Source organism: Rubripirellula tenax (assembly GCF_007860125.1).
Taxonomy (GTDB): domain Bacteria; phylum Planctomycetota; class Planctomycetia; order Pirellulales; family Pirellulaceae; genus Rubripirellula; species Rubripirellula tenax.
In genome coordinates, this window is the sequence record NZ_SJPW01000006.1 from 474,529 (window position 1) to 589,871 (window position 115,343).

The window sequence follows — 115,343 nt, forward strand, 5'->3', positions numbered from 1 at the left end:
ATCGGACGTGTGCTCACTGCACTGGAAACCTCGCCGATGGCCGACAACACGATCGTCGTTCTATGGAGTGACCACGGTTGGCATTTGGGCGAAAAGGAGATGACAGGAAAAACGACGCTGTGGGAACGATCGACTCGAGTCCCGTTGATCTTCGCTGGCCCTGGAATCGACCACGGCGTTTGCGGGCAACCGGTCGAGTTGCTTGACATTTATCCAACGCTTTCTGACTTGGCGGGCTTGAAAACGCCGGCCAGCGTTGAGGGAATCAGCATCGTGCCGCAGATCAAAGACACCTCCACCTTTCGAGCGTGGCCGGCCATCACGGACCACAATCCGGGCAACACCGCGATTCGTGATGACCGCTTTCGATTGATTCACTACGCCGACGGCAGCGAAGAACTGTATGATCTCCGATCTGATCCGGCGGAGTTCGAGAATCTGATCTCGACAGAAAAGTTTGCCGACGTTGCAACACGCTTGCGAACGCATGTGCGCACCGACATGGCCGGGTTAGCGAAAGGCAGCGGACAACGAATCCTCGAAAAACGAGCCGACGGTTGGTACTGGGAAAACAACAAGATCGATCCGACGAATCCGCCGATGAGTACGGGATCGACTGCCATCAAGTCGCTGCCGAGGTAAATCGCCGTGTCGACTGACTCGATCGAAACGAAAGCTCGTCGCAGCCCATGTGTCGGTTCCGACGAAACGCTTTCGGTGTTCGAGAAAGCCGGCTACGGATTGGGGGACATGGCATCGAACTTCTATTGGAAGACGTTCGAAGTCTTTTTGATTTACTTCTATACCGATGTATTCGGGTTAAGCGCGGCGGTGGCCGGCACCATGTTGCTTGTCACGCGTGTGTGGGATGCCGTTAACGATCCGATCATTGGCTGGATCGCTGATCGAACGCGAACCCGCTGGGGGCGTTTCCGGCCGTATTTGATTTGGATGTCCATTCCGTTCGCCATCTCGGGCATGTTCGCGTTCTATACGCCCGATCTGAGTCCGAACGGCAAGATCGTCTACGCGTACGTCAGTTTTCTGCTGTTGATGACTTGCTATGCGGCGATCAACATTCCGTATGGCGCGTTGATGGGGGTGATTTCGGCGAATTCGTTAGAACGTACCAGCGTTTCAACGTACCGATTCGTGTTCGCATTCACCGGTGGAGTGATCGTTCAATATTTCACCTTGGACTTGGTCGCTTGGTACGGACGCACGTCCGCTGGTGAGGGAATCGCGGGTACCGTGGACGAGCAAGTCGGATTTTTCTGGACCATGACGACGTATGCCGTTGCGGCGATGTTTTTGTTTTGGATTTGCTTTGCGACGACGCGCGAACGAATCACCGGTGATGTCATCGCGCCGTCGACGATCCGCCAAGACGTCGGCGATTTGTTGGGCAACGGGCCGTGGTTTGTATTGATGGCGTTTGGCTTTTTGCAATTGTTGGGTGCGTTCATTCGTGGCGGCGCGATTCTGTACTACTTCAAATACCTGTGTGGCGACGCCACGATTGCGTCGACCTATCTTGTCGCCGGCAGCCTGGCCTCCATCGCAGGAATGCTTTTGACAAAGAAGGCCGCGAAGCTGATCGGCAAGAAGCGGTTGATGATGATCAGTAGCCTCGCGATGGCGGCATCTTCGGCATCCTTGTTTTGGATTGACGTCGATCAATTGAAATGGATCTTTGCGATTCACATCATCGGATCATTCATCGGTGGCCCCGGTCCTGTTTTGCTTTGGGCGATGTACGCCGACGTCGCCGACTACTCGCAATGGAAAAACAAACGACGGGCGACGGGGCTGATTTTCTCTGCTGCCACATTCTCTCAGAAGTTTGGGTGTGCGATTGGTGCCGCCGCGGCAGGTTTCATGCTGGATGGGTTTGGCTACGCACCGCCGATCGCCGGAGTGGAGCAAGCTCAGACTCCCGAGACGCTGCGCGGGGTCCGGTTGATGATAAGTCTGCTGCCGGCTGCCTTTTATGCAGCATCCGCGTTGTGCTTGCTGGCGTATCGCATCGACGAAAAAACCTTGAAGCAGATCGAATCGGACCTACGGCAACCTGTGATATAGCGAATTGCGACGGCCGAGTAGTCTTTTGCGGCGTCGGACTGCCAGCATCGGCAAGCCGTCACGATCGCTGTGGGGATGGACGCTCTCGATTCGGTTATGATCTAGACAACAAGTCCCTTTCCGGACTAAATCGTTTTCGCCAATGCCGAGTGTTGTGTCTATGTTTCGTTTCTCAAGTTCGTCGTTCCTTACCGGAACTTTTTGCGTCCTGGTGCTTGTCGCCGTTTCAGCCCGGGCCGCCGAAAAACCGAACGTTGTGATCGTGATCACCGACGACCAGGGTTACGGCGATTTGGCATGCACGGGCAACCCGGTTTTGAAGACGCCGCAGATCGACGACCTTTACCGCGACAGCGTTAGGTTGACGGACTACCACGTCGCTCCCACGTGTTCGCCGACACGATGCGCATTCCTGACGGGTCACTGGACCAATCGAACCGGCGTTTGGCACACGATCATGGGGCGATCGATGCTTCGCGAAAACGAAGTCACCATGGGTGACGTGTTTCGCAACGGCGGCTATGCGACGGGCATGTTCGGGAAATGGCACCTCGGTGACAACTATCCTTATCGACCGGAGGATCGCGGTTTCGACGAAGTTCTTCGCCATGGCGGTGGTGGCGTCGGGCAAACGCCTGACTTTTGGGACAACGCCTATTTTGATGGCCAGTACTTTCACAACGGCGTCGCCGAGCCGGCGGATGGATTTTGTACGGACGTCTTCTTCGACCAGGCCAAACAGTTCATCAAGTCCCAAAGCGATGCCGGAAAACCGTTTCTGGCGTACATCGCAACCAATGCTCCGCATGGACCCATGCATTCACCCGAGTCGTTCAGTGAACCGTATTCGGACCAGGACACAGGGCTCGCGAACTTCTATGGCATGATTGCCAACATTGACGAAAATGTGGGAGAGCTGCGGAAGTTCTTGGATGAATCGGGTTTGACGGACAACACGATCTTCATCTTCACAACCGACAACGGCACCTCCGCGGGAGCAAAGGTTTTCAACGCAGGAATGCGCGGAGCCAAGGGCAGCCAGTATGACGGTGGTCACCGCGTGCCCTTCTTCATTCGTTGGCCGAAAGGGAAATTGGGAGGCGGTCGCGACGTCGATCCGATCACGGCGCACGTCGACGTGCTGCCGACGTTGATCGATTTGTGTGCGATCGAGTCGCCCAGTGGTGTGAAGTTCGATGGCGTATCGATCAAGCCTTTATTGACAAACGCCTCTGGCGAAGAATGGCCGGACCGAATCTTGATCACCGATTCGCAGCGGGTGAAGGATCCGATCAAGTGGCGTCAGAGCGCGGTGATGACCAATCGCTATCGCTTGATCGATGGCAAGGCGCTGTACGACATCAAAGCGGACCCTGGACAATCCAATGATGTCTCGACCGAACATCCCGACGTTGTGGAACGCTTGGTGAATTTCTACGAAGCATGGTGGACCGAACTCGAGCCGACGTTTGCGAATGAAACTTCGATCTATCTGGGGCACCCCGCCGACAACCCGACTCGGTTGACGTGCCATGACTGGATCACGACGAGGATGACGCCTTGGAACCAAAGCCAAGTTCGTGCCGCAATGAACGGCGACGAGAACACTGGATTTTGGAACGTGAACGTGGTCGAAGACGGTCGCTATGAAATACGACTGCGACGATGGCCGGTCGAGTCGGGAAAAGGGATTGACATGTCGCTGCCGGCCGGTGCCGACGTACCCGGCGCGAAGCCGTACCGTGCGACCGTCGGGAAAGCCATCACGCCGGTCAAAGCCACGCTCGAAATTGCAGACCAATTGACCGAGCAGCCGTGCCAAGCAGGGGACGATGACGTTGTCTTCGAAATCGATCTACCAGCGGGCCGAACGACGATGACGGCCGCATTCGAGACGGCATCGGGCGAGGTCTACGGAGCCTACTATGCGTACGTCCTCAAGAAGTGATCGCTTGAATGGCGGGACTGTTGCGCATGCGGCTCTCATCTCGTGCGCCGCATGCTTTGTCATGGGCTGTGGGCCGACCGAGCGGGTTCGCCAAGCGGTTGGCGGAATCATCCGAGTGAACGACGGGGCGGAACTGGCAACGGTATCGGGCCAGATTCGGTTCTTTCCAACCGATGGGAACGCCGGTCCAGCCGTTTCAACGTCCGTGGTGGATGGCCGGTACCAGTTTTCGGTAGCCAATGGTCCGCCGCCGGGTACCTATCGCGTGCAGTTTTTAACGACGAACGAACCGGCGACCACGGCCGAACCGGCGGACACTCCGCAAAGCAAAGGCGATCTGTTGACCCGGCCTTCCGCACCGCCGATCGTCGGCAGTTCAACGGCAATGGGTACCGCAACGACCTACGAAACACGTCTCGAGATTTCCGATATCCAGGCGTCCGACCTGGATATTGCCTTTTCCAGCGAGATGCGAAAAGGGTGACCGTGCGTTTTGGCGATGCCCAAACGTGTGATTCTGGATTCGTGGCAGCCGCTTCTTTGACGACGGGTGACGGTTGGCTTTAAGATACAAGCCGAAGTTGCTGAATGCCCCCGCCCCGCGATGTCCGTATCTGACGTATTGTCCATGTTCGAGTTCTCACCTTCCGCGCGACGTGGATTCACATTGATTGAATTGCTGGTCGTGATCGCGATCATCGGAATCCTGGTCGGGTTGCTGTTGCCTGCTGTCCAAGCTGCGCGCGAAGCTGCTCGCCGCATGACGTGTTCCAACAATTCCAAACAGTACGCGTTGGCGATCCACAATTACCACGCCGCGTTCAATTCATTCCCCACTGGGTCACGCCGATCGTCACCGTTTGGGTTTTGGTGGGGCATGGCGGCCGAGTCGTTGCCGTTCATGGAAGAGTCACAGCGTTTCGAAACGATCAACTTTGGCGCCGGACACTGCGGCCAGTTTCTTAGAGATGTCCAATCGCTTGGTGCGGCGGACCCATCGACGTCGCCGATCCATACGCTGCTTTGTCCCAGCGATTTTCGTGGCGGCGAGAAGCTGTTGAGCGGTCCCAACGGTCCGCTGCCTCAGTCGGGCGATGTGGGTTACGTCCATCCGATCAACTATCTCGGGATGGCGGGAAACCTAGATGCGAATATCGAGAACACGTTCCAGGCGTGCGGAGGAATCCGTGACGGCGACGGTCTGTTCTACACCGACCAAGCGAGAAGGTTTCGTGACGTTCTGGATGGAACGGCGCAAACGATTTTGTTCGGTGAGCGGTCGATTCCGGAAGACTTGGGTTGGGGCTGGCCGATGTGCGGTGGCGACGAGTGCGAACACTACATCACCGCAACGGCCGGTCTGTACATGGGCAACCACGATCCGCGCGAGTACTACCAACACCTGCAACACTACTGGAGTTGGCATTTCGGTGGCTGTCACTTGACGATGGCCGACGGCAGCGTCCACTTCACGACGTATAGCTTGGACTACGAAACCTACACGGAACTCTCAACGCGAGCCGGCCACGAAGTCATTCCGGCGGACGACTGGGGAACGTAGTTCCGATTTTATGATTGACGGCGATCGTGCGCGGGCATAAGCTGCACGAACCCAGACAGACTGTCTGCCTTGGTTCGTGCGTCCGGAGCTTACGATGGAAAACTTAACGCCCGCGGAGCTTTCGCTGCTTCGTGAATTGTGGAAGCGCGAGTCGGCGTCGATTCGTGATTTGTCCGAAGCGATTTATGCAAGCAGCACGGATTCGAAAACCGCTGCGGTTTCAAAATTGTTGCAGCGGATGACGGCGAAGGGATTTGTGGTTTGCCGGCGCGACGATCGACCTCACCTCTATGTGGCGGCGATGAGCGAGCAGGAATACGTGCAGCGGCAATTGCAAGGACTCGCCGACCAACACTGCGACGGCAAGTTGGCACCGTTGGCAACGACCCTGGTGCAAACCAAAGGTTTCAATCAACGCCAGCGTCGGCAACTTCGCGACTTGATCCATCGACTCTGGCCCGACGAGGCCGACGAAGGCAAGGGAGGAGACAACGATGATTGATTGCGTCATTTCGAATGCGATCATCGCGTCCCTGATTGCCGCGGTGGCTTGGTTCGGTAGCCGAATCTACCAACGGCCTGCACTGTGGCATGTGATTTGGTTGATCGCCATGGTGAAGTTATTCGTGCCGCCGGTTTGGCCGGTCCCGGTTGCGTCGGTGGGCGACAAATTGGTGGGCACATCGCTATCGCGAGCCTCTCAAGCCACCACCGAATTCCGACCGATTGACTTGCCGATCGCGTCCCGTTCGTCGGTGGATCCAATTGCAAACGCAAACGCGTCCTTGGCAACCAACATCGATTCGGCGGATCATTCGCCGGCGTACCAGCGATTGCGAGATACGTTGCCGGTGTGGTCTTGGCTATCCTTCATCGCGATCGTTTGGGTAGTCGGGGCAGCGTTTGTCCTGGTTAAATCGCTATTAGAAATTCTTCGTTTTCATGGGTTGGTCAGCAGCGCGAGCGTCGCCGACGAGGCGACCGGCGCGATGCTGGTTTCGGCCGCCGCGATGCTTGGGAAAGCGACGCGGGTTCCAAGTGTTCCAAGTGTTCGAATGATCGATCGGGCGATCCCGCCCCTGCTATGGCCGATCGGTTCGGTGCCACCGATCGTGTTACCGACGTCATGGTGGGACACGACGACGGATCAAGAACGCCGGACCGTTTTGATGCATGAATTGGTCCATTGGCGTCGTGGCGATCATTGGGTCCGTTTGTTGCACTGGTTGGCAAACATCACGTTCTGGTGGCATCCGCTGGTCTGGATCGCTCGCGGCGAACTGCATCGCTTGGAAGAACACTGTTGCGATGCCGAGGTGATGCACCGACTGCCCAATAGTGGTCGCGCCTATGCATCGGCGCTATTGTCGGCTTCCCAGTGGCTGACCCATCAAAGCGAATCAAACTCGTCGCGTTGTCACCCGTCTCGGTTGGCGATGCCCATGTCGGACCTTACCCATTTCCAATCGTTTTACCGGAGAATTGAAATGTTACCAACCCTTCGCCACTCGCCGTGGACGCGTCGCCGAATTTATACGGTTTTACTTGCGGCTGTGATGCCGCTTGCGATCAGCCTAAGCGTGAATGCTCAAACGTCCGAAAACGAATCCAAGTCCGCAACGCTCGCCGGACAAGTCAGCGACCTGGACGGAAAACCGATCGCTGATGCCAAGGTGCGAGTGGTGATTCCGGCCGCTGATTTGCGAGTCGATGCCATTGCTGCGGGCGATCATCGGGAATTTTGGGGGACAACCGACGGCAAAGGAAACTACTCGATCGACGTCGACGGAATCGACGAACCGTCGTCGGCGTCGGTCGACGTTCTTCATCCCGGCCACCGCCGATTGGTGGGCACGTTGATGCTAGGCGGCGATCCTAACGAAGTTACATTGAAGCCGGGCGAAAAAGTTGCGTTCGATGCAAAGCTTCCCGAGTCCCTTTACTTTGCCGGTCGTTTGGTTGACGAAGCGAACGAGCCCATCCAAGGTGCCATGGTATTCTCGTCGTTGCGTGATCAGGGTGCCAGCTATGGCATCGAACATTCGATGACCGATTCTGAGGGGCGATTTTCGGTGTACTGCTATTCGCAAAGCTACTTTCACGATCAGCCGGGCCAGAAAGGCCCAATGGGTACGGCAAGAGTCTGGGTCCAACACGATCGCTTCATGGATGCGGAGTTTGAGAAACTAGAAGACGTTGAATCGGGCAAACGTGACGAGTTGGTCGTCGTGCTGAAGAGCGGTTTTTCGATCGGAGGAACGGTCATGGACGCCGACGGATCGCCCGCCGCCGACTACGAAATTTCACTCTCTCAGCCGGGGCAACGCAAAGCCGTTCGCACCGACAACAAAGGCAAATTTCGATTCGATGGGGTTCAAGGTGGCGAGTCGACGATTCGCGTGGTGAACGTAGCAAAGTCGCGGAAAGCAATCGAGAAAATTGACGTCGATTCGCCGAACTTGGAAATGGAAGTGAAGCTGCAAGTGATCGCATCGCCGGTCACGACAACCCACTCGATCCTGGGGATGACGTTGGCGGACGTGACGTCTGAATTGGATCAGGCGTACGACCTTGACGCCGATCGCATCAAAGGTGTGATGATCGTGGATCCGGGGAATGAGTTTGAAAGTTTGGAGATCGGGGAACTACGGGCTGGATTCGTTATCTGGATGGTGGGCAATGATCGCGTCGCCAACTTCGACGAGATGCTTCGCCAGCTCGTTAAAGAAGCCAAAACACCGACCGTTCCCCAAGGGGCTCAAGGCAACACGTCGGCAATTCCCCTCAAGGACGGTGGCGCGATGGTCCGCGTCGTCTACGCCTACAACACGGTCGATAGTCGAGGCACCAACACCCAGTACATGAAGCTGACCGCAGATCAAATCGCCGAACTCGAAAAATTGGTGCCGCCGGCAGAGTAGCGGTGCCGCAGCCGGTCGCCGAACAAATGGCAACTAGCAAAGGGATCTCGTAAAAGGAAATCTTGAGAATCCGAGGGGAAATTGACCTTTCAACGATCTATGTTCCCAGGAAATCCTATTGCGTTCGTGACTTAAATGATGGACTGCGACCATACATTGCTTTCCGTCGCGGTATATTGGGTGTGACGGGATTTCCGTCACGGATCCTCGCCGCCCCGCCATCAAGACGCAATGTCCATGAATGCTGTTCCCGCTTTGTCGATCGAAGAAGAAGCTTTGGTGGTTAGTCAGATTCGGGAGGGGCGCGATCGGATCAACGCCGAACTTTCGAAAGTCATCGTGGGCCAGGAAGACGTTATCGAACAGTTGTTGATCTGTTTGTTTGCCGGCGGACATTGCTTGATTACCGGGGCTCCGGGGTTGGCGAAGACCTTGTTGGTTCGAAGCGTCGCCCAGATTTTCCACCTGAACTTTCAGCGCATCCAGTTCACGCCGGACTTGATGCCCGCGGACATCACCGGCACCGAGATCCTGGAACAAGACGAAACCGGACGGCGCAGTCTCGAATTCGTGCCCGGTCCGATCTTTGCCAATGTGGTTCTGGCCGACGAGATCAATCGTACTCCCCCGAAGACGCAAGCCGCTTTGTTGGAAGCGATGCAGGAGCACCAGGTCACCGCGGCGGGCCGTCGCTATCCATTGGAAGAACCGTTCTTCGTTTTGGCGACCCAGAATCCGATCGAGATGGAAGGTACCTATCCGTTACCGGAAGCCCAACTTGACCGATTTTTGTTCAACGTGCTGATTGACTATTTGCCACCCGCCGACGAACTGGCGGTCGTGCTTCGGACGACTTCGGAAAAGCCCGCACCCATCGAAGCAATATTCACGGGTGAAGATGTCATGCGGTTCCACCAGGCAGTTCGGCGCGTTCCCATCGCCGATGAAGTTGCCCAGTACGCCGTTCGTTTGGTGGGCGCAACCCGTCCAGGCCGCGATGGGACGCCTGGGTTCATCAACGATTGGGTTTCTTGGGGCGCGGGTTTACGAGCGGCCCAAACTCTGGTGCTAGGCGGAAAAGCCCGCGCGTTGCTTGCCGGTCGTGCGCACGTCAACTTGGACGACATGGTGTCGCTTGCCCATCCGGCACTGCGTCACCGGGTCTTGCTGAGTTATCGCGCCGAAGCGGAAGGCGTGACAATCGAAGACGTCATCGGTCGACTGATCGCTGAGACGCCGAAATCGGTGAAGTCGTGAACACGGCGATCACCGCGGCAGCAGACCCTTCGGCGCTGATGCGTATCAAGAGCTTGCAACTCCGTGCCAAGGCCGTTGTCGAAGGATTCTACAATGGCTTGCACCGCAGTCCGTTCCACGGTTTCTCGGTCGAGTTCAACGAATATCGCCCCTATACGACGGGCGACGATTTGCGAGCACTCGATTGGAAACTGTATGCGAGAACCGATCGCTATTACATCAAAAAATTCGAAGATGAAACCACCCGGCGATGCTACTTGGTCGTCGACCAGAGTCGTTCGATGGGTTTCGGGTCACTTGAGTACACGAAACTGGAATACGCTCAGACGCTCGCCGCAACCCTTGCTCACTATTTGACGCTGCAGCGTGACAGTGTCGGATTGTTGACGTTTGATGAAACGATCGGCGATTTCTTGAGTGCTCGAAATCGCCCTGGCCATTTACGCAGCATCCTGGTTGCGCTTTCTCGCCCGGTCGCCGGCAAAGGCACCGACATCGACGCGCCGCTTCGTCAATTGGCCGCGTTGGTCCGCCGACGCGGATTGATGGTTTTGATCAGCGATCTGCTGACGCCTGTTGAGACACTGCAAACGAACCTCGCTTACTTAAGATCGCGAGGTCACGAAGTCGTGATCCTGCGTGTGCTGGATCCGAGTGAACAAGAGTTGAATCTCAAAGCGCCGGGCATGATCGTGGACATGGAATCGGGAAAGGAGATCTATCTTGATCCCGATGCGGCCCGAGCGAGTTACCGCGAAAAGTTCAAGCGGCACCAACAGCAATTGAAGACGATCGCATCATCGTTGGGTGTCGAAGTCTTCGACATGCCGACTGATCAACCGATCGAATCGGCGCTGTTTCACGTCATCAGTGTCCAGAAGCGGCGTGCAGCCGGTGTGAATCGCGCCGGCATGATTGCCGGTACCGCGGCCAAATCACCGGTGACCCGATCGGCGGTGTCGCGATGAGTCTTTTGGCACCTCTGTTTTTTGCTGGCGCGCTGGCCGTCGGATTGCCGATCCTGTTCCACTTGATCCGCCGGCGTCCGAAGAGCGAAGTGCAGTTCAGTTCGCTGATGTTTCTTGACCCTACGCCGCCGAGACTTACCCGCCGCAGCCGACTGGATCATCTGCCATTGCTGATCATCCGATCGCTCGCGTTGATTCTGCTGGCCGCCGCTTTCGCTCGGCCGTTCTTTCGCAGTGTCGACCTGGCCGACAACGGGCCGCCGCCGCGCAGGATCGTTGTTCTGCTTGACACCAGCGCAAGCATGCAACGCAGCGGAATGTGGACGCAAGCGAGACAACACGTCAACGAAGTGTTGGAGGGTGTCGAGGGCCAAGATCGGATTGCTCTGATGACGTTCGATCGCAGACCGACCGTCCGCGTCCGCTTTGATCAGTCCGCCAAGCTGGATGTGGCCGCGCGGCGGCAATTGGTCCAATCTTCCCTGACCGATCTGCGCCCGACTTGGTTCCAGACCGACATGGCATCCGCGCTTTCCGTCGCCGCCGATGTCGCCGTTGCCGAAAACGACGCCGAGTCACCGCAAGATAAAAGTGATCCCGGCTCCATTCCGCCCGTCACGATCGGCGATGCGACAGTCATCTTGGTTTCGGATATGCAATCGGGAAGCAGTATCGAGAAACTGCAATCGTTCGCTTGGCCCGATGGGGTTCGTGTCGAAGTGAGGCGCGTGCTGGCGGAGCAACCCAGCAATGCGGTTGCCCTCTTGATGGAGCCCGCCACAGGCGACGCAAGCGAAGCAGTCACGAACGATGCGACGAATTCGGGTCGTCCTCGCGTTCGAGTTCGCATTTCAAACTCGATCCAAAGCAGCGTCGATTCGTTTTTGATCGGTTGGAATGCCGACGTACCTGTCCAGGTTCCACCAGGGCAAACCCGCGTGGTTCAAATTGACGCACCCGACCCGTCGACAAAGTCCCTGAAGCTATCGGGCGATCAATGCGACTTTGACAATTTTCGGTACATCAGTATCGATCCTCCGATGACCCAAACGATCGCGTTCATGGGTAAAGAAGCTGCGGAGGCTCGGTCCAGCTTGCTGTATTACCTGAAGCGTGCTCCGCTCAACAATCCGTCTCGCACGGTGTCGGTCGAAACGCTTGCCATTGTCGCCGAAGTCGCCGAGCTTGATCCGCTTCGTACTCCTTTGTTGGTCCTGGCCCAACCGATCGATTCCGATTTCGCGATTGCCTTGAAAGCGTATGCAAACCGGGGCGGTCAAATTCTGGTCGTTATGGATGACGCGAAATCGATCGATGGAATGGCGGCAACTCTTTCGACAATCAGCGGCGACTCGCTTTCCATCTCCGAGGCCGAAGTTCGCGATTACCAAATGTTTGGACGAATCGATTTTTCAGACCCGGCATTTCGGTCGATGGCAGATCCCCAATTCAATGATTTTACGAAAATTCGATTCTGGACTCATCGCAGAGTCAGCGGATTGTCTCCGTCTTGGTCGATCGGGGCAACGTTCGATAACGGCGACCCCGCGATCGCGCGTCTGCAAGTCGGCAAGGGCAGCATCACGTTGCTTTCGTTCGGGTGGCAGCCCGAATCGAGCGAACTGGCTTTGTCGACAAAGTTTGTCCCTATGGTTTCGGGGTGGATGGGCCGCAACGACAATTCCATCCGATCGTTCGGATACACCATTGGCCAACCCATTCCGATTGCCCCGTCACCGACTGCGACAATCAGCACCCCCAGTGGTCAAGTCGTCGCGTACAAGACTCAATCCGATCTGGATATCATCGAAGAGCCGGGAATCTATGCGTGGTCGGACGGGACCGTTTCTCAGCGAATTGCCATGAACGTTGCCGAATCGGAAAGCCAAATCGATCCGATCGGCGACGAAGTGCTCGAACAGTTCGGCGTCGTTCTCTCTCGCGAAGTCGACACGGTGCAGGCGGATGCATCGGAGCGTCAAATGCGAGACTTGGAACTCGAGGGTCGTCAAAATCTTTGGCGATGGATGATCGTAGCGGCGCTTGGCTTGCTTGGGGTGGAAACATGGTGGGGCGGGCGACTGAGTCGTCGCGCTGGCTCGGCAGTCGCCGACGGCGGACTGGCAAACTAAATCGATGACAAGGAAATTCCAAAGATGAATGAATCACTGTTGCATCGAATGCGTCCCGTGACCCGACGTCTACGTTTGATGCGTTTTTGGCAAGTCTGGGCGGTGTTCGCCGTCGTTGCGGTCGCGGTCGCTTGGTGGCTGAAGAGTCGCGCGGGTTCCGGTGTCATCGACGGTTACGGCGCTGCGTTAACGCTTGCTTCCATTGCGTTCGGCTGCGCCGTAGCGGTCGCGATTGGGTGTGCGCTGATGTATCGCGATCCACGCATGGTCGCTCGTCGTATCGAAGAAAAGTTTCCGGCACTGGATCAACGGCTATTGACGGCCCTCAGCCAGCGTGATGACCAACTCGGTTTTTTGCAACAACGTGTCGTCAGAGAAGCCCGTGACCACTCGCGATCCAATGCATGGATCGACGCGGTTTCGGCGAAACAGTTTTGGCTCAGCCGACTGTCCGGCTTGGCAGCAACGGCGCTGTTGGTCGCGGGGATCGTTTCGCTTTCGGTAACGACACCCAAAGCCCAAGGTCGTGCGCTGCCGGCGATAGACCCGGGCGCCGAACCCGTGGTGTTGCCTGGCAACGTTGAAATCGAAAAGGGAACCAGTTTTGTAGTCACTACTCGGTTCGCGGGTGGCGGCGTTGATCGTGGCGAGCTGATTGTCGAAGACGCATCGGGAACCGAGCGAACGTTGCCCATGACACAGAGTTTGGACGACCCGGTCCTAGCGGCGTTTGTCGCCTCGGTTCAAGATCCGCTGCAGTACCGCGTTACGGCAAGATCGTGGTCGAGCGAATCCTATCGCGTCGACGTTTTCGAATATCCCGAAATGAAACGGGCCGATGCCAGTCTTGAGTATCCAAGCTATACATCGCTGGTACCGAAGCGGATCGAAAATACGGTTCGCGTGTCGGCCGTTGTGGGTACCCAGCTGACTTGGCAAATCATGCTGAATAAACCCGTCGTGACGGCAGTGCTGGTCGACGAGGACGGACTGCGATTGCCGCTAGCCTTTGCGAATCCAGAAGCTTCGGTTGGCGAAGTTGCATTACTCGTTCAGCAGAGTCAACGATTCACTTTGGAACTGGTTGACGACGCCGGTCGCAAGAACAAGTATCCGCCAACTCTGGTCGTGCGAGCGTTGGCCAATGAACCCCCAAAGTTGAAGGTCACGCCCGCCAAAGATTCGGAAGTTTCGGCGTTGGAAGAGTTTCCGTTGTTGTTGAATGTTGTCGATGATTTTGGAGTCAGCGAAGTCGGCTTGGTCTACTCGCTCAGCGGCGGGCAACCCACCGAGATCACACTGCGCCGCGATATACAACGCGGCGAGAAGGTGACCCTTGAGCAAATGCTGGCCTTGGAAGATCTGAACGCCCAACCGGACCAATTGCTGGCCTATCACTTCTTTGCTACGGACGTCGACGCGGATGGAAATGCGAGACGTACCGATAGCGACATGTACTTTGCCGAGGTAAGGCCGTTCGATCAAATTTTCCGCCAAGGCGACCCGCCGCCCAGTGGACCACCGTCGCCGCCGAGTCCTTCTGCCGCACAAGCCGATGAGCTTGCCGAACTGCAGAAAGAGATCATCAGCGCGACGTGGCGTGTGATTCGCGACCAACGATCGTTGGGCAAGAACGACACCTTCAACACGTCCGTCGACCTGTTGGCCGAGTCACAGCAGGAGGCTCTCGCGAAATTGGAAGAGTTGGCAAGCGAATTGAGCGATCCTCGTTCGCAGGCATTCGTGGATGCCGTGCGATCGTCGATGACTTCGGCGGCCGAAGCGATCGAGGCTTCGCGGGCCGACGCAAAGGGTGGGAAGTTGAGCAAGGCTGTGCCGCATGAACAGGCCGCCTATGGTGGACTGTTGAAGTTGCGAGCTCGTGAGTTCGAAGTCGCCAAGGCTCAGCAGAAGCCAAGTCAGGGACAATCAAGCGCCGCACAGAAGAAGCGTCAGCAACAGTTGGACGACCTAGAACTTGAACAAGATGAAAATCGATACGAAACGCAAAGTCAAGCCGAACCCAGCTCGCAAGAGGAGGCTGCGCAGCAGGAAGTGCGACAGTTGCTGAGCATGTTGCGTGACCTTGCTCGTCGCCAAGAGGACCTCAACGAGGAACTTGCCCAATTGCAATCTGCACTCGAGCAAGCCGAGACGGAAGAAGAACGCAAAGCGATCGAAAGACAACTGCAGCGATTGCGAGACCAGCAAGAAGATCTGTTGCGTGAAACGGATGAGCTAGCCGAGCGGATGAACGATTCGTCGAATGAAGCATCCAACGCCGACGCACAAGAACAACTCCAAGACACTCGCCAAGACGTTCAGGAAGCTGCCAAAGCGTTGGAGGAAAAGGACGTTGCAACGGCGCTTGCATCTGGCAAGCGTGCTGAGCGGCAGTTTGAAGACATGCGAGACGACTTCCGCAAAGAGGCCGCGGGACAGTTCAATGACGCAATGCGGCAAATGCGCAGCGAAGCTCAAACGTTGGACGAAAAACAACAGGAACTGGTTGAGAAGTTGGCGGATGTGCCGTCCGCCGACGAGTCACCGGGGTTGCGTCCCGAAGAATCGAGACCGGATGTCGAATCGGAAATGGAAGAGCAACGCGAAGCGATTGACGACTTGCTGAATCAAATGCAGGAAACGGTTGCCGAAGCGGAAGAAGCCGAACCCCTGTTGGCTCAAAAGCTTTACGATTCCTACCGTTCGACGCGCCAACGAGGCGTCGACCAGGCAATGTCCCAAGCCGTCGAGTTGACGCGCCGCGGAATGAAACTGGAAGCGGAAGAGGTCATCGAGAAAGCATCGGAAGGTGTCAGTCAGCTTCGAAAGGACTTAGAAGACGCGGCGGAGTCGGTTTTGGGCGACGAATCGAAAGCATTGGAACGAGCGCTCGGCGAACTCGATCGACTGGATGAACAGTTGACTCGCGAGATCGACCAGAACCAGTCGTCGAATGAACCGCAAAGCGAAGCAGACTCTGGTGCAACGCCCGGCCAGGGATCGACTTCCGAAGAAGATGCGAAGGATCCAGGTAACAGCGAGGCTGGTCAACCGAGCCAAGGATCTAGACGGCCGCAGCAGCAAGGATCTGGGAAAGGCGAGTCGCCGGCTGAATCGGAATCGGAAGGCAGTCCAGAATCCAGCGGGCTGCCTTCGTCGCAAGCTTCGCCAGAACAGCGAGACGCCGGTGGCAAGCGGTCGGCTTCAGCGCAACAATCCGAGGGCGGCGGCCCGATGCAAGCGTTTGAGCGCGGCGGACCCAATGCTGCTCCGTTGACCGGCGAAGGGTTTCGCGAGTGGTCGGACTCACTTCGCGAGGTCGAAGAGATGGTTGACGATCCAGAATTACGATCACAGGCGGCGCGGATTCGCGATCGGGCTCGACAAATTCGCATCGACTTCAAACGCCACTCCAAGGAACCTGAATGGAACTTGGTCGAGGAAATGATCGCGACACCGCTGCGAGAATTGAAACGCAACGTCTCGGAGGAGTTTGTACGTCGTTCGGCGGAAAGAAATGCGGCCGTGCCGATCGATCGTGACCCGGTTCCGCCACAATTCGATAATGCCGTTCGCCAATATTACGAACGACTTGGGAGCGGTCAGTGAATTTTGATTCCTTGGTTTGGGGCGAACCCACTTGGGCCTGGCCGGCCGTCGCCATCGCCGTGGTTCTGACCGTTTTGGTTTTGTTGAACTATGCGCGTTCCGATGCGCCGCATTGGGTTCGGGTTTTGTCGACGTTGCTGAAGCTAGCGGCAATCGTTTTGTTGGCCGTGTGTTTGGTCGAACCGATGCGACGCGGGACTCGTCCGCGTCCGCAGGCGAACCTGTTGCCAATCTTGGTGGATTCAAGCCAAAGCATGCAGGTCAAGTCGCCCGGTGAATCAACGAGTCGCTTCGATGATGTGATGGGACACCTTGATGACGAAGCCCTCTGGCTTTCGCGAGTCTCTCAATCGTTCGATGTGCGGCGGTACCGCTTCGATCGCCGCTTGGAAAACGTTACGGATTTCGAATCGATCAAGGCTGACGGAAACGCATCGTCGATCGCCACGGCGCTGCGGTCGGTTGGTGAACGGTTTGAGGGGCGTCCCATCGGTGGCGTGATGCTGTTTTCTGACGGCAACCTCACCGACGGTGACTCGATCGTCGCCAAGGATTGGGCTGAACTCGGTTTTCCGGTCTTTCCCGTGGTGTCGAATCGGGTTAGCAATCTGAAGGACCTGCGTATTGTCGATGTCAGTGTGCGGCAAACGGATTTCGAATCCGCACCGACGACCGTTGTCGTTCGCGTCGATGCGGTGGGGTTCAAGAACCAGAAAGCTTCGGTCGTGTTGACCGATGCCAACGGCACTCTGGTCGAAGAGCAATCGATCGCAGTCGGTGGCGACAATGAGTCCGCGCAAGTCGAAGCGAGATTTCGATTTCGCCCTGAAAAGTCGGGCGTGACGTTCTATACCGCAACCGTTTCGATCGAATCGGATCGCGAAGCCATGAAAGAACGGGATTTGACAGCAGCGGTTTCGAAGTCTGGCGAATCCACGTTGGTCAACAATCGTCGCGTCGTGACAATCGATCGTGATTCAGGACCGTATCGGGTGCTTTATGTTGCCGGGCGTCCGAACTGGGAATTCAAGTTTCTGCGGCGAGCCTTGGAAGCGGATGCGGAGATTCAGTTGGTCGGTCTCCTTCGCATCGCCGACAAGGAACCTAAGTTCAGCTTCCGCGATCGAGGAGTCAGTGGCACCAACCCTTTGTTTGCTGGTTTGGGAAAAGATGAAGAAGAAATCGCTTCCCAGTACGACGAGCCGGTGATCCTGCGTTTCGGCGTGAAAGAATCGGAAGAGCTTAGCGATGGGTTTCCAAAATCCGACGAGGAACTCTTCGCATATCACGCCGTGATTCTTGACGACTTGGAACCGAGTTTTTTCACACAGGACCAGATGCTCCGCTTGCGGCGTTTCGTTGCCGCGCGGGGCGGAGGGCTCATGTTGCTGGGGGGCCAAGAGTCGTTCGCTGCAGATTCTTTTGCTGATAGCGCGTTAGAGGAGTTGTCTCCCGTTTACGCGGCTCGCGGATCCGCGCGAACGGCCAGCACTGACCCGCCATCGGGGAAAGTCGCTTTGACACGTGAAGGCATGCTGCAACCGTGGATCCGATTGCGTGATACCGAAGACGCAGAAGCGATTCGTCTTCGGCAAATGCCAAGTTTTTTGACGATCAATGCAGTCGGCGACGTCAAACCGGGGGCGTCGAGCTTGGCAACGTTGCAGTCAAGTCCGAACCAGACAGATCGTTCGTCGAAAACCGCCATTGCGACCCAGCGATTCGGCAAGGGCCGCACCGCAGCCGTCGCGGTCGGTGATCTTTGGCGATGGTCGATGCGACGGGAAGCCGGCGAACGGTCCTTTGAACGAGGTCGGGGGACGCTTACGGCGGCAAAGTCGAACGATCGTGACGATCCCGGTCAAATGTGGCGCCAAATGATGCATTGGTTGGTTGGCGAAGTGCCCCAACGCGTAAAACTATCCGTCGATCCAACATCGGATCCGAACGGATCAACATCGATCACGGTCGACGTTCGCGACGAAGCGTTTTTGCCCCTGGACAACGCATCGGTCGAAATTGTTGTGAATCCGGTCGGCGGCGAAGAGATGAAATTGACCGCAGAACCCGATCGTTCGGTCGCCGGTTTGTACCGCGCCGATTTTTGGCCCCGCCGCGCAGGCGGGCACGCGGTCTCGGTGGTTGTGAAAGCCGCCGACGGCAGCGACGTGGGCACGGATGCTTCGGGTTGGACTTCTGAGATCGGATCGGCCGAGTATTCCAGTCTTCAACTCAATCGCGAATTACTTGAAGCAATTGCGGATCAAACGGGCGGCAAAGTCATCGATCAAGAAGCGCTCGAGGCGTTCGCCGACGATCTACCCAATCGAAAGGTTCCAGTCACTGAAAACTGGGTCTATCCACTTTGGCATCGTGGTTGGGTGATGATGGCCGTGATGGCGTGTCTGTGCGGCGAATGGGGATTACGACGATGGAAGGGGCAAGCATGATCGGTCGGCTTGGTACGTTGCTTGTCGTCGTGGTTTTTGCGTTTGTTCAATTTCGCACCGCGAGAGCAGATACCGATAACGGCAATGCGCCGGAAATTGTGGTCGTCATTGGCGCGTCGGGGAACGATGAGTATGCAAAGGACTTCCTAGAATGGGTCGAGGACTGGAAACGTGTTGCGATTGTATCGAATGCGAAATTGACGACGATCGGTCACGACGATGACAGAGATTCGAAAGCCCAGCTTCAGCAATGGTTGACCGAACGATCCGCAGAATCAGAAGCGCCACTTTGGATGGTGATGATCGGCCATGGAACATTCGCAAACGATTTGGCGAAGTTCAATTTGAATGGCCCGGATGTAACGAGCGCCGAACTTGCCGGATGGTTGAACTCGATTGATCGGCCGTTAGTTGTCGTCAATTGCGCCTCGGCGAGCGGTCCGTTTGTCAATCGTCTCTCGGCGCCGAACCGCATTGTGGTTACCGCGACCAAAAGTGGTAGTGAGCAGAATTTTGCTCGTTTCGGAAAATACTTTGCTGCAGCGGTGGCTTCGCCGGATACTGACTTGGATCACGACGATGAGGTGTCCGTACAAGAAGCTTTCTTAAAAGCCAGCGATGAGGTCAAGCGTTTTTACGATAGTGAATCGCGGATCGCGACCGAGCACGCGTTGGTCGACGACAACGGTGACGGAAAAGGAACGCCGGCAAAGATGTTTCGCGGTATCCGACCGATCGCAAACGCGAAGGATGGATCGGCGATTGACGGGGTCAATGCGATGCGAATGACGCTTAGCCCTTCCGGAGAACGATTGCAATTGACGGTGGATGAATCGAATCGGCGGGACGAAATCGAAACGGAACTTGATCGATTGCGACTTGAAAAATCAAAGTTCAGTGATGAAGACTACTTTAGCGCGATCGAACCGTGGATGATCGAGCTTGCGAGAATTTATCGCGACGCGGAACAGCGCCGCGTCAAATGAATTTTGTATTCGTTCAGCGATAGCGGCTCGATCAACATACGGTTGGTCCGGTTTTGACTGGTGCTCTTTGCATGACGTTTAGGTCCGTCCACGACCGCGCGTTCCGAGTGTGATCATTGAGCGTGTCGATCGCAGTGTGACGTGCCGTTGCACTTTATTCGCGTTACCGCCATGTCGGCGACGATGAGTCCAGTGTTCGACAGTGATCGGATTGTCCTCCAACAATCAGAACCACCCTCCGCAATCTGGGTTCTGCTATCCGAGAGTCCGAGCACCGCTGCAAATTGGTCCTGACCCAATGAACCCTGAAGACCTCCTCAATCTTCAGGTTGTTCGCATTTGCAGCGCTGCTCGGCTCTCGTTTTGGCGTTTCCGGGTTTCGTCGGTTCACGACACGTCGGATTCCTCTGCACCGATCCTCCCCTTGCTTTCTAAGAGGGCATCCATGGCCAAAAAAGATACGTTTCGCATTGTCACGCGCGGTAGTGACGGCTCACTACTGATTCGCGATTACCCGTCGATTGATCCCATTTTGAACGCGAACATTCAAATCGGAAGCGACGATTGCAGCACCGACCTTGAACTTCGCGGACTGCCCGTGTTTCGCGGTTTGATCGGTCCGATGCCGGAAGGCAAAAACATCGTTCGCTACGAATCACCCGAAGTCTTCGAAACGTTGACCAAAGAATGGGGCAACGCAAAGCCGCGTCGTCGCACTCGTCGCTCCGCAGCAACGATCGCGGCCGAAGCGGCCGAGGCAGCCGAGGCAGCCGAAGCCACCATCGCGTAGCGTTGTCAAGCGTTCGATGTAGAGTCGTTTCTTGCTTGTAGCGATCTATCAGGCACGAGCATCGTCAAGACTTCACGCTTCCCTAACCGGAGGCGTGGAGTTTGGCGATTTATACGTGTCGCATCTACCCATCACGCCGGTCGTCATCCGTTGCACCACCGGTTGTTTTTCGGTGAATCCACCGATGACTGGTGGCACGATAGACGGCTTGATCACCCATTTGATCCCGCAATTGGTCGACGACTTTGTCAACTTCGCGCTGACTGGTTTCGCCTTCGGACAGATCGAACAGTGACATTTGTTGCGGTGCGTTCTTCTCGGTCAACGAACCCACCGAGACTCCGATCAAACGCACCGGTCGCGGTTCTCGGACGCGCATTTCCGTCAACATTGCTTCGCTGACGCGATAGATTTCGGCCGTGGCATGCGTGGGCCGGTCGAGCGTCCGTGATTTTGCGAACGTTTGAAAGTCATCACGGCGGTACTTGATCGAAACCGTTCGTGTGTGTCGGCCGTTTCTTCGCAACCGTCGGCCGACCTGCTCGGCCAAGTAGCTGACGACCGCGCGCAGCATCGTTTCGTCCGTCAAATCTTCGTTGAACGTTCGTTCGTGACTGATCTGCTTTGCGTTTCGATCGGGAACCACGCGTCGTTCGTCGATTCCATTGGCCAGCTTCCAAAGGTGTTCGCCCCAGCTGCCAAGCGCACGCCGAAGCGAATCGACGTCTCGCACACGGACTTCACCGATTTGATTCAGCCCCATGCGTTGCAGTTTTTCTTGCCCGACGCGTCCGACACCCCACAATCGGGAAACCGGCAACGGATCAAGAAAACGAATCACATCGGCCGACGAGACTTCCACAAATCCGTCTGGCTTATTTAGATCGCTGGCGATCTTGGCGACAAACTTAAGCGGAGCCACACCGACACTCGCCGTCAGCCCCAGCTCGACACGAATCTCTTCCTTGATGCGTCGACCGATCGATGCGGCCGGTCCAAACAATCGCTCGCTGCCACTGACGTCTAAGAAGGCTTCGTCCAATGACAAAGGCTGCACGATAGGTGTGTACCGATGGAAGATTGCTCGCACTTGGCGACCCACGTCGGCATAGTGGTCGATGCGACCTTTTACGAAAACGGCATCTGGACACAACTGTGCCGCGCGCCGGCCCGGCATTGCGCTGTGGATCCCGAATCGCCGGGCTTCGTAGCTGGCCGCCGCAACGACGCCACGTCCGGTCGATCCACCCACGACCACCGGCCGACCACGTAATTCCGGCCGATCGCGTTGTTCGATCGCCGCGTAAAACGCATCCATATCGATATGCAATAACATCGATTTACGGTGCTCGTTGGTTTCGGGTTCGCCGCGCGTTGGAGCACGTCTAGCTGGTCAACAGTCGCAAAGTCTCGGTGACGTCACTCATGTCGTCTTGCACGCACCACGGTGACGCGGATTCCAGTTCGGCGCGGGTTTGGCCACCGGTGCAAACAGCAACGACCTTCGCACCAATCGCGTGTCCGCAACGTATGTCTGCGACGGTGTCGCCGACAACAATCAAATCGTCGGCGGCTGTTGATCCGTAGCGTTGCACCAATTCGGTCGCCGTTCGGCGAGCCAAGTGGTCACGGTGGGAGTCGTGGTCGCCGCCAAAAATTCCGCGAAAAAAGCCGCCGAGTTGAAAGTGATCCAGTTTTACCTGGCCGGTTCTTTGGAAATTGCCGGTCATCACGTACGGGCGGATGTCGGAATTCTGAGCGAGTTCGTTCATCAGCCCAAGGACGCCGGGCATCAATTCGCCGCCGACTCTGTGGAGCGTTTCGGGAAAGAGTTCGACGTAGCGATTTCGCAGGTGATCGCGATTCTCGGCGGTATCGTCGATGGCATTGATCGTTAGCAATTCGGTAAGAATCGATCGATCGGTCCGTCCGCCAAAAGAAATGTCGATATTGGGATCTGGTAGACCAAAGACTTCCAACATGGATTGCCGGAGCGTCGTGGCTCCACCGCTGTTGGTCATCAGCAGGGTGCCGTCGATATCGAAAAGGATCGTTCTCATGCACCAATCGTAAGCAGTGGCGAAGGGTTTTGGCGAGTGCATTGCGTTTAGGGTGCTTCGGCGCCGTTAACGCCAAGGTTATGATGCGGTTGAAGCTAAAAACACGGATTCCACTCGAAGTCTGCAATGTCCTCAACCATGACCGACGCCGCACCGACCAAATCGGCCACCCCCGGTGACCGCGTCGATAAAAGCAATCCTCGTGTCCGCGAGATGTTCCGGCAAATCGCGCCACATTACGACAAGATGAATCACTTGTTGTCGCTGAACGTCGATAAGTACTGGCGATCCCAGGCGGTACGGCGTCTGCGGATTTTTCCGAATCACCCGATCTTGGATACCTGTACCGGCACGGGCGACTTAGCGATCGCAATTTCAGCAAAAGCCGATCCGACGGTGGATGTCGTCGGAAGCGATTTTTGCCACGCGATGCTCGAGATCGCACGTGATAAACGGGACCCGGGCAAGCCTTCGTCGCGGATCAGCTTCTTGGAAGCCGATTCCCAGACACTGCCGTTCGCCGATGATACTTTTCAATGCGTGACCGTCGCTTTCGGACTGCGAAATGTTGCTGACACCGATCGCGGGCTGCTAGAAATGACGCGAGTCTGTTTGCCGGGCGGGCAACTGATGGTGTTGGAGTTTTCCCAGCCGCGTATGATCGGCTTGAAGCAGGCGTATGGATTTTATTTTCGGAACGTTCTGCCTCGGATCGGTCAATGGTTTGCTCGAAACGACAAGTCGGCCTACGAGTACCTACCCGAATCGGTCGGTCAGTTCCCCGATGGGCAAGCAATGGCGGATCGGATGACAGCCGCCGGTTTGATCGATGTTCGCTTCACGCCCCTTACGTTTGGCGTCGCGACAATCTATGAAGGAACCAAGCCCGGCATTCTGCCGTCACAGGGACTAGCATGAGCGATAGAAAGTTGCCGATTGTGATTGCCATCACGGGTGCAAGCGGCGCCATCTACGCGGCACGGTTGATGCAGGTGCTTTGCCAAACGGACCAAGAAATCCATTTGACGATCAGCCCCAGTGGTGCTGCGGTGATTGCGCAAGAGTTGGACCTGCGATTAGATATCCGTCGGCCCAATCTGGAATCGCTTGTCGGCTACGTCGCCCCGTGGACTACATCACAGGCGATCAAAGAGAACGCCTCGCGAGCCGCGGAGTTGGTCAACGACCAGATTCATTTTCACCAATACGACGATTACATGACACCGATTGCGAGCGGTTCCTTTCGCACGCGGGCGATGGTCATCTGTCCCTGCAGCGGAAGTACTTTGTCAGGTATCGCTCGAGCGGCGGCGTCCAACTTGATCCAACGTGCTGCTGAAGTCCACTTGAAAGAACATCGTAAGCTGGTAATTGTGCCGCGAGAAACGCCCATGAGTGTGCTGCAAATCGAGAACATGCATCGATTGGCGCAAGCCGGCGCAGTTCTGCTGCCGGCCATGCCGGGTTGGTATCACGGCGTCGATTCCATTGACAGCCTGGTTGATTTTGTCGTCGCCAGGATCCTGGATCAATTGGACGTCGACAATACGCTAATGAAACGTTGGGGCGAGGCCTGATCACGCGAGGCCTGATCACGCGAGGCCTGATCACGCGAGGCCTGATCACGCGAGTCCTTGGCCGGCGAGCCTATCGTCGACGATAAGAAATTCTGTACTCGGTTTTGTCCGTCGTCGTCGCGGTCGACGTTGCACTTGCGAACTGCACCTCGCCATGCTTTGTTTTGTCGCGGTTGGCGTCACCATGAACATGTTCGTGAGTGACCAGACCGACCACCGTTTCTTCTTCACGGTCGATTTCGTATCCGTCCGGAAAATGCTGTTGCATCAATTCCAGAGCCTTTTCGCGATTCCGTTCTGAATTCGACGGCATCGCTACAACGCCTAGGTCGCTGTCCTTAAAGACGTAGCGAGCCGATCCACAGCCCGACAAAATCACCGCGACGAACGAAACCATCCACAGATGACGTTGAATCGATAGAAGACTATTCATCGGTTGGCTTCCATTTCCGAAACTAAGAGTAATTCGGGGTCGGCGGGCGATAGTCGCCAAGGTTGATGGATTGAAACCAGTCAATCGTCTTTTTCAATCCTTCGGCCAAAGGAACCTTGGGTTCCCAACCTAGCTTTTCTTTGGCGAGCGAAATGTCTGGTCGACGACGTGTTGGATCGTCCGCCGGAAGTGGACGCTGAACCAATTTGCTTTTCGATCCTGACAGCTTGATGACTTGCTCGGCCAACTCTCGAATTGTGAACTCAACAGGATTGCCGATGTTAACGGGGCCGACGAAATCGTCTACGTTCATCATCGCTATGATCGCATCGCATAGGTCGTCTCGATAACAGAACGATCGCGTCTGTTCACCGTCGCCAAAAATGGTGATGTCTGTACCGGCCATCGCTTGTCGAATGAAGTTGGAAACGACGCGACCGTCGTAAGGGTGCATTCGCGGGCCATAGGTATTGAAGATACGTACGATTCGAACATCAACACGATTGCTGCGGTGGTAGTCCATGAACAACGTTTCGGCGACTCGCTTGCCTTCGTCGTAGCAGGCGCGTGGTCCAATCGGATTGACGCTGCCGCGATAGCTTTCGACTTGCGGATGGACTTCTGGATCGCCATACACTTCGCTCGTGCTGGCCTGCAGAATCCTGGCTCCACACCGTTTCGCGACGCCCAACATATTGATTGACCCGAGCACGCTGGTCTTGATCGTCTTGATAGGGTTGTATTGGTAATGGCCCGGTGCGGCGGGACACGCCATGTTGTAGATCTGGTCGACTTCCAAGAAAATCGGCAAGGTCACATCGTGGCGAATCAACTCGAAATTGGGGCGATCCAACAAATGAGTGACGTTCATTTTCTGGCTGGTAAAGAAATTATCCAGGCAAATGACGTCGTGGCCATCGTCGACTAGGCGTTCACAGAGGTGAGAGCCGAGAAAACCGGCGCCACCGGTAACGAGGATACGTTTGATCATGTCGGATGGTTGTCACGAGGCCAGAAAGGAAAAAAATCGCCGCTGGAAGCGTAGACGATTTGGCCGAAGGTCGAAACACGGTTCCGATGCCAAATCAGTCCTTGTGGGCGAATCTGTCTCTTAAGCCAATTCCGTCAATCGGCCGCTGCTGTCGCCGATCGATTCAACAGGAGTCTCCATGGCGTCGAGCATCGACATGAACAGATTCGCCATTGGGCGTTCACTCTTGGGTTGGATCCAGCGGCCCGTTTGGAAGCTGCCGCCACCTCCGCCCGCCAAAATGATTGGCAAATCGCCGTGATCGTGGCGGTTTCCGTCGCTGATGCCGCTGCCGTAAAGGACCATCGATTGGTCTAGCAACGTTCCACCGGTCGGATCGGCGATCGAGTCGAGCTTGTCCAGAAAGTACGCCAATTGCTCGACCAAATAGTAGTCGACCTTACGAAGATTCTCGACCGTCGTTTCGACATTTCTGTGGTGACTCATTTGGTGGTGGCCTTCCTTGACACCCACTTCGGTGTACCGACGACTGCCGCCGGCGTTGTCCAGCATTAAGGTGGCGACGCGTGTCGTATCGGTCTGGAAACCGATCACCATCAAGTCGTACATCAATCGGGCGTGCTCGCGAAAGGATTCGACACGACCGAACGGAACTTCGATATCGGGCAACGCCTTGAGATCTTCCTGTTCGGCACGGTGGATACGCATTTCGATCTCACGCACGCTGACGAAATACTCGTCCAGCTTTCGCCGGTCCGATTGCCCAACCGTCTTCATGATCTTTTCGGCGTCCACGCTGACCACATCCAAGATGCTTTGACGGTCGAGATTGCGTTTTCGATTGTCGCCCGCGTTGCCGCTGCTAAACATTCGCTCGAAAGCCATTCGAGGCGTGATCTCTTTGGGCATCGGCTGTGTCTCGTTGCGCCACGAAATATTTGATGAGTACGCGCAACTGTATCCCGAGTCGCAGCTTCCGCCGCCACGGTTGACTTCTAAGCCCAGCTCGATCGACGGCAACCGCGTTGTATTCGCCAATTGTGTCGCAGCCACTTGATCGACCGAAATTCCCAGCCGGATATTCCCACTGGTCTTCACCGGGCGTGCCGCGGTCAGAAACGTTGACCCGCCGCGGGCATGGTCGCCAGCACCATCGCCATTGGATCGGCCATGATCGTGAGCCAAGTTGGAAATGACATTGATTTTCGACTGATGCGCCGCAAGCGGTTGAAGCGTTCGCGAAAGTTTCCAATCGTGCTCGGATCCCGTTGGTTTCCAGTCCGGCATGATCGCGCCGTTTGGAAAAAATATGCAAGCCATACGCTTGGGCGACTTCGGCGGTGAAGCGGCGAAGCCTCGCTTTGCAAGCGGCGTCATCGATTCCAACAACGGTAAACCAAGCGCCAATCCGGCACCGCGTAGCAATGTTCGTCGAGCAATGGACGGTCCCGTGATATTCGCAGTCATGTTCGTCTTCTTTGATAGAGTCTCAATGAAAGTCCGATTGGACGTCTGGGATCAAGTCCTGACGCTTAAATTTGCCATTCGTAAAACTGAAATGGCCTGCTCATGATGACTTCGGTGATCAAGTCCACGAAGCGATAGTTTTTGTCCGCCGTCTCTTCGATGATCGCGTCGACAACACATCGATCGTTAGGCGTTAGTTCGCGGCCGATCGCGTAGGTCAACAATCGGGTCGTCGCCGTGCGAGCAAACGATTCGGTTTCGGTCTTGCCCAGCAATTCACTCAGCTCGACTGCGCCGTTGAACTCGCGTCGACCGGGAAGTTCACCGCTGGCGTCGATCGGTTTTCCACCTTCGTTTTTTCGGAACTGACCGACTGCATCAAACTGTTCGAGTCCGAAGCCCAGTTGATCCATGACACGATGACACGACGCACAAGACGGATCGGCGCGGTGTTGTTCCAGTTGCTCGCGGAAACTCAAACCGGCCGAAGACAACTTCGCCTCGTCGATTTCCGGAACTCCGGGCGGCGGTTCGGGTGGCGGTGTTCCAAGGACATTTTCGAGGATCCATTTCCCTCGTCCTACCGGTGATGTTCGGTTCGGATTGCTGGTCAACGTCAACACACTGGCGTGCGAGAGGATCCCGCGACGAGGCGTTGCTTCCAATGACACTTTCACAAAACGATCGTCGTTTGTGTTCGCCAGATTTTTAGGTGACAGCCCGTAGTGTTGGGCGAGCGGTTTGTTGACAAACGTGTAGTCGGCAGTCAATAGCTCCGATACCGGACGGTTCTGGCGCAGGATGTGTTGAAACAAGTTTTCCGTTTCGCCTGCCATCGACGATTTTAAGTTCGAATCGAATGTCTTGAATTGTTCTGTATCGGCGTCGTGATCGGCCAACTTTCGTACGCCCAACCACTGGGACGCGAATTCGGTCGCTAACGATTCGGACTTTGGGTCGTCTAGCATGCGTTTGATCTGCCGCGGCACTTCCGCGTCTTTCAGTTTGCCCTGATCCGCTAGCCGCAACAGCGTTTCGTCTGGAATGCTACTCCATAGAAAATACGATAGCCGGGTCGCCAGTTGGTGTTGGGTCAGCGCAACCGACTCTGCTGCGTCGGGTTGTTTTCCGTTGGTTTGGGACGGTGGCGATTCCACTCGAAACAGGAACCTAGGTGAAACCAGCACGGCGGCAACGGCAATTTGCAGGCCGCGATGGTAGCTTTCCCCACGACGGGTCGCGGCGAGGACTAAATCGGCATAGCGTTCGACCTCTTCATCCGAGACAGGGCCGCGGAACGCGTTTCGCATCAGCGGTTTCAAACACACGGCGGCTGATTCATCGACGTCGTACCAACCCTCGCCACGGCGTGGCGCGACTTTGCGGACGAGCGTTTTTTGAGTGCGAGGAAATAATTCGTCAGGAATCTTTGACGGTCCGGTCAAACTCATGCTGCGAAACAGTACCGAGTAGTCGTCGTATTCGATGTCACGTTCCGGCTTCAGCGGTGTCTTGATCGACGCGTGCGCGCGCTTGACAAAGGCTGGATCGAGAGAGTCAAAATCTTTGCGATACGTCGTGCCGATCTCGAGAGGTTCGTCTTTGCCAAAGTACTGGACGAGCAACCGTCGCTTGCCGGGTTTCAAATTCAGCTTCACTTCGCCGCGACTGGATCCGCCGCTGCGGCCAAAGTGTTTGATTGTCATCGTACCGACAAGGATTCCCGTCTCGTCAAAGACGCCAGCAATTTGCGACTCCGCCCCCGATGGTGTCACGCCGCCGGCAAAACTCAAACGATATTCGCCGGCGAGCCGGACATCGAAATCCGCCCACACAAAACTGTTTGGTTTCATGAACAAGCCAAAGAAGCTGCCGACTTTACGGTCACCGTGGGTATACAGTTGGTCGCTGGGACGATTCTCCTCCAGCGTTTCGATCGTATCTGGATCGACGATCACTGCCTCCGCAACTTCTTCCGCCGCAGATAAGTATTTTTCCATCAACAACGGTGACATCGATAACAGGTCACCGTTGTTGTCAAATCCCGCACCGGTTTCGTCGGAGGGGAATTGGTCGGCGGGCCGCAGATCCATTTCGAATAGATCACGGATCGAACGGTTGTATTCGGCGCGATTGAGACGTCGAGCCGTCACTTTGCCGGGCCGCGGACGCGTGTCGCACGATACGGCGAACATCGATTGGTCGAGCGCTTCAACAAGCTGTTTGCGTTCATCGTCAGACGGCAGGTCAGCATCTTCGGGCGGCATCGCGCCGAAGCGGACCATTTCCATCACACGCTCCATCGAATTGACACCGCCATCAGAATCCGAGAGTGTTTCGAAGTTGGATAAGTCCCATTCGGCCTCGGCGTTGTCCGCGTTGTGGCAATCGAGACAATATTTCTGCAGGAGTGGCCAACCCACTTTTGACCAATGCTCGGTCGCCGCTGAATGTGTCTTGGATGGGCTAGTATCGGATCCGTCGGCAAGCAATCTGGCGTTGCTGATTGCGATCAACACAAACGCAAGAACGTTGAAATGGATCCGTGTAGGCAACACAGTGGACGATCCTGATCCGAGGAAATGCGGCCGGCGAAGCTACTAACTTCCGATGTGAACCGCGACCGTAGTCGTCGCCGATCAACATCGAGCAAGTCTTTGCGGTAGAGGATACCGCTTTCGTCAGCCTGAAAGGTGGGGACGTTGGTACGCCAACGTTGCCCTAATTATAGAGAAGATCCCACCCTTTGCTAGATCCATCTCGGGGGATGAACCGGAGTCGCTGGTCGCAAAATCGGCTGGTTTTTGCCGATCGAATGTCCGGTTCCAGTCCTGCGTGGACGAACGATCGTCATACCGACTGGATTTCCGAAGGTTCAGCCTGCATGCCAACCTGGGCGCGTAGTCGCTCGTTTTCAGCCTTCAAGGTTTCCAGCTGTCCCAGCACAATATTGAAGTCGTCCGCAGCTTCCATCCAGAAGTCACCGGTTCGAAATTTGATGGGACCGATCGGTTGGTCTTGGGACAGCGCCCGCAGTGCCGTTCGCAGTCGGTACATCGGGCCGGCAAATCGATTGCTCAACTTTAGCGAGTCCCGCAAAAAGACCGGTAAAAGCATTAGCATCACAAAAAGCAGCGGAGTTTGCGCACGAAGCGATGTCCACGCTGATTGAAAAAAGGGCTGGTCGCCGGCGGTAAACATGACCCGCACCATGGTGCTGATCGAGATCAAACAGACCAGAAAGAGCGTCCAATGTCCGACCAATCGACCGGCTATCGCCCACTGGACTTTCGGGTCCACCAGGATTCTTGAGCGTTCGTACATGCTTCGCTTCGTTTTTACAGATGTTGAAATAGTGATGTATCAACGGAGCATTGCCCGGTGCTCCGAGAAAACGTAGCTCGCAGTGTGAAACTCTGCGGTTGATTCCGAAGAATCCGGTACTAGTTCTTGCCTTCGGCGATGCGATGTTCGGTCACCACCGTCACAGTCGTCGTGACCGGATCGATCCGATAGCGATTAGCGCAATCATGCCGACGGATGCTGGGTCGCCCGAAGCAGAAGCAGCGCGGTGCCGATTGTATTCATTAACCGGATTTCGGCAGTCTGCCGGAATATCGGACCTCGAACCGTGACGCACCAGGAGTTTCGCGCTCATGCCACTTCGACTGACACCGGCCGCAACCGCGATCCTTTCCCGCTTTTCTCTGGGGATAGGTTGCTTGGGGTTTTTCCTGGGCTTAGGTTCGCAATCGCTCACCAACGCGACCGCCGCCGCAGATCAACCGGCGCCCGTGGAACGATTGGGTCGATGGTCGGGATACGGATGGAGCGATGGGTATCACGCCTGTGCCGGTTCGGGCGTTCGCTTGGGGGCGGACCTGCCGCCGAAATCCTATGCCGATACCCGCGGCGCGAATCAAGGCGGAATGTCGCGGGGGAAACTCGACGGACACGGACATATGCAGGGGACAACATTCTACGATCGCTTTGATACTGCGCGAGGTTGCGACGCCGGTACAGGATGCGATGCTTATGGTTGCGACGCAGGTGGTTGCAATCACTTCGGTCACGATCCCGTCGGCGACAACCAAGCCCCTTACCTAGCAAGAGCCGACGTTCATCAAATTCAGTCCACCATGCCGGAACCGGCTTCAACCTATACCCGCGTCGACGTGCCCCCACACCTTGATCCATACTCAATGGACAGTCCTCTGGACGGATTTAGCAGCCCGATTCGATCGTTAGATCAGCCCGTCGTTTCGTTTGAAACGATTCAACTGCCCAAAGACCAACGATCACCAATTCGACCGACCGAAGCTCCCAAGCACATTCGACCCGAGGCTCTGGAAACCGCATCGGTGTCTATCGAGCTGCCCGTCACGTTTCAGAACAGTTCGCTGCCGTCGAGTCTGGCAATCACTTCTCTGGATCGCAAAACGCCAAGTGATAGTGATATCGCTGCAGCACCCCACAGCACCGATCAACCCGCAGCAAGTCAAGCATCTGTGACTCCATCGGAACCATCGCGGCCGACCCGTTTGCCACGTGTTGAATCAGGGCAGCAATCTCGGGTCGCCACGCGGCTATCGGATGACTCAACGAATGTTGAAGGTGTACAGGGGGCGGTCGAAACGTCCTCCGTGAGAAACAATCCCTTCGTTCGCTAACGAAGCGCGTGAGATGCGAGACCTACTGCATCGTCCTTAGCGAGTCTGGTTCCCATCCGACGTCGCAACGCGATTGGCATCGGTTATGCCAAACCAGAGGAACGAGGATTCAAACAGGTTGCCAGTCGAATCCTCATTCAACTCGGTCGACGGCATCGTTCGATAGCGACGGTTATCGCTCGAAGAATTGAATGTGACTGCTTATGCGAACGAGACGACCGAGCAGTTCCATTGAACCGAAGCAGGTCGCGTTGACCGGCTACTTCGTTCCGCTTGGGCTCTGTTCGGCCGAAAGGTCGACGCCCGCCGGGGTGATGTACTGGTCCATCTCATTGGGATCGGCAACGACACCGGATTTTGGTTCAGAGCATCCGATGATCGATGCGCAAAAGACGACGAGAACGAAGGGAAGCAAAACAAATTTTTTCACGCTGATGTTCCTAATTGTAGGTGGTTCGAGAAAGACAACGCCCCGTCAACCATGGCGATCGACGGGGCGTTTTGAGTAGCTAAGCGCTGAACCATCGTTGAAGACTACAGTTCTTCTTGGATGACTTCTTTGCTGGCACGTGTACCCAAGGAACCCCACAATCCATATGGACTTTGAGCACCGGGTACCGGAGCGGGTGACGTGTTGCTCAACCGAACGGGACCCGAGCTTTGGTTGCCGGCTTCGATCGAGTCGGTAATGAACTTCACGGCGCCATCGGCGAACAGAACGTGACAGCCACCTTGGTGGTAGCTAGAAGGAGGCAATGCACCGGTTTCGCGAAGTCCACGCCAACCCAAGCAAGTTGCTTTGTTCGGTGGGCGCGTCGTGTTGAAGCCAGTCGTTACCGGACCGCCGTAGGCCCACATGTAACCGCGAGCGCTGCGTGAACGCCAAGTCTCGGTGCCGGCTGCGTTCATCGAAAGGGTGTCCACACCTGCAACCCAAAAAGTGGGTCGAAGTGGGTCAATGCTGACATCACAAGCGAGCAGGTTTCCGAGCTCAGCCGCTTGACCGCTTCGGTTGCGAACACCAGTGTTGACGACGGGGTCCGTTCGGACGTCGCGGTCACCCAGGTTCGTTGCGATTTCTGCACAAGCCAAAGTGTTCGACAATCCGTCAAGAATGTCGCGGAACTTTGTCCCTTGATAAGGAATGAAGACGCCACGGCACGATGCACGCGCTTGTTCCGCAGCCGCTTGGTTCAGTGGCCAAACGCCGTTGGCTTGTTGAACGCCGGCGCCTTCGTGCGTCTTGTCGATCGCGTCCCCCAAACAACCGGCGTAGTTCGTACGCCCTTGTGCGGGAAGACCAACCCCCGGATCACTTGGGCAACGAAGTGTTTGGATCTCGTTGAACCAAGGCGTGTAGTTGCGGCCACCGTTGTTGTTGGCACCGGGGTCGGTGTCGGGCGACGGTCCCATTGCGGCGAACAAGCCGGTCAATGATCCGTTGAGTGCCAAGCCAATGCCGCCCGGGTTGGAAATCTGTTCCCAGATCGCTTGTTGCTCGATGAACGGTGTGATGCCAACCAAGAAACTTAGCTTGTTGTTTGCCGCAATCACGCTGTCGGCCGTGTAAGCGAGGCCAGCAACGTGCGGACCGGCGCACTGGGCCGGAAGCTGATTGTAGGCCGAGTGATAGTTGTGAAGACCAAGCCCAATTTGCTTGAAATTATTGCTGCAGCTCATACGACGGGCTGCTTCGCGTGCGGCCTGAACAGCCGGCAACAAGAGACCTACCAAGACGCCGATGATCGCAATGACGACCAACAATTCGACCAGGGTAAAACCGCTTTGCGAGCGGCGGCGCATAACTCTTACCATACACTTCTCCAGTAAAACGAAACGAAAGCCAAGAGATTCCCATCGTGCTTCGTTCACAACGAACGTTTCAAATGGGGCAACAGGAAGACAACCAGCAAAACAGAACAAAGCAACAAGCGAGAAGGTCTCTTTGCCGAGCTGGCTTAAGAAGAAGAGACTTTGTCAGGTTGTGCTAACGTCTGATTCATTCACTATCGAAGGAGCTTCCCGTCGGGACTCTTTCAACGTGAAAGAGTCAACGAGTTAAATACTTAACAACCTGCTGCTCGGCGAGTAGCGGCTAGATCAACGGAAAGTCAAAGATTTTTGAAAATACTTTTCAATGACCGTGCCTTGCCATTTCGGCAATGGCTGATCGGGCGATCGCGTTGATGACCGGTTGGCGTAAGGCCAGTCAATCCAAACGATCTACCCAGGCTTCGGATTGATCTTCGACGACGAGAAACCGTGTGTCGGATCGCAAACTCGGTAGGGTGCTGATCTTGCCCGACGGCCATTTCACCTGCACATCAACGGCGTCGCCGTTGGCACCAAGGCCGAACACAATGACGGCATCGTTGCGGGACTGGTAACCATCGCCCGTTGCCGTAACGGCCACTTGTCGATTCCCTTGATGGGAAACCTCGACGCGCGCACCGATCGCGCCACGCTCGCTGGCGACGCCGACCAGGACGATTTGGATCCAGTGGTTGTCGGTCTTTGTTTGATTTTCCAACAGGGCGACTGGAGCCAACAAATCAACAACGGCGATATCCAATCGCCCGTCGCGATTGAAGTCAGTCGCAATCGCCGCCCGACCAAGGTGGTTTTCTCGCCAATAGGTTTCGTCCGACTGTTCGGCCAACAAGAATCGGTCGCCGAGGTTTTCGATCAACTGGGCCGGCATCGCCATCGCCGTCTCGGCGCCGGCGACTTGGTCGATATGGCCGTTGGCGACGAAGACATCGACGGCGGCGTCGTTGTCAAAATCGATTGCTTGGCATCCGAACCCCAGCAAGTTCTCGCTCAGTCGATCTAAGCCGAAACGCGGTGCGGTATCGTGAAAGTTGCCTTGCGAGTCGCCCTGGTAGTAATTCAACCACTCGTCAAACCAGTTCGTGACCATCATGTCGGGCGACCCGTTGCGATCGAAGTCGGCCCATCCCACGCCCATGCAGGCACACGCCTCGCCACGCGAACTGACCGCACACCCACGGGCGACGGCGACATCGTCGAACCGGACTTGGGATGCGTTTCCGCGTTGCTTCCAAAGCTGATTCGGTCGCGCGTCGTTGGCGACAAAGATTTCGTTCGCCGCGTCGTTGTCAAAGTTGCTGACGATCAGCCCAAGTCCTGGGTTGGCGGCATCACCGAACTGCGCCGCATCGCCGTTCCCCGATCGCTGTGATTCCTCGCCCAGTTCCCGCGATTGGAATGTTCCTCGGCCCTCTTGAATCCAAACGCGGTCCACTTCGGCAGGAAAATTCAGTGGCCCTGGAATCTTGATCAATCCTCCATCGGGGCCAATCGGCGACGGTTGATACATCGATGGCGAGTTGACGTAGTTGACTTCGACCACGTCGGGTATCGCATCACCGGTGACGTCGGCGACGGCCAGTCCCATCGTGTAATGATTTGAACTTGGGTTCGTCCAGCCGACCGTTTCGCTGACGTCGTGAAACGTCCCGTCGCCTTGGTTGATAAGCATTCGATTCAGACCCAGGTTTCCAACGATCACGTCGTCGAACCCGTCTTGGTTGATGTCGCCGGTCGTCACGCATTGGGTGTAGTTGCGATCGACAAGGGACGCCGCCTCGGTTGTGTCGCGAAACTTGCCGTCGACGTTTCGGAAGAACTGATCCGACGCGTTGGACTTGCCGTCCGGTGGTTCGCACCCGCCTTGGCAACAATAGAAGTCGACTTGGCCATCTCGGTCAAAGTCGAATGCCGCGATGCCTCCGCCCAAGCCTTCGAAGATACGGAAGTTGGTCGACCGCTTTGGGTCGGCGTTCAAGTACTCATGTATCAAACCTCTCGCGGCTGCCACGTCGACCATGGTTGCAACGGTTCGCTCCGAGTCGATCGACGAACTGTCGGTTGGCGATTCTGGTCGGGTGGTGCCGTCGACTTCGTCAGCCAACAGCGACGGGGCCGAGGGCAGCGGATACCCGTCGATCGCTAAACCGACGAATCGCTTGGCCTGTGTGACGTCACCGTCGGTGCGCCGCAACCGTTCGATTTCATCTTCCCACCAGGATCCTCGAATCAAAGACGGATGCTCGCTGCGAAACCAGGACAGCCATGCGGCCGCTTGGATCGGCTGGCCGACACGTTCCAACTTCGACGCCAACTCGATCACAAGTCCATCGTCGGTCTGTGGCTGTGTTACCAGCGTTTCGGCGATCGGCGAGATCGACAACAACAGGTCTCGATGACGGTCAATGCGTTTGGCCGCGTCGTTGTCGCCCAAGCGAAGCATCGCCGAGGTCAAGCGTTCGTAAACGATCGGGTTGGTGCAATCCGCCTGAATGGATTTCAAGTAACAAGCAACGGCTTGATCCACTTTGCCATCGAACAAGCGTTGGTCGCCGATCGCTCGCCAAAACAGCGGGTTGTCGATCACGGCCGACGATGATGTGGACAACCACTTTGACATTTCGTCGAACTGTTGAAGCTCGGCGAACCCGGCCGCGATCGCAGCTTCCGTCGTCGACTCACGTTTCATCAAACCCTGATCCAACATCGCTGTCAAAATATCCACGGCGATTCGAGGCTGGCGACGACTCAGTCGTCCGAGCGATTCGCTTAGCGGTCCCTCGCGGTGCTCCGGCGTGCTCATGCTGCTGGCTTGGGTGGCGGCATAGGAGTTCGACACATCCAACAACGATCGAAGTTCGGCCGCACTCGCATTTCCCGCAGTCACAAGGGGTTCGAGAACGTCGCGTGCTCGATAACGCCAGCCGACGAAGTTCAGAAACGCCGCATACTGATGACGCAGAAACTCGACTTCGGGCGCCATTTCCAGCGCTTTCTCGTACTGAATCCTGGCCTCGGCAGCACGGCCCGCCGCCGCTAACCACTGCGCCGATTGGCCCAGCGACGCGATTCCGAACTCGGGGTCGTTCGGGTCGATTGAACCCAGAATCTCGATCGCACCGTCCAGGTTTCCCGTGCCAGCTTCCGCCTGGGCGAACAGGAACCGAAGTCGCGAGCCTTCCGGATCGAGCAACAGGCCACGTCGCAGCGACGTTCGGGCATCTTCAAAGCGTCCGTCGGCCAACGACTGTTCGGACGTTCGGATCAGGTCATCGATTGACGCCAATTGTTCGATCGGTTCCGGCGCGATGTCTGACGAACGTGGGTCCGACGATCTTGGGTTCGACGTCAAAGCGTCGTTTGTGGGCTTTTCGAGCGGCGTTTGTGAACAACCGAGAATCCCCAGGATCAATCCGAATCCGATCAGAATGGGCACCGAAAACTTGGGGGTTCGCATCTATTTCTCTACAGGCGCGGGGCCATGCGTTGTCGAACGAAGGGCGGGTTCGGTCGCAATATACATGCGCCGCCGCGGATCAACGAAAGTTAGACGCCTTCGCGCGGCTAGGAATCCGTCCGATACTTCGCGTGCCGACGGTGAACGGGTGTTTGCGCCCTGCCCAATCGGTCGCTGGTGCGGAAACTCGTCCGACCGGTGGTTTGACCCTCTCGAGATTCAGGAAACGACCAAGCGATGCAACGTACTTTGGTGCTGCTAAAGCCAGACTGTGTACAACGAGGACTGATGGGCAAAATCATTTCTCGTTTTGAAGAAAAGGGCCTCAGCGTCGTCGCTATGAAGATGCTGCAAGTGACGCCGGAGATGTCGCGAGAGCACTACGCCGAGCACGTCGCCAAGCCGTTTTACCCCAGCTTGGAAGAATTCATCACGTCGGCCCCGGTCGTGGCGATGGCGATCGACGGTTTGGATGTCATCTCGGTCGTTCGCGAAATGCTGGGCGCGACCAACGGGTTGAAAGCCGCATCCGGCACCATCCGTGGCGATTTCAGCAGCAGTCGCCAAATGAATTTGGTCCACGCAAGCGACAGCCCCGAATCGGCGGCCCGCGAGCTGAAGATCTACTTCGGCGAAGGCACGTGCAGCTACGAGCAAGTCGCCAAGGGCTTCTTGCGAGCAAACGACGAGTAGTTAGCGACTCGCGATGCGAATGGTTTTTCGCTCATGAGCCGCTTGCCAATGGCCCGGATCATCCCGGGCCATGAGGGATCGCTCGAACAAGTCCGGGCGAGTTTTGGCGGCCGATACGTTAGCGGCGGTTCAGCTTCTCTTCCGCTCTGGCCGCCTTCAATGCCGCGGCTTCACGCGGCAGCTTGAACTCAGGTCCTGAGGGGAAATACTGGATGTCGTCTTGCAGGTAGTACGGGCTCGGTAACGTTTGGCCGTTCATCGAGACCTGGCACCCGGTGGCGCCGACCAGACAAAATCCGACCGCTACGGTCAGGGCGAGGGTAGCGGACGTGCGTCGTAATTGAGCGTTGCGTGTCATCTTGGTTGCCTTCGCTGTCTAATCAAAATCCGGGTGGATCAAGCCGAATGAAGTTTCGGCCGGGAAACCGGCGCGATTCTCATCACAATGGTCATCGGCCCGACAACCGGCATATCTTTACACGCGGGTCAGATTATTGGCCGAAATATCTGGCACAGGTCAGACAACCGGACCATTCAACGCGCCAAAAGCGTGGTTTTCAGCCACCGATCGTCCCATGCGAACATCAGCATCGACAACGGATCGGCCGCACCACCCAGCCACGAAACCGTCGGATTGATCACCAACAGGTCCGCCGAAGCTCCCACCGCGATTCGGCCAGCGTCCGTCCAGCCCAGCGAATCGGCGTTTCCAGCCGTGATCGCATACCACGCTTCCGCAGTCGACGGAAATCGCGGACCGAGCGACGAAGCCGCTTCGATCATCGCCCGCGCGACACGAACCATACTTCGCTCGTACCCCGCACCCACGTCGCTACCGACGGCCAGTTTCACGCCACTTTGGATCATCGCGTCACGTGACATCGCGCCACTGCGAAGAAACGTATTCGCCGTCGGGCAATGCACGACTGTGCTTTCGGATCGACGCAACCCATCGCGGTCGGCGGGATGCAAATGAATTCCGTGCCCAAGCAGACTGCGTTCGGTCAACAACCCACATTGTCGGTAAACGTCGACATAAGGCGTTCCACCGAACAACTCGGACACCCGTTCGCATTCTTGGACCGTTTCGGCCAAGTGAGTCTGAATCGTTGCACCCGTTTCGGCCGCGATCGCGCCGGCGCCGCTTAGCAAAGGCTCGGAACAAGAGATCGCAAAGCGCGGCGTGATCGCTGCGGCAACTCGATTTCCGGACGGAAACTCTCGCTGCAACGCCGCCGCCTCGTCGAGTAACTGTTGAGCCGGAAGACAAAGCGCCGGTGGAGCTTCGCGGTCCATCAAGACTTGTCCGACGACTCCGCGCAAGCCAGATGCGGATACCTCTTCGATCGCCGCCCTCGCGGATTCGTGGTGAACCGTCGCGTAAGTCGCGATCCCGGTGGTACCCACGGACAGCAATTGATCAATGACACGCCGCGTCATCGATCGGGCGTAGTCCACGTCGGCCCATTTCATTTCGCTGGGGAATGTCACGTCGGACAACCACCGCAGCAGCGGCATGCCATGAGCGCCGATCAAATCGAACTGTGGTAAATGACAATGAGCGTCGATGAACCCCGGTGCGATCAACGATGTCGGTCCGCCGTGATCGAAGTGTTTGGGGCGGTCCCCCAAATTCACTTCGTCGATCATTCCGTCGGCAACCCGCACCGTTCCGACTTCGATGTGGCACTTGCCCGAGTCGTCAGCCAGCAAAAGGTTGCCAAACAGAATCATCGTTCACCGCCCACAATCGAGTCACTTGGTGGCGATGATCGCGTCGAGTTCGGCTTTTAACTTCGGCAGAATCTCGTCGTATCCGAACGCTCCGAGTGCTTCGGTTCCCCGTTTCAGATTCACCTTCGCCGGACCGCACCATAACCCCAAATCGGCGTCATCGGTTTCGCCAGGACCGTTCACACGGCACCCCATCACGGCGATCGTGATGTCATAGTCCTTCGCGTAAGTCGACATTTCCTTGACGCTTTGCGCCAAATCGATGAACGCTTCGTTTTCCACACGCGAACAACTCGGACAACTGATGATGTTCAGCGCCTTATCGTCGAACTTCACCACGCTGCGCACTCGACCGGCGTAGATGTCATCAATGATGCCCAGCCCCGCAGCGACCTCTTCGGGTTTGCGATCATTGGGCAGTGTCAACGAGACACGAACCGTGTCGCCGATCCCGTGACCGATCAATTGCTCGAACGCGATGCGAGTTTTGATGACACCATCGGGCGGCATGCCCGCCTCAGTCACACCCAAGTGCAACGGTACGTCGGGCCGCTCCGTGGCAAACCGTTTGTTGACCTCGACGACCTTCGACGGATCACTGTCCTTCAACGAAACGACGTATCGAGTAAATCCGAGCGAATCGACGAACTCGCAATGCTCCAACGCGCTTTCGATCATCGGTGTGATCGAGTCGTCGGCATCATATTTCGCTTTCTTGGCCGGGTCGACGCTGCCGCAATTCACACCGATGCGAATGGCACAGTCATGCGTCGCAGCCTGTTCGATGATGAACCGTACCTTGTCCTGCCACGGTTTTTCCCGTTGGTGGTGGTAAAGGTGGCCGGGGTTGTAGCGAATCTTGTCGACGTACGGCGCGACCAGTTCGGCAAGTTTAAAGTTCTCTTGCAAATCGACGGCCAAGTTTGCCGTCGTGCCTTTGCGGATCTCGGCGAGCGCCTCGGCGTCCTTGTCACTATCGACGGCAATGCGAACCACACCCGCGCCGGCCAACCGGTACGCTTCGGCCTGGGCGATGGTGGCTTCGATGTTCTGGGTCTTCGTCGCCGTCATGCTTTGGACGGCGATCGGGTGCCCGTTGCCTACCGTGATGCTTCCGATGGCGACCGAGCGAGTCGGGTTTCGAGTGATTTTCATTTTCGTCGTTACAGTTGTTTTGCTAGATCCGCCTTCACGATACCGATGCTGATTGGTCGCGTCATCGCCCCTGCAATGCGGCGGTGATCTGAGCCACCGATGGTGCCATTTCAGCATGGGCACGCTGTAAACTGGCTGCTCGCGATGTACTTAACCCGTGTTGCTGCAAACTGGCAACATTTTGGGACAAAGATTGCCATCCATCGAGCAAGTGATCGGCCTCGCGTTGCAGTCGTCCCAAGTCCGGCCGCCCGCTCAATTCGGCATGCAGCGTTTTTGCGTGCCGATAAACTTCTTCGGCCGAAGCGACGAATTCTCGCTGGAAGGTCGCCGGTGTCAGATAGCGTTGATAACGCCGCGCATCCGCCAAAAAGTACTCGCTCGAACCCTCGATGGCCGCTGCGATTTGGATCAACGACCCCGGATCGAACTGAATCATACCGCCGACCCCAAGTGATTCCCCGAGGACACCCATTTCTTGATCGATCGCGGTCAAGGTGGCCGGATTCAATCGCGGCACCTTGGCGTAAACGGGAACCAAGTAGGACCAGTCCTGCATGATCGGCGTTAACTGGGCCGCCAATTGATCGCGTCGACCGCCGGCTGACACGGCTTCTTCCAATTCTTTCGCGGCGCGGAACATTCGGCGACTCCGTTCCATCACGGCCGCCTGTTCTCGTGAATCCAGGTTGACCATCGATCGAATCGTCAACTGATCAAGCACTTCACCTAAACTCTGTTCCAACCGGTGGGCCGATGCCGTCAACGACTTTGTGTTCTGTGGCGGCGGCATCCACAACAGCGCATACGTTTGATCGCCGCATTGTCGGATCCGATCCAATCGACGCGACAGGTGCGGGTCGCCGATCGCGTAAACCGCCTCGCTGACGGGACTCCAATGACCGACGAAGTCCGTGAATCGCGTCACGACCTGGTCGTAAGTTGAATCGTCGATGCGGTCGGCCTCTTTCAACAACTGACCACGCATCACCCGAATGTCGTGCTCGACCTGTTTGGCCTGAGCGGGGGAAACATTGCTTAACGGCAAATCGTCGATCAACGTTTCCATGTGGGTTGCGCCGATGATCATCAAATCATGCAACCCGTGACGAACGAACTGAGGTTCCAGGTTCAGTTGACGACACATCGTGCTGGCCAACCGATCGCACTCTCGAATCGCTCCGGTGCATTGATTCGACAGTCCTTCCATCGACCGAAGCCCGAACGACAGTTGACGCCACCGAGCGTCGAGCTCGGAATAGGCCGGTGCGATCGGATCCAACGATGCCAACCCGTCACAACGGCTGATCAGTGCGCGGGTGTCGGCGGCCAAGCGATACGCATCGGGCATCACCGCACGAATGGCGGGATTCCGCTGCGAAGCGTCCCGCAATTCCGCGACCATCGGATCGATACTGCGGCTGAAGGCAACCAAGTTTTCCGCAAATTGGGCAGCTTCGCGGGATCGCACATTGATCGCGGATGCACCACCGGCTTGGCGAGGATCAAAGTTCGGCGGTGGGCCGGGCACCGGTTCGCGTTGATTTTTCTGTTGTGCTTCGGCGATCGTTCGAAAAAGATCCTCGATTAGCGCGCCACGCTGCGCAAATGCCGGCGAAACCATCGAGATTGTGAAAACGAAAAAGATCAGCTGACGCATTGGACCGTTCCTGCAGAATTGAGAGGCGTGTTCAAAGCGACGCTAGCAGCGTTTGGAAAACCAGCTCGGTCGCCTCCACTTGCCGCGGGCCTCGCCCACGCCTTTTTAGTGTATGCGAATGGACTTCGCAGTGGACGGCCCCATCGTGCTTTCGCCTCGCAAAGCCAATGAAAACCAGCCCATCGTAGCCCTGAGGCGCGTCGGGTCCTAAGTGTCCCGTGATCGCGACGGCCAAATCAGATTCCGGAGTTCGGCCTAGCGCTCCCGTTGCCATTTGATGCGCGACCGTGTCACAAACCGCCGTTCGTGTTTGGATGGTGTCGGCATCGACGTCCAACCACTGCGTCTTCGTAGCGTCGCGATAGGTAACAGCCGATCCGCAAAGCCACTGCGAAACACCAGCGATCTTCCCCAGTTCGCACGCCACCATGCCACAGGTGCAACTTTCGGCAAAGACAACACGGCACTTCGTTTCAGCCAAACGAGCGACGACGTCGGCGGCTAATGTCACGGTGACACTCCGGTCGATTCGCCCAGATCGTCGCCATTGGGGGATGCCGTTTCTTCCGCTGCGTCAGCTTCCTCGGCCATGATCCGTTGGGCCTCGGCCATCTGTTCCGAAAAATCGATAACCTCAGCCTTCTGTTCTGCGGTGATAGGCATGCTGCGAAACAAATCGGTTTCTTTCTTTTCGATCTTGCCTTCGTTGTTCAACACCATCTTGACAGCTACCGCCGACAAAAAATCGCTTTCGGAGCAATCGGGACACGACGCCAACTGCAACTCGACGTAAGCCGAGGACTGTTGAGCAAATTGCAGTCGACGAAACGCGGCGATGTTCCCGGTCGCGATCGTCTGCCATGCAGGATCCACGGGCGAAACCGGCAGCGCCGCCAATTCTTTCGTTTCTTCGGTCCAACGATCGCACGTTTCACAGAATGGCGAATTACCGTAGCTGCGCCGAGCCAACCAAGCCGTCACGAACACAATCGCTGCTTCGATCACCCATCCGGTGACCGCTTCCCAACCGTCATGCGGATTTCCGTTCTTGAACCATAGACCGTTCTCGAAAATGTACGTGCCCCAACCGAGCATCACGCGAGGATCGAAGCCCAAGATCGCAGCTTCGATCACTTCTTTCCCGAAGCCATCGACCGACTGGATGAACCATGCGCAGTGGACCGCCCAAGCCGAATAGAAACTGATCACCGTGATGACCAAGGTCATGGCGGCAACCGCAAAGTGACTGCGAAACTTTGTGAACCGGCAAGTCCGTCCGACCAATACGCCCAACAGTCCGCCGTAGGCTAACGTGACGATGCACCGGAGTTTCAAGAAGGGCAAATAGACGACGATGCCGGAATACAACACGCCTAGCAAAATCGAGGCGGGCACCAAAATCGCTAGTCCCAACAGTAATCCGCCTGCCGGTACACGTCCGCTGTACTGGTACATGGCGGATTGACTGCGAGAAAAATCGGCGTCGTTCATCGAATCGTTGCTTTCGACTTCGTTAGTGCGGAAGTCCGCTTCGGTGAAAGCGGGTCAACCGATCTTAACATTCCAACCGACCCCGTTGAACGTCACGTTTGCTTCGCTACCAACCGATTCCGATCGAAACGCCACCGCCTCGATAGCTTGGGTAGCCGTAGCCGCGATATCCGCTGCCATAAAATCCACCATACGGACGATATCCGCCGGTACCGATGTTGATCGATACGGGTGGCCGATAAGCCGGCGCCCGATAGTACGTTGAGACGCGAGCAACAGGTACAACGGCGACACGAGGAACGACGACGGGGTAATAAACCCGGCGAGTTTGGCGACGAGCGTATCCGCGGCCGCCGAATGCTTCCGCATCGGCAGCAAAGGACAAGGACGCAGCAATGGCCAGGGCAGCCACAAAGTACTTCAGCATGGGGAAATCCGGGGTTTGAGTAGTTTGTATTGTTTAGCCCGATGCCCAAATAGGCAACCGCCCCGGAAATCAGCGAGGCGAGATATCGGATCGCTAGGGCTCGATACGGAGGGCCAATCAGATTTTTAAATCTGGGTAGTTCCAATTTGTCGTGGATTACTCCGCAATCCAACGTTTTCCATGCGTTGGAGCGGCCGAGCGGTCCACGACCATCGCTGCCTAAGTTGCAAAACTGATTAGCCCGGGCTCGATACGGCGTAAGGTTGCAACTGCGTTGTCGTGTCATGACAATTGCCGGTGCTAAACCGTCAGCCGTCCCCTCCCGATCCAGCCATTAAGACAACATGCCTGCACTACCTCATCGATGTTTCCTCGCCGGCATCATCGCTTGCTTGCTGGCTGGCTTCACTGGCGATGCGGCGCTCGCGGGTGAATTGGAATGGGATCTTAAGGTAGGTGACCAATTCGATGTTTCGCTTGTTCATTCGACCGTCTCGGAGTCCGTTGTGGGCGAATTCAAAGCGGATCAAACCTATCGCTACCAACTTGGTACGACATGGACAGTCACCGACGTCGACGACCAACGCACGGCAACGATCGAGAAACAAGTTCGCTCGATTCAATTGAAGATCGTCAGCGTTTCGCCCATACCGATGCAGATCGAGGTCGATACGGCGAAGTCGACCGCCAGCGGAAAGACATTTAGTGGAACCGAAGGCGAGACGCTGTTGAAGCATCTTCAGTCGTTGGTCGGCAAAACGCTGCATTGGAAGATGAAGCCCAACGGCGAGACACAGGCCTTGCCGATTCCGCAAGCGACTCAAGACGCCATCGATGCGTTTCCCGAATCCGACTATGTGCTGCAAATGTTTGACTTGAGCAGCATCGCGGAAAGCGAGACGTCCTACGTCGTCGTGCTTCCCGATCACTCACCGGAACCGGGCGAAACCTGGACGCAAGAAAGTGATTTGGCGGTTCACGAAAACCCAGCGTTCGTGACACTGTTTCGATACGTCGGGGAAACCGATCGCGATGGCAAGCGTTTGAGTCAGTTCACGACGAACACGACGCCCAAAAGGGTTGGTGACCGAAAGCTTCCGCCCGACTCACCCGACGCCGCCTCCGTCATCAAGCAGACCGGCGAGGGAAAATGCTTCTTTGACCGGGAAGCAAGAAACTTTGTCGATTCAGCCTATCGCAGCAGGATCGTTACGACTTCCTCGGCCCAGCAGTCTGTGATTACGTCCGATGTCGCTTCGACGATCAGGCGAAAACCTTAAAAAACGAGTGTTTTTTATTGTTGAAGCGGGAACGCTTCTTGGTTCCCGGGACCCGTCATTCGTCGCGTGCATCGCAACGACTTGAGGAAATCACTGGCAGGCACTCGACAGATCGCGGATACTGCCTACGGTTCAACGAACGATCTGCTTGTTGAACATTCCATTTCGATTTCCATCTACGGAGAGCCCATGCGCAACGCAATTCACTTTGCCTGGAAAGCGTCCAGCCTTTCAGCAGTTTTCATCGCCGCTTCGGTATTTGCCCAGGAACCACAATCGGCTGCCTCGAACGGGGCGGGTGAATGCCCGGTGATGGGAGTACCCAAGGATCCCGGCCAGCGACATACGGCTGCTGGCGTTTACTCCAACGGGGACTGGTGGCCGAACCAACTGAATCTGCAAATCCTTCACCAAAATTCGCTGAAAAGCAATCCGATGGGTGACGGATTCAACTACGCCGACGAGTTCAAGAAACTCGACTTGGCTGCCTTGAAGAACGACATCAACGCGCTGATGACGACGTCCCAAGACTGGTGGCCCGCCGATTACGGGCACTACGGACCGTTTTTTATCCGAATGGCTTGGCACAGCGCCGGGACGTATCGCGTGGCCGATGGCCGCGGCGGTGCCGGCTACGGTACTCAGCGTTTTGCGCCTCTGAATAGTTGGCCTGACAACGGCAATCTCGACAAGGCGCGGCGTCTGCTGTGGCCGATCAAGCAAAAGTACGGCCAACAAATCTCGTGGGCCGATTTGATGGTGCTGACCGGAAACTGCGCCCTCGAATCGATGGGGTTCAAAACCTTTGGTTTCGCCGGTGGCCGCGAAGACGTTTGGGAACCCCAGCTAGATGTGTACTGGGGTCCCGAGACCACCTGGCTGGGCGACAAACGTTACAGCGAAGGTCGCAAGCTCGAAAATCCGTTGGCCGCTGTGCAGATGGGTTTGATTTACGTGAATCCTGAGGGGCCGAACGGGAACCCCGATCCGCTTGCCGCCGCGAAGGACATTCGCGAGACGTTCGGTCGCATGGCGATGAATGATGAGGAAACGGTTGCTTTGATCGCCGGCGGACATACGTTCGGCAAAGGTCACGGCGCAGCCGATCCGAACAAGTTCGTCGGCCCTGCACCCGAAGGTGCGACTTTGGAAGAACAAGGTCTGGGTTGGAAGAACAGTTTTGGAAAAGGAAATGCCGGCGATACGATCACCAGCGGCTTGGAAGGCGCTTGGACGACAACCCCGGCTCAATGGTCGAACGACTATTTCGACCATATGTTCGAATACGAATGGGTTTTGACGAAGAGTCCGGCGGGCGCTCAACTGTGGATTCCCAAGGACGGCGCGGCAGGCGGTTCGGTGCCGGATGCTCACGACGATTCCAAGTCGCACGCACCGATCATGTTCACGACAGACTTGGCGTTGAAGATGGATCCGATTTACGGACCGATTTCCAAACGCTTCCATGAGAATCCGAAAGAGTTTGAAGCAGCGTTCGCGAAGGCTTGGTACAAGCTGACGCATCGAGATATGGGACCGTATTCGCGTTGTCTGGGTCCGGAAGTCGCCGCGCCCCAATTGTGGCAAGATCCTGTGCCAGCCGTCGATCACCCATTGATTGGCGAAGCTGAAGTTGCGGCGCTGAAAGCTAAGGTCCTGGCATCGGGCCTTTCGGTTTCCGATTTGGTCGAAACGGCGTGGGCATCGGCATCCACCTTCCGAGGCAGTGACAAGCGGGGCGGCGCCAACGGGGCCCGCATTCGGCTAGCGCCGCAAAAAGACTGGGCGGTCAACAATCCGGCCCAACTGTCGAAAGTTCTTAAAACGCTGGAAACGATTCGAAACGAATTCAACCAATCGCAACAGGGCGGCAAGAAAGTCTCGATGGCCGACTTGATCGTGTTGGCCGGTTCGGCGGCGATCGAACAGGCGGCTGCGAAAGCAGGAAACCAAGTCACCGTTCTCTTTGTTCCTGGACGCACCGATGCGACCCAAGAACAAACGGACGTTGAAGCTTTTGCCGTTTTGGAACCAACCGCCGACGGTTTCCGGAACCATGTCGGTCACTCGCTGGACCGACCGGCCGAAGAATTGCTAATCGATCGCGCCAACCTGCTGACACTGACTGCACCCGAGATGACGGCGCTTGTCGGTGGCATGCGAGTCCTGAACGCGAACACCGATGACATGCGTTTGGGGGTTCTGACAAAGAATCCGGGGACGCTGACAAACGACTTCTTCGTCAATCTGCTGGACTTGAACACCGTTTGGAAAAAGTCGCCAGTTTGCGAACACTTCTTCGAAGGCCTCGGTCGTGACACCGGCGATGTGAAGTGGAAAGCGACCGCCGTCGACTTGGTGTTCGGTTCGAATTCACAGCTGCGTGCAATTGCCGAAGTCTATGCCAGCGAAGATTCGAAACAGAAGTTCGTGAACGACTTCGTCGCCGCATGGGTCAAAGTGATGAACGCCGATCGCTTTGATCTGGATCCGGCGACACGTTATCGTTCGGCAAAGCTGGCCATCGACGGTCGGTAATAGCACGCCGAGAATCTCGAAGGCTTGATTCCATCACACCGATGGAATCAAGCCGTGATGTTGCAATTGGAACAGTCGATCGTCAGCGACTCGCAACCGGCGGCTGACTTCACGGCCCAAGTTCATCATGATGATCGCGTATTGCTCGATATCGTCCTTGTACAGCATCGCAAGCGACTGACGCGGCACCTCGATCGCGTGGCAATCCGACTCTGCAACGATGGTCGCCGATCTGGGTCGGAAATCGATCAATGCCATTTCCCCGAAGCAATCACCGGCGTGCAGTCGCCCGAGTTGAATCGAGTCCTGCAACCGCTTGCGCGTGACCAACACCGTCCCGGACTCCAAAACGAACAGCGATTCGCCGGGATCACCTTCGTGAAAGAAAAATTCGCCCGCCGTAGCCGTGACAATCTTCGCTTCCGAGTAGATCCGATCGATCACCGCCGGCTTCAATCCGCCAAATGCCGGCATGCGTCTGAGCAGTTCGATTTCAACGTCGACCATGTCTGTTGCTCCCCCTGAAATCGTAACACTCCGCGGAACGGAATGCACGTTTTTACGAGAGCAAGTGTGGGTTCGCTACGATGGACGCCGGCAGAGTAGGTTTGCTTGTTGATCCAAAATGCCCACAATTTGGAACAAATTGAACCAACAAACACAAGTTTTTTACGCTTTTTTTCGACGACGCCGCTGTGCTAAGACTGCCAGAACGCCCATCGCGGAAAGAGCCAGTGAGGACGGTTCGGGAACTGCAGCAGCCGTCGCGAAGAAAATCGCGTTCCGGTCTGCGGTTCCGTTGTTGTCGTCATCCAGCCACGCGGAAAACACAAAGTTGCCCGAATCATTCAGCATGCCGCGGCGAATGAGCAGACTCGTAATCGAGCTGCCGTCGAGCGTATCGCCGATACTGATTACACGATCGGTTAAGGGATTGCTTCCGTCGAACAATCCCGCAACTCCGCCCGCTGAACCGCCAAAAACAAAATCGCGATTGTTATTGATTACTAGGCCAGCTTCGCTGAGATAATCGAAATCTGCGTTGCTGACGACGGCGCTGCTTCCAACGCCACTTTCATAAATGTAAAAATCTCGAACCGCACTGCTAACGGCGCTATCGGGTGTCCCATAGTAGGCGACATCACCAGCATCGTTAATGTCGACAATATTGCCGAACTGACGCAAGGGTCCCGACGCGTCATCAATCGTGACAATTCCGGTGCTCGTATGGACATAGATGCCGTCTAGCGACGTGCTCCTGAGGCGTCCACGAACCGCGACGTCGCCGCTTCCATTGATTTCCGGAGAGGGTGCACCGCCGCTGCCGTAATCTGAATACTCCCCTGATGAAGCATCCGAAAAGACACGGCGTGAACTGCCGCCGTCACGGCGAACCCGGACTTCATAGTCGCCATTCGAAGCCTTCAGCGCTGCAACCACATCGCCTGAATTGTTGACGCCATAAACATTTGTTCCAAATGAGTTATTGAAAAGTTCCGTAACGCCCGAATCATCCGCGATGTACCCACGCGAACCTGCGCTGTTGTATGCGATCGCGCCCGAGTCATTGATAGGCACGTGAGAGATAAACGAACCGGAGCCGAGCGTAATGGGCGTCGCGGGTGCGGCAGCGTCCCAACGATGGATATTGCCATTCGTCGAGCTAGAACGCGTGACGTAAGAAACTTGATCGTTGTTGTTCAACCCTGGATAGATTCCTAGATTCCCGAAGTTGCTCGTGGATCCGCTAGCGACCAACGTAAAATCGTACATGTCGCCGGATGCCGAACGTACGGTGAGCGAAATCAAGGTGAAGAAAACGAGACCTGCGGACATATGCCGAAGGGCTCTAAGATTCGTCCACGCAGGGTAGGTGTCGTGCATCATTCTTTCCTTCACGAATGTCGATGGGGGAATTTTTTTAGATGGGTGCCTGGAAAGCCGCGTCCATGCCGAGATGCCACTGTAGGCATCCGAAGTCAACAACGCAACGTTTTGACGCGACCGGCCAGGGCGATTCATTCTTTTAAAATTAGAAAAATACAAGCACGACGCGCAGGCGAGTGGATGCTTGCTGGCTTTGGAAATTCACCCGCTTACGCGTCGTGCTTGTAGATATGCCAGTGCGACCGGCTTCCACAGCTGGCTAGAGCACGGATCTGGCGATTTTTGGGGGTGCCAGCGGCTTTTTAAGCGTGTCCCGGACACAAGATTCGAACGCTTCAAGCTGCGCCTCGATTCGATAATTTGCGGCGACGGTCGCTTGAGCCTGCTGGGCCAATATCGATCGATGGCTCCTGTCTTCCGCCAATTTGGCAATCGCTTTTGCCATCGCTGCGGCGTCTCCCGTATCGCATAGAAAGCCGTTCGCCCCATCGACGACGACGTCCTCGGATCCGCTGACCCGAGTCACGACCGGAACCAACCCGCTTGCCATCGATTCCAGCAGCGCGATCGAAGTGCCCTCGGTTTCCGATGGCAAAACGAAGACGTCATGGTCGCGATAGACACCAACCATTTCGGAGTGAGAAACGCCGGAATAAAAACGTACCCGCGGAAATTCGGCGAGAGCATCGACCAACGCCTCGCGATCGGGACCGACGCCCAAAATGTCCAATTGATAATCCGTGCCGATCGCGTCCAAATGACGCGCAATATCAGCCAAGTCGAACACTCGCTTTTGTTTCTGTGACAACCGTCCGGCATACAGCACGCGAATGGGGCCTTCCGAATCACGCGAGACGCGGGCCTCTTGACTGGCAACGCCGTAAGGCAAAAGGTGCATATCGGCAACGCGATCAGGGATGCACTCGGCCAAGTTTTGAAAGCAGCGAGGGCTGACTGCGATAAAACTCTGGATGATCGGCGCGTAGTGCTTTAGCTGCTGATAATAGTTCTCCTGATCGCAGTGGCAGATGCCGATGCACCGTGATTCGATGCCGCGTGATCGCGAACGGGCCGCTAACTCGTAAGCGAAATCCAGATAGTTCGGGACAAAAAGGGTTGCTGCTGCGATCGCCTCCTCGGCACTCGGGTGCAGTCGTTTGTTTGCGTCTTTTGGACCGGAGCCATGCGACGCGACGGGAACCGGCGAAGGCCCCAGGTCCAATTTCGTCGGTTTCGTAGGCTTGACGGGCTTTGTGATCTTCGTCGGCTTCGTCGCTCGCTTCCCTGGCTTATCGGATGATTCAAATATCCCGTCGAACGCTTTGTGAATTTCCTCGCATGAATTTTTGCCGACCGGATCTTTCGCAACCCGTTCGGCAACTCCGTTTTCCTTCTCGCCCTGCGGTGCGCGCCAAACCTTCATGACCGGTCCGGGAAATAATTCCTCGTCTCGGTGCGTTCCGCTGTTGATCGTCACGACCCGCGTTTTGTAACGCTTTGCCATGAAGGATGCGGCTTGAAAGGACCACGTCGTCACGCCACCAATCGAATGCATTGCATTGACGTAAAAATGAACTTGACCACTCATGCCTTGCTGCTCGAATCTAGGTGAACGGCGAATCGCGTACCTTCCAGTGCTTCTGACACCTCGTCGAAATTTCCCAAACTAGCCGCGATCGAGTGGGGCATGATCTTTTGCAAACGAGACACGAGTTCTATCGATGCGTCGACATCAAGGAAATCGAGAATGCTTTGACATGTCTTCTTGGGGGAATCGATCAGATTTTCGTAGGTCACTTCCAAGCAGTCCATCGCATCAAGCTCGCGCCGCGCAACGTCGATTCGCGATTCAAGCTCGACCAATTCGTCCAAAATTGTTTCAGTGTCTAACCACACGGTTCGGTCGAGATCATGGGAAGGAGTCGTCGCCAGCAGGTTTGCTCGTTGAAATTGATCCAGTAGCCGCGGGATCATCGAAGCGGATAGAAGAGCCGCGACAAGATTCGTTCGAACTAGATGAATCGCCTTCATCGATCGATGCGATCGAAGATGGTCAAGAACACATGGATAAGAGTCACCCTGCTGATACTTCAGCTTGAATCCTACAGCGGTTGCCAGCGGTGGTTCCGGATCGTCGGCACAAAGCGTCGCACCGGAAGGGCTCCATCGATGGCTGTATACATCGTTCAGGAATTCGGCTTCTGTATCGCACGCCGAACGAGTGAACAGATCTCCATCGACGCCTGCTTCACCGCGGTAGAAAAACTCGCCCCAGCAAGCAATTTCGGGATGGCTGTCTAGCAGACTGCAAAGGTGCGAGGATCCGCTGCGATGGTGGAACCAGATAAAAAAAGGAGTACGACAATTCATAGCGATTAGGATAGTAGACGGCTCTGCACAACGCCAATACGTTGGAACAGAGTCGGGCAACGTCACAGCAAATCGCTAAAACCGACCCGTCCGCACCGGCGCCTGATTGCATGGCGCTGCTTGGGACGCGACAATATCGGGAGGCGGCAATAGTAGTGTGACTCGAACGCAAATTGTCAGCTTCCTATTCAACCCACGCGAGCGAAGCCATGCTGCCCGAGGTAGCAAGACAGTTGGAGGCACTTTGGGATCAGGGCGAAGATCCGCCTCCAATTTTCGAGCTACTGCGACCCTATCGGGATTCGGATCCGACGCAACTGGTTGCAGTGCTGTTGCAAGACCAAAAACACCGATGGAAGACCGACCGTCCCTTACGGGTTGAGGAATACCTGGCCGAGTTTCCAGGCGTCGCCAATGATCCCAAATGCAAATTGCAACTGGCGGTAGGTGAGTTCGATGCGACGCGAAGCGACGGGGCCTTGCCGAGAATACAAGACTTTGTCTCGCGGTTCCCCGAGATTCGAGATCCGCTGCGAAGCCGACTCCTTGCGATCGAATCCACGAGCGACGAAACGTTGTTGAGCGATGCCAAAGACATCGCGGGGACAAGCAGGCGTCAAGGCCACTTAGACGAAACATTCATAACGGATCCTGCCGCGGAAATCCCAAGTGATGTCCGTTACGTTCCCAAACGCATCCTGGGCGAGGGCGGATACGGTCGCGTTTACCTTGCGTTTGACAGGGATTTGCGTCGAGACGTCGCTGTGAAAGTTCCGACGACGAAATACCAATGGAAGCCAGGCGACGTCGAAATCTATCTCGATGAAGCCCGCACCGTCGCTCGTCTTGACCATCCCAATGTCGTTCCAGTCTATGACATGGGGCGCACCGATGACGGATCCATCTTTGTCGTTTCAAAGTTCATTGAAGGCTACACGCTTCGGCATCGGATGATAGATGGGCCGTTGGAGCCCGCAGAATCAGCAGCGATTCTTGCGACGATCGCCATGGGATTGGACCACGCTCACCAGCGCCGGATCATCCATCGCGACGTCAAGCCGGGAAACATTCTGATCGAACAAAGCACGGGAATTGCGTACGTTGCTGACTTTGGTTTGGCGATCCGCAACAATGACCCACTTGAAGAAGATCGCATTGTCGGCACACCTGCCTACATGAGTCCAGAGCAGGCCCGCGGTGAAAGTCATCGCCTGGACGGACGAAGCGACATCTTCTCGCTGGGCATCATCATGTACGAAATCCTCGGACGGCGCAAACCGTTCCGCGGCAGTACGTCGAACGAGGTGTTGCACGAAGTCGTTTCCATTGATCCGCCCAAGCTGCGTGACATTGACGAATCCATTCCTGCGGAGCTTGAGCGTATCTGCATGAAGGCGCTATCCAAACGCGCCTCGGATCGTTACGCCACGGCCGCCGACTTCGCTCAGGACCTGCTGAGCTGGCAAGACGACACCAATGCAGCATCGGACGTTCTGCAAGTCATTCCGAAGGGACTTCGTTCGTTCGATGCCGATGATGCGTCTTTCTTCCTCGATCTGATTCCAGGACCTCGCAGCCGGGACGGCTTGCCAGAAACGATTCGATTTTGGAAAAACAAGATCGAGGAAACCGATGCCGAAAAGACCTTTAACGTCGGTCTTATCTACGGGCCGTCGGGTTGTGGTAAGTCATCGATGGTCAAAGCGGGACTGCTGCCGCGTTTGGAATCAACCGTAACGGCCATCTACTTAGAAGCCACGGCCGAAGACACTGAACTGCGTATTTTACGCGGACTTCAAAAGAAGATCCCCGACCTGCCACGGAATCTCGAGTTGGTAGAAACGTTCAGTTGGTTGCGCCGCCAAGTGGGACGAAAAACGGTTGTCGTCCTGGATCAGTTTGAGCAATGGCTTCACGCTAACCGCGCGGATTACGACCTGAACCTCGTTCGAGCGCTCCGCCAATGCGATGGAGAGCATCTGCAATCCATCGTTATGGTCCGCGATGACTTCTCGATGGCGGCGTCGCGATTCATGCGAGAATTGGAAACGCCCATTCTCGAGGGCCACAACTTCGCGACGGTCGATCTGTTCGATGTTGCGCACGCTGCGGACGTGTTGACGAAATTCGGCCAGTCATTCGGTAGACTGCCGGTTCAAGAAGCCCAGATCAGCAACGAACAGCGACAGTTCGTGGACGCCGTTGCGAACGGATTGGCCAACGATGGAAAAGTCGTTTCGGTCCGCTTGGCGTTGTTCGCCGAAATGATCAAAGGAAAGCCTTGGCTGCCCGGGACCCTTGCCGAAGTCGGAGGGACCGACGGAATCGGCACGAATTTCCTTGAGGAAATGTTTGGCAATCAAAACGCGAACCCCGAACATTTGCGACACCAACAAGCGGCACGCCAAGTCTTGATGGCGCTGCTGCCCGAAGTCGGCACCGATATCAAGGGACACATGCGATCGCATGCCGAACTGCTCGACGCGTCGGGTTATCGGAGCCAGCCTCGAGAGTTCAACGACTTGCTTAGAATTCTTGACGGGAAGATGCGGCTGATCACGCCCACCGATCCTGAGGGGTTCCATTCCGAATCGAATAGCGATCGCAGTTTGAAGTTCTATCAACTGACCCACGATTATTTGGTTCCGTCACTGCGAGCTTGGTTGACGCGAAAGCAAGTGGAAACACTTTCCGGGCGGGCTTCGCTTGCGCTGGCGGAACGGTCCGCGGTTTGGAATGCGAAACCCGAACGTCGCCACTTACCGTCTAGCTTGGAATGGGCCCGTATCAAGTGGTTCACCGACAAAATGTTCTGGAGCGAACCGCAGCGAAAGATGATGGCATCCGCGGGCACGGTCCATGGCGTGCGTTTTTCGGTTTTCACGCTGGTTTCCTTGATCATGTTGGCGTTCGGGTTGCACGTTCGGGACCGAGTCGTTCAAGCCAACAGCGACTATCGAACCACAGGCCTTTTGACTGCGATCACGAACGCCAAGATCGACCAACTGCCCGATATCATCGTAAAAATTCGGTCGGATCGCTCAGAACTCGATCAAAAGCTCCGGGCCGATATTGAAAGGTACCCGATTGATTCCAATGAACGACTCAACCTCTCGCTCGCACTGCTGCCCAGTGATGCTTCGCAACTTCGTTACCTCAGTGAACGACTTCTTGACGCCCGCGCCGATCAGGTCGAAGCCATCCGTGATTTGCTAGTCCGTCCCGATGCAAAACTGGTTGATGATCTTTGGAATGCTGCCAAAGACGATCCCAGTGGCGATTCGTCACAGCTCTTGCCGGCGGTGAGTGCGCTGGCTACGTACGATCCAGGCAATGAAGCGAATTGGAATCAGGTTGCACAGCGCGTCACCGATGCTTTGGTGAAAGAAAATTCACTGCGTGTTTCCATTTGGATCAATCTTCTACGTCCGGCGCGACGCCACTTGATCGCCCCACTTGCGTCGGTTTACCGCGACGAATCCAGAAATCGTTCTCAATCCCAAATTCGACAGGCGACGGACATACTCGAAGACTATGCCGCCGATGATCTAGATGTGCTTTCCGAACTGCTGTTCGACGGTCAGCCCTATCAATTTGAGTCATTGTTCGATGCGTTCGCCCGGATGGGTGATCCAGCGAAGGAGAAAATAGAGCAGGAACTGGATCGCAAACTGAAGCATGTTTGGCCTAGCGATTTGCTTGGCGAAAGCCTTGGTGAGCCGGATTCGGAAGTGAAGGGGATGGTCGAAAAATCAAATGGAATCGTCGCGGATCGGTTTGCGATGTGCCAGTCCATGCCGATCGACGACATGCTTCCGACGGCGGAATTGCTGGGCGAGTTCGGCTATCGCCCGACTCGCATTCGACCGTATTTTCACCAGTCGTCGATTTTCGTGGCAGTCGCTTGGACGCGAGATCGTCAACCTTGGCGAATGGTTGTGGATGAAAGTGCAGAGTCGATCCGCGCGATGGATGTGCAATTCCAGGCCGAAGGATTCATGCCCGTTGATGTTTCGGGCTATGTGAACGAAAGCACTGGATTCGAAGGGTTCGCGGCCGTTTGGCGAGACCGTGAAAAGGCGACGGACGACACACGGTTGTATGTCGATGTGCGACATGTCGACGTTGCCTCATTGCAGGAAAATTTTGCGAACGACGGATTTCCATTCGCTCAATCGCTGCAAGGGTTCCGAGGGTTGGGTGGCTTTCGCAAGTACTGTGGCGTCGTTTCAAGCCAAGACCACAAGTCGACCGTGTTCCTTAGCCAATCGCGGCAGGGATTTGGGCGAAAAGAATATTTCGACAGAATCTATTGGGACATTGATTTGGGGCTTGGCTACAAGCCCCCCTCTGCGCGGTCACGAACTCAGGTCGCGTTGCGAGCAGCGGATGACTTGATTTCCTCCGGCGATTCGGGTCTCAAAGTTCGTTTCGAACGAGGCAAGGCGCGATTCGAACTTGGCTTTGACGATGAAGCGATCGACGACTTCGACGCCATCATTGATCAACTTTCCATCCGCGATTCTTCCCTTGACGACCCGAACGAAAATCGGTTGGCCATGTTGGTCGAGGCATTGCGTTGTCGCTCGGTCATCCATGCTCGGGCGTCACGGTCCGATGCGGCGAAAGCTGACTTTGAAAGTTTTGTTGAGACGACTTCGGATGAACGAGAGATTGTTTTCCTCGAAACCGTTTTGGCCGCGCACCTAGCCGACGACGCGGGTGCTGTCGAACGTTTTGAGGAATTCATTGATACCCACGACAAAGACGGCGCGACGCTTTTCCTTGCCGCGAAGACCCACGCTATTCTTGCGGCGACCCATCGCGAACGAGATGCTTCGCGATCTAGGGTGCATGCCGATCGTGCCATTTCGCTGTTAACCGCGGCGGTCGAGAACGGCTTCGATGACTTCACCATGATCCGAGACGATGTTGCTCTTGAACCGATTTGCGAGGCGAAGGGATTCGAGGGAACGTTGAAGTCGCTCGGGGCTGATTTGCGAATCGCGTCGGTTTGGAATACGAGCAATTGGTTGGAGTCGCGAATTTCGCATGGTCTTTCGCCGCAAGAACAAATCGCTCAAGCGCGCCAGTACCAAGCGGACGGATTCCGCATCGCCGCGGTTACCGCTGTTTCCGACGGTAACGACGTCATTTCTGCGTCGATCTGGCATCGCCCCAATGTCGCTGATGTTGCAGTGGAAACGTTGGCACGACGACAAGCCAACGCGGCGATTGCCAAGATACGGCTTGGCGAAGACAAGAACGTTTGGCGAATGCTAAAAGAGAGCCCCGATCCGCGGCTTCGAACGTGGATACTTCATCGACTCGGCCAAACCCGAACCTCGCCGTCGATCATCGCCGAGCGGTTGAGCGTCGAAACCGATTTGTCGGTTCGACGTGTTCTTATTCTGTCATTGGGTCTATACCAGAATCCGACTGAAATCGATATCGAATCTGTCTCGGCCCAGCTCGAAGTGTTGTATCAATTGGATCCTGATCCTGGCATCCACAGCGCGGCCGAGTGGGCGCTGCGTCGATGGGGAAAATTGCCAAAGTTGTCGCAGATGTCGACGGAGCTGATCATTGGCTCTTCCTTGCCATCCGCTTCTTCGCGCAAACGAACATGGAGCACGACGGTCCGCGGACTGACCATGGTGTCGTTGCCCGGACCTGTCGAGTTTGTGATGGGTTCGCCACCGACGCAGCCCAGTCGAAGCACGTACGAAATGTTGCATCGCAATCGCATCGACCGCCATTTCGCGATCGCCGCCCGCGAGATCACTGTCGAGCAGTTTCACGAATTCATTGAACAAGTGCCCAGCATCAATCACACGTTCACCGAACGGGACGCACCCGACGCAACATGCCCGCAGACTTCTGTGACTTGGTATGAAGCAGCGGCCTACTGTCGTTGGCTTAGTGAACAGGAGGGCGTTCCCGAAGACCAAATGTGCTATCCGCCGATTCCCGAAATCAAGAACGGAATGGTGGTACCGGATGACTATCTGGGGCGGACCGGGTATCGATTGCCAACCGAAGCCGAGTGGGAATATGCATGCCGGGCGGGCACGCGCACCAGTCGACACTATGGGAATTGCGACGAGTTGCTTGATCAATACGCTTGGTTCAGTGCTAATTCTGAAGACCGTACAAGGCCTGTAGGAACGTTGATGCCAAACGATTTTGGTTTGTTTGACATGCACGGCAATGTGCAAGAGTGGTGCCAGGAGCGGCATCGTGACTACGGCAATTCGCTGGGTTCGACAAACGAAGACGTTGCGGATATCGATCCCGTAACCGACACGGTGCGTCGCGTGCTTCGGGGCGGTTCGTTCGGCGTTCGCGGACTCGACGTGCGATCCGCGGCGCGAAGCTATAACCGCCCGCCCAACCGTTACAACAATTCGGGTTTCCGGCCCGCTCGGACGGAAGTTGATCCGACCAACGCGCTAACCGATGCTCGCTCTAACGCGTCGAAGTGACGACGGCGAAGTTCGTTTGTTCCTTGGGTTGGACTCAATTTCGCATATCGAACGGCAACGGTCGTAGATCGGCGACTGAACAAGCGGCATGATCGGCAAGACAGGGATGATCGGTTTTTTTTCGCCGGTCGCTCAAGATGGCGCATAATTCTTCGCCGCACTTGCCGTCCGACTCGTCGGATCCCGCTCAACCCTTTTCGCCTGCCTGACGATGAAGAAGCCTGCATCCGTGATCGCGTTGACCCTGCCTGCACTCGGCGGGTTGGCTGCATTGTCTTGGGAAGTCATTTGGCAATTGCGGACGTCGCTCGCTTTCGGCGTCAGCGCTTCCGGCGCTGCGATCACGCTGGCGACGATGATGGCGGGGATGACGATCGGCGCATCGCTGTGCGGTCGGTTCATCGATCGAAGAAAAAGCACTCACCCGCTTCGGTTGTACGGGTACCTTGAACTTGCGATCGGCGTATGCGGGCTCGCACTTGGTTCCTGTTTTGCGTGGCTCGAACAGCTCGACCGCGTTGTCTACCAGTCACAGCCCGCGCTGGCGCCGCTTACGCAGCTATTCGGTGTGGTCGTCGTGATCTTGATCCCGGCTGCATGCATGGGCGCCAGCATTCCGATTTTTGGCCGAATCGGAAAACGATTTGATGTGTCCATGTCGCTCCTCTACGGCATCAACACGCTTGGCGCAGCGGTGGGCACGTTGTTGGTCGCGTTTTGGATGATTCCCGAATTCGGTTTACAGGGAACAGCCGTGTTGACCGCGCTGATCAATGTGGCCGTCGGCGTGACCGCATACCTAGTCGCTGGAAAGAATGAAGCAGGATCCCAGGCTGAAACCAGTGCGAGTGTCGGCGATATCGATACGCCATCGCGAAGCGTACTGGGAATCGTATTCATGACCGGATTCGTTACATTCTTGTTGGAAGTCGCCTGGTTCCGCGCCCTGCGCGCTGCGTTCGAAACGACCACCACCGGGTTTTCTGTGATGCTGGCTGTGGTGCTTGTCACACTCGGCATTGCTGCTCGGCTGGTTCCGAGGATCAAACAATACACAACGCGATTGGATTTGATCTTGATCTTCGCGGGGATTGCGATTTTCATCGGCACTCCGCTGATTGAACGGATGGACGTACTGCTGCTGACCTTGGGCAGCCACAACACGCCGATCCATTGGTTCTGTACGACGCTGTTGTTGGTCGGGCCTGCGGTGTTCTTGCTGGGCATCGCACTGCCGTGGCATTTAGAAGACGGATATTCGTCGAAAGCACTCGGAAGAATTTACGCCGTCAACACGATCGGCTCGGTGCTGGGTGCGCTCAGTGCGGCTTGGATCTTCCTGCCGATGTTCGGATTCGTACACACTGCCTGGATCGCCGGATTCATGGTCTTGGCAGTCACCTATGCCTTGTACGGCATCCGGCTTCCCGTCTGGTCGCATGGGGTAGCAGTCGCCGCGATGGTGGTTGCCGTGATGATGGATTCAGGGGTCGGTCGCGAGCGCATTTTGTTCTCGTATCCGTACGGTGAACACACGGTAATCGCACACCACGAGGGCCCCGACGCAGCGACGTCGGCGATCGAATTCGCCAACGGCAGCCGCGGGGTCTTCATTGACGGATTCGCGGCTGCGGCATTCTGGCCGACGGCGCATTACATGGATTGGATGGGGTCGTTGCCGGTGCTGTTGAGCGACCAGACCGACGAAGCATTGGTGATCTGTTTCGGTACAGGACAGACGGCCAACGCAGTTCGCAAAGAAGGCATCAAGCACACTACGATTGTCGACATCAATCCGGCAGTGTTCGCGATTGCGAAACACTTTCCCGGCAATGATCGTGTGTTGGAGGCCGAAAACGTTGATCCGATTCTGATGGATGGTCGTGCATTTCTGCGTCGCACCACGAAGACGTTCAACGTGATCACGTTGGAGCCGATGCCGCCGAACCACGCGGGCGTCAACGCGTTGTATTCGAAAGAGTTTTACGAAACGGCTAAAAAGAAACTTCGCCCTGGTGGGATCATTGCCCAGTGGTTGCCATCGCACTTGGTTTCCGAAGAACACGCACGGTCGATCGCTCGCACGTTCCAAGAAGTTTTCCCCAACGCCGCGCTGTGGGCCGACCCGAGTGACTACAACGGCATTCTTCTCGGTTGCAACGACGAATCGATTCCGCTCGGCGAAAGCTGGCCGGGATTGGATCACGCGGGCGATGGACGAGTCGTGCTGCAGCGAACGCTTGACGCGGAACAGATTCGCGACGCCCTACTGCTGCCACCGGATCAGCTTCGTCGGTATGCGATGACTGGCGACGTTGTGACCGACGACAACCAGCTATTGGCGTATGGTAAGCGGCTGGCGATCAAGGAATCGGGGCCACGCAGCACCGAAGTGGTGTACCGCGAATTCAAGAACCAAGAGTTGCCCGTGGATGCCAATTAACTTCGAACAAAAGTTTCGAAGACGTCGGACATTCAATGATCGATGGCGGTTTCGTTCGCCGCTCGGTTGTTCTGTTCACGAAGCTGGTTCATTGTCTCGATGACAGCTTCCGATTGGGCACGGATGGCGTCTTTGACATTTTTGGTTTCGATGGCAACGCGGCCCTCGTCTTGGAACGCGTCAACTTTTTGCCAGTCCATCATCCAATTGTTTTGATTGGCGGCATCACGCAGCGCCTGGACCGTTTCACCGAGACGCTCGTAGAGCGCCTTGGTCGGCGTCGCATCATATTCGCGATAAGGGCCCTGGTTCCCCGAATGCGATGACGAAGGTCGTTTTCGCTTACGAACCTGCAGCCACTCGTAGATCGCAATTGCCGAAGTGATCATTCCAAGCAGCAATGCCACCACCATTGGTCCGACCCAATTTTGGTCGCCCAGTTGATCGGGGTCATAGGGATCGACGACCGACAGGATGCCCAGTAACAACGCGCCGGTCAAACATATAGCGACCGTTGCCAAGATAGCGCGAGACACAGCCGGTTCGGATCGATTGCGTTTTTGCGGGACGCCGGGCTGCTTGCCGACGATCGGATCGACCACACGGACGATAATGACCGACGTGTTGTCGGGACCGCCGCGAAGGTTTGCAAGGTCGACCAGAACTCGGACCGCTTTTTCTTCGGGAAGGCAATCTAGAAGCGCCCCGATTTCGTCGTCTTCGACTAGCCCCGTTAGACCGTCGCTGCACAACAGGAACTGGTCATCTTTTTCGATCGGAAACGGTCCTTCGACGTCGACGTCGACCACCGCGTGCGGGCCGAGCGATCGCGTGATGACATTTTTGGGGATGCCCTGGCCCGTTTGTCCGGTGGCTTCCATTTCCCAAACAAGCGAGTGGTCAAAGGTCAGCTGTTCGAACTTGCCCGCCCTCAGCCGATACGCTCGAGAGTCACCGACGTGGCCGACAAAGGCTCCGCTGGGCGAAAGCACCAATGCACTGGCCGTCGTTCCCATGTTATGGAATTCGGGATTGTTTTGACCGCGTTGGTGGATTTCGTCATTCGCATCCGAGACGGCCGCGCGAAGTGCATCGGCGGTGGACGATGCATGTGAACGAAAAAACTGCATCGCAATTCTTTCCGTCGCCATCTGGCTGGCCAATTCACCCGCGGCGTGAGCACCCATTCCGTCGGCGACGACAAACAAGTGCCCTCGATTCCAAAAACGTTCTTCGGACTTCGCCGGCAAACACGCCAGCGAGTCCTGGTTGTTGGCCCGACGCATGCCGACGTCCGTCAGATGCGCGAAAACGATTCCAGGATTCCAAGACTCCGGCACCGGCGATTGACTCAAGCGAAGGTAGGATAGAAACGGGTGGGGATCATCGATGATCCCGTACCGTGGAACAATACGTGGCGGAAACGAATCACTGCCACGTATGGGATGACAACGTTGTATTTCGCGGTACTCTCGGGCGGCTAGACGCCTAGGAAAATACAGCCTGGGTATAGCTTAGCGGATAACGAGCCATTTTGGGTTGCTGGCAAGGTTCTTCACGGAACGCAAAACGAAGAGATCTCGCCGTCACCGCCCGTTTTTCGCCACGATCAACCGTCAAACTTCGCCGGATTCCCCCAAGTTCCCGAAAAAACCTGCTCGTGGATCCCCAGTCGCTTTCGCTCGCCTTGATCACGCTGATTAAGTTTTCGACCCAGATCATCATTCGGCTCGCTGGTATCGGGATATCCGAGGGCGATTGCGGTTTCGGGCTGGTGCCCTTCCGGAATTCCATACAACAGTCGCGCGGCGGTCAGGTTCAATCCCGCCATTTGATGGACTTGCAATCCAAGCTCTGCGGCTTGCAGGGCAAGGTGCGCCGCGGCCTGGCCCAGATCGTGCAACGCCACCCGATTGGGTTGCCCGTTGTATTGAAACGTCGGGCGAATCACCGAAATCATCAATACTCCCGCTTTGGCAGCCCACGGTTGATTGGCCTCCAACAGGCACCCCAACATGCGATCGAAGGACGCGGTATCTTGTCGCTTTGCAATGATCCATGACCAGGGTTGGTCGTTAAAACTGCTAGCGGCCCACCGAGCGGCTTCCAAGCACCGCACTAACTTTTTGTCCTCAACCGCTTTTGTCTCGAATCGATAGGGGCTCCACCGATTGGCGATCGCATCGATGACTTCATGGTTGGTCGGATTCACGGTCATGGTCGGGTTTTCCCAAAAGTGCGTTTTTTGATTGATACAGACACTAATGCAACATCGTACTGAGCTGAACCCGTGGGGCGAAACGACGACCAAGGCCGCCACCAAGACTCGGTGCAGGGTGATCGCATCGGTCGCACATCAGCTTGCGTCGGCGACGACAGAGTTCACGCGACTTTGCGCCAGCGACCAGCGGTGTGACCCGGTCGAAACCATCACTTCCGAACTGCTTCCGCTGTGTGCAGCACTCCGCTGGATCGGGCGAAGCGGGCCGCGAGTCCTGTCGCCGCGACGGGTTGGATTTGCCGGTCGACCGATGTGGCTGGCTGGTGTCCAGAGCCACGTTGAACGCCAACCACACGGGCTGGTCTTGGTGTTGGGAACATGGAATTATCCGTTGCTGCTGCCGGGAGTTCAAATGGCGCAGGCGCTGGCCGCGGGCAATCGGGTTCTCGTCAAGCCAGCCGCGGGATGTGAATTGGCGACGGCACGACTGGTCCGCGCGTTTTACGATGCGGGTGTGCCGCCGGAGTCACTGAACCCAATCAATTCGTCGACCGAATCCGCCACTGCCGCGATGGACGCGGGTGTGGATTTGATCGTCTTGACCGGTTCGGCTGAGACCGGGCGACGCGTGTTGGAGCGGGCATCCCAGAGTCTGACGCCGGTGATCGCTGAACTGAGCGGTTGTGACGCCGTCATCGTGCTGCCGGATGCCGATATTGAACGTGCTGCACAAGCGATTGTGTTTGGGTTGACGTTCAATTCCGGCGCGACCTGCATCGCGCCTCGCAGGTTGATTGCCGACGAACCGACGGCGGACCGACTGCTCCAAGCCATTCGGTCGCGACTGGCGACGAGCCCTTCGGTGGTCGTTCACTCGTCGGCACGAATGGCCGTGGCTGACGTCATACGCCGTTCTCTCTCGGAGGGATGCGTCGACGCGCTCGGCAACGTAGATGTCGATGCGCTCGCGACGTCCGGTCGAATGTTGCCGGCGGTGCTGGACCAAGTCGTGCCCGACCATCCGGTAGCGACCGCCGACATTTTTGCGCCGGTTACGTCAATCATGCGGGTCGAACAAATCGTAGATGCCGTCGGAATCGTGAACGATTGCCGGTACCGTTTGGCGGCGTCGATCTTCGGGAATCGCGTTGCTGCCGCTGAAATGGCGAAGCGATTGTCTGTCGGTACCGTCACGTTGAACGATCTGATCGTTCCGACGGCCGACCCGCGCTTACCGTTCGGCGGTCGCGGCGACAGCGGATTCGGTGTGACGCGAGGCGTCGAAGGTTTGTTATCGATGACCACACCCAAGGTGGTGTCGGAACGAACAGGAAGCTGGGCCCCACACTTACGAGCCCGCACGGAAAACGATGAACGCATTCTCTCTGCCATGGTCGGATGGTTGCACGGCACCGCATCGCTGCGGTTAGCCTCGCTGAAACGGATGGTCCGACGCGACGAATAGCCCGATCTTTGCCGAAGCTGGTTAACGCTCTACAGTTATGCGTATCCGCCCGGTGCTGAGCAACCTTTCGAATTCCTAGAACAAACTTTCCATGATCAAAGCAGATTCAAAATCGCTTCACGTCGTTGTCGTCGGCGCCGGTTTGGCCGGTTTGTCGTCGGCCTGTGTTTTGGCGGCCCGCGGCCACCGCGTCACTCTGTTGGATAAAAACGATTGGGTTGGCGGAAAAGCCGCCGTGCATGAAGCCGACGGATATCGGTTCGACATGGGACCAACGATCCTGACGCTGCCCAGTGTGCTCAAGAGGGTCTTCGCCGAAGCAGGCAAGGATCTTGCGGACTACATGGACATGGTCGCGCTCGATCCGCAGTGGCGATGTTTCTTCGAAGGCGGCGGCAACGATCCCAACACGGTTCTGGATTTGGTCGCCAACACCGATGCGATGAAAAAGAACATTGACGCGTTGACGGGGTCGGCGACCAGCGGCGAGGGGTATGCGCGGTTCATGCGGATGAGCGAACAGTTGCACGGCGTTTCCGATCGTTTCTTCTTTTGGCGCAGCGTCGGCGGACTCTCGGACACGATGGATGTCGGCGGGACATTTTCGGCCGCAGTGTTGAAAGACGTACTCTCGCTGCGAATGGGGCGAAGTGTTGCGTCGGTCGTTCGATCGCACGTCCCCGATCATCGCGTCGCCCAGATGATGGATCACTTCACCCAGTATGTCGGTTCGTCGCCATACAATTCGCCGGCGGTCTTGTGCAGCATCGCCCATATGCAGACCGACGAAGGTATCTGGTACCCGATCGGTGGAACGCGCGCCGTGCCGCGAGCCCTTTGCCGATTGGCCGAAGAATTGGGGGTGGATGTTCGCGTCGGCGTTGACGTGATGCGGATCACAACATCGGGCACCGGATCGTCGTCGAAAGTCACTGGCGTGGTAACGGCCCATGGTGACGTGATCGAATGCGATGCCGTGGTCAGCAACTGTGACGCTGTGCGGACCTATCGCGAATTGCTAAAAGGGACTCCGCAATCCAAAGCGTTCGAGAAAAAGAACTCGCACGAACCAGCTTGCAGCGGTGTGGTGCTGTATTTGGGCTTGGATCGTCGATACGAACAACTGCTGCACCACAACTTTATTTTCTCGCGAGATCCCGAAGAAGAATTCGACTACATCTACAAACGAGGCGAACCGGCGCCGGACCCGAGTGCGTATGTCTGCGCTCCGGCAATCAGCGAACCAGGCGTTGCACCGGAGGGAGGCGAGGCACTGTACATTTTGGTCCACACGCCGTACATGCGCAGCGGTCACAATTGGAAAGAGATGTTGCCCAAGTATCGCGATGTCATTCTTGACAAGCTGGAACGCACCGCGGGAATGAGCGGAATTCGGGATTCGATTCGACACGAATCGTCACTCACGCCCGAAGGGATTCACAATCGGTACCGGGTTCTCAACGGCGCGATCTATGGGCTTGCCAGCCACGGAAAGTACTTGGGCGCATTCAAACCGTCCAACCGTCGGAAAGATTTGAGCGGGTTGTACCTGGCCGGCGGTGCTGCTCATCCTGGCCCAGGCATGCCGATGGTGATGATGAGCGGTTGGATCGCAGCGGACAGCCTGGATCAGGACGTCCAGGCTGGCAAGATCAAAGGTTCATCCCGCACACCTGTGCCGGCTCGATAAACCCTAGCGTCGTTCCGCCGTACGTCCGCCTGTCCCAATCGCCGGGCGGCAGCAGATCTTGGTCAAACGTTTTTTCTGTTTCGACCATCAAAACACTACCGGGCGGCGCGTTCACCTGCGCGGCGCGAATGATGGCGTTGAGTTCTTCCAATCGTTCGTGCCAAAAGATGTACGGCGGACAAAGGAACAGCACCCAAGGCGTTTCGTCCTTCGGCGGGCCCACCAACTGGCTGGCAACGCGGAAAGTATCCGCCGTCACGATTTTCAACTTGCCCGAAACGTCCAGTGTCTCGGCAGTCTCGCGAATGTATCGGACGGCCATTCGGTTCTGTTCAACAATGACGGCCGACGACGCTCCGCGGCTTAGCGACTCGAACGCCATCGCGCCGGTTCCCGCGAACAAGTCGATGCACTTCGCACCCTTGATCGCCTTCAGCAAGATATTGAAAACGTTCTCGCGGATGTTGTCTTTCATCGGGCGGGTAAACTCTTCGCCGTGATAGACGATCGTGCGACCGCGCATATCGCCGCCGATGATTCGCAATTTTGTTGGTTTTGTTGCTGCCGCCTTCTTCTTTCCGCCCGATTTGGACGCCGCTGGGGAAGTCGCCGATTGCAACGCCGGTTTCCCGCGTCGGGTCGATTTCGCCGCAGAAGCCGGTTTTGACGTCGACTTGGATTTGGACGGCCGAGAATCGGATTTAGAGGATCGTTTCATCGCCGCAAGTATAGCCAAATCGTGACGAAGTCTGAAACCTGGGCGAAGAATCAAACCCAAACGGGTTGCCGTGCGTAAGGTTGCCGAAGGACCATGCCTGCAATACCCACTGAGACCCAGATGCGTTTCCCAATCGATTTTTTTCGTCGCCTTTTCGGATTCATCGCCGTTTCGTTCGCCGTTTCGGTCGCTCCGACTGCAATTTTGACAGCGGCGGCCGGCCAGGAGCCAACCGCGGCAACGGAATCGGCAGCGTCAGCGTCCGTATCGGCCGACAAAACCAGAGAGGAAACCACCGACGGTGCAACGGAAGGTTCGGGAACACCGGACGAAGCCAGTTCGGGCAAAGCCGGGCCCACTCCGATGAGCAAAGCGGAATTCGAAGCACTGCAAAAGGATCCGGTCTACCTCGCGGAGGTCGAAAAGCGACGTGCAAAGTTTTCTGAGGCGAAGCAAGCCCTCGTCGAAGCACTGTCGCGACAACGAGCGGCCTTCATGCGTTACGTCAACCTCGAAGACCGCACCCCGGCAGGTCGAAAACAGTACTTCGACGCGCGAGCGGATGTATGCCGATTGATGGACGAAACCTACATGGCGGCGTTAGAGGTGATTCGAGTCTCGGGCGACGAAGAAACGGCAACCTACTTGGTCACCATGATTGACCACCGCTTGAAACGAGACATCTACGACATCCACACGCTCGAAGGCGCGACGCGGATGATCGACGGTGGATCCTTGTTGGCTAGCCTGTTCGAAGCATCCGTGCGTTCGGCGGTTTCGGAAGGCGAATTCGATATGGCAAAGCAACTTTTCGATGCCCTCGATAGAGACAAGCTCAAAGACGTGGATAAGAGCCTTTACTTTTTGTTGGATCTGCACAAGGAACGTTACGAGGCTGAAGAGATTGTGCGCGCCAAAGAGGCCGAAGAAGATCGTTTGCCGCGAGTCAAACTTGAAACGACTCAAGGCGACGTCATCCTGGAATTGTTCATCGACCAAGCCCCTTCGACCGTTTCGAACTTCATCCAGTTGGTGGAGCAAGGGTTTTACGACGGCCTCGATTTCTATCAAGTGATCGACCACTTGTTCGCCTTGACAGGGGACCCGACAGGTTTGGGGGATGGCAATAGCTCGAAATTTGTCGTCGACGAGCACGAACGGGCCGATCATCGGCACGCCTTTCGCGGATCCCTGTTGATGGCAAAGATTCCTGTGGGTGACACGGGCGAATTCGTTCCCAATACGGGCAGCAGCCAGTTTGCGATCCTGTTCTTGCCTGTCGCTCAAGCCAGTGACAATCAAACCGTTTTTGGACGAGTGATCGAAGGAATGGACGTTGTTTCGCGAATGCGACGCATCGATCCCTCGAAAGAAAAAAAGAAGGACGCGATCCAAATACCGCCTGATCGGATCATCGAGGCGACGGTCATTCGCCGTCCGGCAGAGCTCCCGGAACCCGTATACGTCCGACCGGGAATGCCCCGTCGGTAACGTGATGAATCGGCCTTTCCTTGTCGTCGCCATTCATGGTTCCGAAACAGCCGCGATTGCCAACGCACGACCGGCTCTTCGTCGACTAGAATGGGGCTGTCAGTTCACGACGGTCTTGTCTTAAGCTCGCGTCACCTATCACTTCCCTCTGCCAAACTCCCATCCACTGTGACGAAACGCACGCCTCGGTCGCGAGCCAACTTGTTGGCCAAACAACAGACCCAAGCTCCGTCCGCCGAACCGACGGCGCCAGTCTTCGATGATGTCCCGTCGCGACGCAATTTTATCAAGGGAAGCGGCATGATGTTGGCCGGCGGTGCGATCGTGGGAACGAACCTTTCGGTCGCTCGCGGTGCGCATGCCTTCGGCAGTGACGTTATCAAGATCGGTTTGGTCGGGTGCGGCGGCCGGGGTACCGGCGCGGCGATCCAAGCACTGAACACGACCGGCGGCGAGACCAAGTTGGTCGCGATGGCCGACGTTTTCGAGAACAGCATCCAAACCGCTTACCGGACCATCAAGGGCAAGCATCCCGACAAACTGGATGTCGAGGACACGCGGTTCGTCGGACTCGACGCATTCAAGTCGGTGTTGGCGACAGATTGCGATTTTGTGATCTTGGCAACACCGCCGGGTTTTCGACCTCAACAATTCGAAGCCGCCGTCGAAGCTGGCAAGCATGTCTTCATGGAAAAGCCCGTCGCAACCGACGCACCCGGTGTGCGCCGCGTTCTAGCAGCCGGCCAGAAGGCGAAAGAAAAAGGCTTGGCGGTCCAAGTCGGATTACAGCGGCATCACGAGTTTCGGTACCGCGAGTGTATCGACAAACTTCAAAACGGCGGGATCGGTGACTTGATCTTCGGGCGCGCTTATTGGAATGGTGGCGGCGTTTGGGTCCGCCCGCGAACGGCCGAACAAACCGAGCTCGAATACCAAATGCGCAATTGGTACTACTTCACTTGGTTGTGCGGTGATCATATCGACGAGCAACACATTCACAATTTGGACGTAATCAATTGGCTATTGGGCTCGCGCCCCATCGAAGCGCAAGGCCAAGGTGGTCGCGAAGTTCGTAAAGGAACCGATCACGGCCAAATCTTTGACCACCACATGGTCGAGTACACGTATCCCAGTGGTTTCAAGCTTCTTAGCCAATGTCGTCACATTCAAGGATGCTGGAACAACGTTAGCGAGCATGTTCACGGCACCAGCGGATCTTGCGACATCAGTGACGCGTTGATTCGCGATGCCCAGGGCAAAAAGACGTGGCAAAGCGAGCTGAAAGAGACGAAGGGCGGGAAGGGCTGGCAACAAGAACACCACGACTTCTTTGCCGCATTGCGGAAAGGCGAAACACCGAACGAAGTCGAATACGGTGCGCACAGCACGATGACCGCGATCCTGGGGCGAATGGCGACGTACAGCGGCAAGGTTGTGAAATGGGATGACGCGATCAACAGCGACATCGCCCTTGCGGATACCGACGCGATGCAGACGTTCGACGATGCGGCACCGATCCAGCCCGACGCCGACGGCAACTATACGGTACCAGTCCCGGGCAGCAAGCAACGGTTTGTGTGAGCGGCCTTTACGCCTTGTCGAGCAACTTATCGACGACGGATTCAATCGTTTGATCGGCCGTTGCGCCCTTCCAATTCAATTCGCCGCTCCACCAGTGTCGGATGTAACCGTTTTGGTCAACGACATAGACGGTGGGCCACATCGTGTTTCCCCAAGCGGCCCAAGTCTGGGACGCTAAGTCGATCTGAATCGGGAAATCGAGAGCTTTCTCCGTTGCGGCCGCTCGAACGGCATCGGCATCGCGCTCGCGACTCGTTTCAGGTGTCTGGATTCCAATCAACACAACGTCATCGGACGAATATTTCTTGAACCAACGGCGATAGATGTCAAAGTTGGCGTGACAGTTGTGACACTGAAACGCATAGAAGTGGACGATCACGACTTTTCCCCGCAGTCCCGACATGGTCAGCGGTTCGGAATTGATCCACGGTTGCCCCGAATCGAATTCCGGCGCCATCGCGTAGATTCGCTGTAAGCCACTGGGGTCAAACGGTACTCCCAACAGCGCGTTCAACTTCGATCGCTGTTCGGGGCGAACGATCTTGCCGATCGCCGCGCGTTCTTCACGAGTGTTCTTTTCAAGCTCGGCCTGAAGCGACGCAATGGCCGGATCACCGTATTGAGTGCGCGACAATTTCGTCTGTGACTCCGACGTCGCCGCCGCAAACTCGGCCAGCCGCGATTGTTGTTCTTTGGCGAGACCGATTTGTTTCGCGACGTCCGTACGCAACAAAATGCGGTTGCCCTGCGCGAAGTACTCTAATTGGTTCATTCGCTGCTGTTGGGCCGTCGTCGTGTTGTCTCGAAACCATTGCCGGACGCGTCCTTCCAAGCGATCGATGACCGCCAATTGTTCTTCGCTCGCCAAGTTTCGTGCCGGAAACCATTCCACATCGGTTTCGGCAAACAGGGCTTCGAGTTTAGAAATCTGGTCGCTGTCCAATTTCAGCTCGGCGTGGACCTCTGACGCGTGGACAAGCCCCAACAAGAACCGTGGAACCAGCCGATGAATCGATGACGCCGCATCGCCAGAGTCGTCTGCGGCGACCGCGGGAATCGTGCCGATCCACAGTGACGCCAGCACTATGGATGATAAAAACGGCTGAAACGGGGTTCGACTCATCGTGGGGGCCCACCAACGGAGACATTGTCATTCGAGGGCTTCGGATGCCCATTCGCTATGGTAACCGATGCCCAAACCGTACTTTGATCCGCCAAAGCGGACACTTCCACGGTGACGGTTTTAACGATTGCAACGCGGCCAATCTGCTGGACGGATACACCATGAAACATTGACTTTGACGGCAAAACCAGTAAGCTGAATCGTCCTACCTGAAAAAATCCCACCCACGAGATCACTACGAAGGCGTCGATCGATCCGTAGACCATTGGTGCGGCTCAACGACGAAAGCGATTTGTCGACTTCGGCAAATCGTTCGTAGCGTTCATCAGTCCGCGTTCCCACCTCAACCGATCGACGTCCCCAGTCGATCGCTGGTCGCATGAAACGAAATACGCAATTTGGTCGTCGTAACTGCTCGACGGCTTTCCTGGTCGGTGCCACATTTGTCGGCACCCTGGTCTGTACTAGCGGATTAGAAGCCGACGACGGGATCGACAGCGTTGAACCGCTTGTGGTTGCATCGCCAGAGCCTAGTGATGCAGTCGATGTCAGCGCTGGCATCCTTCCGCTGGAAATGGAGCCTCCGACGGACCTTAGATTTTCCTTCAACGGCACTCCTTGGCGAGAAGTGATTCGTTGGATCGCTGACGAATCGGGGCTCGCACTCCACGTGGGCGATTTGCCGCCGGGCAGCTTCACCTACAGCGACGTGAGTTCCTACGACACGGCCGCAGCGATCGATCGAATCAATTTGTTTCTGCTTGCCGAAGGATTCACGTTGGTCCGCAGTGGCGACTTATTGTCCGTCATCAATCTCGGCGACCCTCGCAGTCTGCAACAGCTCGACCTGCTGGCCGCTCAAATTCCTACCGATGCACTTGCTGATGCGGTAAACCAGCATGAAGTGGTCAAGTGCATTTTCGCGCTCGGGAACATTGATTCGGACGATGCGGTCGCCGAGCTCGCGGCGCTGAAGCTGATGACGCAGCCGACAATTCTTTCAAAGACGAATCAATTGATGATCACCGACACCGTTTCGAAACTGCGAAACGTTCGTGATGTATTGGCGGCATTCGAACCCAATGAAATGGAGAACGGCACGGTCGTAAAGACGTTCTCGCTGCAACACGTGTCGGCGGAAGACATCCTGTTGGTCGCACGGCCACACTTGGGACTGGCAACGGGAGAGATGATCGGCATCGATGTCAGTTTGTCATCAGACATTCAAGGCAAACACCTGTTCGCGACCGGCGTCGAAGACAAGGTCAAAGTGATCGAACGGTTGGTCGAAGCGTTAGATCAACCTGAGCCCGTTGCGTCGACGATCGACGGCGAGAAAACTTTGCAATCTCATTTGGTTTCCGGCGGCAACGTCGAAACGGTTTACAACGTGCTGCAAACGTTGCTCAACGGAAAAGAAGTCCGATTATCAATCGATGAACGATCTAGCAGCATTGTTGCTTTGGCGCCACTGTCGGTCCAAAACGAGATTGCCGCGACCATCCAACAAGTCCAAGCATCGGAAGCAGCCTTCGAGGTCATCCCGCTGCAAAACACAGACCCGTTCTTCGTGATTACGTTGCTGGAACAAATGTTGGATTTGCCGGGTCCGCTAACCAGCCCAAAAAATGTGGACCCGGATGCTCCCAAAATCGATGCCGACCCGGGCAATCGCCGATTGTTCGTTCGCGGCAAACAGCACCAAATTGACCAGATCAAAAAGATCGTCGAAGGCTTGGAGGCAACTTCCGGTACATCGCAGAGCAGCCTCAATAGCGAGTCGGCCGATCAGGTTCGGATCGTACCGATCAAGGGACAGCGGGCAATCGAGTTACTAGAAACGGCTGCTACGTTTTGGCGATCCACCAACCCGGTCGTGATTTTTCCATCGTCAAACGCGGGGTTCCCGGCACCGACCGAGCGGGTTCCCAACGCGTCGGAACCGGACCGTGCCCCGCTTCCATCCGCCGATCCGGCGTCCGAGGCCAACGAGTCATCGAGTCGGGGATTATCGGATCGATTCACGGCGATCGGCAATCATGATGCTCGCCAATTCACGGCCGTTTCGAATCGCGTTCCGACGGTTCGATGTCAAGTGACTGACCGCGGCATCCTGATTCAATCGGAAGACACGGACGCACTGAGTCAGTTCGAATCACACCTGCGAATGATCGCGGGCCCCGATCATCCCGCGTCGACGGCACCGGTTGTGTTCTATCTGCAACACACGCGTCCCAGTGATGCCCTGCGATTGCTAGGTGAACTGATCGATGGCGGTCAATCGGCACGCGAAGGCGAAGCCGGAACACTGGTCAATGGATATGTATCGGGCGGACCGTCGTCTTCGTTCTTCGGTAGCTTGATTTCGTCGCAAGAAGGGACGACTACCATGATGGCCGGTTCCATCACCGTGGTCGCCGACTCGAGGTTGAATCGCTTGATCGCTCAGGGAACCGAAGACGACATCGAAACCATCGCCGGGTACCTGCGAATCATCGACAAAGATGAAAGCATCACCGACATCCAAATCCACGGACGCTCTCACGTTATCGAACTGCTGCATACGTCGGCGACCGAAGTGGCAAAGTCGATCAAGGAAGCATTCGTGGATCGCGTCGCCGAGAAGGCACCGGCAAGCCGATCCGGTTCGTCGAGCCTCAAAGGCGAAGCGGCCCTTGATCCGCGCGAAGCCTACCTGGCTGCCCGTGCCGCCTCGCTGGGTGCGGCCAGCGATTCCAAGAAGTCCAACGAGCAAGACAAACCCGCGGTTGCCGATGTGGAACCGAAGATGACCATCGCGGTTCACGAATCAAGCAATTCGCTGATCGTGACGGCGCCGGATGCTTTGTTCGCAGAAGTCGAGTCTCTGGTCCAGAAATTGGACGTCGGTTCCGAGCAAACGGTCGAAGTGGTCACTCCGATCAACAATGAAGTCTACGGGCTCTTGCTTCAAGAATTGGCATCCGGGAGTGCAGCATCCGGCCCCATTCGATCGGCGGCAAAACCGAAAACGACGTCGAGGGCCAAAACAACTTCACGAACGTCGGCACGCACCAAATGAGTCGCACTATTCACTCTGGATCGCGACGGCGTGCGTCGCAACTTGTTGTGGCATCGATCGCTACAATCGCCTGCATAACGGCTTGCGATTCGGCGTCTGCACAGTCCGGACTTCGCGAATCGCTCGAGCGTCTCGATCGCAATCAAAACGGTCAAATCGATCCCAAAGAGATCACACCGCTGGCTCGCCCGTACCTAGAGCGGATCGCAGAAGCACGGCGGCTTTCCCTGGATCGCCCCAACGATATCTCGAAGTTACAAGAAGCCGCGAGAATCTATTACGCATTGGTCAACGGAGTTGCGGGGAAGAACATCGAGCCTGACTTGGAAAGCAGCGTCAAGGGTTTCGGTCCCATCAAGGGACAACCGCTGGTGCCGGAATTCGGGCTGTCGGATTTCGAGTTCCCCTACACACAAGAAGACCTCGACGAGACGGATCTAACACTTCGGCGGTATGACCGCAATCAGGACGGGTACATCGATCGGGCCGAGGCGCAACGAGGGAAATGGACGCACCGTGATCCCTTCGAAGAGGACTACAACTACGACGGGCGATTGAGTCGATTGGAACTCACGCAACGCTATGCACGCCGACGATTGCTTGATGGAGCCTCCGATGAATTGGTTCAACGCGCGAAGCGAATTGGAAGCGGTGTTCGCCCTTCCAGAGACGAAAGCGACGACGACCGCAACGATTCGCGTTGGTGGCGGAATGGTGGGACCAGCTACTATTTGACGGCGTCGATGATGAGCCGATTCGATCTCAATCGCAATGGCTGCTTGGAAGCAAACGAGTCTGCCCGATTGGGCTTTCCAACAAGCCGCATCGACGTCGATCGCGACGGTGAATTGTCTCGCGACGAGATGCATTCCTATCTAAGCGAGTTGCAGGAAAATGCTGGCGACGAATCGATCGGCGTCCCGAGTTGGTTCTATGAACGCGATGAAAACCGCGACGATCAAGTCACTATGGCGGAGTACACCGACGAGTGGTCCGACGAGTCTGTGCAATCGTTCGTCGGTTTGGATATCAACGACGATGGGATTTTGACGTTAGCGGAAGTCACCCAGTCGGCTGCACTGACGGGTGGAAGCTTTACGAACCAAACCGCGGAAGTTCTGCCGCCGCGCAAGACGGTCATCTCTGAAATCGTGATTGACGAAAAATTCATGATCGGTGACTTGGACGTGCAACTTTCCATCACACATTCGCACCTTTCCTATCTCGATGGATATTTGATTTCCCCGAATGGAACCCGCGTCGAACTGTTCACCGGCGTCGGCGGCGGTGACGATCACTTCAATCAAACCATCTTCGACGACCAATCTCAAATCCCGATCACCAAGGCGCGTGCGCCCTTCGAAGGAAACTTTATTCCCGAAGCGGTGATGAAGCGTCAACCGGGACTGAGTCAGTTCAATGGGACCGAAGCAACCGGCACATGGCAACTGGTCATCGCAGGCGCACGGAATGAACGATTCGGGATGCTGCACCAGTGGTCGTTGATGATCCAGCCCCAAGACAGCCTGACGCCGATGACGGACGCTACACAGTCCCAGATCACGCAAACTGCGTCCACGACAGATCCCGATGCTCGTGAAGACTTCACGAGTCAAGAATCGCCAACCGGCGAGCTTCGCGATTCAGTCGATAGCATGGAAAAGATTCGTCAGAAGCGGGCTGAAATGGTCGAAAAGTTTCGCTTGATGATGGAAAGCAAAAACGAGAACGATTCTCGCGAGCGATTTGACTTAAATGACTCAGCCAAATCGCTGGACAAGAAGATCCGCAAGCTCGAATCGAAACTTGAATAGAAATCGACGCATCGCTACGAGGGGTGGACCGTCCCGTTGCCAAACCAGTGTGCAAACGATCGAATCGCGTCCTGTGGCGGAAACTGACATGATAACAGGGTGGTGAAACGCGATGAGATGCACGAACGGATGGATGCGAGTTGGCTTCGTTTTCGCAATCGCCGTCGGCGCGATCAACGATTTGTCGCATGGCGATGACCATTTCCTAACCATTGGTGGCGGATACGCTCCCTCGGGCAATCAGGTCTCGCTCGAAAAGAACGTGTTGCTGTTCCAACGCTTCATGTCCGAACGTGAAGCAGGGCAGTCCGGTGCGGCTCGTCCCAGAGTCGACGTGCTGTTTGCCGACGGCAACGATCCGGCAAAGGACGTGCAAGTGATGGAGATCGAGTCGGTGCCCGAAGCTAACCGTTGGATGGCCGAACTCTTTGGCAGCACAACCGATCTCGGTTTGGCCTATCGCGATCACCAGGTTCCCAATGTTCGCGGATCATCGTCGGCCAAAAATGTTCGTGGCTGGTTCAAAGAAGCGTCCGATCGGATCAAGGCGGGTGACCGACTCTTCATTTACGTGACGGCGCACGGAACCCCTAGCTTGGATTCTAACCGCGATCGCGATACGGAAATCGCACTCTGGGATTACTCGTCTATCAAAATGACCGAGTTCACCGCCCTACTCGATCGACTGCCCGATGACATCGATGTGGTCGTCGTCATGGTTCAATGTTATGCCGGTGGATTCGCACGTTACTGTTTCGTTGACGGCGATCCTGACCAAGGTCTGGCGAAGCAGCGGCGAGTCGGATTCTTTGCAACCGTTCATGATCGACCAGCGGCCGGATGCACTTCCGATGTCGACGAAGTCAATTACGTCGAATACAGCACCTATTTCTGGGCCGCAGTGCGCGGCATCGACCGAAGTGGCGCGCCGATCGATCCCCCAGACTACGACGGTGACGGAAAAATTGGCTTCGATGAAGCGCATGCTTACACGGTACTGAACGCGATCACAATCGACATCCCGCTGACGACATCAAGCGAGTTCCTTTCCGTCAATAGTCGCTTCGCCGGCGATCGTGAAAGCGACGACGAATTCGATTTGTTGTCCGAGGACGAACCCTACTCGTCGGTCGTCTCGCTTGCGGCGCCTGCACAGCGAGTTGTACTCGAAGGGCTATCAACGTTGCTGCAACTTGACGGCGAAGACCGCATCAAAACCGCTCAGGAAGCGTCGCGTCCACAGCGACGTCGACGCGGATCAGGTGGCCGCCGATCCAATGACGAACTTCGAACGTTGCGTGATCGCATCGCCGATGACTTGCTGGAACGGTGGCCCGAACTATCGAACGTTATGAACCCGAAAGCGATCGAGCTTGTGACGTCGCGAGCCGACGAGTTTGTCGAAGCCGTTCACGGGCACCGAAAATTTGAAAGGTTTAGCGAGTTGCTAGAAGCGAACGTCACGGAAATGAGCAGCGAGGAACGACGTGCGATGCATCGACGCTATGTTCGTGTCGCGAACGACATCGTGTTGGCCGAGAACTTGCGACGACTCGGCGACCGAAAAACCATCGCCCAGTTTGGTTCGCTGATCAAAGCGGAATCCGGTAGCCTCTGACCTCGACTTTTTCCATTCTAAGCTGCTTGGATGAGCCCAAAGTCTAGCAGGTTACGGACAGGTGCCGATAGTTTTCGAACACCCTCGCCGCCCGGCCTGTGTTCGAAAACCCACTCAAGCCATAGGTGTGCCGAACGCTTGCGATCATGAACGTCTCCAAAGGTTCAGGCCCCTTTTTCAACAGGCTGCTAAATCTCTGCGACCAATTTCACCAACTCGATCGCTCATTCTTGCAAGGTGAACACGTCTTCCACTCCACAATCGAAAACCCTTGCGATCCGTATCGCAAGGGCAAGCGGAGGAGTGTACGTGCCCGTTTCCATCGCGACGATCGTTTGCCGCGTAACGCTGACGGCATCCGCCAGCGATTGCTGAGTCATCCCTTCGGTCTTACCACGCAATTCGCGAACGCAATTCGTTAGGTTCGGTTCCGGCTTACGCGGCACGGTTCATCCCTCGATATTGCAGAACCGACGATGCACCCTTGATGGCGTAGCAAAAAGCGAATTGGATCCAAATCATGATGTTCAAAAGCGCTGGCGAAACGTCACGCGACTGGTAAGAGTGCCACATTGTTACCACAGCAAGCGAGAACACCATCAGCATCCATGCCGATCCAAAGCCCCACCATGACGCTTGTCGTTCAATTTGAACGTCGCGTTCGTCTCGGACGACTCGATCGCCTTTTTTGCGCATCAACAGCGGAGTGATGCCCAGGAATCCGAGCAGCCCGAATCCTCCCACAGCGCCGCCACCCAGCCAAGGGTAAAGCGCCAAAACAACAACCGTCGCCAACACGGAAACGATAAGTTCAGTCCAAGCGACTTTTTCTAACGCATTCATTTCTCGAAACCCTTTGTTGATTGCCTTCACGGATCACGCGCATAATAGACTATACATACAGGATGTCGAGTCTATTGGTCATCGGGTGGCAATTGGGTCTCGTTGCTCTGAACAATGCGCTCGCCGAAGTTGCCCCTTGACGCGCCGAGATAATCCCTTCAACGCGGTAGTCTACCGTTCGTTTCTTAACCCTAAACTTGCTGTCGGAGTGTGCGTGATGTCGATACGAATCGCCTGTTTCCTTGCTTGTGCTGCCATCATGGTTTCGCCAAGTGTCACTTGGGCCCAACAATCCAGTGGTTCAGACGCGGCCCCATCCTCATCTCGCAACATCGTAGAGACGGCCATCGATGCGGGAGCCTTCAATACGTTGGTTGCGGCGGTGAAGGCCGCCGGGTTGGTGGAAACTCTCAGTGGCGCGGGCCCGTTCACCGTCTTCGCACCGACCGATGAAGCTTTTGCCAATCTTCCTGCGGGCACCGTCGAAACATTGCTCAAGCCAGAGAACAAAGCACAGCTGGTCAGCGTCCTGACCTACCATGTCGTCCCAGGCCGAGTGCCGGCTTCCGCCGTTGTCGGATTGAAGGGCGCAAAGACCGTAAACGGCCAGCGCGTGAATATCGCATCGAACGATGCTGGTGTGACCGTGGATTCAGCGAACGTTGTCCAGACGGATATCCAGTGCAGCAACGGAATCATTCACGTCGTCGATTCTGTGTTGTTGCCCGAATCCGGCACAATCGTTGACGTCGCCAGCAACACTGGCAGTTTCGGGACGCTATTGGCTGCGGCCAACGCTGCCGGGCTGGTTCCAACACTCAGCGGTGATGGACCTTTAACTGTGTTCGCTCCCACCGAAGAAGCATTCTCGGCCCTACCGAAGGGCACCGTCGCGAGCCTTTTGCAGCCCGGAAACGAGGGCAAGTTGGCAGACATCCTGAAGTACCACGTCGTAGCCGGACGCGTTTACAGCGAAGACGCGCTTGCCCTGACATCCGCTCCCACAGTTGCCGGTCCGTCCATTGCAATCACTCTCACCGACGGTGGAGCCAACGTCAACAACGCCAGGCTGTTGCAAACAGACATCGATGCCTCCAACGGCGTGATTCATGTGATCGATCGAGTGCTGTTGCCATCGGACGCACCGTCGACAAGTTCCGTCACTTCATTGAAGCCCACGCCGGATCAGCGGAACGCGGCTAAGTCGGTGCTGAACGACGCCATTCACCGAGGCGTCGCGGTTTTCAATGCAGGCCATCATGGTCAGTGCGCGGATATCTACATGCAAGCCTTGCAGGCCGTGTCGGCGATGCCTGACGCGACGATGCCCGCCAGCCTTCGGGATCAGCTCAACCATACGCTGATCACTTGTCCCCAGATGACCAACGGCTCGAATCGAGCGTGGGCGCTTCGACATCAGATCGACCAGTTGGTGAACCAATGGTAACCGCTGGAGTCGACGTCCAACTGGGACATGGAAGACGGTAGAAAACTGCTTCACTTTTGCACCGTTCGCATTCATGAAATCAGCGCTTCATCTGGACCGGCCCGACGATCCAGACGAAGCGGTTGCTATGGGATCTAGTTGCCCAAGGCCCTGTGGGGTCGTTGTTCGATGTAGGCAACTCGGGAACTCGTGTTCATTCGTTGCAGGATTTTCTCTTCTGCATAGAATCACGGTCCCATGAGTGATTACCCCTACAACTTCGATGCCAAGATCGTGAAATACGGATTCGGCAAGGTACAGTTTTCGGTCGTTTATGCGCCGAAAGAGATCGTGTCGCAATTGGATTTTGGCAAGTCGAAGCGTTTAAGAGTTGACGGAGAGATTGAAGGCATCCGCATCGAAGCGGCTCTGATGCCTACGAAAGGCAAATGGTTTCTGATGGTGTCGAAGAAGCTGCAAAAACTGTGTGGCGTGAGTTTGGGCGATCGAGTGTCGGTCTCGTTTGACATCGCGAATCAAGACGCAATCACTGTTCCACCCGAGTTACAGTTTGCGTTGGAAGCCAACGATGTTGCCCGTCAGGTATGGGAAAGCTGGACGATCGGCAAACGCCGTGGCATCTGTTACCGAGTCGACTCGGCAAAAATGCTCGAGACCCGCGAGCGACGTGTCGGGGAGGTACTCGACATACTGATGGAACAAGCAAATAGCCAGTTCCGAAATGTGAAATCTTGACGAACTGTTCGATGCGATCGCTTTGCGGCAGCAACCAATGCACCCAAGGTGGCTGATTACTACAGCCTTGCGCCCCCTGGCAACGAATACAGTAGCGAATGGATCAACCGATGGCTTTCGTCCGCATCGGAGCACTGATCCAAAAGTGTCGAAAGCTGTTCCCAGTTTCCGGATTTTGCGTACAACGGAACCAAAGTTTCTCTCCGCTTCCTTGCACTTCCAATGGAAGACGCTTTTTCGATCGAAGCCGCGATTCCAGGAGCCACGATCATTTCTTTGGCAGCTTTGACAGCGCTTTTTCGAAACCCCCGATGGGCTTCCTTGGATCCCGCTTCTACAGCAAGGCCAAGAAGTGCTTGCGCCGCATTCGGGCCATCAAGTTCAGCGACAACCTCGGCCAATAGCGTCATAGAACCCGATGTTGAAAAACCACCTTGCAATCCTCGCCACTTCGGAAGCTCTCGGATAACACGCTTCAGCAGCCTCGCTGCCGTAGCGGACTCACCCGTTTGAATTAGGAACCAAAGTTGTGAGCAGATCGCGTCCACTGGGAAATGAGTGTTCGGATCGTCGCTATCCCTGAGTTGCTTTAGAATTCGGAGGATCAATTTTTCCGCTCGCGCGTTTGCAATGTTGACCAATCCCATCGCGGCAAGGCTGCCAGTATCGAGGTCGCTGGTGTATCCATTGCGGTCGATCCAAGTCACATACTTTGTGATTTCCTCGTCTCTCCCGAGCCGTTGAAAGGCTTTGATCGCGCTGAGGATTAACCCACGCTCAAGAATGAATTCATCCACATCCGGAATCAGCTTGGTCGCACGTCGAACGGACGCCAACGCAGATGCTTCATCGCCATCAAGGATTGCTAGCCGGAATTGATGTCGCTGCTTGCCAATGCTCCGCGATGCTGCCTCGTCCTCCCATTCGTCATCGGCTTCGTCCTCCGTTTCAACCGCAAGCCCGTTGATGAGCCGAAACCTGTGGAGGAAATTTTCCAGAAGCTTCCGTTTGCTGGGGCGAGCGTTTGCAAAACGTGCTTTGAGTGCAGCTATGTACTTGTCCGCCCGCTTCAACTTCAGACTCTCCAAACTGATTTCGGCTCCGGCGAGTGAGAGTCGGATGAACGAATCGACATCAGTGGGATCCAACAGCGTGATAAGCCGCTCCAAGCGTTTGAGCGCCTGGGCTTCATGCCCACACTCCGCCAGTTGCCGTAGACGCACGCTGGCTTGGATCGCCGACTTAGACAGATTGCTGACTCGTTCACAGGAATCGAGATAGCACTCCAACCAAAGCTTGAGCGAACCGCCGCGAGGCCACTTCTTACGTGTTGGTTTCGGGCAATTGCTTGACCCATTCTTGGATTTCGCCATGGCGAATTGTTCCTCTAGCGTTTCAATGGACTATCTGCTTTGAAGGGAATTCGTTCCCGGGATTCTATCGCAATGCAAACATGACTGCTGCTTAGCCAAAATGTCTTCCCAACAAAATCTGAGCTCACAACGCGTTCGAAAAGATTTTTTGGGTCGCGAAGCGAATCGATCACCATGAACGGCAGACGAAACAACGGAACGGTGCCATGCGCCCGGTGGAAACCGGATTGCCCGCATCTTAGCGCAAAAAGCCGAATCAAAATGAACTTCGCAACGAACGCTGTGCGACGGCGAATGATTGGTTAGAGATGGTCTTGCCCCCTCACGCGCGCGTCGATACAAGGGCGATCAGCCAAGGTCGGTTCATGTAGAACGCTAGAGACTACAGTTTCCGGAATTTCCAGGCTTCGGACTGCGAACACCTGGACGCCATCACCTGAAACAATTGGTGAAGTCTATTTCGCGAATCGCGCCGAAGCGACACTCGTCCTGTTTTTCATGGTCACTTGGAACAAATGGCGACCGTGCTTGCGATACACTCACTCATCGGGCAAAGAATTATTGGTTGCGTTTTCGTTTAGCAGGGGAACGCGGTAGCGGAAATCTACTTGATGAGTATTCGATTGACACGTTTGATCGCGTTAACAATCTTCGTGCTTTGCGGAGAGATGCCGTTGCGACCTGCCTTGGCTGAGAAGCCGATCCCCATTGCTGCAGATGGTGCGCACACGGCAGCGGAATCGTCGACAACCGCAATCAGAAAGGACGAAGTCCGAATCGCCGCCCATCGGGGTGGCTATGAGACGGACAAAGCTGACGATGCGCCCGAGAATAGCGTCGCAAATATTCGCGTTTGTCAAAGCAAGGGTTACGAGCTTTACGAAACCGATATCCAGCGAACGCGTGACGGCAACTTCGTGATTATGCACGATGCAACTATCGATCGCGAGACCACAGGCTCGGGTGTCGCAAGCGAAATGAGTTTGGAAGAGTTAAAAACGCTCCATAAGAGGTTTCGCGACGGCACGGACTCCAAACATCGCGTCGCAACGTTGGACGAGTTCTTGGTTGAAGGAAAGAATCGAGTGCTATTCAAAGCCGATTTGAAACCCGGACTGAACATGTATTTTAAAGAGATCATGGATCTCGCTACTCGTTGCCAAGCGGTGAGCGACATCGTGTTCCGTGTGCCCTATCGTGACGCGGATGTCTTTGACGCGTATCGGGCCAGTGGAGTCCCGCTGGGCGGTAGCGTGCTGATGTTCATGGTTTCCAACAAAAAGCAGGTCGACGATGTCCGGCAGCGATTTAATCCAACGATGATCCAAGTCAACGTGTCCAAGGACGACCCAGCCAACGCACGAACACTAGAACTGATCCGCCATGCCACCATGAAAGGATTCATTGTCGAAACTCACGCCGAAGGCACAGAACAGGACTGGCGTCAACTCATCGAAGCTGGAGTCCGGATCTTTCACACTGCCAAACCCGCCAAAATGCAAGCGTTCCTACGAAAGATGGAAGTTGAAAACGATAAGTAGTGGACGAGGCATTGGCGGGGCGATTGCAGCGTAAGTCATGCTGCGAACGCGTTTTTTGCTAATTAGTCGCAGTCCCAGCCAGATGTCAGTCGCTTATTTTTCACTCCAAACTTGGCCATTTTCTCTTGTTTGAGCAAACTCAGGGCTGTCCAAGGAAGCGGGATTGAACTCGTTTTTTTTGGACGCGGCCCACCCTATCAGCCGAAATCGATTCGACCACTTCAAGCTCAACGAGTTTGTCAGCACGCAATTGAAGAGTCCATCTGCATCGGCCATCCGGCGGCGTCGAACAAACCAGCTTGGTCAGCTGAGCTGCTTTTTGAGCATGGAGGATTGCGGGCGTCGGCGGCATCTCGCGTTGTTTTCTTTCGAGTTAGCTCGTCCGTCCCTGCAGAGCAGCCTGCTTTCGCCCGTTCTCGATGGATCGGGTCGTCGCAATGACTGCTTCGGCGATTTTCTGGTCTGACCAAGTCGCGCCGCATTCGCTCTCACCACGCTTGAGCATTGCGGTGGCTGGCTGCACTTTCCAGGCAGCGATGTTTCGTTGTCCGCGTTTGCCTTTTGCGACTTCGGCAAAAGCTTCGCGTTCATCTGCTGTCAGCATGATAGGGTGGATTTTGCGATTCGACACGGGACCTTCCTTGATCTTGGTAAGTTCGGAATTGGATTCAAAGACTGCTGTCTACCTGAAAACCAAGCTGCAATCGAATACTAGAGCAGCGGAACTCGTCATTGGTTTGTCGGTTTAGATTCGCCTAAGACGTGTGCAGGCTGACCAGGAATTGCCCACCCGTGTTCGCGATTTCAGTGTGAACTTGCAATTCGGGCGAAAGACGCGAGAATCGACCGACCAACCAGGCGGCAACGGCGTCTGCGTCGCTACGCGTGGGACAACGAGCCATCGCTTCGCGGCCCCCTTTTCGCTCAAGTCGCTCGGCTGCGGCGATGAGGGGGGCCGGGTCAACGACAATCAGGTGATCCGGCCAGGGAACGACGGGATCGTTAGCGCCCTTGCCGGTGTTGCAACCTTTGTGCGCCAACCGTTCAGTCGGCAAACTTCCCTTGTCCTGCTTTTTCTTCTTCGCGCGGCCTTTCGAAATACGCGTATCCAGACTGGGTGCGCGAGGGTCGTTGGGCGGCATCGTGCGATCGACAGGTTCGTCACACAGCCAGCACCGCCAACCGTCGGCCTCACCCACGTCTTGCAGTTGTCCCATCTTTTGGCTTTCCCGGATTTATTGAAAGGATGCGTGGATGTCCCAGCCCCGCGATCGCAGGCCACACAAACGTAGGCCAACATAGCTTAGCAGCCTGTTGAAAAAGGGGGCTGACCCTCTCCGACGTTTCGAATTCACGATGTTTCAGCAACGTCTCCAAAGGGTCAGACCCCTTTTTCAACAGGCTGTTAGGCCCGCAAAAATCTGAACCTGGAAGCGTCTGGCACATCGTCAGCCTCTTTGCCACATTTGTGACGTCATGCTACTTTACACATGGGACGCGGTGCTACGTCAGGGACGCTATCTCCTACCCATTGACCCGTCTTTTCCTACGGAAGCCCCGCATTCCGAATCGGTAGCATCTTGAAAGTTCCTCCCCGAATCCAACCCCTGATCGAAGACGGGCTCGTCGACACAGTCCTGGGCTCGCTGATGAGCGGTAAAGAGGCGCAAGTCTTCCTCGTCCGGTGTGGCGACGAGACGCGATGCGCCAAGGTCTATAAGGATGTGGCCAAACGAAGTTTCAAGAACGCTGTGAACTACCAGGAAGGCCGAAAGATCCGCAACAGCCGCCGACAACGAGCGATCGACAATCGTTCAAAGTTTGGCCGAGATCAACAGGAAGTCGTTTGGCAACGCGCCGAAGTGGACGCGCTTTTGAAATTGGCGAATGCGGGTGTTCGAGTCCCCAAGGCATACGGGCTCTTCGATGGCGTCCTGTTGATGGAACTGATCACCAACGGAGACGGCGAAGTGGCACCGCGGCTGAACGACATCACCATGTCGCCCGAACAAGCCGTGAAAGATCACGCCACCGTGATGACCTATGTGCTGCGCATGCTGTGTGCCGGCTTGGTGCACGGCGACTTATCTGAATTCAACGTCCTGCAAGACGCGACCGGACCTGTCATTATCGACTTCCCGCAAGTCGTCAATGCATCCGGAAACAACAACGCAAAAGCCATGCTGCAACGCGACGTCCGAAACATGACCGAGTACTACGCCCAGTACGCACCGCAGTTAGCAGAAACTCACTACGCCGAAGAGATGTGGGACCTACACGAAAAGAGCGAACTGGATCCAGACCGGAAGCTGACCGGCAAGTTCAAATTTTCAACCCAGGCAGCCGACGTAAATTCAGTCCTGAACATGATCGACCTCGCTTACGAAGATGAACGGGATCGGAAGAACCGAATGGAAAACGGGTAGGCTTGCCTTCACTTTGCCAATACGGCGCCGCGTCGACTTGTGTCTTGCAAAAAAATTTTGCCACCTGCCACCCGGAGACCTTTCTCAAGACGGACTTCAGCTTCTTGATTGCGGCGATGCGACTTAGATTGTCGAGCGCTATCGCAGGGGCCGTCGCCTTAAGGGACTGGTCCGTTGGAAGCTGAGCCCAGTAGATGTCGTCGTACCCGGACGAATTTCTCGAAGTCGTTCGGCGAGCTTTCCACCTAGCAACGCAAGCGGCACGATGAGAACACAGCTCAGGACGTGAGTCCAAAAGTAGGGATTGTCGAATCGCCATGGAATTGACATCGCGATATTCACAACAAGATACACGCAGCCTGCATAGAGCCCGTGGGCAACGTGATTTCTTCCAGCGATGCGACCGGCAATGTAACCGCACAACAGGAATGGCAGCCAAACAAATGCCGGGAAAAAGATGGCGTCGAAAAGGAGTGTTGCGTCTCCTTCTGCGTTCGAAAGCGAAGGGCCGAATATCACGATGAAGATTCCGGCCAATGCAGCGCAAAAGAGCGCAATCACGAATGTCGCGACAGAGGCAAGCAGCACCGAGCGAATGCTGACGGATGCAATTCCTAGTTGTCGATCGATGGAGCGGGACGGCTGAAACGGATTCTGCATTTTGTGCGAGTCGGTGCGATGTAAACGGTGTACCGTTGGTCCCGCAAGCAACTGGACCATCAACGCAGGCAAAAATCCGTTGAACATGTGGCGCGCAAAACGGCAATCGGGGGAAAAACTTACCAGCAGATCCTAGAGCGATTCAAAAATCGTGCGTTGCGTTGCAGTCCGTGCGATGCCCCGATTGTGATTGACCATCGAGCGAATTCGGTGTGTGCATCCCTTGGCTACTCGCGTTCAACGGCGGTCCGGGGGATGGCCAAGGATCGCGTATCTTGCAAAGTCGACGATGCCGGCGAAACCATAGCTCGGGTCGACGTACTTTTCGATCACGTAGAACGCAAAGTAATACGCCCGGCAAAATGCCCAGATCGTGATCGCCAACAGTGCCACGTTTTCCATGCCAGGCATTCGAGCGATCAGCAAACATGACGCGAGTACACCCAGCCCAGCAAAGAGAATTCCCTTGCACCAGATGATCTTGGGGTTCGTTAGGTTTGCCATGATGGAATCCGATTTGAGTTAGATCAGCCGATCTCCGTCACAATACAGTTCAGGTCAGTGAGTATCGATGCTCTACGCAGACGGTACGGCCGAACTCATTTGCCACTCATACTCAGGTGCACAGCCAACCTGGCCCTCGATTGAAACTTGTATGTTTCGATTCGAATTCCATTCGCCGTTCGGACTCGCGTCCTTGCATCTAGTCTGGGTCATCTGCGAGACCGACGCCATCAGGGCGATGTCGCCAATGTCAGATTTCGTCAAGAAGGCATGACTCGCTAACCTTCCTGTGGCGGAGTCATCCAGCACGAATCGTGTTGCTGCATGCCAATGTGCGGGTAATAGGCAGCCGCTGCGGGCGCCGACAACAGAATCAGTCGAGTCTGAAGCCCCGCATGTTCGTGGGTCAGACGTATGAGGGCACGCCCGATTCCGAGCCGCTGGTGAGCAACGTCGACTGCTAGATCGGACAAGTACGTACAGTAGGCGAAGTCCGTGATCGCTCGCGCAACTCCGACGAGCGTCCCCGTGTGGTCTCGCGCCGTCACGACCAAGTCGGCCATCGCCAACATTTTTGCAATCCGCTCCGTATCTTCAACGGGTCGCCGCGCCGCCAGCGTTGATCGTCTAAGGACGTCAACGAACTCGCTTGGCGTTAGATCAAATTCGACGGCATAGTTCATGGGCAGACTCGATAAATGTAACAACAAACCGGCTTGCTAATCCCCACCCTTGGCGAGGAACCGATTCGAAATCGTCTTGAACGAGATACGTTCGTTTCCGCTACCAAAAACCCAAACCAAACCCTCCCGTTCTGCATTCGCGTTCAATTCTGATTTGCCTTCCGCAAGTTTCAAAATCGAGTCCATGTCATCGGGAACGTACTTGATGCCCAGCGGCGGCACGGTCGCGAGTGCTAGTTCACGGCAGATCGTTTCCATCTCGGACTTCTCTACGTACGCCGCTGCCGAAATGTCGTAGACGTTGAATACGAAAACGGTCGGCGTTTTCAAGCAGTATCGATTCTGCTGGATATCGGGCCCGACCATCTCGCCTTGAATAGCAAATGACCGATTCAATCGAGTCATCCGAGATTGCAGATCGGTTTCTCGAACCACGCGCCAATGACTGTTCGACGGGTCTTCGGCCAGTTGCCAGTTGCGACCGCACACACCAAAAGTACCTTCATTGCAGAACGCCGTGAACGAGGTGCCATCGATCTTCTCCGATACGTAAAATTCCTTGCCGCGAAACGATTCATAGTCGACGGCCAAGTTTTGAATCCGTTCCTCGTCGGTCTTTTCAATGAAAACCGGAAAGCCGCCCACTACGTCGCCGCCCAGACACGCAGGGATCGGAGCCTCATACTTTACGATTCCCAACTCCACTGTCACGTCTTCGCCAATCACAAACGAACGCCCAAGAATGCTGGGATGAACCAACAGCCCCTGCGAGATCTGACCACGCAGCTTCACCGTTCGCAATCGAAAACCTTCTCGGTCATCCAATGTCCTGAGCGAAGACTTTCTCAGGAACTCAAATTCTTCGCGGACAGGCAGGAAGGAGTCGATTTCGCAATAGATGACTGCATCGCCGGCCTGGTACTCGCCCTTTTTCGTGACGCATTTCCAGCCATCGACGACGGCCAACTCAATCATGTCGGCACCTTCGATGGGTCTCGTTTCCAACACTGTTCGGATCGTCGCCAGTTGCCGCATTGTCACCCCTTTATTTCGTTGCCTATCCAATCGCCGACTACCAAGACCACGACAGTCGAATCCAGGTTCACTATTCCTGGCACGAGCGGTACCTGCGATTGTGACTTTTCCTGGGCGAGCAGCATCTGTTGAGGTTGGTTACCCGATGGCTTTGGTCATGAACGTAGCGTCACCGGTGTACGACTTGTTGATCGTCGCCCGGGTGGAAGGAGTGAAGCCCATTTTCATCCAGAATCCGGCTGCTTGTTGAACGGCGACGAGCGACATCGTCTGATAGCCGTTCGCTTGGGCAACGGTCGTGAGGTGGTCGAACAATGCGTGTGCTACGCCACGACCAAAAAAATCTTTTTGCACCGCGAGGTCGTGCAGAAACAAATTTGTCGTTGGTTCGAGTTCGGCCGGACCAGCGGCGCCGAGCACAGCGATTTGATGGGCGGGGTACGGATGGGCGAGGCAGTAAGCAACGACGGAACGCTCTTGATCGACGGCAACAAAACAAGTCCGCGGACCGAGAGTGGTTTTGGACCGCATCACGGACTCTGACTCGGGCGTAAAATCATAGTAGACCTCACCTTGGATGCGCAGAATCGCTAGCCAATCGGATTCAAGGATTTCGCGGCAGTGGAATGTTGTCATCGGGTGAACGACCGCAAAAAGACTGTTGGTGACTTGGGTCATCAGGTACTATTTCGCAAGCATCGACTCGCAAGGCTGCGTAACAAATCGCCGGCGATCGGCGACGTGATCTTCGGCCCTTCAGATAACAGAGAATCTTAGCCATGTCCGACCCGCCCGCAAACGAACCCGATCCACCGACGCCACAACCGGGGTGTCCCGTGTGTGGCGGATCCATGATCGATATTCGCGGTAAGCTACAATGCACGCGTTGTCACCGAATCTGCGAAACGTGCTGTGAAGGCGGACGCGGTTGAAGCGCCGCGACTGCCATCTGTAACGTGTCCTCTTCAGGCCAATCTGATTCCGATCGCCCCATTTCGTCCGCGGCCGGACTATATTGACCACGCCCGCATTGCACTCCCCAGCGTTCGGAGTGTCACCCGGGCCAACGATTCAACCACCCTTAAATTCTGTACTGAGCAAGCTATGAAACGGTTCCTTTTCACATTAGTAGCGGCATTCATGTCGGCCATCGTTGTCGTTCCTGCCCACGCCCAAGAAACGGCGCCGACCCAACCATTGAAGGTTCTGCTTGTGATCGGTGGATGCTGTCACGACTACACGGCTCAGTCGAAGATTTTGAAGGAAGGCATCGAGCAGCGCATTCGCGCCGATGTGACTGTCGAGTTCAGCGAGGACACCAGCACCGGCGCACGTTTCGGGGTCTACGAGTCGGACGATTGGGCGGAAGGCTATGACGTGATCCTTCACGACGAGTGCTCCGCCTCCGTAACCGAGCGGCCTTATGTCGATCGAATCTTGGCCGAGCACGCCAACGGAACTCCGGCTGTCAATCTGCACTGTGCGATGCACAGTTATCGTTGGGGCGACTACAAACAGCCCGTCGAACCGGGTGCCGATAACGCAGGCTGGTACGAAATGATCGGTGTGCAATCGAGCTCGCACGGTCCAAAGGCACCTATCGATGTCGACTACATCAGCGAACAACACCCGATCGTCAAAGGGCTCGAAGACTGGGCTACAACGGACGACGAGCTCTACAACAACGTGCGTGTTTTCGGATCCGCCGAATCATTGGCAAGTGGGAAACAGGTCCAGGGCCCAAAAGGAAAGAAGAGTCCCCAAAGCAAACCCAAAGTTGCAACCGCCGTTGTCGCGTGGACGAACCTGTATGGCCCCAAAAAGACGCGAATTTTCAGCACGACACTGGGCCACTTCAACGAAACCGTCAATGACACGCGATATCTAGATTTGGTCGTCCGTGGTTTGCTGTGGACGACGGGAAATCTGAATGACGACGGCACTCCGATGCCAGGATTCGTGAAGTGATCGGCTGACCCTGCGTCATGATTAACGCTATGCTGTTTGGGTAGGTTCAGGGATATAGGGTGACCTGTCGGCAATTGTGATTGCCGCGGTCGCCGGCCCAAACTTAGCCCCTCCAGATACCATGAATAAAAAAAGATCAAAGACCAAAGCCGCTCTCCGTTTCGAGAGCCTTGAGTCTCGTCGGCTGATGGCCGCAGATATCGGCCAGGGCTTGCAAGCTCAGTACTTTGACAACGCTGACCTATCGGGTACGGCACTCAGCCGATTCGAGTCCGGGGTGAACTTCGATTGGGGATCCGCATCGCCTGATGCGTCCATCAGCAATGATTTCTTTTCGGCGCGCTGGTCCGGACAGGTGGAAGCAAGGTACACAGAGGCCTACGCCTTTCAAGTCGACGCCGACGAGGGCGCCCGGTTGTGGGTGAACGGCCAATTGCTGGTCGATCAGTTCGATGCAAGTGGATTGACCGCAGTTACAGCCACGATCGATCTGGTCGCCGGCCGTCGCTATGACTTGGTGATGGAGTATCGCGAGTCAACGGGCAACGCATCGGCAAAGTTACAGTGGTCCAGTCCCTCGCAATCGCTTGAAGTTGTTCCAGAGTCGCAATTGACTCCGTCCGTTCGCGGATCGATCGCCGAAGACTTCTTCGCGGGCATCCCTGGTGACGCGCTGTCTGCTTTGACGGGCGATGCAGACTTTCCGTCGCAGCCTTTGACGTCTTCGCTGTTGAGTTCCTTTCAAACGAGCAGCGATGTTGGTGATCAATTCGGCAGACGTGTACACGGGCTGCTTCACGCGCCAGTGACGGGCGCGTACACGTTCTACTTAGCCGCTGACTCAACCGCCGAGTTGAGATTGAGCACCGGCGTTGATGCCGGCCAATCGCAGAAGATCGCAGAGGTGACCGTCGCCGTTGCCCCAACGGATTGGACAAGTCGTCCAGAGCAAAAGTCCGCGGTCATTCAATTGGTCGCCGGCCAGTCTTACTTCATCGAAGCGTTGCACAAAGAGTCAACCGGCGCCGACCACTTGGCCGTGGGATGGCAGGTTCCCGGTGAGTCGTCGATCGTCGTGATCCCAGGCGAAGTGTTATCCATGGATCGGCCAACGGTACGGATCTTTGCAGAGACACCGATCGCTGCAGAGGGTTCGGGAAGTTCGGCAAGCTTTCAGGTCGTGCGCGATGGCGGATCGATCAGTCATCCGTTGACCGTACACTATGTCACCGGTGGTAGTGCCACGGCGGGTTCCGACTACACCGCGTTGTCGGGAACCGTCACGATACCCCCGTTTGCAGAATCGGCGACGATCCTGGTTACGCCCACGGTGGATTCGGACATCGAAGGCGACGAATCGGTCACGATCCAATTGAAAGCTGGCGTTGATTACGACGTCGCCTTCAAGAGCGAGCGAGTTGTGCTGGGCACCATTCAAGACGACGCACTCATCCCCAGCGGTTCAACCTCTCTTTGGACAGGCAACTCACTTAGCGATTTTAACCAGCGTTTCGGAGCCACGTTTTCAGCCGTTTCTGATCCGACCTTCGGCACGGTCATTCAAGCGAATGTGACGAGTCAACCGGCGAATGTTTTCAGCGTTCAAATGGGGCAGAGCATTGATGCGCCGGTCGTCGAAGGTGACTTGCTGCTTGCAGAGTTCTATGTGCGTTCCGCCGGTGTCGATCCGGGAACCGTACTGGCCGTCTTTGAAATCAACGGCCCCCCCTACACTCAGTCGCTTAACCGTGGATTTTCCGTGGGATCGAATTGGACGAAGGTTCAATTGCCTTTCGCGGCCGTAGAATCTTATGCAAGCGGCGATGCGCGATTCGGCTTCCAAATCGGGCAACACGTACAAACACTTCAGTTCGCCGATATCGCCCTACGCAACTATGGCCAACCGCGAACGATTGCGCCGGAAACGAGTTTTTGGCTGAACAATATCGGCGGTACTTGGGGAACGGCACAAACGGTACCCGTTTCTGGACAAACGTTTGATTCCGCTTACGAGGTTGCCACAACAACACTGCCGCCGGCGAACTGGAATCTGCAGGCCGTCGAACGCAATCAGTCTCCGGTCGCAAACGGCGACACGATGCGGATTGAATTCAGCGCTCGAGCCACGTCCGGATTAGCCCCCGCCGCGCAGTTCGCCGTGCAGCGGACCGATACCTACGCGACTTTGGCTTCACAGAACTTGACGATCGGGACCGCGTGGACACCGTTCTCGTTCGACATTACTGTTGGCCAGGCATTCTCCACCGAAGGATTGCAATTCGTGCTGAACGTCGGTGGTGCGCTGCAAACGCTACAGTTCGGCGGCGTCACGTGGACGAACCTGGACAACTCGGTTGATCTAGATGAGCTTCCCGAACAGTTTCCGAGTGCTCGCTACGAAGGCCGATCGGGGACCGACGCATGGCGAGATGACGCGCAAACTCGGATCGAGAACGAGCGGACCCGCACGGTCGTCGTGAATGTTCGCGACGAAAATGGATTGCCGATCGACGGTGCCGTTGTCAGTCTGCGACAGACCGATCACGAATTCAGGTTTGGATCCGCGATCGAAGGCTACGGCGGGCGACTGGACCCGAACGGAAACACCGAAGCGCTGAAATACCAAAGCGAAATCAAACGGCTGTTCAATACCGTGGTTGTCGAGAACTCGCTGAAATGGCCGGGCTATGTGAATGATCCTTCGACGGGGGAAGCTGTCGCGAATTTCGCAGCCTCAAATGACTTGTACCTTCGCGGTCACAACGTGATTTGGCCAAGCCGGGGGAACATGCCGGCAAGCGTGTGGGATGAGTACGATTCACGGTTCGTGACCGACGGCGATGCTGCTGCGGAGGCTTGGCTCGCCGACACCATCAACGCGCGAATCGATCAAGTCGCGCTCGACTTTGCTAACAGCGCGAACGAATGGGATGTCGTCAACGAACCGTTCGACAACAACGCTGTTATGGCGATTCTTGGTGACGATGCGGTTGTTGGTTGGTATCAACGTCTGCGGGCGGCAGATTCGACCTTGAAATTGGCCTTGAACGACTACGGAATCTTCGCCGGCAACGGAGCCAACACGGCGCACCGCGAAAACTTCGAATACTGGATCGACAAACTCGTCAATGCGAACGTCTTGGACGTGATTGGAGAGCAAAGCCATTACAACGATGGGAACCTGACCGACATCACGACGTTCGCCAGTTTCATCGTCGACTACCAGACCCGCTTCAACACCTCCATTGCGATTACCGAATTCGATGTCAATTCGACAGACGAACAGTTGCAGGCCGACTACTTGCGCGACTACATGACGATGTCGTTCAGCCAACCGGCGATTGAACAGTTTTTGCATTGGGGATTCTGGGAAGATTCGCACTGGCTTCCAAACGCCGCGCTGTATCGAAGTGATTTCAGCATCAAGCCGAACGGGCAGGCCTATGAGGATCTGGTGTTCGGCAATTGGTGGACCGATGTTCGCGGCACGACGCGCAGCGGTTCGCTAACGTCCCAAGCATTCACGGGCGATTACGAAGTGCTGGTCCAGTTCGGCGGCGTTTCGTATCCGGCAACGACCATGCGGGTCGATGGGACAGGCGTGACAACGGTCACGGTTGATCTTCCGGTCGATGTGTCGGTTCCCGCCGCGACCGTGTCGTTGATGGGCGTATCTTATGGCGGCGCGACGGCAAGCTATGGCGGCGACGAAGTGGCGCCGAACAAGCAACCGCTGATGCCGGGATTCACGGCGACCGAAGCCAGCTACACCAATTATGACGAGGGCCTCAATCGCGTGGTCGTGGATATCGACCACCTTGCGAGCCCGTCGTTGACGGCGGCCGACTTTGAATTCCGTGTCGGAAATACGTCGGATCCAGAAAGCTGGTTGTTGTTGTCTCCAAGTTCGGCCATCCCGTTACCGGCGATCAGTGTATCCGAGCCCTCGGCTTCGGGGACAAGCAGAGTGACTTTGACGTGGCCGGACAAGGCGATAAAAAACACGTGGGTGCAAACCACTGTGAAAGTGACTGAAAACACTGGCTTGGAGGATCCTGTCGTCTTCTATTTTGGAAACCAAGTTGCAGACGTGTTTAGCACTGCGTCCGAAGCCAGTCAGTTGCGAGTCACGGCGTTTGACGTGATTCAAATTCGCGGAAATCAGCAATTGGATCGAGCACTCGTTGGGATCAATTCCAAGTACGACATCAATCGCGATGGTCGCGTGACTTCCTTCGACACGCTGATCGCAAGATCGAATCAAGTGCTCCTGACCGGGCTCTTGATGTTTGCCGCGCCTCCGCTGACGCAGCCTCCGGTTCAGCCGTTGGTGGCTGGAATGTCACAAGTTGCCCAGCAGCCCAATATCGGGACCACACACGGGGCTTCCGAGTCGACGATCACTGCCGCGAAGGATTCGACGATTCCGGTCGTCAAGCAAGACTTCCGGGCCAGGTTCCTTGCGCGTCTTGCGAGAGCCCGTTCAAGGGCGAACGCAGATTCCACCGTCGCGACAGAAACGGCCGAACGCTCGAGCCCGGATTTGGTGGTCAACCGATGGCTCGAGCACCGAATTGCATTGATCCAGGCGATGCGAGCACGCATCACACTACTGCGAAATTCCCTCAATCGGTAACGACGCTCACTGCAGCTTCGTTGAAATTGAAAACGCGGTTCCATCGGGAATCTCTTTTCATCGACGCGAATCAGTCGGTTCAGATGCGATCGCCAAGTTAACCAGCGGACGTCCCGTGGGGCGGTCATGCTGGGTCGAGAGCCGGTAAAGCGAATTTCGCAACCTGGATCCCACCAGCACATTGCCATTGGTCAGAACAAAATTCAGCTTTGCCGTCCGGTCGGTATCGGATGCCGATTCTGTCTCGCGATTGCGAGCGTCCAATTCGCTAACAGCATCCGCGAACGTTGATAACATTCCTGCCAAGCGAACGCATCGATCGCCGTTGATGCACTTGTTCGCCTGTAATCGCTGTAGCAACCAACAAAAGATCAGTTCGATATCCGTCTGTCCGCGAATCTGTTTCCGAAATTCTGGCCCCATTTCACGTAGCATCGCAGGGCGTAGCGTTTCGACGGCTGTTAACGTACCGTTGTGCGCAAACGACCAACGCCCGAACATGAACGGATGACAGTTTTCATCATTGAAAGCGCTTCGCGATGCTCGGCGGATGGATGCTACGACCGTTTTCGCGAACGATGCATCGATGGGCTGTGCAAACCGATCGTCGTCGTAGGCGGCCACCGCCCGACGCAACCATTTGATCTTGGGACGATGGTAACTGACCACGCCCCAACCATCACTATGATCGCGCGCGGTCATATCACATCGACTTTGGCGTTAAAGTGGGTGCTTCGCGGACATCAGCGCTTTGGTGACGTCCACCCCGTGGCTGGCCCGGATCGCAAACATTCGGCACAAAACGAATTTCAAACGCGCATAAAAAAACGCGGCGACGACTCACACTTTGCAGAGTAAGCGACATTGCCGCGTCGGCGCTAAAAAAGAAACTACTTCTTCTTAGCGACCGCTTTCGGTGCTCGCTTTGCTTTGGGTGCCGACTTCGCAGTGGCCTTTACGGCAGTCGCTTTCGCGGCTGGCTTTTTAGCTGCTGGTGATTTCGCAGTTGCAGCCTTCACAGTAACTGGCTTTGCAGTCCGAGCGACAGACTTAACAGCAGCCTTGGGCGAAGCCTTAGCCTTAGCCTTGGTTGCAGCCGATGCTTTCGGAGCTGACTTTGCCTTGACAGTGGTAGCTTTTGCTTTGACGCTGGTGCCCTTTGCTTTGACGCTGGTACCTTTCGCCTTGACAGTGGTCGCCTTTGCCTTGGTAGGCGAAGCTTTGACGGCCTTGACCGAGGCGGTCTTGCTGGCTTTTACGTTTGCTACTTTGGTAGCCATCTTAAATCCCTTTAAAACAGAAAATACGCGGGCGAAGGCCCAGCGATGGGAATGATTTAGCAAAAGCCAACGAAATCAAGAATATCAGCTTTGCTATTATTTTTACAAAGTAGGCCAATTCTTTCCTCGTGCTTCCAACACGGCTACCGTCGGGATCGGACTTTGCGAGGCAAACGATCGTCCAGACGTTTGCGCATTTCCTTGACGACGTCGGCTCGCTGCGATGCAAGATTAAGCGTCTCAGCCTCGTCGGTAGAGTGGTCATACAATTCTTCCGCGCCGTTGTCATGAACCGTCAAACGATACTGGTTGTCGCGAAGGGTGCGCGCTTTCTTGGTGTACGAAATTGCGTAATCGCCGGCCGACGCGGGGTCATCCAGGATGGACATCAACGACGATCCATCCAGATTGTTTGGCGACGGGATTCCCGAGGCGTCACAGAGCGTGGGAAATATATCGACCGATTCGATGATTGCGTCTGCGGTCTTTCCCGGATCGGGCATCGATGGCAACCGTACCAACAGCGGCGACCGCAAGGACTCTTCAAAAAGCGCGTGCTTTCCCCAAATGGCGTGTTCACCCAGATGCCAACCGTGATCGCCCCACAGCACAACGACCGTGTTGGCGTCCGCGCCGGTTTCTCGCAGTTTCGAAAGTACTCGTCCGACGCTGGCATCGGCGTACGTGACGCAGGCAGCGTAGTGACGACGCACTTCATCAGCGAACTCGGGGTCCGTGTTAGGGTCACGCCCCCAGCGGTTGTAACGCATGAATTCGCCGGATCCGTGCCAGGTGGTTGTTCCGCTGGGTTTCATGGGATGCGGAATCGTCGGCAGTTCGACGTCTTCGTATGGCAGCATGTACTTTGCCGGCGCACCGAAGGGCAAATGAGGACGAATGATTCCCACCGCTAAAAAGAATGGTTTTTCATTGTCGCTAGCCAGTTGATCCAATTGCCGAAGTGACTCGTCGACAATCAAGCCGTCGGGATAGATCGAGTCGTCCCCGTCAACGGACTGCATCACATCCATGGCTCCCGGGTCGTTGCGGATTTCGCCATGGGCCAGTCCATGCATGGATCCCCGTGGGTGTTGCCAGGGTCCGGCCGGCAAGAGATGCCGATCCCAAGAGTCCGGCATTTCCAACTTCGCATCGTCGTCCCAATCTGGCCCCATCCGCCCGCCCGGGTAATGGGAAACCTTGCCCACAGAAACCGTCGTGTACCCGTGTTGCCGAAACCACTCGGGCATCGAATCGGGAACGGAGTCACCCACCGCGATCGTTTTAGCGCGGTCGGCAATCGCTTCGTTCGATGCACCTCCGTAGCAACCCGTCAACATCGCGTAGCGGGATGCCCCACAGGTCGGCGCCTGCACATAGTGCCGACCGAACAAGCGGCTGGAACGAGCCAGTTCGTCGATGTTCGGCGAATGAATGTACTCCGCCCCGAAACACTTCAATTCGGGTCGCAGATCGTCGACGCAAATCAGCAGCACGTTGGGGTGCGAATCGGCCGATTGGACGCGGATTCCGACCAAACACAAAAGTCCCAAAGCAATAGCCGGACTGCACGCAAAACGCATCATCATTTTTCCTTGTCCAAGCACACTCGATCCACCACGCCGTCCAAACTCGCCCAGTGCGAATGCGGGTGCGCAAATCGGCTTCCACATGTTCTAATCGATCGCCGTCATCAATCCTTAAATTTTAGTCGACTCGCGTCATCGTGTGTCGCAACGTCAACCTCAATACGTTTTTTCATGAACGCAAAGATTCAAAAGTTCTCTGACCCCGCGACACTCGCCGACTCGTTCGCGAACGACTTTGCCCAGTGGCTCGGTGACCAGTCGCAACCGATCGTGACCGTCGCCCTGTCGGGAGGCAGCACACCACGCTTGTTATTCGAGCGATGGGCGGGTGAATTCGCCGGCGAAATCGATTGGTCACGAGTCCGGTTGTTCTGGGTCGATGAACGCTGCGTTCCGCCATCGGATAGCGACAGCAACTTCGGCGTCGCCAACGACATCTTCCTTAGCAAGGTTGATCTGCCCGCCGATCAACTCCACCGCGTCCACGGTGAATCGAATCCGGATGACGAGCGTACTCGCTACGCGGATGAAATCGATCGCTTCGTTCGAAAAGATAGCGACGGCGTTCCCCAATTCGACCTTGTCGTCTTGGGAATGGGCGACGACGGGCACACCGCTTCGATCTTCCCGCATCAGATGGAATTCTTGACGTCGTCGGACGTTTGCGAGGTTGCGACGCATCCGACTTCGGGACAGAAGCGGATCACGTTGACGGGGCCCGTGATCAATCATGCCAAGAAAGTGGTTTTCTTGATCACTGGGGCGAACAAGAAGGGAGTCTTAGTCGACGTGGTGAAGAAAACTGGCCTCTTCAAGACTTACCCTGCGTCCTTTATTGATGCGACCGATTTAACGTTCTACGTTGATGAAGACGCGGCATCGGGTCTGTAGCGCACATCGATTGAACGAGCAGATGAAGTCTAGAATCACAACCCTCGTTGCACTGCTGGCCGTGTCGTGGGTTGTGATGCTGCTTACTCATGAATTCGGGCACATCCTTGGCGGATGGTGCGGCGGCGCAACGCTGGTGGACTACGATCTTGCGCCGTGGCGATTGCCCTACTCTCTACACAGTCCTGATCCCCACCCGCGATTGACGCTGTGGGCGGGACCGCTGGTCGGAGCGATTTTTCCACTTTGCGTCGCCGCAATCGTATCGGTGCGTGCGGTTTGGTTCGTCGCCGACTTCTGCCTGATCGCAAACGGCGGCTACTTGATGCTGGCGTGGATCACGGGAGACCGATTACTTGATACGCCGCGGATGATGGCGGCCGGAGTGCATCCGGGACTTGTTGCGATATACTGCCTTGCCACGATTGGGCTGGGATACGTTTGGTTCCGGGCGGACTGCATTGCGGTCCTCCGTCCAGATTCCCGGACTCAACACAGTCGTTCGGCGCAAACGCATGCACAGGATTCCGAGCGTTCGAAAATAGAATCAACTGACACTCTGCAGGACAAATGCGAATGAAACGATTCACCGCCTTGTGCGTCGCCTTCGCATATCTGTTTTCGATTGCCAGTGCTGACGAACCGATGGCACCGGTTCGTCCGTTAGTCCTAGCCCACTACATGCCATGGTTCGTTGCAAAACCGACCAGCCCTGAGTGGGGCTATCACTGGACGATGAATCACTTCGATCCTGAACAGATTATCGACGGAAAACGGTCACTTGCGTCGGTGTACTACCCCGCCATCGGTCCGTACGATTCCAGTAACGAAGACGTGATCGAATACCATTTGCTGCTGATGAGTGTCGCTGGCATCGACGGCATCATCGTCGATTGGTACGGGCTGCAAGACTGTTACGACTATCCGATGCTTCACCGCAACACCACGAAGCTGATCGAGTATGCCGACCAGATCGGAATGAAGTTTTCAATCTGCTACGAAGACCAAACGCTGGTACCGTTGGTCGAGAAAGGAATTGTCAAAGACTCCGATCGCGTTAAGCACGTAGCATCGGAAATTCGTTGGCTAAACGAACATTGGTTTCCGAAAAAGAATCATGTTCGAATCAACGGAAAACCCGTGATGTTATCGTTTGGCAATGCAGGGCTTTCCAATGAACAGTGGACGCAGTGTGTTAGCGGACTTGAGTTCCCGATCGCATATTTCAGCGAACATCATCGACGCGACGGTGCTACGGGCGCGTTCGATTGGCCAATCCCGGGGCTGGCGATGGAGGCGGTCGATCGGTTCGTGCGTGACGCGACTGCTTGGGAAGCGGCAATTCCCGTCGTGTTTCCGCGTTTCGTCGATGCCTACGGAATCGCAAAAGTGCGAGACAGCTATCCCAACATCGAAGATGAAGCTGGCAAAACGTTTCGAGAGACTCTTCGCATCGCTCAGGCGATGCACCCGGCAATCATCCAAATCGCTACTTGGAACGATTGGGGCGAAGGAACCGTGATCGAACCGAGCGAAGAGTTCGGCGACCGCGACCTGCGATACCTGCAAAGCGTACTGAAGGGACCGACCGCCGACTCGGCTTCGTTGCAATTGCCCGGGCAACTGCTTCGCCTTCGTCGTAGTGGAACGGCAAGCAAGAGTGATCTCGATCGCGTTGCAGAATGGATTCGAAACGGAGACTTCGCTGCCGCAACTTCGTGGCTCCAGTCACGGTGACGATCCGTTAGAAAGCGTCATCACGTGAACCTTGCGACGGCAATCCGAGTCGTGACGGAGATGCGCCGCGCCCCGCTGTGCATCCAGGGTGCCCTTTCTCACAAAAGCAGTCAACGTGACCGAACCGACCGATGGTGAAACGAACAATCATGGTGAAAGCGCCATTCGGTTTCGCTCGGGAGTCGTGCTGGCCATCGTTGGCACGTTCTTGTTCGCATTGAAGTCCATCTTCATTAAGTTGGCGTTCGCCGAAGGCGTCGGGGCAACGTTACTGTTGACGCTTAGGATGTTTTTGGCGTTGCCGTTTTATGTTTTCGTGTTCTGGTCGCTCCGTTCGCGTGCCGATCGAAAACCGATTGCTACATCCGACTTGGTTCGGTCGTTGGGGCTCGGTTTTCTGGGATACTATCTGGCCTCGTACCTAGACCTGAGCGGGCTCGAGTATATCTCGGCACAACTGGAACGGTTGACCCTGTTCACCTATCCCGCCATGGTTGCGCTATTGGCGTGGTTGTTCTTGGGCGAAAAAATCGATCGTCGGATCATTGCTGCGATCGCTCTTTGCTATTTCGGCGTCGTCATGATGTACGGCCAGGAACAAGCGTTGACCAGCAGCAGTGATGTGCGTTTCGGCGTCGCACTGGTCGTCGGAGCGGCACTGAGCTACTCGTTTTACATCTTGTTTGCAAAGCCAACGATGCAGCGGATCGGAAGTCGCGAATTCACCAGCTTGGCGATGATCGGATCGACGTTTTTTGTCGGAGTCCATTTCGCAATCACAGACCCAATCGCCAGCGTCCTAAACGTCAATCCGATTGTTTACGTCTATGGTTTCGTTCTGGCGTTCGTTTGCACGGTATTACCCAGCTTCATGATCAACGAAGCGATCGTGCGGATCGGTGCGACGCGAACGACGGTGATCGGGTCGGTCGGTCCCGTGTTGACGATGGGATTGGCGATCGGAATTCTCGGCGAACCGACGTCGATCCAACATATCGGCGGCATGGTGATCGCGATTTTGGGCGTTAGTTTTGTCGCAAAAAAATGATCGCGGCTTTGCTTAGGCCAGCTTGATGATCTTTCCGGTCTTCGCACTGTCATAGATTGCGCGGATAAGTTCCACGCTACGGCGACCTTCGCGTCCGTCCAAAACGGAAGGACGTTTTTCGTTGATGGCAGCGATTACTTCTTCAAACAACATGGTGTGGCCGTGGTGTCCGATGGCGGCCGGATCCGCTGCTCCGCCGCCGGTTTCCGTTCTACCCGCCATCCTTTTTCGCACCGCTTCGTCTTCGTCCGTTTCGTCGGCAAATTGCCACTGCTTGATATCCTCTTCTTCCAAGATCGCGGTGCCGTGACTGCCGCTGATTTCGATGCGTTTTAGCGAACCGGGGTAAGCGGTCGTCGTGGCTTCGATCACACCGAGTGCGCCGTTTGCGAATTTCAGCGTGGCGACGGCAACGTCTTCGACTTCGATCCGCTCGTGGGTCATTGTCGCCGTCATCGCACTGACTTCGGCGACGGGGCCCATCAGCCAAAGCAACAAATCGACGGAGTGGATCGCTTGGTTCATCAATGCGCCGCCACCATCGAGCTGCCAGGTGCCTCGCCAAGCGCCACTGTCGTAGTACTCTTGGCTGCGGAACCACTTCACATAGGCGTCGCCCATTGTGATCTTTCCGAAACGACCGGCTTCCACGGCTTGCTTCATCAAGCGGCTTGATTCGTGAAAGCGACTTTGGAAGGTGACCGCCAATCGCACGCCGGCTTCGTCGCAGGCACGAATGATTTGGTCGCAACGCTCGGTGGTGACTTCAAGCGGTTTTTCAACGATCACGTGTTTGCCTGCCTTCGCAGCGGCAATCGCAGGATCCAAGTGCGCGCCGCTGGGCGCGCAAATCGAAACCGCTTGCACTTCGGGATCGGCCAGCATGGCTTCGAGCGAGTCGAACGGTTTGCAGTTGTGTTTTGCGGCAAACTCAGCCGTGGGTTCCAGTCTGCGACTGGTCGCGCCGACCAAATGGGCACCCTTCGCGTCGGCGACCGCACGAGCGTGAAAATTGGCGATCATGCCAACACCAACAATTCCGATTCCGATACTCATACTACTTGCTTTCTCGATTCTCTTCGTGGACCCGCGACGTTGCCGGCGGGGCGTTCAATGATTGGGATGATGGTAGCCCCGCCCGCGGCGTTGCGGGGGCACGTAGGGTGCTGCTATTTGATGACTAAGTTTACAAGTCTTCCAGGGACAATGATTCGCTTGACGATCGTCTTGCCTTCGATCAACTCTTTGACCTTCGGATCGTTCAACGCCATTTCCGCCAGCGCTTCCTTCGTGGCATCCGGCGCGATGTTGACCTTTGCTTTGATCTTGCCGTTGATTTGAACGGGCACTTCGATACTCGATTCCACCAAAGCGGCTTCGTCCCACGTCGGCCAATCGAGTTTGGCGATCGATCCAGTTCCGCCCAGACGTCGGTGCAGCTCTTCGCACAGGTGCGGCGCATACGGAGCCAGCAAGATCAAGAACGTCTTGATGGCATCGGTCGGACGAGTCTCGGATCGTGTGAAGAAGTTCGTAAACTCCATCATCCGCGCGATGGCGGTGTTGTACTGCATGTTCTCAGTATCTTCGGTGACGCGTTTGATCGTCGCGTTGAGCATCCGGTTTTGGCCTTCGTCACATGCTGCGTCCGTCAGCCCCGGACTGAGCACATCGTCATCAGAATCTTGATCGACGACCATCCGCCAAACGCGATCCAAAAAGTTACGGACCCCACCGACGCCGGTCATTGCCCATGGCTTGGTTGCCTCCAACGGCCCCATGAACATCTCGTAAAGACGAAGCGAGTCCGCACCATACTCGCGGACGATCACATCCGGGTTGACCACATTGCCGCGACTCTTAGACATCTTGTGCGCGCGGCTTTCGATTCGGATCGACGCATCTGACTTCAACACGAACCCGTCGCCCTTCTTGTCGACGTCTTCATCTTGAAGCGTTTTCGCGACAAGTGTTTCGCCCGACTTGCCGGACAAGTTACCGTCGGCATCGCGACGAACTTCATTTGCCGAAACAGGATTGCCCGCTTCGTCTTCGTATCCCGTGTACTCGACTTCGCCCAGAATCATGCCTTGGTTGACGAGTCGACCGAACGGTTCCGCGGTCGACACGTGTCCTCGGTCGAACAGCACCTTGTGCCAGAACCGCGAATACAACAAGTGCAGCACCGCATGCTCGGCGCCTCCGACATACAAATCGACCGGCATCCATGCTTTCTCTTTCTCCGGATCAATCAGCGCCGAATCGTTTTTGTTGTCGATATAGCGGAGGTAATACCAACATGATCCGGCCCATTGCGGCATCGTGTTGGTTTCACGTCGATAGCGTTTGCCGTCAATGTTGACGAACAACCAATCGTCGGCTGCTTTCGCCAACGGCGGTTCCGGACGACCGTGCGGTTTGAAGTCCTCGAGTTCCGGCAGCCGAACCGGCAATTGCTCCACCGGCACCCCGCGTTTTCGCCCCGTCGGTCTCCCCGCGTCGTCGACTTCATGCAAAATCGGGAACGGTTCGCCCCAAAATCGTTGGCGACTGAACAACCAGTCTCGCAGCTTGTAGTTGACGGCTTCAACGCCGGTGCCCTCCTGGGTCAACCATTCCGTGATTTCAGATTTTACGTTTTCGGTTTTCATGCCATCGAAACGGCCGCTATTGATGGCGATTCCGTGGCCAGCAAAGCATTTTTCGCCGGAAACGTATGCGTCGTAGTCTGGGTCGGTCTTGGGAGGCTCGACGACTTGGATGATCGGCAGATCGAATTGCTTCGCGAACTCAAAGTCACGGACGTCGTGCGCCGGCACCGCCATGATCGCGCCCGTTCCGTAGCCCGCCAAGACATAGTCGGCGATCCAGATCGGAATCGGACTTCCCGTGACCGGGTTGATGGCGTTGCTGCCCGTAAACACACCGGTTTTTACCTTGTCGCCTTCGGTGCGTTCCCGGTCGCTCTTGAACGATGCCTTTTCACAGTACGCCGTCACCGCGTCGCGCTGCTGGGCCGTCGTCAAGCTCTGGACCATCGCGTGTTCCGGTGCGATCACCATGTATGTTGCGCCGAACAGTGTGTCAGGTCTTGTTGTGTAGACACGCAGTCGCTCGTCACCGACGGCAAAGTCGACTTCGGCGCCGGTGCTTCGGCCGATCCAATCCTGCTGCAATTTTTTGATGCCGAGCGGCCATTCCAAATCATCCAGCCCGTCGAGCAAGCGTTCCGCATAGGACGTGATCCTCAGCATCCATTGGCGAAGCGGGATCCGTTTGACGGGATGGCCACCAACTTCGCTCTTGCCGTCTTGGACCTCTTCGTTGGCTAATACGGTTCCCAGTTTGGGACACCAATTGACTAGCGCGTCACTTTCGTAAGCCAAGCGATTCGCATCACGATAATGGTGGACGGCATCGTCGCCTTTCGCCGACACGTCGGCAGGTATCGGCAACTCGGCAATCGGCCGCCCCTTTTGTTGCTCGGCATCGAACCAGGTGTCATACAGTTCTAAGAAGATGAACTGGGTCCACTTGAAGTAGTTTTCGTCCGTCGTCGCTAGCACTCGGTCCCAGTCATAGCTGAAACCCAGCATCTTCAGTTGACGCGTGAAGTTATCGATGTTTCGTTGCGTTTGGATTCGCGGATGTTCACCCGTTTTGATCGCATGCTCTTCGGCCGGCAATCCGAAGGCGTCAAAGCCCATCGGGTGCAGCACGCTTTCACCGCGGGCACGCCAGAAACGCGATGTGATGTCCGTCGCCGTGTAACCTTCGGGGTGACCGACGTGTAACCCATCGCCGCTAGGATAGGGGAACATGTCCAGCACATATCGTTTTTTGATCGTACCGTCGGGCCCGGCAACGGGCATGTCCGGCGTGGCGAAAGTGCGATCAGATTCCCAGAAAGCTTGCCAGCGAGGTTCAATTTCGGCGGGGTTGTAACGGGGCATAGAACGTCGGAACCAATTCAAAAGGCCAAGGAGGACGGGTTGGGCGAACCGCGAAACGGTAGACGCCGAGCAATGATTCTAGGAAATCGACGAAGGCTGGTAAGGTGGACCAATCGGGAACTGTTAAAACAATCACAATCGGCGGCTCACGACGACAAATTTCGGATACGGATAGGCAATCATGCAATCACTAGGTTTTTCTCACTGGACAACGATTCTCGTGCTCGCTGGATCAGTATTTTCCGCCGGATGTCGCCCCAGTTACGAGGTCGACGTGGTGTCCGCCAAACAAAGCGGCGTCGCCATCAAGGACATGGCGTCCGAATTGAGTCCCCAGGATTGGCCATCGTGGCGTGGCTCCCAACACGATGGCGTCGTCCGCGATGCGGCGTCGATCCCGGGTGATGGGTTCCAATGGCCCGAGTCGGCCAAAGTGATCTGGACCAGCGACGTGCCCGGCCGTGGACACAGTTCGCCGATCGTGGTTGGTGACGCCGTTTACTTGGCGACCGCGCTCGACGAAGAACAACAGCAGCGGGTATTGTGCTTCGACCGCGAGACGGGTGAAGTCCGATTCGACAAGCTGATTCACCAGGGTAACTTTCCAACGGATCGCGAAGTTCACAAGAAAGCGACCAACGCAAATTCGACCATCGCCAGCGACGGCAAGCGACTTTACGTCACCTTCTTCAACTCCCAATCCATTTTCGCTACGGCATTGGACATGAACGGCGAAGAAGTTTGGCAGACAAAGGTCGGCATGTTTGTATCGCGATTCGGATACGCCCCTTCGCCGATCCTCTATCAGTCGCTCGTCATCGTTTCGGCGGACAACTCTGGCGGCGGTTACATCGCGGCGCTCGACACCGAAACGGGGGAAGTTGCGTGGCGCATCAAGCGAGGCGATACCGACAGCTACTCCAGCCCCACCGTCGCCAATGTTGGTGGTCGTGATCAATTGTTGATCAGCGGCGACGGAGCCGTCACCAGTTACGATCCGGCAACCGGTGAATTGTTGTGGCGGACCGCGTGTATTTCAAAAGCAACATGCGGAACTGTGATTGCGGCCGACGAACGGATCTTCGCCAGCGGCGGTTTTCCCGATGAGGAAACCGTGTGCTTGACCGCGGATGGAGAACGCGTCTGGTCAAACGAGACCAAAATCTATGAACCGTCGTTGCTCAGCCAAGGAGGTTTTTTGGTCGCCGTCAGTGACGACGGTATCGGATTCTGCTGGGACGCCGCGACCGGTGAACTGCATTGGAAAAAACGCATCGGCGGCAACTTCAGCGCATCACCGGTGGCGATCGGCGACGTGGCGTTGGTGCCGAATTTGGACGGAGACTTGCACGTATTTCGCATCGGCGAGCGTTTTGAACAAATCGCGAAGTATCGGATCGGTGTAGATTCGTATACAAGCGCCGCCATTCATCGAGGCGATTTACTCCTTCGGGTAGGGGGCGAAAACTTGGCCAAGCGGCTAGAGCGGTTGGTTTGCGTACAGTTGATTGGCGATAATGTCGGACAACCGGTGCTAATCGAGTGAGATCTTCGGCACAAGTGGGGAAATAGGGATAGACTTCGGTGATGGCTCAAAGACTTTGCAAAGGCACCTACGCTTTCGGATTGTCAACAGAGCTATTGCGGCTGAACTGATTGAATTTTGTGCTGTTGTCGTTATTGGGTTGGCGCGTCTATGTGATGTCGTTCCGCCCTCCGGCCTCATGCGGAAAAAGTAAGCCAAGCGCGCACCTTCCTAAGTTCCACCATTTTGTACCCCTATCGAGGCCATGTCAGAATCATCCGAAGTTGATCCGCTCTGCGAAAAAATCATCGCGTCGCTGCGTCGCAACAATTTGCACCACATCAGTTGTCGAATCGACGAAAAAGGTCTTCGTTTGATAGGACATGTTGAGTCTGATGAGGAACGTGCAATCGCCTTTGCCATTGCGAGAACCACCGCAGGAACGACAGCCTTGAGCAATGGAATCGAGGTTCGCCGCAACAAAGATTGAGCCAATGTCTAAATTGGTCCATCTAAATGGAGCATAGCTCAGCATCGCGTTATCCGGGGCGAAATAACGGATTCTCGATGAAGCATTGCCTCACGCCAAAAACGTGTGGCGTTGGCCAGTCCGATCGTGGATACTTTACCAGCATAAGAAAGACTGGTTTTCACGTTTGGAACATTGACTGTGCTGCATCTCAAACATCTTCTCGAAAACAACAAGGCTTGGTCTCGGAATATTGCGGAGACGGATCCATCGTTTTTCGAAATTCTTTCGAAGAACCAGAAACCCGACTACTTGTGGATTGGGTGTTCCGATTCACGCGTTCCCGCCAATCAAATCGTTGGATTGCGGCCAGGTGATCTGTTTGTTCATCGCAACGTCGCCAACTTGGTCGTTCACACCGATCTGAATTGTTTGTCGGTCATGCAATACGCGGTCCAAGTGCTTGAAGTCGAGCACATCATCATTTGTGGCCACTACGGGTGCGGCGGCGTTGGCGCGGCGCTCTTTCACAAAGAATTGGGTCTGATCGAAAACTGGCTGCGGCATATTCAAGACGTCTCGATGTTGCATCAAAGGGAATTGGACGCAATCGAATCTCCCAAAGATCGCGTCAACAAGTTGTGTGAATTCAACGTGATCGAACAAGCTATGAATGTGTGCAGAACGACTATTGTTCGCGACGCTTGGCGACGAGGCCAAAAGTTGGCAATCCACGGATGGATCTATGCCCTCGACGACGGGTTGCTACAGGACTTGTCCATCACCGTTTCGGCGGCGGAAGAAATCGAGTCCGTTTACGAACAAGCCATCGCCAACCGACGCCGCGCTTGACATCGATACGGTCGGTCGTCGATTGTGATTCGCCGCTGCCTCGCCCATCTGTCGCGCCAGCGGGCAGGCGGGTAGTTTTCGAAGACTATTTTGCCCCGAAAGCTGCCGATGAGTCGGCCAAACGTCTATCCTGGTGTGGAACAGACACGTCCATTCGGCCTTCGGGCAAGAATCAAATCAGCACATCGGCGACTTGCCGTGCCACTGCCCCCGCCAATCCGACGCTCCTTTCCCACCTTTTGCCAAGCAATCTCCCCTCGACGTTCCCGATGGTTGATCCCTTCATGAAGACAATCTGTGTTCGATCGGTAATGCGATCGTTTCTGTTAGCGATGTCCTGTGTTTCTCTTTGCGTGGCATCCGCTTGCATAGTTGCCAATGGGGCTGACCTTACACCGCTCGCTTCACAGGTCGACGCGTTCGTCGCACAACACTGTTTGGACTGCCACAATTCCGCTGACAGCGTCGCCGGGCTGGATCTAGAGTCGTTCGACTTTTCTTCCGCGACATTCGGAAAAGATGAATTTGACCATCGAACGTGGGAAGCCGTCTTGCGACGCACCGCCAGCCGTCAAATGCCTCCACCCGACGGCGAACGACCGAGCGAGTTGGAGTACCAGGATGCGACCCAATCGATGGCGAAGCTGTTGAAACAACGGCACCAGGATTTTCCGAATCCCGGTCGCACCGAATCGCTGCGACGATTGACGCGCACCGAGTACCAGAACGTGATTCGCGATCTGCTTTCGCTGCCGATCGATGCCTCCACGATGTTGCCGCCCGACGAATCGAGTCACGGGTTCGACAACATCACCGTGGGCGAGTTGTCGCCGATGTTGATGAGTCGCTATTTGTCGGCCGCACAGTCGATCGCTCGCTCTGCAGTCGGTCGAACCGATTCCGGCCCGATCGGAACGACGATTCGCGTGCCGGCCGATCGTACCCAGTCGTCGCACGTCGAGGGCTTGCCGCTTGGAACGCGTGGCGGAACGGCTTTCGATTACCACTTTTCTGCATCCGGTTCGTACGAAATCGAACTCCGTTTGACTCGCGATCGCGACGAAATGGTCGAAGGTTTGACCGAACCACATCATATCGACGTGTTGCTTGACGACGAACGCATTCATCAGTTTGCGGTCAAACCACCGCCCGGTCGCAAGGACTTCACCCATGTCGATTCGCATCTACGGACGAGGATCGATGTGGTTGGTGGGACTCACCGCGTCGGCGTGACGTTCCCCAGCAAGGGCACGTCGTTGGCGCAAACCAAACGCCAACCGTTCGACGCCAGCTACAATCGCCATCGTCATCCTCGAAGCGAACCGGCGCTATTCCAAGTGTCCATTGTCGGACCGTTGGAAGCATTGCCGTCCGAAGGGATGTCGGATAGCCAAGCAAGAATTTTTCAGTGCCGTCCGGCGGCCAACGCTACCGAGTCTGAACGATTTGCTTGCGCACGACAAATCATCGGCTCCATCGCACGGTTGGCATACCGGCGTCCCGTCACCGACGAAGACCTGAGCTCGCCGATGCATTTCTATGTCGAAGGCGAACGTGAGGGCGGTTTTGACGCGGGAATCGAGTTGGCTTTGACGTCGGTTCTGATCAATCCCAACTTCCTATTTCGGATCGAGTCGGATCCGGACAACGCGATCAGCGGCGAAGCCTATCGGATCACGGACGTTGAACTGGCGTCGCGAATATCGTTCTTTTTGTGGAGCAGTTCACCGGACGAGGAACTGTTGGCACTCGCCGAAACGAACCAACTGCATGAACCGGCAACGCTGTCCGAGCAGGTTCGGCGGATGCTTATGGATGATCGATCCGTGTCGCTGACCACGAACTTTGCGGCCCAGTGGTTGTACTTGCGAAATCTCGATTCCATCACGCCCGATTTGCGATTGTTCCCCGATTTCGATGACAATTTGCGGCAAGCGTTTCGGGGTGAAACCGAGTCGCTGTTCCGCGATATCGTTGCGAGCGATCGCAGCGTGATGGACCTGATCGCGACGGAGTCCGCTTTCTTGAATGAACGGCTTGCCAAGCACTATGGAATCAGCGGTGTCCTCGGCAGCCATTTTCGAAATGTCGATTTGCCGGCTGACAGCATTCGAGGCGGACTGCTGCGTCACGGCAGCATCTTGACCGTGACGTCATATGCGACACGAACGTCGCCGACGATTCGCGGCCATTGGATCCTGAAGAACATCCTCGGGACGGCCCCACCACCGCCACCTGCGAATGTGCCCAACTTAAAAGAGAAATCGACGCTGGCCGCGACCAGCGTCCGCGATCGACTGGCCCAGCATCGTGCCGATCCGGCGTGCGCCAGCTGTCATGATTTGATGGATCCGGTCGGATTTTCGCTCGAAAACTTCGACGCCGTGGGGCGATGGCGCGATTTTGACGGCGAGTTGCCCATTGATTCGGCGGGAACGTTGCCCGATGGGGCAACGATCGGTGGAATCGACGAGCTCGAAGCGGGTATACTGGCGCGTCCCGACATGTTCGTGACCACGATGACTGAAAAGCTTTTGACGTTCGCGTTAGGACGCGGGATCGAGCCCGAGATTGGTCCGACGGTCCGAGCGATCGTAGGCGAAGCTGCAGAATCGGATTATCGGTTTTCTTCACTCATATCGGCCATCGTCTCCAGCGATGTGTTCACCCACCGGAGTGCTCCATGATGATTCCTCAAAAGGCTCTGTCCCGACGAACGGTGCTGCGTGGTGCGGGCGCCGCGTTTGCGTTGCCGCTGCTGGACGCGATGATTCCATCGATGAAGGCGACAGCCGCGACGCCGGCGGCTGCCGAGCATCTGCGGCGGATTGGTTACATCTACATTCCGATGGGATTCAATCCGGCCCAATGGATTCCGCAGGGCGACACGCTGGAAACGCTGTCGCCATCGCTGATGCCGCTCGATTCAGTGAAAGATCAAGTCACTGTCGTTACCGGCATGGATCTACAGAACGCGTACCCCGGTTCGCATGCCACGTCAAATGCAGCGTTCCTAAGTGCCGCTCGTGCGAAACGTACCGAGAGCACCGACTATCGATTGGGCACTACGGTCGACCAGATTGCGGCCAAGCAAATCGGACATCAAACGACGCTACCGTCGCTTGAGTTGTCGATGGATTTGTTGTCGACGGTCGGCCAATGCGACAACGGCTACGCGTGCGTTTACCAAAACAACTTGTCGTGGTCGTCACCGACAACACCGCTTCCCAGCGAGGCACACCCGCGAATCGTATTCGAGACACTCTTTGGCGACGGCGGCACGCCCGAGCAAAGGCAAGCCGTGTTGAAGAAACGAGCCAGCCTGCTCGATTCGGTGACTGATGAAATAAAGCGACTGAAGAAAGCTGTCGGCCCCTCGGATCGAAACAAGATCGACGGCTACTTGGAAAGCGTTCGCGAAGTCGAACGACGCATCTCGAAAGCTGAGCAGTCGGCCAAGGACAATCCGCTTCCCGACTTGGATCGTCCGGTGGGTGTGCCGGCGCAGTACGCCGACCACGCGCGGCTGATGTTCGATTTACAATTGTTGGCGTTCCAAGGCGACATCACCCGAGTGGTTTCGTTCCAACTAGCTCGCGAAGCCAGTACGCGAACGTACCCAGAAATCGGCGTCCCGGATCCTCACCATCCGATCACCCACCACGGCAACGATCCGGAAAAGCTGGAAAAGATTGCCAAAGTCAATCGTTTCCACATCTCGTTGTTTGCCGAGTTCTTGGAAAAGTTGAAGGCGACACCCGAAGCGGGCGGATCGCTGTTGGACCACACGCTGTATTTGTATGGCAGCGGAATGGGCGACTCGGACGCTCACGATCACACGAATTTGCCGATCGTGGTGGCCGGTGGTGCAGCAGGCAACATGCGTGGTGGTCGACATATCCGATACGAGACGCCCACCCCGCTGGCGAACTTGCATTTGACGTTGCTGAACAAAGTCGGTGTACCACTGGATTCATTCGCCGATAGCGATGGTACCGTCGAAGATCTATTCGATCCTGTCAGTCTGTAAAATCCGTGATGCCGAAGGTCGAATCGATGAAGTGCTTCAGTTTGTTCATCGTGCTTGGTTTGTGTATCGCGATGAATTCGGTGTTGGCAATCGATGGCCAGGTCGTTGACCTACGATTGCATCGTGCAGCACAGTCGGAAAACCTTGCCGACGTTGAGAAGGCGATCGGCGAAGGCGCTGACCTTGACGTGCCCAACGTTTACGGGATCACACCACTTTGGATCGCATGCTCGAACGGGAATCGAGATATCGCGGTGGCGATGTTGAAGAATGGCGCTGATGCGAACAAGGAAGTTGCTGGCGGCGAATCGCCATTGTTAACCGCAGCTCGCGTGGGTTCGCGGCCGATCGTTGAGGCATTGATCGGGCACGGTGCAAAACTGAATCACACCGAGCGCAAAGGCCAAACGGCGCTGATGTGGGCGGCGGCCGAGGGGAATACCGACGTCGTTGACGCACTGATCGAAGCCGGCGCCGACGTTCACGTTCGGACCAGCCAAGGGTTTACCGCCAATCTGTTTGCCGCTCGGGAAGGTCGTTTGGAAGCCTGCCAGCGATTGATCGAAGCCGGCGTGGACGTCAACGATGTCATGGATCCGAAGAATTCGTCGGGAAGGAATCCGCGAAAAGGAACATCCGCCTTGATGCTTGCGGTTGAAAGTGGACATTTTGAACTTGCACTATGGTTGGTAGAGCGAGGCGCCGATCCGAATGATCAACGCAGCGGTTATACGCCATTGCATGCTTTGACTTGGGTCAGGAAAACCGATCGTGGCGACAACGTGGAAGGCGATCCTTCACCACGAGGATCCGGGTCGGTCAACAGCTTGCAGTTCGTTCGTGCAATCGTTTCAGCCGGCGCGGATATCAACGCGAAGCTTGAAAACGGGCAAGGTGGTCGAGCAAAATTGAATCGAAAGGGCGCGACGCCTTTCTTAATGGCAGCGAAAACGGCTGACCTTCCGTTGCTTGAGCTACTTCACGAACTCGGCGCCGACCCCACCCTTACCAACGTCGATGACTGCAATGCATTGATGGCTGCAGCCGGAATCGGTGTGGTGGCGGTCGGTGAAGAAGCGGGAACCGAACCAGAGGTGATCGCAGTGATGGATTGGTTGGTCGATTTGGGGCTGGATCCGAATCATGCCGACAAGAACAAGGAAACGGCGATGCACGGGGCCGCCTACCGAAACTATCCGCTCGCAGTCAAAAAGCTAACTGAACTTGGTGCACGGCCGGATGCCTGGAATCACAAGAATACGTATGGCTGGACCCCGATCATGGTCGCATCGGGAAAACGCCCCGGAAGTTTCAAACCGTCGCCTGAAACAATCGCCGCGCTCCAGACGGCAATCGATGCATCAAAGATGCGCGATAATTGATCAAATCAGTGCGAAATGAACACGGTTTGCTTCAATTTTAATCACTTCCCTTCATTCCCGGTCTATTCCGCGATCGATCGATTTTTCGTAAGTGCTTGCTGAGCAAGTCGTTATCGCTAAGGGAAACCAGAGGTGCATTGCAAGCGACTGCAAATGGCGCGTATTTCGCTGCACGTTCAACTGCATGTGTTGCGAAAGGGAAAAGTTTCCGTTCCAGCTATATCGCAGCATTCCGTAACGGAATCGGGGTTGCCGCTACCAGTGGTTTAGCGTGAGAATGAGAGCTCATCATGATTCTCATCTCGCTGAGGCTGATTTGCTGGTGACGCGATTGGATGCGTCTTCAGCGGTCGGCAACCCTCCACTCTTCTTATCGAGAATTCTAATGACTGTTTCAATTGCGTTTACTTCGTTGATGGACACGACGGTAAAAAGTAGTAGCCAGAGACCGACTGCACAGCGCAACGACGAAAAACGAATAGTTGGGGAGCAATCGTCCACATCGGACGCTGGATGTGAATCGAGCCTCAATCCTTTGGTGGCTGTCGCAGCGCAGTTGCAAGAGATCTCGGATGCGATCGCGTTGACTGGATTCCGCG

Annotated in this window: 85 protein-coding genes (2 of these 85 only partly in view); 47 read left to right on the forward strand and 38 right to left on the reverse strand. The window is 56.0% G+C overall.

Annotated elements, in window-relative coordinates; translation table 11 throughout:
* From Poly51_RS22625 to Poly51_RS22690, 14 genes are all read left to right on the forward strand, one after another.
* Positions 1–642, forward strand: the 3' end of a protein-coding gene (locus tag Poly51_RS22625; protein WP_146460370.1) for a sulfatase. 849 nt of this gene lie to the left of the window's left edge; the window shows 642 of its 1,491 coding nt (coding positions 850–1,491); the start codon falls outside the window, past its left edge; it ends in the stop codon at positions 640–642.
* Positions 643–648: 6 nt separating this feature from the next.
* On the forward strand, positions 649–2,082 hold the full coding sequence (locus Poly51_RS22630) for an MFS transporter (protein ID WP_246114695.1): 1,434 nt from the start codon (positions 649–651) through the stop codon (positions 2,080–2,082).
* A 160-nt stretch (positions 2,083–2,242) separates the two neighbouring features.
* Positions 2,243–4,030, forward strand: coding sequence for an arylsulfatase (locus Poly51_RS22635; RefSeq protein WP_146460372.1), 1,788 nt, complete (start codon positions 2,243–2,245; stop codon positions 4,028–4,030).
* Between the two features lie 4 nt (positions 4,031–4,034).
* The gene (locus tag Poly51_RS22640) at positions 4,035–4,514 is read left to right on the forward strand and encodes a hypothetical protein (RefSeq protein WP_146460373.1); all 480 of its coding nucleotides are present in this window, start codon (positions 4,035–4,037) and stop codon (positions 4,512–4,514) included.
* Positions 4,515–4,634: 120 nt separating this feature from the next.
* Positions 4,635–5,591, forward strand: a complete 957-nt coding sequence (locus tag Poly51_RS22645; RefSeq protein ID WP_146460720.1) for a DUF1559 domain-containing protein — start codon at positions 4,635–4,637, stop codon at positions 5,589–5,591.
* 94 nt (positions 5,592–5,685) lie between these two features.
* Positions 5,686–6,093, forward strand: coding sequence for a BlaI/MecI/CopY family transcriptional regulator (locus tag Poly51_RS22650; protein ID WP_146460375.1), 408 nt, complete (start codon positions 5,686–5,688; stop codon positions 6,091–6,093).
* Complete coding sequence (locus tag Poly51_RS22655) at positions 6,086–8,512, forward strand: M56 family metallopeptidase (protein ID WP_146460376.1); 2,427 nt, start codon at positions 6,086–6,088, stop codon at positions 8,510–8,512. Before Poly51_RS22650 ends, Poly51_RS22655 begins: the two co-directional genes overlap by 8 nt.
* Positions 8,513–8,749: 237 nt before the next feature.
* The gene (locus tag Poly51_RS22660) at positions 8,750–9,769 is read left to right on the forward strand and encodes an AAA family ATPase (RefSeq protein ID WP_186775731.1); all 1,020 of its coding nucleotides are present in this window, start codon (positions 8,750–8,752) and stop codon (positions 9,767–9,769) included.
* Entirely contained in the window at positions 9,766–10,737 is a 972-nt protein-coding gene (locus Poly51_RS22665; protein ID WP_390621800.1) for a DUF58 domain-containing protein, read from the forward strand. The genes Poly51_RS22660 and Poly51_RS22665 overlap by 4 nt, the downstream gene beginning before the upstream one ends.
* Complete coding sequence (locus Poly51_RS22670) at positions 10,734–12,869, forward strand: BatA domain-containing protein (RefSeq protein WP_146460378.1); 2,136 nt, start codon at positions 10,734–10,736, stop codon at positions 12,867–12,869. Before Poly51_RS22665 ends, Poly51_RS22670 begins: the two co-directional genes overlap by 4 nt.
* A 24-nt stretch (positions 12,870–12,893) precedes the next feature.
* On the forward strand, positions 12,894–16,481 hold the full coding sequence (locus Poly51_RS22675) for a hypothetical protein (RefSeq protein ID WP_146460379.1): 3,588 nt from the start codon (positions 12,894–12,896) through the stop codon (positions 16,479–16,481).
* Complete coding sequence (locus tag Poly51_RS22680; RefSeq protein ID WP_246114696.1) at positions 16,478–18,931, forward strand: hypothetical protein; 2,454 nt, start codon at positions 16,478–16,480, stop codon at positions 18,929–18,931. Before Poly51_RS22675 ends, Poly51_RS22680 begins: the two co-directional genes overlap by 4 nt.
* Positions 18,928–19,917 (forward strand): hypothetical protein, encoded by a 990-nt coding sequence (locus tag Poly51_RS22685; RefSeq protein WP_146460382.1) that lies wholly within the window; start codon positions 18,928–18,930, stop codon positions 19,915–19,917. Before Poly51_RS22680 ends, Poly51_RS22685 begins: the two co-directional genes overlap by 4 nt.
* 445 nt (positions 19,918–20,362) lie before the next feature.
* The gene (locus Poly51_RS22690; RefSeq protein ID WP_146460384.1) at positions 20,363–20,707 is read left to right on the forward strand and encodes a hypothetical protein; all 345 of its coding nucleotides are present in this window, start codon (positions 20,363–20,365) and stop codon (positions 20,705–20,707) included.
* A 124-nt stretch (positions 20,708–20,831) separates the two neighbouring features.
* Here Poly51_RS22690 and Poly51_RS22695 read toward each other — a convergent pair whose 3' ends face one another.
* Both Poly51_RS22695 and Poly51_RS22700 read right to left on the reverse strand, forming a co-directional pair.
* Positions 20,832–22,043: a DNA polymerase IV gene (locus tag Poly51_RS22695; protein WP_146460385.1), complete on the reverse strand. Its 1,212-nt coding sequence runs from the start codon at positions 22,041–22,043 to the stop codon at positions 20,832–20,834.
* A 49-nt stretch (positions 22,044–22,092) separates the two neighbouring features.
* Positions 22,093–22,767 (reverse strand): HAD family hydrolase, encoded by a 675-nt coding sequence (locus Poly51_RS22700; RefSeq protein WP_186775733.1) that lies wholly within the window; start codon positions 22,765–22,767, stop codon positions 22,093–22,095.
* Positions 22,768–22,893: 126 nt separating this feature from the next.
* Here Poly51_RS22700 and ubiE point away from each other — a divergent pair, with 126 nt between their 5' ends.
* Positions 22,894–23,685 carry a bifunctional demethylmenaquinone methyltransferase/2-methoxy-6-polyprenyl-1,4-benzoquinol methylase UbiE gene (ubiE, locus tag Poly51_RS22705; protein WP_146460389.1) on the forward strand — a complete coding sequence of 264 codons (792 nt, stop codon included), beginning with the start codon at positions 22,894–22,896 and terminating at the stop codon, positions 23,683–23,685.
* Positions 23,682–24,344 carry a UbiX family flavin prenyltransferase gene (locus Poly51_RS22710; protein WP_146460391.1) on the forward strand — a complete coding sequence of 221 codons (663 nt, stop codon included), beginning with the start codon at positions 23,682–23,684 and terminating at the stop codon, positions 24,342–24,344. The genes ubiE and Poly51_RS22710 overlap by 4 nt, the downstream gene beginning before the upstream one ends.
* 70 nt (positions 24,345–24,414) lie before the next feature.
* Here Poly51_RS22710 and Poly51_RS22715 read toward each other — a convergent pair whose 3' ends face one another.
* From Poly51_RS22715 to Poly51_RS22735, 5 genes are all read right to left on the reverse strand, one after another.
* Positions 24,415–24,777, reverse strand: a complete 363-nt coding sequence (locus tag Poly51_RS22715; RefSeq protein WP_146460393.1) for a hypothetical protein — start codon at positions 24,775–24,777, stop codon at positions 24,415–24,417.
* A 22-nt stretch (positions 24,778–24,799) separates the two neighbouring features.
* Positions 24,800–25,768 carry a UDP-glucuronic acid decarboxylase family protein gene (locus tag Poly51_RS22720; protein ID WP_146460395.1) on the reverse strand — a complete coding sequence of 323 codons (969 nt, stop codon included), beginning with the start codon at positions 25,766–25,768 and terminating at the stop codon, positions 24,800–24,802.
* Positions 25,769–25,888: 120 nt separating this feature from the next.
* A complete protein-coding gene (locus Poly51_RS22725; RefSeq protein WP_146460397.1) occupies positions 25,889–27,235 on the reverse strand; it encodes a DUF1552 domain-containing protein in 1,347 nt (448 codons plus the stop codon).
* A 65-nt stretch (positions 27,236–27,300) separates the two neighbouring features.
* Entirely contained in the window at positions 27,301–29,790 is a 2,490-nt protein-coding gene (locus Poly51_RS22730; RefSeq protein ID WP_186775734.1) for a DUF1592 domain-containing protein, read from the reverse strand.
* A 295-nt stretch (positions 29,791–30,085) separates the two neighbouring features.
* On the reverse strand, positions 30,086–30,559 hold the full coding sequence (locus Poly51_RS22735) for a hypothetical protein (RefSeq protein WP_146460401.1): 474 nt from the start codon (positions 30,557–30,559) through the stop codon (positions 30,086–30,088).
* A 332-nt stretch (positions 30,560–30,891) separates the two neighbouring features.
* On the opposite strand from Poly51_RS22735, the gene Poly51_RS22740 reads away from it, so the two are divergent.
* Positions 30,892–31,905 carry a hypothetical protein gene (locus tag Poly51_RS22740; RefSeq protein WP_146460403.1) on the forward strand — a complete coding sequence of 338 codons (1,014 nt, stop codon included), beginning with the start codon at positions 30,892–30,894 and terminating at the stop codon, positions 31,903–31,905.
* Positions 31,906–32,164: 259 nt separating this feature from the next.
* Here the strand turns inward: Poly51_RS22740 and Poly51_RS30645 are convergent, their stop codons facing one another.
* From Poly51_RS30645 to Poly51_RS22750, 3 genes are all read right to left on the reverse strand, one after another.
* Positions 32,165–32,335: a hypothetical protein gene (locus Poly51_RS30645; RefSeq protein WP_186775735.1), complete on the reverse strand. Its 171-nt coding sequence runs from the start codon at positions 32,333–32,335 to the stop codon at positions 32,165–32,167.
* A gap of 104 nt (positions 32,336–32,439) precedes the next feature.
* The gene (locus Poly51_RS22745; protein WP_246114697.1) at positions 32,440–33,720 is read right to left on the reverse strand and encodes a DUF1559 domain-containing protein; all 1,281 of its coding nucleotides are present in this window, start codon (positions 33,718–33,720) and stop codon (positions 32,440–32,442) included.
* Between the two features lie 394 nt (positions 33,721–34,114).
* Positions 34,115–37,192, reverse strand: a complete 3,078-nt coding sequence (locus Poly51_RS22750) for an FG-GAP-like repeat-containing protein (protein WP_146460405.1) — start codon at positions 37,190–37,192, stop codon at positions 34,115–34,117.
* A gap of 237 nt (positions 37,193–37,429) precedes the next feature.
* Here Poly51_RS22750 and ndk point away from each other — a divergent pair, with 237 nt between their 5' ends.
* Entirely contained in the window at positions 37,430–37,885 is a 456-nt protein-coding gene (ndk, locus tag Poly51_RS22755) for a nucleoside-diphosphate kinase (protein WP_146460407.1), read from the forward strand.
* 118 nt (positions 37,886–38,003) lie between these two features.
* Here ndk and Poly51_RS22760 read toward each other — a convergent pair whose 3' ends face one another.
* The 7 genes from Poly51_RS22760 to Poly51_RS22790 form a co-directional block, all read right to left on the reverse strand.
* On the reverse strand, positions 38,004–38,243 hold the full coding sequence (locus Poly51_RS22760) for a hypothetical protein (protein ID WP_146460409.1): 240 nt from the start codon (positions 38,241–38,243) through the stop codon (positions 38,004–38,006).
* Between the two features lie 176 nt (positions 38,244–38,419).
* Positions 38,420–39,619, reverse strand: a complete 1,200-nt coding sequence (locus tag Poly51_RS22765) for an amidohydrolase family protein (protein WP_146460411.1) — start codon at positions 39,617–39,619, stop codon at positions 38,420–38,422.
* A 21-nt stretch (positions 39,620–39,640) separates the two neighbouring features.
* Positions 39,641–40,774, reverse strand: coding sequence for a (E)-4-hydroxy-3-methylbut-2-enyl-diphosphate synthase (gene ispG, locus Poly51_RS22770; protein WP_146460413.1), 1,134 nt, complete (start codon positions 40,772–40,774; stop codon positions 39,641–39,643).
* A gap of 61 nt (positions 40,775–40,835) precedes the next feature.
* A complete protein-coding gene (locus tag Poly51_RS22775) occupies positions 40,836–42,434 on the reverse strand; it encodes a hypothetical protein (protein ID WP_146460414.1) in 1,599 nt (532 codons plus the stop codon).
* 31 nt (positions 42,435–42,465) lie between these two features.
* Positions 42,466–42,945 carry a CinA family protein gene (locus Poly51_RS22780; protein ID WP_186775736.1) on the reverse strand — a complete coding sequence of 160 codons (480 nt, stop codon included), beginning with the start codon at positions 42,943–42,945 and terminating at the stop codon, positions 42,466–42,468.
* A complete protein-coding gene (locus Poly51_RS22785) occupies positions 42,942–43,925 on the reverse strand; it encodes a hypothetical protein (protein ID WP_146460418.1) in 984 nt (327 codons plus the stop codon). Before Poly51_RS22785 ends, Poly51_RS22780 begins: the two co-directional genes overlap by 4 nt.
* Positions 43,926–44,031: 106 nt before the next feature.
* Entirely contained in the window at positions 44,032–44,352 is a 321-nt protein-coding gene (locus Poly51_RS22790; protein ID WP_146460419.1) for a hypothetical protein, read from the reverse strand.
* Between the two features lie 344 nt (positions 44,353–44,696).
* Here Poly51_RS22790 and Poly51_RS22795 point away from each other — a divergent pair, with 344 nt between their 5' ends.
* Complete coding sequence (locus Poly51_RS22795; RefSeq protein WP_146460421.1) at positions 44,697–45,632, forward strand: hypothetical protein; 936 nt, start codon at positions 44,697–44,699, stop codon at positions 45,630–45,632.
* A gap of 189 nt (positions 45,633–45,821) precedes the next feature.
* Complete coding sequence (gene katG, locus Poly51_RS22800; protein WP_315853678.1) at positions 45,822–48,170, forward strand: catalase/peroxidase HPI; 2,349 nt, start codon at positions 45,822–45,824, stop codon at positions 48,168–48,170.
* Between the two features lie 33 nt (positions 48,171–48,203).
* Here katG and Poly51_RS22805 read toward each other — a convergent pair whose 3' ends face one another.
* From Poly51_RS22805 to Poly51_RS22820, 4 genes are all read right to left on the reverse strand, one after another.
* On the reverse strand, positions 48,204–48,677 hold the full coding sequence (locus Poly51_RS22805) for a Crp/Fnr family transcriptional regulator (protein ID WP_146460423.1): 474 nt from the start codon (positions 48,675–48,677) through the stop codon (positions 48,204–48,206).
* Between the two features lie 162 nt (positions 48,678–48,839).
* A complete protein-coding gene (locus Poly51_RS22810; protein WP_186775737.1) occupies positions 48,840–50,006 on the reverse strand; it encodes a PEP-CTERM sorting domain-containing protein in 1,167 nt (388 codons plus the stop codon).
* A 310-nt stretch (positions 50,007–50,316) separates the two neighbouring features.
* Complete coding sequence (locus Poly51_RS22815) at positions 50,317–51,645, reverse strand: glycosyltransferase family 4 protein (RefSeq protein ID WP_146460427.1); 1,329 nt, start codon at positions 51,643–51,645, stop codon at positions 50,317–50,319.
* Positions 51,642–52,427, reverse strand: coding sequence for a sulfotransferase (locus Poly51_RS22820; protein ID WP_146460429.1), 786 nt, complete (start codon positions 52,425–52,427; stop codon positions 51,642–51,644). The genes Poly51_RS22815 and Poly51_RS22820 overlap by 4 nt, the downstream gene beginning before the upstream one ends.
* Positions 52,428–52,636: 209 nt before the next feature.
* On the opposite strand from Poly51_RS22820, the gene Poly51_RS22825 reads away from it, so the two are divergent.
* Positions 52,637–58,912: a protein kinase domain-containing protein gene (locus Poly51_RS22825; protein ID WP_146460431.1), complete on the forward strand. Its 6,276-nt coding sequence runs from the start codon at positions 52,637–52,639 to the stop codon at positions 58,910–58,912.
* Between the two features lie 211 nt (positions 58,913–59,123).
* Positions 59,124–61,355 (forward strand): fused MFS/spermidine synthase, encoded by a 2,232-nt coding sequence (locus Poly51_RS22830; RefSeq protein ID WP_146460433.1) that lies wholly within the window; start codon positions 59,124–59,126, stop codon positions 61,353–61,355.
* Positions 61,356–61,387: 32 nt separating this feature from the next.
* Here Poly51_RS22830 and Poly51_RS22835 read toward each other — a convergent pair whose 3' ends face one another.
* Both Poly51_RS22835 and Poly51_RS22840 read right to left on the reverse strand, forming a co-directional pair.
* Positions 61,388–62,710: a PP2C family protein-serine/threonine phosphatase gene (locus Poly51_RS22835; protein WP_315853679.1), complete on the reverse strand. Its 1,323-nt coding sequence runs from the start codon at positions 62,708–62,710 to the stop codon at positions 61,388–61,390.
* 254 nt (positions 62,711–62,964) lie between these two features.
* Entirely contained in the window at positions 62,965–63,573 is a 609-nt protein-coding gene (locus tag Poly51_RS22840; RefSeq protein WP_146460435.1) for a nitroreductase family protein, read from the reverse strand.
* A 46-nt stretch (positions 63,574–63,619) separates the two neighbouring features.
* On the opposite strand from Poly51_RS22840, the gene Poly51_RS22845 reads away from it, so the two are divergent.
* Positions 63,620–65,041: an aldehyde dehydrogenase family protein gene (locus Poly51_RS22845; RefSeq protein WP_146460437.1), complete on the forward strand. Its 1,422-nt coding sequence runs from the start codon at positions 63,620–63,622 to the stop codon at positions 65,039–65,041.
* Between the two features lie 91 nt (positions 65,042–65,132).
* Positions 65,133–66,731 carry a phytoene desaturase family protein gene (locus Poly51_RS22850; RefSeq protein WP_146460438.1) on the forward strand — a complete coding sequence of 533 codons (1,599 nt, stop codon included), beginning with the start codon at positions 65,133–65,135 and terminating at the stop codon, positions 66,729–66,731.
* On the opposite strand, the gene Poly51_RS22855 is transcribed toward Poly51_RS22850, so the two are convergent.
* Positions 66,694–67,449 (reverse strand): RsmD family RNA methyltransferase, encoded by a 756-nt coding sequence (locus Poly51_RS22855; RefSeq protein ID WP_146460440.1) that lies wholly within the window; start codon positions 67,447–67,449, stop codon positions 66,694–66,696. The two genes, Poly51_RS22850 and Poly51_RS22855, sit on opposite strands and share 38 nt — an antisense overlap.
* Positions 67,450–67,569: 120 nt before the next feature.
* On the opposite strand from Poly51_RS22855, the gene Poly51_RS22860 reads away from it, so the two are divergent.
* Together Poly51_RS22860 and Poly51_RS22865 are read left to right on the forward strand one after the other, a co-directional pair.
* Positions 67,570–68,940 carry a peptidylprolyl isomerase gene (locus Poly51_RS22860; RefSeq protein WP_186775738.1) on the forward strand — a complete coding sequence of 457 codons (1,371 nt, stop codon included), beginning with the start codon at positions 67,570–67,572 and terminating at the stop codon, positions 68,938–68,940.
* A gap of 168 nt (positions 68,941–69,108) precedes the next feature.
* Complete coding sequence (locus tag Poly51_RS22865; RefSeq protein ID WP_390621801.1) at positions 69,109–70,521, forward strand: Gfo/Idh/MocA family protein; 1,413 nt, start codon at positions 69,109–69,111, stop codon at positions 70,519–70,521.
* Between the two features lie 7 nt (positions 70,522–70,528).
* Here the strand turns inward: Poly51_RS22865 and Poly51_RS22870 are convergent, their stop codons facing one another.
* Positions 70,529–71,644 carry a redoxin domain-containing protein gene (locus Poly51_RS22870; RefSeq protein WP_146460446.1) on the reverse strand — a complete coding sequence of 372 codons (1,116 nt, stop codon included), beginning with the start codon at positions 71,642–71,644 and terminating at the stop codon, positions 70,529–70,531.
* Positions 71,645–72,023: 379 nt separating this feature from the next.
* On the opposite strand from Poly51_RS22870, the gene Poly51_RS22875 reads away from it, so the two are divergent.
* The 3 genes from Poly51_RS22875 to Poly51_RS22885 all read left to right on the forward strand — a co-directional run bounded on the left by Poly51_RS22875 (position 72,024) and on the right by Poly51_RS22885 (position 78,137).
* The gene (locus Poly51_RS22875) at positions 72,024–74,705 is read left to right on the forward strand and encodes a secretin N-terminal domain-containing protein (RefSeq protein ID WP_246114698.1); all 2,682 of its coding nucleotides are present in this window, start codon (positions 72,024–72,026) and stop codon (positions 74,703–74,705) included.
* The gene (locus Poly51_RS22880; protein ID WP_146460448.1) at positions 74,702–76,519 is read left to right on the forward strand and encodes a proprotein convertase P-domain-containing protein; all 1,818 of its coding nucleotides are present in this window, start codon (positions 74,702–74,704) and stop codon (positions 76,517–76,519) included. The genes Poly51_RS22875 and Poly51_RS22880 overlap by 4 nt, the downstream gene beginning before the upstream one ends.
* 112 nt (positions 76,520–76,631) lie before the next feature.
* A complete protein-coding gene (locus Poly51_RS22885) occupies positions 76,632–78,137 on the forward strand; it encodes a hypothetical protein (protein ID WP_246114699.1) in 1,506 nt (501 codons plus the stop codon).
* 224 nt (positions 78,138–78,361) lie between these two features.
* Here the strand turns inward: Poly51_RS22885 and Poly51_RS22890 are convergent, their stop codons facing one another.
* Together Poly51_RS22890 and Poly51_RS22895 are read right to left on the reverse strand one after the other, a co-directional pair.
* On the reverse strand, positions 78,362–78,583 hold the full coding sequence (locus Poly51_RS22890) for a helix-turn-helix transcriptional regulator (RefSeq protein WP_222435907.1): 222 nt from the start codon (positions 78,581–78,583) through the stop codon (positions 78,362–78,364).
* The gene (locus tag Poly51_RS22895; RefSeq protein WP_146460450.1) at positions 78,573–78,980 is read right to left on the reverse strand and encodes a DUF2178 domain-containing protein; all 408 of its coding nucleotides are present in this window, start codon (positions 78,978–78,980) and stop codon (positions 78,573–78,575) included. Before Poly51_RS22895 ends, Poly51_RS22890 begins: the two co-directional genes overlap by 11 nt.
* A 217-nt stretch (positions 78,981–79,197) precedes the next feature.
* Between Poly51_RS22895 and Poly51_RS31970 the strand changes: the two genes are divergently transcribed.
* Positions 79,198–80,427, forward strand: a complete 1,230-nt coding sequence (locus Poly51_RS31970; RefSeq protein WP_186775739.1) for a fasciclin domain-containing protein — start codon at positions 79,198–79,200, stop codon at positions 80,425–80,427.
* A 237-nt stretch (positions 80,428–80,664) separates the two neighbouring features.
* Positions 80,665–81,162, forward strand: a complete 498-nt coding sequence (locus Poly51_RS22905) for a YdeI/OmpD-associated family protein (protein ID WP_146460452.1) — start codon at positions 80,665–80,667, stop codon at positions 81,160–81,162.
* Between the two features lie 59 nt (positions 81,163–81,221).
* Here Poly51_RS22905 and Poly51_RS22910 read toward each other — a convergent pair whose 3' ends face one another.
* Positions 81,222–82,535 carry a hypothetical protein gene (locus Poly51_RS22910; RefSeq protein WP_146460453.1) on the reverse strand — a complete coding sequence of 438 codons (1,314 nt, stop codon included), beginning with the start codon at positions 82,533–82,535 and terminating at the stop codon, positions 81,222–81,224.
* A 611-nt stretch (positions 82,536–83,146) separates the two neighbouring features.
* Between Poly51_RS22910 and Poly51_RS22915 the strand changes: the two genes are divergently transcribed.
* Entirely contained in the window at positions 83,147–84,076 is a 930-nt protein-coding gene (locus Poly51_RS22915; protein WP_146460455.1) for a glycerophosphodiester phosphodiesterase family protein, read from the forward strand.
* A 373-nt stretch (positions 84,077–84,449) separates the two neighbouring features.
* Here the strand turns inward: Poly51_RS22915 and Poly51_RS22920 are convergent, their stop codons facing one another.
* Both Poly51_RS22920 and Poly51_RS22925 read right to left on the reverse strand, forming a co-directional pair.
* On the reverse strand, positions 84,450–84,707 hold the full coding sequence (locus tag Poly51_RS22920) for a hypothetical protein (RefSeq protein ID WP_146460457.1): 258 nt from the start codon (positions 84,705–84,707) through the stop codon (positions 84,450–84,452).
* Between the two features lie 124 nt (positions 84,708–84,831).
* Positions 84,832–85,293, reverse strand: coding sequence for a hypothetical protein (locus Poly51_RS22925; RefSeq protein ID WP_146460459.1), 462 nt, complete (start codon positions 85,291–85,293; stop codon positions 84,832–84,834).
* A gap of 363 nt (positions 85,294–85,656) precedes the next feature.
* Between Poly51_RS22925 and Poly51_RS22930 the strand changes: the two genes are divergently transcribed.
* Positions 85,657–86,502, forward strand: a complete 846-nt coding sequence (locus tag Poly51_RS22930; protein ID WP_146460460.1) for a PA4780 family RIO1-like protein kinase — start codon at positions 85,657–85,659, stop codon at positions 86,500–86,502.
* An 897-nt stretch (positions 86,503–87,399) separates the two neighbouring features.
* Here the strand turns inward: Poly51_RS22930 and Poly51_RS22935 are convergent.
* The 4 genes from Poly51_RS22935 to Poly51_RS22950 form a co-directional block, all read right to left on the reverse strand.
* A complete protein-coding gene (locus tag Poly51_RS22935) occupies positions 87,400–87,666 on the reverse strand; it encodes a hypothetical protein (protein ID WP_146460462.1) in 267 nt (88 codons plus the stop codon).
* Positions 87,667–87,944: 278 nt separating this feature from the next.
* Positions 87,945–88,349: a GNAT family N-acetyltransferase gene (locus Poly51_RS22940; RefSeq protein WP_146460464.1), complete on the reverse strand. Its 405-nt coding sequence runs from the start codon at positions 88,347–88,349 to the stop codon at positions 87,945–87,947.
* A 36-nt stretch (positions 88,350–88,385) separates the two neighbouring features.
* Complete coding sequence (locus Poly51_RS22945; protein ID WP_146460738.1) at positions 88,386–89,384, reverse strand: RNA ligase (ATP); 999 nt, start codon at positions 89,382–89,384, stop codon at positions 88,386–88,388.
* 138 nt (positions 89,385–89,522) lie between these two features.
* Positions 89,523–90,062 (reverse strand): GNAT family N-acetyltransferase, encoded by a 540-nt coding sequence (locus Poly51_RS22950; protein WP_146460466.1) that lies wholly within the window; start codon positions 90,060–90,062, stop codon positions 89,523–89,525.
* A gap of 101 nt (positions 90,063–90,163) precedes the next feature.
* Between Poly51_RS22950 and Poly51_RS30655 the strand changes: the two genes are divergently transcribed.
* From Poly51_RS30655 to Poly51_RS22960, 3 genes are all read left to right on the forward strand, one after another.
* Positions 90,164–90,316, forward strand: coding sequence for a hypothetical protein (locus Poly51_RS30655; RefSeq protein ID WP_186775740.1), 153 nt, complete (start codon positions 90,164–90,166; stop codon positions 90,314–90,316).
* Between the two features lie 172 nt (positions 90,317–90,488).
* A complete protein-coding gene (locus Poly51_RS22955) occupies positions 90,489–91,352 on the forward strand; it encodes a ThuA domain-containing protein (protein ID WP_146460467.1) in 864 nt (287 codons plus the stop codon).
* A gap of 121 nt (positions 91,353–91,473) precedes the next feature.
* The gene (locus Poly51_RS22960; RefSeq protein WP_146460469.1) at positions 91,474–95,988 is read left to right on the forward strand and encodes an endo-1,4-beta-xylanase; all 4,515 of its coding nucleotides are present in this window, start codon (positions 91,474–91,476) and stop codon (positions 95,986–95,988) included.
* 57 nt (positions 95,989–96,045) lie between these two features.
* Here the strand turns inward: Poly51_RS22960 and Poly51_RS22965 are convergent, their stop codons facing one another.
* Positions 96,046–96,690 carry a class II glutamine amidotransferase gene (locus tag Poly51_RS22965; protein WP_146460471.1) on the reverse strand — a complete coding sequence of 215 codons (645 nt, stop codon included), beginning with the start codon at positions 96,688–96,690 and terminating at the stop codon, positions 96,046–96,048.
* Positions 96,691–96,936: 246 nt separating this feature from the next.
* Here Poly51_RS22965 and Poly51_RS22970 point away from each other — a divergent pair, with 246 nt between their 5' ends.
* The gene (locus Poly51_RS22970) at positions 96,937–97,323 is read left to right on the forward strand and encodes a hypothetical protein (RefSeq protein ID WP_146460473.1); all 387 of its coding nucleotides are present in this window, start codon (positions 96,937–96,939) and stop codon (positions 97,321–97,323) included.
* An 88-nt stretch (positions 97,324–97,411) separates the two neighbouring features.
* Here Poly51_RS22970 and Poly51_RS22975 read toward each other — a convergent pair whose 3' ends face one another.
* On the reverse strand, positions 97,412–98,941 hold the full coding sequence (locus Poly51_RS22975; RefSeq protein ID WP_246114700.1) for a sulfatase: 1,530 nt from the start codon (positions 98,939–98,941) through the stop codon (positions 97,412–97,414).
* Positions 98,942–99,028: 87 nt separating this feature from the next.
* On the opposite strand from Poly51_RS22975, the gene pgl reads away from it, so the two are divergent.
* From pgl to Poly51_RS22995, 4 genes are all read left to right on the forward strand, one after another.
* Positions 99,029–99,748, forward strand: coding sequence for a 6-phosphogluconolactonase (gene pgl, locus Poly51_RS22980; protein ID WP_146460475.1), 720 nt, complete (start codon positions 99,029–99,031; stop codon positions 99,746–99,748).
* A 22-nt stretch (positions 99,749–99,770) separates the two neighbouring features.
* A complete protein-coding gene (locus tag Poly51_RS22985; RefSeq protein ID WP_146460477.1) occupies positions 99,771–100,328 on the forward strand; it encodes a hypothetical protein in 558 nt (185 codons plus the stop codon).
* Positions 100,325–101,485 (forward strand): glycoside hydrolase family 71/99-like protein, encoded by a 1,161-nt coding sequence (locus tag Poly51_RS22990; protein WP_146460479.1) that lies wholly within the window; start codon positions 100,325–100,327, stop codon positions 101,483–101,485. The genes Poly51_RS22985 and Poly51_RS22990 overlap by 4 nt, the downstream gene beginning before the upstream one ends.
* A gap of 115 nt (positions 101,486–101,600) precedes the next feature.
* The gene (locus tag Poly51_RS22995) at positions 101,601–102,533 is read left to right on the forward strand and encodes a DMT family transporter (RefSeq protein WP_146460481.1); all 933 of its coding nucleotides are present in this window, start codon (positions 101,601–101,603) and stop codon (positions 102,531–102,533) included.
* Positions 102,534–102,545: 12 nt separating this feature from the next.
* Here the strand turns inward: Poly51_RS22995 and Poly51_RS23000 are convergent, their stop codons facing one another.
* Both Poly51_RS23000 and leuS read right to left on the reverse strand, forming a co-directional pair.
* Positions 102,546–103,589 (reverse strand): Gfo/Idh/MocA family protein, encoded by a 1,044-nt coding sequence (locus Poly51_RS23000; RefSeq protein WP_146460483.1) that lies wholly within the window; start codon positions 103,587–103,589, stop codon positions 102,546–102,548.
* Between the two features lie 113 nt (positions 103,590–103,702).
* Positions 103,703–106,486, reverse strand: a complete 2,784-nt coding sequence (leuS, locus tag Poly51_RS23005) for a leucine--tRNA ligase (RefSeq protein WP_146460485.1) — start codon at positions 106,484–106,486, stop codon at positions 103,703–103,705.
* A gap of 277 nt (positions 106,487–106,763) precedes the next feature.
* Between leuS and Poly51_RS23010 the strand changes: the two genes are divergently transcribed.
* From Poly51_RS23010 to Poly51_RS23040, 6 genes are all read left to right on the forward strand, one after another.
* Complete coding sequence (locus Poly51_RS23010; RefSeq protein WP_246114701.1) at positions 106,764–108,032, forward strand: PQQ-binding-like beta-propeller repeat protein; 1,269 nt, start codon at positions 106,764–106,766, stop codon at positions 108,030–108,032.
* 649 nt (positions 108,033–108,681) lie between these two features.
* On the forward strand, positions 108,682–109,332 hold the full coding sequence (gene can, locus Poly51_RS23020) for a carbonate dehydratase (RefSeq protein WP_186775741.1): 651 nt from the start codon (positions 108,682–108,684) through the stop codon (positions 109,330–109,332).
* Between the two features lie 269 nt (positions 109,333–109,601).
* Positions 109,602–112,019, forward strand: coding sequence for a DUF1592 domain-containing protein (locus Poly51_RS23025; RefSeq protein WP_246114702.1), 2,418 nt, complete (start codon positions 109,602–109,604; stop codon positions 112,017–112,019).
* Entirely contained in the window at positions 112,016–113,362 is a 1,347-nt protein-coding gene (locus Poly51_RS23030; RefSeq protein ID WP_146460493.1) for a DUF1552 domain-containing protein, read from the forward strand. The genes Poly51_RS23025 and Poly51_RS23030 overlap by 4 nt, the downstream gene beginning before the upstream one ends.
* A gap of 26 nt (positions 113,363–113,388) precedes the next feature.
* Positions 113,389–114,744, forward strand: coding sequence for an ankyrin repeat domain-containing protein (locus Poly51_RS23035; RefSeq protein WP_186775742.1), 1,356 nt, complete (start codon positions 113,389–113,391; stop codon positions 114,742–114,744).
* Between the two features lie 385 nt (positions 114,745–115,129).
* On the forward strand, positions 115,130–115,343 hold the 5' portion of the coding sequence (locus Poly51_RS23040; protein ID WP_146460497.1) for a hypothetical protein. 152 nt of this gene lie beyond the right edge of the window; the window shows 214 of its 366 coding nt (coding positions 1–214); its start codon is at positions 115,130–115,132; the stop codon falls past the right edge of the window.

Bases quoted from the DNA above. Each gene is read 5' to 3' on its own strand.
- Poly51_RS22635 (WP_146460372.1), top strand. From the start codon at position 2,243: ATGTTTCGTTTCTCAAGTTCGTCGTTCCTTACCGGAACTTTTTGCGTC.
- Poly51_RS22645 (WP_146460720.1), top strand. From the start codon at position 4,635: ATGTCCGTATCTGACGTATTGTCCATGTTCGAGTTCTCACCTTCCGCG.
- Poly51_RS22650 (WP_146460375.1), top strand. From the start codon at position 5,686: ATGGAAAACTTAACGCCCGCGGAGCTTTCGCTGCTTCGTGAATTGTGG.
- Poly51_RS22655 (WP_146460376.1), top strand. From the start codon at position 6,086: ATGATTGATTGCGTCATTTCGAATGCGATCATCGCGTCCCTGATTGCC.
- Poly51_RS22660 (WP_186775731.1), top strand. From the start codon at position 8,750: ATGAATGCTGTTCCCGCTTTGTCGATCGAAGAAGAAGCTTTGGTGGTT.
- Poly51_RS22670 (WP_146460378.1), top strand. From the start codon at position 10,734: ATGAGTCTTTTGGCACCTCTGTTTTTTGCTGGCGCGCTGGCCGTCGGA.
- Poly51_RS22675 (WP_146460379.1), top strand. From the start codon at position 12,894: ATGAATGAATCACTGTTGCATCGAATGCGTCCCGTGACCCGACGTCTA.
- Poly51_RS22685 (WP_146460382.1), top strand. From the start codon at position 18,928: ATGATCGGTCGGCTTGGTACGTTGCTTGTCGTCGTGGTTTTTGCGTTT.
- Poly51_RS22690 (WP_146460384.1), top strand. From the start codon at position 20,363: ATGGCCAAAAAAGATACGTTTCGCATTGTCACGCGCGGTAGTGACGGC.
- Poly51_RS22695 (WP_146460385.1), bottom strand. From the start codon at position 22,043: ATGTTATTGCATATCGATATGGATGCGTTTTACGCGGCGATCGAACAA.
- Poly51_RS22700 (WP_186775733.1), bottom strand. From the start codon at position 22,767: ATGAGAACGATCCTTTTCGATATCGACGGCACCCTGCTGATGACCAAC.
- ubiE (WP_146460389.1), top strand. From the start codon at position 22,894: ATGTCCTCAACCATGACCGACGCCGCACCGACCAAATCGGCCACCCCC.
- Poly51_RS22710 (WP_146460391.1), top strand. From the start codon at position 23,682: ATGAGCGATAGAAAGTTGCCGATTGTGATTGCCATCACGGGTGCAAGC.
- Poly51_RS22715 (WP_146460393.1), bottom strand. From the start codon at position 24,777: ATGAATAGTCTTCTATCGATTCAACGTCATCTGTGGATGGTTTCGTTC.
- Poly51_RS22720 (WP_146460395.1), bottom strand. From the start codon at position 25,768: ATGATCAAACGTATCCTCGTTACCGGTGGCGCCGGTTTTCTCGGCTCT.
- Poly51_RS22725 (WP_146460397.1), bottom strand. From the start codon at position 27,235: ATGACTGCGAATATCACGGGACCGTCCATTGCTCGACGAACATTGCTA.
- Poly51_RS22735 (WP_146460401.1), bottom strand. From the start codon at position 30,559: ATGTACGAACGCTCAAGAATCCTGGTGGACCCGAAAGTCCAGTGGGCG.
- Poly51_RS22740 (WP_146460403.1), top strand. From the start codon at position 30,892: ATGCCACTTCGACTGACACCGGCCGCAACCGCGATCCTTTCCCGCTTT.
- Poly51_RS22745 (WP_246114697.1), bottom strand. From the start codon at position 33,720: ATGGTAAGAGTTATGCGCCGCCGCTCGCAAAGCGGTTTTACCCTGGTC.
- Poly51_RS22750 (WP_146460405.1), bottom strand. From the start codon at position 37,192: ATGCGAACCCCCAAGTTTTCGGTGCCCATTCTGATCGGATTCGGATTG.
- ndk (WP_146460407.1), top strand. From the start codon at position 37,430: ATGCAACGTACTTTGGTGCTGCTAAAGCCAGACTGTGTACAACGAGGA.
- Poly51_RS22760 (WP_146460409.1), bottom strand. From the start codon at position 38,243: ATGACACGCAACGCTCAATTACGACGCACGTCCGCTACCCTCGCCCTG.
- Poly51_RS22765 (WP_146460411.1), bottom strand. From the start codon at position 39,619: ATGATTCTGTTTGGCAACCTTTTGCTGGCTGACGACTCGGGCAAGTGC.
- ispG (WP_146460413.1), bottom strand. From the start codon at position 40,774: ATGAAAATCACTCGAAACCCGACTCGCTCGGTCGCCATCGGAAGCATC.
- Poly51_RS22775 (WP_146460414.1), bottom strand. From the start codon at position 42,434: ATGCGTCAGCTGATCTTTTTCGTTTTCACAATCTCGATGGTTTCGCCG.
- Poly51_RS22785 (WP_146460418.1), bottom strand. From the start codon at position 43,925: ATGAACGACGCCGATTTTTCTCGCAGTCAATCCGCCATGTACCAGTAC.
- Poly51_RS22790 (WP_146460419.1), bottom strand. From the start codon at position 44,352: ATGCTGAAGTACTTTGTGGCTGCCCTGGCCATTGCTGCGTCCTTGTCC.
- Poly51_RS22795 (WP_146460421.1), top strand. From the start codon at position 44,697: ATGCCTGCACTACCTCATCGATGTTTCCTCGCCGGCATCATCGCTTGC.
- katG (WP_315853678.1), top strand. From the start codon at position 45,822: ATGCGCAACGCAATTCACTTTGCCTGGAAAGCGTCCAGCCTTTCAGCA.
- Poly51_RS22805 (WP_146460423.1), bottom strand. From the start codon at position 48,677: ATGGTCGACGTTGAAATCGAACTGCTCAGACGCATGCCGGCATTTGGC.
- Poly51_RS22810 (WP_186775737.1), bottom strand. From the start codon at position 50,006: ATGTCCGCAGGTCTCGTTTTCTTCACCTTGATTTCGCTCACCGTACGT.
- Poly51_RS22815 (WP_146460427.1), bottom strand. From the start codon at position 51,645: ATGAGTGGTCAAGTTCATTTTTACGTCAATGCAATGCATTCGATTGGT.
- Poly51_RS22820 (WP_146460429.1), bottom strand. From the start codon at position 52,427: ATGAATTGTCGTACTCCTTTTTTTATCTGGTTCCACCATCGCAGCGGA.
- Poly51_RS22825 (WP_146460431.1), top strand. From the start codon at position 52,637: ATGCTGCCCGAGGTAGCAAGACAGTTGGAGGCACTTTGGGATCAGGGC.
- Poly51_RS22830 (WP_146460433.1), top strand. From the start codon at position 59,124: ATGAAGAAGCCTGCATCCGTGATCGCGTTGACCCTGCCTGCACTCGGC.
- Poly51_RS22840 (WP_146460435.1), bottom strand. From the start codon at position 63,573: ATGACCGTGAATCCGACCAACCATGAAGTCATCGATGCGATCGCCAAT.
- Poly51_RS22845 (WP_146460437.1), top strand. From the start codon at position 63,620: ATGCAACATCGTACTGAGCTGAACCCGTGGGGCGAAACGACGACCAAG.
- Poly51_RS22850 (WP_146460438.1), top strand. From the start codon at position 65,133: ATGATCAAAGCAGATTCAAAATCGCTTCACGTCGTTGTCGTCGGCGCC.
- Poly51_RS22855 (WP_146460440.1), bottom strand. From the start codon at position 67,449: ATGAAACGATCCTCTAAATCCGATTCTCGGCCGTCCAAATCCAAGTCG.
- Poly51_RS22860 (WP_186775738.1), top strand. From the start codon at position 67,570: ATGCGTTTCCCAATCGATTTTTTTCGTCGCCTTTTCGGATTCATCGCC.
- Poly51_RS22870 (WP_146460446.1), bottom strand. From the start codon at position 71,644: ATGAGTCGAACCCCGTTTCAGCCGTTTTTATCATCCATAGTGCTGGCG.
- Poly51_RS22875 (WP_246114698.1), top strand. From the start codon at position 72,024: ATGAAACGAAATACGCAATTTGGTCGTCGTAACTGCTCGACGGCTTTC.
- Poly51_RS22880 (WP_146460448.1), top strand. From the start codon at position 74,702: ATGAGTCGCACTATTCACTCTGGATCGCGACGGCGTGCGTCGCAACTT.
- Poly51_RS22885 (WP_246114699.1), top strand. From the start codon at position 76,632: ATGAGATGCACGAACGGATGGATGCGAGTTGGCTTCGTTTTCGCAATC.
- Poly51_RS22895 (WP_146460450.1), bottom strand. From the start codon at position 78,980: ATGAATGCGTTAGAAAAAGTCGCTTGGACTGAACTTATCGTTTCCGTG.
- Poly51_RS31970 (WP_186775739.1), top strand. From the start codon at position 79,198: ATGTCGATACGAATCGCCTGTTTCCTTGCTTGTGCTGCCATCATGGTT.
- Poly51_RS22905 (WP_146460452.1), top strand. From the start codon at position 80,665: ATGAGTGATTACCCCTACAACTTCGATGCCAAGATCGTGAAATACGGA.
- Poly51_RS22910 (WP_146460453.1), bottom strand. From the start codon at position 82,535: ATGGCGAAATCCAAGAATGGGTCAAGCAATTGCCCGAAACCAACACGT.
- Poly51_RS22915 (WP_146460455.1), top strand. From the start codon at position 83,147: ATGAGTATTCGATTGACACGTTTGATCGCGTTAACAATCTTCGTGCTT.
- Poly51_RS22925 (WP_146460459.1), bottom strand. From the start codon at position 85,293: ATGGGACAACTGCAAGACGTGGGTGAGGCCGACGGTTGGCGGTGCTGG.
- Poly51_RS22935 (WP_146460462.1), bottom strand. From the start codon at position 87,666: ATGGCAAACCTAACGAACCCCAAGATCATCTGGTGCAAGGGAATTCTC.
- Poly51_RS22940 (WP_146460464.1), bottom strand. From the start codon at position 88,349: ATGAACTATGCCGTCGAATTTGATCTAACGCCAAGCGAGTTCGTTGAC.
- Poly51_RS22945 (WP_146460738.1), bottom strand. From the start codon at position 89,384: ATGCGGCAACTGGCGACGATCCGAACAGTGTTGGAAACGAGACCCATC.
- Poly51_RS22950 (WP_146460466.1), bottom strand. From the start codon at position 90,062: ATGACCCAAGTCACCAACAGTCTTTTTGCGGTCGTTCACCCGATGACA.
- Poly51_RS30655 (WP_186775740.1), top strand. From the start codon at position 90,164: ATGTCCGACCCGCCCGCAAACGAACCCGATCCACCGACGCCACAACCG.
- Poly51_RS22955 (WP_146460467.1), top strand. From the start codon at position 90,489: ATGAAACGGTTCCTTTTCACATTAGTAGCGGCATTCATGTCGGCCATC.
- Poly51_RS22960 (WP_146460469.1), top strand. From the start codon at position 91,474: ATGAATAAAAAAAGATCAAAGACCAAAGCCGCTCTCCGTTTCGAGAGC.
- Poly51_RS22965 (WP_146460471.1), bottom strand. From the start codon at position 96,690: ATGACCGCGCGCGATCATAGTGATGGTTGGGGCGTGGTCAGTTACCAT.
- Poly51_RS22975 (WP_246114700.1), bottom strand. From the start codon at position 98,941: ATGTGGAAGCCGATTTGCGCACCCGCATTCGCACTGGGCGAGTTTGGA.
- pgl (WP_146460475.1), top strand. From the start codon at position 99,029: ATGAACGCAAAGATTCAAAAGTTCTCTGACCCCGCGACACTCGCCGAC.
- Poly51_RS22985 (WP_146460477.1), top strand. From the start codon at position 99,771: ATGAAGTCTAGAATCACAACCCTCGTTGCACTGCTGGCCGTGTCGTGG.
- Poly51_RS22990 (WP_146460479.1), top strand. From the start codon at position 100,325: ATGAAACGATTCACCGCCTTGTGCGTCGCCTTCGCATATCTGTTTTCG.
- Poly51_RS23000 (WP_146460483.1), bottom strand. From the start codon at position 103,589: ATGAGTATCGGAATCGGAATTGTTGGTGTTGGCATGATCGCCAATTTT.
- leuS (WP_146460485.1), bottom strand. From the start codon at position 106,486: ATGCCCCGTTACAACCCCGCCGAAATTGAACCTCGCTGGCAAGCTTTC.
- Poly51_RS23025 (WP_246114702.1), top strand. From the start codon at position 109,602: ATGGTTGATCCCTTCATGAAGACAATCTGTGTTCGATCGGTAATGCGA.
- Poly51_RS23030 (WP_146460493.1), top strand. From the start codon at position 112,016: ATGATGATTCCTCAAAAGGCTCTGTCCCGACGAACGGTGCTGCGTGGT.
- Poly51_RS23035 (WP_186775742.1), top strand. From the start codon at position 113,389: ATGAAGTGCTTCAGTTTGTTCATCGTGCTTGGTTTGTGTATCGCGATG.